The 115,343-nt window shown below is 44.4% G+C and carries 102 protein-coding genes and 1 other RNA gene (2 of these 103 only partly in view); 38 read left to right on the top strand and 65 right to left on the bottom strand.

Going from position 1 to position 115,343, the window contains the following annotated elements:
- The 3 genes from OCU46_RS03265 to xni form a co-directional block, all read left to right on the top strand.
- Positions 1-284, top strand: partial view of a tetratricopeptide repeat protein gene (locus OCU46_RS03265; protein ID WP_141269488.1) — the 3' portion only. It extends 2,029 nt beyond the left edge of the window; 284 of the gene's 2,313 nt are visible here — the last part of the coding sequence; its start codon lies off the left edge, out of view; the stop codon is at positions 282-284.
- Positions 285-482: 198 nt separating this feature from the next.
- Positions 483-1,844, top strand: coding sequence for a nucleotide 5'-monophosphate nucleosidase PpnN (gene ppnN, locus OCU46_RS03260; protein ID WP_141269490.1), 1,362 nt, complete (start codon positions 483-485; stop codon positions 1,842-1,844).
- A gap of 62 nt (positions 1,845-1,906) precedes the next feature.
- Positions 1,907-2,683, top strand: a complete 777-nt coding sequence (gene xni, locus OCU46_RS03255) for a flap endonuclease Xni (RefSeq protein ID WP_141269492.1) — start codon at positions 1,907-1,909, stop codon at positions 2,681-2,683.
- A 109-nt stretch (positions 2,684-2,792) separates the two neighbouring features.
- Here xni and rlmM read toward each other — a convergent pair whose 3' ends face one another.
- From rlmM to thiI, 3 genes are all read right to left on the bottom strand, one after another.
- Positions 2,793-3,881 carry a 23S rRNA (cytidine(2498)-2'-O)-methyltransferase RlmM gene (gene rlmM, locus OCU46_RS03250; protein ID WP_141269494.1) on the bottom strand — a complete coding sequence of 363 codons (1,089 nt, stop codon included), beginning with the start codon at positions 3,879-3,881 and terminating at the stop codon, positions 2,793-2,795.
- Positions 3,882-3,902: 21 nt separating this feature from the next.
- Positions 3,903-4,856, bottom strand: a complete 954-nt coding sequence (locus tag OCU46_RS03245) for a transcriptional regulator GcvA (protein ID WP_141269496.1) — start codon at positions 4,854-4,856, stop codon at positions 3,903-3,905.
- 335 nt (positions 4,857-5,191) lie between these two features.
- On the bottom strand, positions 5,192-6,640 hold the full coding sequence (thiI, locus tag OCU46_RS03240; protein ID WP_141269498.1) for a tRNA uracil 4-sulfurtransferase ThiI: 1,449 nt from the start codon (positions 6,638-6,640) through the stop codon (positions 5,192-5,194).
- A 261-nt stretch (positions 6,641-6,901) separates the two neighbouring features.
- Between thiI and xseB the strand changes: the two genes are divergently transcribed.
- Genes xseB through dxs form a run of 3 tightly spaced genes read left to right on the top strand, consistent with a single transcriptional unit; the run spans position 6,902 to position 9,928 of the window.
- On the top strand, positions 6,902-7,156 hold the full coding sequence (gene xseB, locus OCU46_RS03235; RefSeq protein ID WP_017028257.1) for an exodeoxyribonuclease VII small subunit: 255 nt from the start codon (positions 6,902-6,904) through the stop codon (positions 7,154-7,156).
- Positions 7,143-8,036, top strand: a complete 894-nt coding sequence (ispA, locus tag OCU46_RS03230) for a (2E,6E)-farnesyl diphosphate synthase (protein WP_141269500.1) — start codon at positions 7,143-7,145, stop codon at positions 8,034-8,036. Before xseB ends, ispA begins: the two co-directional genes overlap by 14 nt.
- Positions 8,037-8,062: 26 nt before the next feature.
- Positions 8,063-9,928, top strand: coding sequence for a 1-deoxy-D-xylulose-5-phosphate synthase (dxs, locus tag OCU46_RS03225; protein ID WP_141269502.1), 1,866 nt, complete (start codon positions 8,063-8,065; stop codon positions 9,926-9,928).
- A gap of 54 nt (positions 9,929-9,982) precedes the next feature.
- On the opposite strand, the gene pgpA is transcribed toward dxs, so the two are convergent.
- The 14 genes from pgpA to OCU46_RS03155 form a co-directional block, all read right to left on the bottom strand.
- A complete protein-coding gene (gene pgpA / locus OCU46_RS03220; RefSeq protein ID WP_141269503.1) occupies positions 9,983-10,486 on the bottom strand; it encodes a phosphatidylglycerophosphatase A in 504 nt (167 codons plus the stop codon).
- Positions 10,487-10,518: 32 nt separating this feature from the next.
- Positions 10,519-11,487 carry a thiamine-phosphate kinase gene (gene thiL, locus OCU46_RS03215; RefSeq protein ID WP_141269505.1) on the bottom strand — a complete coding sequence of 323 codons (969 nt, stop codon included), beginning with the start codon at positions 11,485-11,487 and terminating at the stop codon, positions 10,519-10,521.
- A gap of 93 nt (positions 11,488-11,580) precedes the next feature.
- On the bottom strand, positions 11,581-12,051 hold the full coding sequence (gene nusB / locus OCU46_RS03210) for a transcription antitermination factor NusB (protein ID WP_141269507.1): 471 nt from the start codon (positions 12,049-12,051) through the stop codon (positions 11,581-11,583).
- Entirely contained in the window at positions 12,051-12,521 is a 471-nt protein-coding gene (ribH, locus tag OCU46_RS03205) for a 6,7-dimethyl-8-ribityllumazine synthase (RefSeq protein WP_017028263.1), read from the bottom strand. The genes nusB and ribH overlap by 1 nt, the downstream gene beginning before the upstream one ends.
- Positions 12,522-12,659: 138 nt before the next feature.
- Positions 12,660-13,769 (bottom strand): bifunctional 3,4-dihydroxy-2-butanone-4-phosphate synthase/GTP cyclohydrolase II, encoded by a 1,110-nt coding sequence (gene ribBA / locus OCU46_RS03200; RefSeq protein ID WP_141269509.1) that lies wholly within the window; start codon positions 13,767-13,769, stop codon positions 12,660-12,662.
- A gap of 45 nt (positions 13,770-13,814) precedes the next feature.
- Positions 13,815-14,471, bottom strand: a complete 657-nt coding sequence (locus tag OCU46_RS03195; protein ID WP_141269511.1) for a riboflavin synthase — start codon at positions 14,469-14,471, stop codon at positions 13,815-13,817.
- Between the two features lie 13 nt (positions 14,472-14,484).
- The gene (ribD, locus tag OCU46_RS03190) at positions 14,485-15,582 is read right to left on the bottom strand and encodes a bifunctional diaminohydroxyphosphoribosylaminopyrimidine deaminase/5-amino-6-(5-phosphoribosylamino)uracil reductase RibD (protein WP_141269513.1); all 1,098 of its coding nucleotides are present in this window, start codon (positions 15,580-15,582) and stop codon (positions 14,485-14,487) included.
- Positions 15,583-15,780: 198 nt separating this feature from the next.
- Positions 15,781-16,230 carry a transcriptional regulator NrdR gene (nrdR, locus tag OCU46_RS03185; protein WP_017028267.1) on the bottom strand — a complete coding sequence of 150 codons (450 nt, stop codon included), beginning with the start codon at positions 16,228-16,230 and terminating at the stop codon, positions 15,781-15,783.
- Positions 16,231-16,505: 275 nt separating this feature from the next.
- Positions 16,506-17,756 carry a glutamate-5-semialdehyde dehydrogenase gene (locus OCU46_RS03180; protein WP_141269515.1) on the bottom strand — a complete coding sequence of 417 codons (1,251 nt, stop codon included), beginning with the start codon at positions 17,754-17,756 and terminating at the stop codon, positions 16,506-16,508.
- A 39-nt stretch (positions 17,757-17,795) separates the two neighbouring features.
- On the bottom strand, positions 17,796-18,905 hold the full coding sequence (gene proB / locus OCU46_RS03175) for a glutamate 5-kinase (RefSeq protein ID WP_141269517.1): 1,110 nt from the start codon (positions 18,903-18,905) through the stop codon (positions 17,796-17,798).
- A 114-nt stretch (positions 18,906-19,019) separates the two neighbouring features.
- Positions 19,020-19,409 carry a sigma factor-binding protein Crl gene (crl, locus tag OCU46_RS03170; protein WP_141269519.1) on the bottom strand — a complete coding sequence of 130 codons (390 nt, stop codon included), beginning with the start codon at positions 19,407-19,409 and terminating at the stop codon, positions 19,020-19,022.
- A 110-nt stretch (positions 19,410-19,519) separates the two neighbouring features.
- Positions 19,520-20,758: an esterase FrsA gene (frsA, locus tag OCU46_RS03165; RefSeq protein WP_141269521.1), complete on the bottom strand. Its 1,239-nt coding sequence runs from the start codon at positions 20,756-20,758 to the stop codon at positions 19,520-19,522.
- A gap of 115 nt (positions 20,759-20,873) precedes the next feature.
- The gene (gene gpt, locus OCU46_RS03160; RefSeq protein ID WP_141269523.1) at positions 20,874-21,338 is read right to left on the bottom strand and encodes a xanthine phosphoribosyltransferase; all 465 of its coding nucleotides are present in this window, start codon (positions 21,336-21,338) and stop codon (positions 20,874-20,876) included.
- Positions 21,339-21,365: 27 nt separating this feature from the next.
- Positions 21,366-22,658, bottom strand: a complete 1,293-nt coding sequence (locus tag OCU46_RS03155) for an NCS2 family permease (protein ID WP_141269525.1) — start codon at positions 22,656-22,658, stop codon at positions 21,366-21,368.
- 944 nt (positions 22,659-23,602) lie between these two features.
- Between OCU46_RS03155 and OCU46_RS03150 the strand changes: the two genes are divergently transcribed.
- Positions 23,603-25,075 carry an aminoacyl-histidine dipeptidase gene (locus OCU46_RS03150; protein ID WP_141269527.1) on the top strand — a complete coding sequence of 491 codons (1,473 nt, stop codon included), beginning with the start codon at positions 23,603-23,605 and terminating at the stop codon, positions 25,073-25,075.
- 67 nt (positions 25,076-25,142) lie between these two features.
- Here the strand turns inward: OCU46_RS03150 and OCU46_RS03145 are convergent, their stop codons facing one another.
- Positions 25,143-25,679: a DUF3332 family protein gene (locus OCU46_RS03145; protein ID WP_141269529.1), complete on the bottom strand. Its 537-nt coding sequence runs from the start codon at positions 25,677-25,679 to the stop codon at positions 25,143-25,145.
- A 326-nt stretch (positions 25,680-26,005) separates the two neighbouring features.
- Positions 26,006-29,899: a phosphoribosylformylglycinamidine synthase gene (gene purL, locus OCU46_RS03140; protein WP_141269531.1), complete on the bottom strand. Its 3,894-nt coding sequence runs from the start codon at positions 29,897-29,899 to the stop codon at positions 26,006-26,008.
- Between the two features lie 328 nt (positions 29,900-30,227).
- Between purL and mltF the strand changes: the two genes are divergently transcribed.
- Both mltF and OCU46_RS03130 read left to right on the top strand, forming a co-directional pair.
- Positions 30,228-31,721: a membrane-bound lytic murein transglycosylase MltF gene (mltF, locus tag OCU46_RS03135; protein WP_141269532.1), complete on the top strand. Its 1,494-nt coding sequence runs from the start codon at positions 30,228-30,230 to the stop codon at positions 31,719-31,721.
- Positions 31,722-31,895: 174 nt separating this feature from the next.
- Positions 31,896-32,030: a hypothetical protein gene (locus OCU46_RS03130; protein ID WP_257744107.1), complete on the top strand. Its 135-nt coding sequence runs from the start codon at positions 31,896-31,898 to the stop codon at positions 32,028-32,030.
- A 49-nt stretch (positions 32,031-32,079) separates the two neighbouring features.
- On the opposite strand, the gene tadA is transcribed toward OCU46_RS03130, so the two are convergent.
- Together tadA and OCU46_RS03120 are read right to left on the bottom strand one after the other, a co-directional pair.
- Positions 32,080-32,610: a tRNA adenosine(34) deaminase TadA gene (gene tadA / locus OCU46_RS03125; RefSeq protein ID WP_141269534.1), complete on the bottom strand. Its 531-nt coding sequence runs from the start codon at positions 32,608-32,610 to the stop codon at positions 32,080-32,082.
- A 15-nt stretch (positions 32,611-32,625) separates the two neighbouring features.
- Positions 32,626-33,516, bottom strand: coding sequence for a LysR substrate-binding domain-containing protein (locus OCU46_RS03120; RefSeq protein WP_141269536.1), 891 nt, complete (start codon positions 33,514-33,516; stop codon positions 32,626-32,628).
- Positions 33,517-33,634: 118 nt separating this feature from the next.
- On the opposite strand from OCU46_RS03120, the gene OCU46_RS03115 reads away from it, so the two are divergent.
- Both OCU46_RS03115 and fghA read left to right on the top strand, forming a co-directional pair.
- The gene (locus OCU46_RS03115; RefSeq protein WP_141269538.1) at positions 33,635-34,765 is read left to right on the top strand and encodes an S-(hydroxymethyl)glutathione dehydrogenase/class III alcohol dehydrogenase; all 1,131 of its coding nucleotides are present in this window, start codon (positions 33,635-33,637) and stop codon (positions 34,763-34,765) included.
- A gap of 62 nt (positions 34,766-34,827) precedes the next feature.
- Positions 34,828-35,664: an S-formylglutathione hydrolase gene (fghA, locus tag OCU46_RS03110; RefSeq protein ID WP_141269540.1), complete on the top strand. Its 837-nt coding sequence runs from the start codon at positions 34,828-34,830 to the stop codon at positions 35,662-35,664.
- Between the two features lie 59 nt (positions 35,665-35,723).
- Here the strand turns inward: fghA and OCU46_RS03105 are convergent, their stop codons facing one another.
- From OCU46_RS03105 to grpE, 8 genes are all read right to left on the bottom strand, one after another.
- Positions 35,724-37,280 (bottom strand): AbgT family transporter, encoded by a 1,557-nt coding sequence (locus tag OCU46_RS03105; RefSeq protein ID WP_141269542.1) that lies wholly within the window; start codon positions 37,278-37,280, stop codon positions 35,724-35,726.
- 295 nt (positions 37,281-37,575) lie between these two features.
- Positions 37,576-37,965 (bottom strand): type IV pilus modification PilV family protein, encoded by a 390-nt coding sequence (locus OCU46_RS03100; protein WP_244311343.1) that lies wholly within the window; start codon positions 37,963-37,965, stop codon positions 37,576-37,578.
- Entirely contained in the window at positions 37,955-38,854 is a 900-nt protein-coding gene (locus tag OCU46_RS03095; protein WP_244311344.1) for a hypothetical protein, read from the bottom strand. Before OCU46_RS03095 ends, OCU46_RS03100 begins: the two co-directional genes overlap by 11 nt.
- Positions 38,835-39,413 (bottom strand): hypothetical protein, encoded by a 579-nt coding sequence (locus OCU46_RS03090; RefSeq protein ID WP_141269544.1) that lies wholly within the window; start codon positions 39,411-39,413, stop codon positions 38,835-38,837. Before OCU46_RS03090 ends, OCU46_RS03095 begins: the two co-directional genes overlap by 20 nt.
- Complete coding sequence (locus OCU46_RS03085; RefSeq protein ID WP_141269546.1) at positions 39,407-39,913, bottom strand: pilus assembly FimT family protein; 507 nt, start codon at positions 39,911-39,913, stop codon at positions 39,407-39,409. Before OCU46_RS03085 ends, OCU46_RS03090 begins: the two co-directional genes overlap by 7 nt.
- 140 nt (positions 39,914-40,053) lie before the next feature.
- Positions 40,054-41,196: a molecular chaperone DnaJ gene (dnaJ, locus tag OCU46_RS03080; RefSeq protein ID WP_141269547.1), complete on the bottom strand. Its 1,143-nt coding sequence runs from the start codon at positions 41,194-41,196 to the stop codon at positions 40,054-40,056.
- A gap of 288 nt (positions 41,197-41,484) precedes the next feature.
- The gene (gene dnaK, locus OCU46_RS03075; protein WP_141269549.1) at positions 41,485-43,401 is read right to left on the bottom strand and encodes a molecular chaperone DnaK; all 1,917 of its coding nucleotides are present in this window, start codon (positions 43,399-43,401) and stop codon (positions 41,485-41,487) included.
- Positions 43,402-43,631: 230 nt separating this feature from the next.
- Entirely contained in the window at positions 43,632-44,258 is a 627-nt protein-coding gene (gene grpE, locus OCU46_RS03070; RefSeq protein ID WP_141269551.1) for a nucleotide exchange factor GrpE, read from the bottom strand.
- 150 nt (positions 44,259-44,408) lie between these two features.
- On the opposite strand from grpE, the gene nadK reads away from it, so the two are divergent.
- From nadK to OCU46_RS03055, 3 genes are all read left to right on the top strand, one after another.
- On the top strand, positions 44,409-45,293 hold the full coding sequence (gene nadK, locus OCU46_RS03065; protein ID WP_141269553.1) for an NAD(+) kinase: 885 nt from the start codon (positions 44,409-44,411) through the stop codon (positions 45,291-45,293).
- A gap of 114 nt (positions 45,294-45,407) precedes the next feature.
- The gene (gene recN / locus OCU46_RS03060; RefSeq protein WP_141269555.1) at positions 45,408-47,069 is read left to right on the top strand and encodes a DNA repair protein RecN; all 1,662 of its coding nucleotides are present in this window, start codon (positions 45,408-45,410) and stop codon (positions 47,067-47,069) included.
- 170 nt (positions 47,070-47,239) lie between these two features.
- Positions 47,240-47,599 carry an outer membrane protein assembly factor BamE gene (locus tag OCU46_RS03055; protein WP_141269557.1) on the top strand — a complete coding sequence of 120 codons (360 nt, stop codon included), beginning with the start codon at positions 47,240-47,242 and terminating at the stop codon, positions 47,597-47,599.
- 64 nt (positions 47,600-47,663) lie between these two features.
- On the opposite strand, the gene OCU46_RS03050 is transcribed toward OCU46_RS03055, so the two are convergent.
- Together OCU46_RS03050 and OCU46_RS03045 are read right to left on the bottom strand one after the other, a co-directional pair.
- Positions 47,664-47,972: an RnfH family protein gene (locus OCU46_RS03050; RefSeq protein WP_141269559.1), complete on the bottom strand. Its 309-nt coding sequence runs from the start codon at positions 47,970-47,972 to the stop codon at positions 47,664-47,666.
- Positions 47,962-48,405, bottom strand: a complete 444-nt coding sequence (locus OCU46_RS03045; protein WP_141269561.1) for an SRPBCC family protein — start codon at positions 48,403-48,405, stop codon at positions 47,962-47,964. The genes OCU46_RS03050 and OCU46_RS03045 overlap by 11 nt, the downstream gene beginning before the upstream one ends.
- A 102-nt stretch (positions 48,406-48,507) precedes the next feature.
- On the opposite strand from OCU46_RS03045, the gene smpB reads away from it, so the two are divergent.
- From smpB to OCU46_RS03020, 5 genes are all read left to right on the top strand, one after another.
- On the top strand, positions 48,508-48,993 hold the full coding sequence (gene smpB / locus OCU46_RS03040) for an SsrA-binding protein SmpB (protein WP_141269563.1): 486 nt from the start codon (positions 48,508-48,510) through the stop codon (positions 48,991-48,993).
- 66 nt (positions 48,994-49,059) lie between these two features.
- Positions 49,060-49,426: a transfer-messenger RNA gene (gene ssrA, locus OCU46_RS03035) on the top strand.
- 96 nt (positions 49,427-49,522) lie between these two features.
- On the top strand, positions 49,523-50,791 hold the full coding sequence (locus tag OCU46_RS03030) for a site-specific integrase (protein ID WP_141269565.1): 1,269 nt from the start codon (positions 49,523-49,525) through the stop codon (positions 50,789-50,791).
- A 411-nt stretch (positions 50,792-51,202) separates the two neighbouring features.
- Complete coding sequence (locus OCU46_RS03025; RefSeq protein WP_141269567.1) at positions 51,203-52,366, top strand: site-specific integrase; 1,164 nt, start codon at positions 51,203-51,205, stop codon at positions 52,364-52,366.
- 120 nt (positions 52,367-52,486) lie between these two features.
- The gene (locus OCU46_RS03020) at positions 52,487-53,554 is read left to right on the top strand and encodes a helicase RepA family protein (RefSeq protein ID WP_141269569.1); all 1,068 of its coding nucleotides are present in this window, start codon (positions 52,487-52,489) and stop codon (positions 53,552-53,554) included.
- Positions 53,555-53,739: 185 nt separating this feature from the next.
- On the opposite strand, the gene OCU46_RS03015 is transcribed toward OCU46_RS03020, so the two are convergent.
- The 3 genes from OCU46_RS03015 to OCU46_RS03005 form a co-directional block, all read right to left on the bottom strand.
- Complete coding sequence (locus OCU46_RS03015) at positions 53,740-54,465, bottom strand: PaeR7I family type II restriction endonuclease (RefSeq protein ID WP_141269571.1); 726 nt, start codon at positions 54,463-54,465, stop codon at positions 53,740-53,742.
- Positions 54,466-56,118: an Eco57I restriction-modification methylase domain-containing protein gene (locus OCU46_RS03010; protein ID WP_141269573.1), complete on the bottom strand. Its 1,653-nt coding sequence runs from the start codon at positions 56,116-56,118 to the stop codon at positions 54,466-54,468.
- 405 nt (positions 56,119-56,523) lie between these two features.
- Complete coding sequence (locus OCU46_RS03005) at positions 56,524-56,868, bottom strand: hypothetical protein (RefSeq protein WP_141269575.1); 345 nt, start codon at positions 56,866-56,868, stop codon at positions 56,524-56,526.
- Positions 56,869-57,082: 214 nt separating this feature from the next.
- On the opposite strand from OCU46_RS03005, the gene OCU46_RS03000 reads away from it, so the two are divergent.
- Entirely contained in the window at positions 57,083-57,919 is an 837-nt protein-coding gene (locus OCU46_RS03000) for a hypothetical protein (protein WP_141269836.1), read from the top strand.
- Between the two features lie 760 nt (positions 57,920-58,679).
- Positions 58,680-60,044, top strand: coding sequence for an endonuclease/exonuclease/phosphatase family protein (locus OCU46_RS02995; protein WP_141269577.1), 1,365 nt, complete (start codon positions 58,680-58,682; stop codon positions 60,042-60,044).
- A gap of 408 nt (positions 60,045-60,452) precedes the next feature.
- Here the strand turns inward: OCU46_RS02995 and OCU46_RS02990 are convergent, their stop codons facing one another.
- Complete coding sequence (locus OCU46_RS02990; protein ID WP_141269579.1) at positions 60,453-61,418, bottom strand: DUF4382 domain-containing protein; 966 nt, start codon at positions 61,416-61,418, stop codon at positions 60,453-60,455.
- Positions 61,419-61,556: 138 nt separating this feature from the next.
- On the opposite strand from OCU46_RS02990, the gene OCU46_RS02985 reads away from it, so the two are divergent.
- From OCU46_RS02985 to OCU46_RS02945, 9 genes are all read left to right on the top strand, one after another.
- Positions 61,557-62,369 carry a RecX family transcriptional regulator gene (locus OCU46_RS02985; protein ID WP_141269581.1) on the top strand — a complete coding sequence of 271 codons (813 nt, stop codon included), beginning with the start codon at positions 61,557-61,559 and terminating at the stop codon, positions 62,367-62,369.
- A gap of 169 nt (positions 62,370-62,538) precedes the next feature.
- The gene (locus tag OCU46_RS02980) at positions 62,539-62,964 is read left to right on the top strand and encodes a septal ring lytic transglycosylase RlpA family protein (protein ID WP_141269583.1); all 426 of its coding nucleotides are present in this window, start codon (positions 62,539-62,541) and stop codon (positions 62,962-62,964) included.
- A gap of 96 nt (positions 62,965-63,060) precedes the next feature.
- Positions 63,061-63,282, top strand: a complete 222-nt coding sequence (locus tag OCU46_RS02975; RefSeq protein WP_141269585.1) for a hypothetical protein — start codon at positions 63,061-63,063, stop codon at positions 63,280-63,282.
- 387 nt (positions 63,283-63,669) lie between these two features.
- Positions 63,670-64,713, top strand: a complete 1,044-nt coding sequence (locus tag OCU46_RS02970; protein ID WP_141269587.1) for a polysaccharide lyase family 7 protein — start codon at positions 63,670-63,672, stop codon at positions 64,711-64,713.
- 376 nt (positions 64,714-65,089) lie between these two features.
- Positions 65,090-65,851 carry a 2-dehydro-3-deoxy-D-gluconate 5-dehydrogenase KduD gene (gene kduD, locus OCU46_RS02965; protein ID WP_017028301.1) on the top strand — a complete coding sequence of 254 codons (762 nt, stop codon included), beginning with the start codon at positions 65,090-65,092 and terminating at the stop codon, positions 65,849-65,851.
- 11 nt (positions 65,852-65,862) lie between these two features.
- Entirely contained in the window at positions 65,863-66,183 is a 321-nt protein-coding gene (locus tag OCU46_RS02960) for a cupin domain-containing protein (protein WP_141269589.1), read from the top strand.
- 378 nt (positions 66,184-66,561) lie between these two features.
- Positions 66,562-68,331, top strand: a complete 1,770-nt coding sequence (locus OCU46_RS02955) for a sodium:solute symporter family protein (protein ID WP_141269591.1) — start codon at positions 66,562-66,564, stop codon at positions 68,329-68,331.
- Between the two features lie 64 nt (positions 68,332-68,395).
- Positions 68,396-69,811 (top strand): glucuronate isomerase, encoded by a 1,416-nt coding sequence (uxaC, locus tag OCU46_RS02950; protein WP_208733519.1) that lies wholly within the window; start codon positions 68,396-68,398, stop codon positions 69,809-69,811.
- Positions 69,812-69,829: 18 nt separating this feature from the next.
- Positions 69,830-71,830 carry a heparinase II/III domain-containing protein gene (locus OCU46_RS02945; protein ID WP_141269595.1) on the top strand — a complete coding sequence of 667 codons (2,001 nt, stop codon included), beginning with the start codon at positions 69,830-69,832 and terminating at the stop codon, positions 71,828-71,830.
- A 56-nt stretch (positions 71,831-71,886) separates the two neighbouring features.
- On the opposite strand, the gene OCU46_RS02940 is transcribed toward OCU46_RS02945, so the two are convergent.
- The 4 genes from OCU46_RS02940 to OCU46_RS02925 form a co-directional block, all read right to left on the bottom strand.
- Positions 71,887-72,744 carry an amino acid ABC transporter ATP-binding protein gene (locus tag OCU46_RS02940; protein ID WP_141269597.1) on the bottom strand — a complete coding sequence of 286 codons (858 nt, stop codon included), beginning with the start codon at positions 72,742-72,744 and terminating at the stop codon, positions 71,887-71,889.
- Positions 72,737-73,402, bottom strand: a complete 666-nt coding sequence (locus OCU46_RS02935) for an amino acid ABC transporter permease (protein ID WP_141269599.1) — start codon at positions 73,400-73,402, stop codon at positions 72,737-72,739. The genes OCU46_RS02940 and OCU46_RS02935 overlap by 8 nt, the downstream gene beginning before the upstream one ends.
- A 23-nt stretch (positions 73,403-73,425) precedes the next feature.
- Positions 73,426-74,067, bottom strand: coding sequence for an amino acid ABC transporter permease (locus tag OCU46_RS02930; protein ID WP_141269601.1), 642 nt, complete (start codon positions 74,065-74,067; stop codon positions 73,426-73,428).
- A gap of 120 nt (positions 74,068-74,187) precedes the next feature.
- A complete protein-coding gene (locus OCU46_RS02925) occupies positions 74,188-75,051 on the bottom strand; it encodes a transporter substrate-binding domain-containing protein (protein ID WP_141269603.1) in 864 nt (287 codons plus the stop codon).
- A gap of 192 nt (positions 75,052-75,243) precedes the next feature.
- On the opposite strand from OCU46_RS02925, the gene pdxR reads away from it, so the two are divergent.
- The gene (gene pdxR / locus OCU46_RS02920; protein ID WP_141269838.1) at positions 75,244-76,734 is read left to right on the top strand and encodes a MocR-like pyridoxine biosynthesis transcription factor PdxR; all 1,491 of its coding nucleotides are present in this window, start codon (positions 75,244-75,246) and stop codon (positions 76,732-76,734) included.
- A gap of 99 nt (positions 76,735-76,833) precedes the next feature.
- On the opposite strand, the gene OCU46_RS02915 is transcribed toward pdxR, so the two are convergent.
- Complete coding sequence (locus OCU46_RS02915) at positions 76,834-78,147, bottom strand: aspartate aminotransferase family protein (protein ID WP_141269605.1); 1,314 nt, start codon at positions 78,145-78,147, stop codon at positions 76,834-76,836.
- Between the two features lie 211 nt (positions 78,148-78,358).
- Between OCU46_RS02915 and OCU46_RS02910 the strand changes: the two genes are divergently transcribed.
- Complete coding sequence (locus OCU46_RS02910) at positions 78,359-79,063, top strand: sulfite exporter TauE/SafE family protein (protein ID WP_141269840.1); 705 nt, start codon at positions 78,359-78,361, stop codon at positions 79,061-79,063.
- Between the two features lie 13 nt (positions 79,064-79,076).
- Positions 79,077-79,829, top strand: a complete 753-nt coding sequence (locus OCU46_RS02905; protein ID WP_141269607.1) for an SDR family NAD(P)-dependent oxidoreductase — start codon at positions 79,077-79,079, stop codon at positions 79,827-79,829.
- 36 nt (positions 79,830-79,865) lie between these two features.
- Here the strand turns inward: OCU46_RS02905 and OCU46_RS02900 are convergent, their stop codons facing one another.
- Positions 79,866-80,780 carry a LysR family transcriptional regulator gene (locus OCU46_RS02900; RefSeq protein WP_141269609.1) on the bottom strand — a complete coding sequence of 305 codons (915 nt, stop codon included), beginning with the start codon at positions 80,778-80,780 and terminating at the stop codon, positions 79,866-79,868.
- 186 nt (positions 80,781-80,966) lie between these two features.
- On the opposite strand from OCU46_RS02900, the gene OCU46_RS02895 reads away from it, so the two are divergent.
- From OCU46_RS02895 to OCU46_RS02885, 3 genes are read left to right on the top strand one after another with little or no spacing between them, the layout of a single operon-like run.
- Entirely contained in the window at positions 80,967-82,745 is a 1,779-nt protein-coding gene (locus OCU46_RS02895; protein ID WP_141269611.1) for a sodium:solute symporter family transporter, read from the top strand.
- A gap of 58 nt (positions 82,746-82,803) precedes the next feature.
- On the top strand, positions 82,804-83,355 hold the full coding sequence (locus tag OCU46_RS02890; protein ID WP_141269613.1) for an acyltransferase: 552 nt from the start codon (positions 82,804-82,806) through the stop codon (positions 83,353-83,355).
- Position 83,356: 1 nt separating this feature from the next.
- Positions 83,357-85,576 carry a heparinase II/III domain-containing protein gene (locus tag OCU46_RS02885; RefSeq protein WP_141269615.1) on the top strand — a complete coding sequence of 740 codons (2,220 nt, stop codon included), beginning with the start codon at positions 83,357-83,359 and terminating at the stop codon, positions 85,574-85,576.
- A gap of 258 nt (positions 85,577-85,834) precedes the next feature.
- On the opposite strand, the gene OCU46_RS02880 is transcribed toward OCU46_RS02885, so the two are convergent.
- The 9 genes from OCU46_RS02880 to OCU46_RS02840 form a co-directional block, all read right to left on the bottom strand.
- The gene (locus OCU46_RS02880) at positions 85,835-86,902 is read right to left on the bottom strand and encodes a polysaccharide lyase family 7 protein (protein WP_244311346.1); all 1,068 of its coding nucleotides are present in this window, start codon (positions 86,900-86,902) and stop codon (positions 85,835-85,837) included.
- Between the two features lie 235 nt (positions 86,903-87,137).
- Complete coding sequence (locus OCU46_RS02875; protein ID WP_141269619.1) at positions 87,138-88,628, bottom strand: tripartite tricarboxylate transporter permease; 1,491 nt, start codon at positions 88,626-88,628, stop codon at positions 87,138-87,140.
- Positions 88,629-88,637: 9 nt separating this feature from the next.
- Positions 88,638-89,084, bottom strand: coding sequence for a tripartite tricarboxylate transporter TctB family protein (locus OCU46_RS02870; protein WP_141269621.1), 447 nt, complete (start codon positions 89,082-89,084; stop codon positions 88,638-88,640).
- Positions 89,085-89,151: 67 nt separating this feature from the next.
- Positions 89,152-90,078, bottom strand: a complete 927-nt coding sequence (locus OCU46_RS02865) for a tripartite tricarboxylate transporter substrate binding protein (RefSeq protein ID WP_141269623.1) — start codon at positions 90,076-90,078, stop codon at positions 89,152-89,154.
- Between the two features lie 26 nt (positions 90,079-90,104).
- Positions 90,105-90,578, bottom strand: a complete 474-nt coding sequence (locus OCU46_RS02860; RefSeq protein ID WP_141269625.1) for a hypothetical protein — start codon at positions 90,576-90,578, stop codon at positions 90,105-90,107.
- Between the two features lie 505 nt (positions 90,579-91,083).
- Positions 91,084-92,181: a hypothetical protein gene (locus OCU46_RS02855; protein ID WP_244311347.1), complete on the bottom strand. Its 1,098-nt coding sequence runs from the start codon at positions 92,179-92,181 to the stop codon at positions 91,084-91,086.
- Between the two features lie 11 nt (positions 92,182-92,192).
- The gene (locus OCU46_RS02850; protein ID WP_244311348.1) at positions 92,193-93,800 is read right to left on the bottom strand and encodes a YiiX/YebB-like N1pC/P60 family cysteine hydrolase; all 1,608 of its coding nucleotides are present in this window, start codon (positions 93,798-93,800) and stop codon (positions 92,193-92,195) included.
- Between the two features lie 233 nt (positions 93,801-94,033).
- Complete coding sequence (gene arsB / locus OCU46_RS02845) at positions 94,034-95,095, bottom strand: ACR3 family arsenite efflux transporter (RefSeq protein ID WP_141269627.1); 1,062 nt, start codon at positions 95,093-95,095, stop codon at positions 94,034-94,036.
- Positions 95,096-95,177: 82 nt separating this feature from the next.
- Positions 95,178-95,513 carry an ArsR/SmtB family transcription factor gene (locus tag OCU46_RS02840; protein WP_141269629.1) on the bottom strand — a complete coding sequence of 112 codons (336 nt, stop codon included), beginning with the start codon at positions 95,511-95,513 and terminating at the stop codon, positions 95,178-95,180.
- A 236-nt stretch (positions 95,514-95,749) separates the two neighbouring features.
- On the opposite strand from OCU46_RS02840, the gene OCU46_RS02835 reads away from it, so the two are divergent.
- The gene (locus OCU46_RS02835; RefSeq protein WP_141269631.1) at positions 95,750-96,667 is read left to right on the top strand and encodes a LysR family transcriptional regulator; all 918 of its coding nucleotides are present in this window, start codon (positions 95,750-95,752) and stop codon (positions 96,665-96,667) included.
- 75 nt (positions 96,668-96,742) lie between these two features.
- On the opposite strand, the gene focA is transcribed toward OCU46_RS02835, so the two are convergent.
- The 8 genes from focA to guaB form a co-directional block, all read right to left on the bottom strand.
- Complete coding sequence (gene focA / locus OCU46_RS02830; protein ID WP_141269633.1) at positions 96,743-98,218, bottom strand: formate transporter FocA; 1,476 nt, start codon at positions 98,216-98,218, stop codon at positions 96,743-96,745.
- A gap of 237 nt (positions 98,219-98,455) precedes the next feature.
- Entirely contained in the window at positions 98,456-99,061 is a 606-nt protein-coding gene (locus tag OCU46_RS02825; RefSeq protein ID WP_141269635.1) for a CDP-alcohol phosphatidyltransferase family protein, read from the bottom strand.
- The gene (locus OCU46_RS02820) at positions 99,054-99,701 is read right to left on the bottom strand and encodes an ATP-binding cassette domain-containing protein (RefSeq protein ID WP_141269637.1); all 648 of its coding nucleotides are present in this window, start codon (positions 99,699-99,701) and stop codon (positions 99,054-99,056) included. The genes OCU46_RS02825 and OCU46_RS02820 overlap by 8 nt, the downstream gene beginning before the upstream one ends.
- The gene (locus OCU46_RS02815; RefSeq protein WP_141269639.1) at positions 99,667-101,376 is read right to left on the bottom strand and encodes an ABC transporter permease; all 1,710 of its coding nucleotides are present in this window, start codon (positions 101,374-101,376) and stop codon (positions 99,667-99,669) included. The genes OCU46_RS02820 and OCU46_RS02815 overlap by 35 nt, the downstream gene beginning before the upstream one ends.
- Positions 101,377-101,382: 6 nt before the next feature.
- Positions 101,383-102,528 (bottom strand): ABC transporter substrate-binding protein, encoded by a 1,146-nt coding sequence (locus tag OCU46_RS02810; RefSeq protein WP_141269641.1) that lies wholly within the window; start codon positions 102,526-102,528, stop codon positions 101,383-101,385.
- A gap of 287 nt (positions 102,529-102,815) precedes the next feature.
- Positions 102,816-103,337 carry a DUF2058 domain-containing protein gene (locus OCU46_RS02805; protein WP_141269643.1) on the bottom strand — a complete coding sequence of 174 codons (522 nt, stop codon included), beginning with the start codon at positions 103,335-103,337 and terminating at the stop codon, positions 102,816-102,818.
- A 144-nt stretch (positions 103,338-103,481) separates the two neighbouring features.
- Positions 103,482-105,059 (bottom strand): glutamine-hydrolyzing GMP synthase, encoded by a 1,578-nt coding sequence (gene guaA, locus OCU46_RS02800; protein WP_141269645.1) that lies wholly within the window; start codon positions 105,057-105,059, stop codon positions 103,482-103,484.
- Between the two features lie 147 nt (positions 105,060-105,206).
- Positions 105,207-106,670 (bottom strand): IMP dehydrogenase, encoded by a 1,464-nt coding sequence (gene guaB / locus OCU46_RS02795; RefSeq protein ID WP_141269647.1) that lies wholly within the window; start codon positions 106,668-106,670, stop codon positions 105,207-105,209.
- Between the two features lie 21 nt (positions 106,671-106,691).
- On the opposite strand from guaB, the gene xseA reads away from it, so the two are divergent.
- Complete coding sequence (gene xseA / locus OCU46_RS02790; protein WP_420918551.1) at positions 106,692-108,230, top strand: exodeoxyribonuclease VII large subunit; 1,539 nt, start codon at positions 106,692-106,694, stop codon at positions 108,228-108,230.
- Between the two features lie 7 nt (positions 108,231-108,237).
- On the opposite strand, the gene OCU46_RS02785 is transcribed toward xseA, so the two are convergent.
- The 7 genes from OCU46_RS02785 to OCU46_RS02755 form a co-directional block, all read right to left on the bottom strand.
- Complete coding sequence (locus OCU46_RS02785; protein ID WP_141269648.1) at positions 108,238-108,465, bottom strand: zinc ribbon domain-containing protein; 228 nt, start codon at positions 108,463-108,465, stop codon at positions 108,238-108,240.
- A gap of 377 nt (positions 108,466-108,842) precedes the next feature.
- A complete protein-coding gene (gene der, locus OCU46_RS02780; protein ID WP_141269650.1) occupies positions 108,843-110,330 on the bottom strand; it encodes a ribosome biogenesis GTPase Der in 1,488 nt (495 codons plus the stop codon).
- A 162-nt stretch (positions 110,331-110,492) separates the two neighbouring features.
- On the bottom strand, positions 110,493-111,653 hold the full coding sequence (gene bamB, locus OCU46_RS02775) for an outer membrane protein assembly factor BamB (protein WP_141269652.1): 1,161 nt from the start codon (positions 111,651-111,653) through the stop codon (positions 110,493-110,495).
- 11 nt (positions 111,654-111,664) lie between these two features.
- Complete coding sequence (locus OCU46_RS02770) at positions 111,665-112,279, bottom strand: YfgM family protein (RefSeq protein WP_141269654.1); 615 nt, start codon at positions 112,277-112,279, stop codon at positions 111,665-111,667.
- Between the two features lie 11 nt (positions 112,280-112,290).
- The gene (hisS, locus tag OCU46_RS02765) at positions 112,291-113,559 is read right to left on the bottom strand and encodes a histidine--tRNA ligase (RefSeq protein WP_141269656.1); all 1,269 of its coding nucleotides are present in this window, start codon (positions 113,557-113,559) and stop codon (positions 112,291-112,293) included.
- A 41-nt stretch (positions 113,560-113,600) separates the two neighbouring features.
- Positions 113,601-114,722, bottom strand: a complete 1,122-nt coding sequence (gene ispG / locus OCU46_RS02760) for a flavodoxin-dependent (E)-4-hydroxy-3-methylbut-2-enyl-diphosphate synthase (RefSeq protein WP_141269658.1) — start codon at positions 114,720-114,722, stop codon at positions 113,601-113,603.
- A gap of 2 nt (positions 114,723-114,724) precedes the next feature.
- Positions 114,725-115,343, bottom strand: the 3' portion of a protein-coding gene (locus OCU46_RS02755; protein WP_141269660.1) for a RodZ domain-containing protein. Its footprint extends 314 nt past the window's final position; only the last 619 of its 933 coding nucleotides appear in the window; the start codon falls outside the window, past its right edge; the stop codon is at positions 114,725-114,727.

Below are 115,343 nucleotides of genomic sequence, written 5' to 3'. Positions count from 1 at the left end.
GAGCCTATACCGCCATTAATGACGAAGACCTCATAGATCTTCTGTTATTAGCTTCTGACATATGCGACACAGTGGTACAGCTTGAACAGGTAAGCCAGTGGGTGTCATTTACCGCTATCCCGTTGGCACCAGCCGCTTGCTTTGCTCAAGATGATATGCGTCGTTCTATCTTAAACGCTATCCGAAACGGCTTGATAAAAGTCCATTCGTCATGCCATGAAGAGACGTTAACTCAAGCTTTAGAGCAGTTGCCCAAACAAGAAGATGCTCAGGATTTAACCTGACGATTTTTTTAAGCTACTAATTTTAGTCGAATTTTTATTGCAATTGTTAGTCTGGCATCTAATGTTAAGGTTAGACCGAACATGCGGTTCATTACATTAATGTCCGTTTCACTGCGTATAAATTGTGGGCTTAATCTACAGCCCACCACTGAGCTCCTCTCATTTCTCAGAGCTTAGTGTCACTAATAAGGAGCAGTTATGATTACGACAATCAATCCTGCAGGTAGCATGGATCTCCTCTCTCAACTTGAAGTTGAACGTCTCAAGAAGACCGCCTCAAGTGATATCTACAACCTTTATCGGAACTGCACTCTAGCGGTGCTCAACTCTGGCAGTCACACTGACGACAGCAAGAAGCTTCTCGAACAATACAAGTCATTTGATGTGAATGTTCTAAGGCGAGAGCGTGGCATCAAACTTGAGCTGAGTAATGCCCCTGAGCATGCCTTTGTTGACGGCACTATCATTAAAGGTATTCAAGAACACCTCTTTGCTGTGCTTAGGGATATCGTGTTTGTTCATATGTATATGGCACAAAACGAAAAACTAAATTTAGACAATTCTGTGCACGTTACCAACCTAGTCTTTGGCATCCTACGTAACGCTAAGGTATTGATTCCAGGCATCGAACCAAATCTTGTGGTGTGCTGGGGTGGCCACTCTATTAACGAAACAGAGTATCAATACACTCGCCTTGTGGGACACGAACTAGGACTTCGCGAGCTGAACATTTGCACCGGTTGTGGGCCGGGCGCGATGGAAGGACCAATGAAAGGCGCTGCCATTGGCCACGCAAAGCAAAGGCATAAGCAGACGCGCTACATTGGCCTAACCGAACCCTCTATCATTGCAGCAGAGCCACCGAATCCTATTGTGAATGAGCTGATCATCATGCCTGATATCGAAAAACGCCTTGAGGCCTTTGTTCGTATCGCGCACGGTATTGTCATTTTCCCAGGCGGTCCTGGTACGGCAGAAGAGTTGCTGTATGTGCTGGGTATTATGATGCATCCTAAAAACCAAGATCAGCCGTTGCCTATTGTGTTAACTGGACCAAAAGAAAGTGAGGCTTACTTCCGCTCTATCGATAACTTCATTCGCGATACCCTTGGCGAAGAAGCGCAGAAGTACTATCAAATTGTCATCGACGACCCAGCAAAGGCTGCTCGTATTGTCAAAGAGGCAATGCCTGATGTCCGACAGCACCGCAAAGAGAATGAAGACGCCTACAGCTATAACTGGTCTTTGCATATTGAGCCTGAATTCCAGATGCCGTTTGATCCGAACCATGAAAATATGCACAACCTAGATCTACACATGGATCAGCCACCGGAAATTCTCGCCGCGAACCTACGCAGAGCCTTCTCTGGAGTAGTAGCTGGCAATGTGAAGGCTGAGGGGATTCAAGAGATCGAAGAAAAAGGCCCTTTCATCATTGATGGTGATAAGGAGCTGATGAAGAAAATGGACACCCTATTGGGGGATTTTGTTACGCAGCAGCGGATGAAACTCCCTGGCTCGGAATATACCCCTTGCTATAGGGTACAAACCTCAGATTAAGGTTAAACTCTTGATCTAATTTTAGTTACAATGGGGCTACGGCCCCTTTTTAGTTTGTTTTTATGTCTATACATCTGGTTATCATCGATGCTCTAAACCTTATTCGTCGCGTACATTCAGCGCAGCCTGACGAAACTGATATCCAGCGCACTATAGAAACCACGACCCGCACTCTAAAACGGATTCTAAACGAAACCGAGCCTAGCCACATAATTGCCGTATTTGATCACCACCAGCAGGTGCGCGGATGGCGAGAAGAGCGTTTTCCTGAATACAAACAAAACCGTAAGCCAATGCCTGAGCCTCTTGCCTTGGGATTAGATACCATTCAACAAGCGTGGTGGGAGCTAGGCATCGATTCATTGCTGTCTGATGGGGATGAAGCGGACGATCTAGTGGCCACACTTGCCGTTAAATTGGCCAGTCAGCAGCATCAAGTCACCATCATTTCTACTGATAAGGGCTACTGCCAACTGCTTTCTCCATCCTTACGCATCAGAGATTACTTTCAGCATCGCTGGCTGGACCAAGCCTTTGTAGAAAAAGAGTTTGCGGTAAAGGTCTGTCAGTTAAGTGATTACTGGGGACTGACTGGTATAAGTGGCACAGGCTTAAGCGGCATTCCGGGCATTGGCCCTAAAGCGGCTCGAGAGATACTCACTGGCAATGAAAACTTAGAGCAAGCCTTTGCCGATGAAACGCTACCTGAAAAGTACAAAAAGAAGATTGCAGGCAATGAGGAGCACGCCCTTCTATGCCGTGAACTGGCCTCATTAAAGACTGACTTGGAGCTTGGGTTTAACTTGCAGGATTTACGTTGGACACCAGCGTCATCCTGAACTTGATTCAGGACCTTAGGTAGTGCAAGTTTGACCTTGGGCACTCTCTAAGGTCCTGACTTTCGTCAGGATGACGGCAATGGGGTCAGAATGACGATAATGGAGTCAATTACCAGCCCAAGTTAGTATGCGACTGCACATGTACCGTGATCTCTTCCCGGTCATGGTAAAGGTGCTTCGCTTGTAAGGTAAACTTAATGCCGTTTTCTTTCAAAAAGGTCTTCAAGTTCTCGATATCTTGAAGTACTTCGTCGTAGCGACCCTTCATAGGAAGTTTAAGGTTAAACAGCGCCTCTTTACACCAGCCCTTGATGATCCACTCCCCCATTAATTGAGCTACACGTGACGGTTTCTCAATCATGTCACACACTAGCCAAGTAACATTCTTGCGAGGTGGTTCAAACTTAAAGCCATCAGCTTGGTGGTGCTTCACTTGACCTGTATCCATCAAGCTTTGTGCCATCATGCCGTTATCAATAGCATGAACGAACATAGAGCGCTTAACCAACTGATACGTCCAACCGCCCGGACAAGCTCCAAGGTCTACAGCCCACATACCCGATGCTAATCTCTCATCCCACTCACTTTTAGGAATAAAGACATGGAATGCTTCTTCCAACTTTAGAGTTGAACGACTTGGCGCATCTGAAGGGAACTTCAGGCGAGGAATGCCCATAAAGAACTGTGAGTTGTTGTTAGCATAAGAATAGCCAACATAGCATTTACCTGGCTCCACAAAGCACAGATGCATCACAGGCTTCTTCAGGTTGTCTTTCTTGTACAGCAAGCCTTTGCCACGCATTGCCTGTCTTAGTGGCACGGTGAACTTACGGCAAAACTTCAGTAGCTCTTTTGCTTCATTGGTATCAGGAGTCTCAACGCGCAGGTCACCACACGTCGGCACACCTTCTTGCTCAGCTAACGCATCTAAGATAGGTGAAATGCGATCTGATTCAGGTAGCTCTTCCAAACTCGCTGCAACAGCAAACATCTGACGAGCAAAAATAAGCGTTTGGAAGTCAATCTCACGCACTAAACGATCTGCATCCCCTTCTGTGTAGCATTCAAACAGAACATAGCCACTATTGCGCTTAACGCGGGGAAAACCAAACACCTCAAGGGTGTTTGCCTTGTCTTGAATCTCGCCAGCACAATCTTTCTCAAAGCCTGCACGGCAATATAAAATAACCTGTTTCAAGTTAAACCTCGTTTCAATGCGTTAAGAAGCTTCAACGCTCGACGCTATCGCGTCTAAAATAATCTCATCTTGGCCAATGGAAGGTACACCTTCACTTGCCGCTATACTCAGCATCCAGTCTCTAAATGTAGCAATTCGTCCAACGTCTGCTTGTTTCTCGTGACACACTACATAAAAGGCATTCTTACTCACCAGTACTTCATCAAAAGGACTGATTAATCTACCTGCCTCAATCTCAGGCTGAGCCAGTACGTTATTTCCTAACGCAATACCTTGTCCGTGAGCTGCTGCCTGCAAAACCATAGTTGAGTGACTAAAGATTGGACCATGGTTTACATTGATCCCTTCTAGGTGATGTTGGCGAGCAAACTGCTTCCAGTCCTTACGCGAAGTATCATGTAACAAAGTGTGTTTTGAAAGGTCGCTTAATGAGCCTAGAGGCTTAACACCGTCTAACAAACGTGGTGCACAAAGAGGGATTAAATACTCTTGATACAATTTGTCAGCGCGTAATCCAGGCCAGTTTCCACGACCATAATAAATAGCAACATCTACATCATCGGTTAATGAACCATCGTCCATATCTACCGCTTTAATACGAACATCAATATCGGGCTCTTGCTCGTTAAAATCAGCAAGCCTAGGCACCAGCCATTGAATAGCAAAGCTAGGCTGCAAACTGATGGTCAAAGAGCCTTTCTCACTGCGCTCTAGCACCTTATCTGTCGCCTCAGAGAGTGAGGTAAAGATATCTTTGATATCAAGGAAGTAGCTTTGCCCTTCTTCAGTCAACAACAGGGAGCGGTTGCGCCTTCTAAACAACTTTAAGCCTAAATATTCTTCAAGCGCTTTCACTTGATGGCTGACTGCTGCTTGAGTAACAAACAGCTCTTCAGCTGCCCTTGTAAAGCTCAAATGACGTGCAGCTGCTTCAAAAACCTTCAGTGATTTTAATGGGGGTAATCGTCTTGCCATTCTATCTTATCTAGCATTAGTTTTTTTTATCTGAAACATTATAAATTGTCCGTTGTTCAACAGCCAGAGAAAATCTATATTGCGTCCCACGCGACGGGGGTCTAAACGGCATGCCTTTGGCATGGATCCCTACTTGCGATGTTGTGTTTGTGAGCTCATTTTGAGCACGGTAGTTTCTACCACAGCTTGGGTTTAACCGAAGCATACTTCCAATTTAATGAACTTGTCTGTCATTTTCGCACCGCTCCTCTGAGCGGTGTTTTTTTATGCCTGAAATAAAAAATAAAGCCGAGATCAGAGAGACTGACCTCGGCTAAAATTAGCTTATGTGATGACTAAGGGCGGTAAACTTTAATATTGCTAAAGCCTTGTTCCTGCAAGTACAACGCCTGCAAGCGGCTCATTACGCCACGATCACAGTACAGAAGGTACGTTTTAGACTGGTCAAGATCACCGAACTTAGTCGCCAGCTTGTAGAATGGCAGATGCTCTACTTCCACACCATCGATCTCAAGAGGGTTATCGTCTTCTTCTTCTGGACTACGAATATCCAGGACAATGGCATGCTCTTGAACTGCCTTCACTTGCTCGACTTCAGGTGCTTGTTCTAGGCTTTCCTTTTCAATATCGCGAATATCCATAACTCGACTCTCGCTAACCACTTTTTCTAGAACAGAAAAATCAAAGTTCTCTTCTTGAGCTTCAAGCTTACCTTTAACCGCTTTAACCGTAGGCTTGCGAGAAATAACGCCACAATACTCTGGCATTACCTTGGCGAAGTCTTCTGTACCAATAATACGAGACAAATCAATGATGTCTTCTTTGTCCCAGTTAATCAGAGGACGAAGAATAAGTGTATCGGTCACGCCGTCAATATGACGTAAGTTGGTTAGAGTCTGGCTAGATACCTGACCTAGTGCTTCACCAGTAACCAAAGCTTCAATCTTAAAGCGATCGGCAATCATGCCACCAGCACGCATAAACATACGCTTGAGCACAACGCCCATCTGGCCATCTTCAACGTTCTCTAAGATCTCAGCAACCACAGGTTCAAAGTCTACAGAGATAAATTTCACCTTCGCAGAAGAGCCGTACTTATTCCAAAGGTAGTGTGCTACTTGCTTAACGCCAATCTCGTGCGCAGGGCCACCAAGATTAAAGAAGCAGTAATGGGTCTTTGAGCCACGCTTAATATGTAGGTAGCTAGATACACCAGAATCGAAACCACCAGAAATCAGACTCAGTACGTCCTCTTGTGTTCCAAGAGGGAAACCGCCAAGACCTTTGTGGCGAGCTAGGACTTGGTTTAGCTTTTCACCAGCCACTTCTACGTTCACGGTAACGTCAGGGCGTGTCAGCTTAACCTTGGCGCTTTCAACAGCTTGATTCAAGCCACCGCCAACATAACGCTCTAGTTCGATTGAGGTAAAGTCGTGTTTACCGCGACGCTTAGCACGTACTGAAAAGGTCTTGCCCTCAATACGGTCACGGCTCAACTCAAGCACTTGCTCGAAGATGTCATGCATATCAGTAAATTCTGTTTGCTTGACCTCTAACGAATGATGAATACCCGGAGTTTGAGTCAGGATCTCTAGCACTTCTTGGTAGTATTGATGACTATCAGAAGAAACCTCGATATGATCCCTACGATTGAATACTGCCACTGATTCTGTGCGACGCTGGATGATGATCCTGAGATTGCACTCCAGAATACGTATGAAGCGCTTCCTTACTGATTCGCTTTTTACAAAAATTTCTGGATGTGGTTTTACGATAAACTTCATAGGTAACTTCACTTCTGATTAGTCGATGACTTGAGTCTAGCCTAAATTATTCTGCTGATTGAAAATGCAGGGATAATCGAGGGCGACGAATTATATACCTATTTCAGCCAGAGTAAAAATAAAACAACCTACTTGTCTGTTCATTTAACTATCAGAAAATGAACTAAAGTTAGTGATATCGCAGGATTTTTAACTGCTAAAATTGACCATCACTCCTGCCTGAGTTACCTTTCCCAGATCCTAGCGTAGAAAAGAATGAACATGGCGACCAAAAAACCAGAGAATATGAGTTTTGAAGAGTCTCTCAAAGAGCTCGACAGCATAGTAAATCAGCTTGAACAAGGTGATCTCGAACTCGATTCTGCATTGAAGAATTTCGAACGCGGTATTGCACTAGCTCGTGCTGGTCAATCCAAGTTAGACCAAGCAGAACAACGTGTTTCAATCTTGATGGAAAATCAGGTTGAAGCGACTCCTCAAGACTTCAAATTTGAATCTGGCGATGACCCATTTTAAACAGCGACTTGAAAGCTACCAAAAGCGCAACAACCAGCAACTAGAAACCTGGTTAAACTCTTTACACTCTCAAGACAACAACCTGATTCAGGCTATGCGCTATGGGCTATTATTGGGTGGTAAGCGTGCTCGACCTTTTCTTGTTTACGCTACAGGCTCAGTATTTGGTTTGAATGATGAGTCCTTGGATACGCCGGCCTCAGCCATTGAATGTATCCATGCTTATTCATTGATTCATGATGATCTGCCAGCTATGGACGACGACGAATTACGTCGTGGCCAAGCGACGTGCCATATTGAGTTTGATGAAGCGACCGCCATTCTGGCCGGTGATGCTCTGCAAACTTTAGCCTTTAGTATCTTGGCTGAGGGCAAACTTGCCCCTCAAGCGGAAAGTTACCGTATAAAGATGGTACAAAGTCTAGCCAGCGCCTCTGGTGCTTCAGGGATGTGCCTAGGGCAGTCCCTAGATTTAGAGGCGGAAAACCGTCAAGTTTCTTTAGACGAACTAAAACTGATTCATCGCAATAAAACAGGCGCACTGATAAAATCTGCCATTCAGTTGGGAGCTTTAGCCGCCGGCGAGCAAGGCATCGAGCAATTACCTCGTCTTACCGCCTTTGCAGAAAAGATAGGACTGGCTTTTCAAGTCCAAGATGACATCTTAGACATTACTAGTGATACAGAAACGTTAGGCAAGCCTCAAGGCTCCGACTTAGCATTGAATAAATCGACCTATCCTTCACTTCTTGGACTTGAAGGTGCACAGGCAAAAGCGAAACTGTTGTTAGAAAAAGCCCTACTTGAGTTAGAAGGCATTCCTTACAACACTGACCTTCTAGAGCAGTTTGCTCGCTATGTGGTCGAAAGAAAGAATTAATTACTCACTTATCAGCGCGAATACATATGACACTTGATATCTCGAAATACCCAACATTGGCATTGGCCAACACGCCTGATGAGCTGCGTTCTCTTCCCAAAGAGACGCTTCCAACACTTTGTGATGAACTGCGTACTTACCTACTTAACAGTGTAAGCCAATCCAGTGGTCACCTAGCCTCAGGTTTGGGTACGGTCGAGCTTACCGTTGCCCTACACTACGTCTATCAAACTCCTTATGATCAGCTTCTGTGGGACGTAGGACATCAGGCTTACCCGCACAAAATTTTAACGGGTCGCCGTGAGCAAATGCCTACCATTCGTCAAAAAGATGGATTGCATCCGTTCCCGTGGCGCGGCGAAAGCGAATATGACGTGCTTTCAGTTGGACACTCTTCCACCTCCATCAGTGCCGCTCTTGGTATTGCGATTGGTGCGGAAAAAGAAGGCAGGAACCGCAAGGTTGTAAGCGTTATCGGTGATGGTGCTATAACTGCAGGCATGGCGTTTGAAGCCATGAACCACGCTGGTGACATTCACCCAGACATGCTTGTAGTGCTGAACGACAACGAAATGTCGATCTCTGAAAATGTTGGCGCTCTCAACAATCACCTGGCGCAAGTGTTGTCAGGCAGTCTGTATACCTCCATTCGTGAGGGCGGTAAAAAAGTCTTATCCGGCGTGCCACCGATTAAAGAATTGGTTCGTCGTACCGAAGAGCACCTTAAAGGCATGGTTGTTCCAGGTACTATGTTTGAAGAGCTAGGGTTCAACTACATAGGTCCTGTTGATGGCCATGATGTACTAGAGCTTGTTAAAACGCTGAAGAACATGCGCCATCTTAAAGGGCCTCAGTTCCTGCACATTATGACCAAGAAGGGCAAAGGCTATGAGCCTGCTGAGAAAGACCCTATTGGTTATCACGGAGTGCCTAAGTTTGATCCAGCGACAAGTTCATTACCAAAGAGCAAGGGTGGCAAACCAACCTTCTCTAAAGTCTTTGGCGATTTCCTTTGTGATATGGCAGCGCAAGATCCCAAGCTAATGGCGATCACGCCTGCTATGCGTGAAGGTTCTGGCATGGTGCGCTTCTCCAAAGAGTTTCCAAAACAATATTTTGATGTGGCCATTGCCGAGCAACATGCAGTGACTCTAGCTACCGGATTAGCTATCTCAGGCAACAAGCCTATTGTGGCAATCTACTCCACCTTCTTACAACGTGGCTACGATCAGCTGATTCATGATGTCGCTATTATGAATCTACCCGTGCTATTCGCTATTGACCGAGCAGGCCTAGTAGGCGCGGATGGTCAAACGCATCAGGGCGCCTTTGATCTGAGCTTTATGCGCTGCATCCCTAACATGATGATAATGGCGCCAAGTGATGAAGACGAATGCCGTCAAATGCTTTACACCGGCCATCAACATCAAGGGCCAGCAGCGGTTCGCTACCCAAGAGGCAGTGGCATTGGGGCTGAAATTCAGCAATCTTTCACAGCACTTGAGATTGGTAAAGGCCGAGTTGTTCGCCAAGGAAGTAAGGTGGCTATCTTGAGCTTTGGTACCTTCCTTGATAATGCCCAGCAAGCAGCGGAGAAACTTGGCGCAACCGTGGCCGATATGCGCTTTGTGAAGCCTCTAGACGAAGAATTGATACAGCAACTGGCTGCAGAGCACGATGTATTGGTGACTATTGAAGAGAACGTCGTTGCAGGCGGTGCAGGTAGCGGTGTTGTGGAGTACCTAATGTCGCAAAAGATCGCCAAGCCGGTATTAAACCTAGGTCTTCCAGACCGATTTATCGCTCAAGGTACACAAGAAGAGATGCATGCTGAACTAGGCCTAGATGCCGAAGGTATTCAGCGTCAAATTGAAGCGTATCTCGCGAAGTAAAATCTGGCCCTAGTTCTTCGGAACTAGGGCTTTGTACCAACTAGTAGCAAATAACTAAATCCAGCCTAGTCCCCAGCCTAGTAAAGCCAAGCACAACCCAGCCATAACACCAGCTAAAATGTCGTCTATCATAATTCCAAAGCCACCATGGACATGTTTGTCTAAGTAGCTAATTGGCCATGGCTTGACCATGTCAAAGAAGCGGAATAATACAAAACCTGCAATCAGCCAGCGCCACTCATTAGCCGGAATACTCAATAGTGGAACCACCAGCATGGTAATCCAAAATCCTGCAAATTCATCCCATACAATAGAGCCGTGATCATGAACCCCCATATCCTTGGCAGTAACGTCACAAATTTTGATGCCAATAACGCAGCTAAGTAACACAACCACCGTATATGCGCCCAAAGGCAACTGCACTAGCGCTAAGTAAAGCGGAATAGAAGCCAAGGTGCCCATTGTGCCAGGGATGATAGGTGAGAGTCCGCTACCAAAACCTGTTGCTAATAGATGCCATGGGTTTTCTAACGAAATCTTATCAAGGGGATTGCTCATTGAGTATCTCTAAGTCGTTTTAGTCAATAGATTCAAGAACGAAAGTGGTCAAAACCGGCCACATTCTCTTGTAAGGCTTTGTTATTACGAAACAGTTTCAAGGTTTGAGAATCAGTGATCTCTCCAACCTCTGTTATCTGTACGCTTTCAGTTTCCGCCACCTGACGCACAGACTCTATCAGATGTTGTGGCACGGTAAAACACAGCTCGTACTCTTCACCACTTTTTAATGCGTAGTTTTGAGCGGTTTGTTCACCCCGGCAAAACTCAACCAGTTCTTGAGACACAGGAAGCTTGTCGCAATGTAGCTCAGCACCTACGTTAGAGCGTGTCATGATATGCTTTATATCTGAAATCAAGCCATCTGAGATATCAATACAACTGCTCGCCTTACCCCTTAATAGCATCCCTAAGCTTGCTCTAGAGCTCGCACAATAGTGGCGCTTTTCAAGCTTTGAGGCGTTGGGTAAAAGACGCTTTTCGTTATCAAGTATAACCTCAAGCCCAGCATGACTATCACCAAGAGACCCGCTGACAAAGACCTTATCACCCACTTGAGCGCCAGAGCGCAGAAGCGCTTGTTTCTCAGGAACAAAGCCATGAATGGTTAACGTAATACTCAATGGGCCTCGAGTAGTATCTCCGCCAATCAATTGCAGATTATGGGCATCGGCAAGACTAAAGAACCCTTCACAAAATCCTTCAAGCCATTTCTCATCAGGCTCAGGCAGTGAGATTGCCATCGAGACCCAAGCAGGCTCTGCCCCCATAGCGGACAGATCACTGATATTTGAGGCAAGCGCCTTATGCCCTACCCACTTGGGATTGGCATTTGCAAGAAAGTGAGTGCCGGCAACGAGCGAGTCAGTGCTGACGGCAATCTGAGTGCCAGGAGGAGAAACCAACAGGGCGCAATCATCACCTTGAGATAATTCAACGTCACTTCGTTCTAGCTTCTGTTTAGCAAAATACTTGCTAATTAGCTCAAACTCACCTGCCACACTCACTCCCATTACGTAAATCAACACATACAAAAAAGGCCAGCAGATGCTGACCTTTATAACTATATGATTTTCAACAATCGGTTTCGACTATTATTTGTTTTTGCGAAGCGATGGCGCTGCTTTATCAAGCACACCATTAACAAACTTGTAGCTGTCTTCAGCAGCAAACACTTTTGCTAATTCAATCGCTTCGTTAATAACAACTTTATGAGGAACGTCTTCACGACGAGTCATCTCATAAATTGCTAGACGAAGTAGCGCTAACTCCATCATATCCAAGTCCTGCATAGGACGAGAAAGGAATGGACGTAGCTTGCTGTCGAGCTCTTGGTGAGACAGTGCAACACCAGTCAACAGGTCACGGAAGTATGCTACATCTGTCTCTTGTTCATTTAACGCTGGCTCGTCAGCATGGGTCTCTTCTTCACCATACTTTCCAGCGGACAAAAACTGTTCTTCTACAGTTGCGATATTCTCTTTAGTGATCTGCCAAGAATATATAGCTTGTAGAGCAAATTGACGTGCATTACGACGTGCGGCTGGTTTCACACTGGCCCCCATTAGGAATCGATTTCAGAAAGAACGTTGATCATCTCTAGCGCGCTCAGTGCAGCCTCTGCACCTTTGTTACCAGCCTTGGTTCCAGCACGCTCAATAGCTTGATCTATGGTATCAACAGTCAAAACACCAAATGCAACTGGTAAACTGTACTCCAGTGACACTTGTGCTAGACCTTTATTACACTCACTACAAACATAGTCGAAGTGTGGCGTTCCGCCACGAATTACCGTACCTAGAGAAACGATAGCATCGTATTTCTCAGTACGAGCAACACGTTGAGCAACAAGTGGTAATTCTACCGCACCTGGACAACGCACTACTGTAATATTCTCTTCTGCAACCTGTCCGTGTCGCTTCAAGGTATCGATAGCACCAGACAACAAGCTTTCATTAATGAAGCTGTTAAAACGCGAAATTACTATAGCAATTTTTGCATTGGGTGCTGGAAATCCACCTTCGATGACTTTCATAAGTTTTCCTTCAACTATCTCATGAGCGAGAATCGCCGGATTCTAGCACAATAATGTGACTAGGATCTAATATCATTTCAGCTAATTCTCGAGTTATTGGTTAAACGGGCCAAAACAATGACCCATCCATATTAATTGTTAATCACACACGTACTCGACTACGTCCAGACCAAAGCCCGACAGAGAGTGGTAACGTTTGTTGCTTGATGACATCAGCTTCATCTTGCTTACGCCCATGTCAGCTAAGATCTGGGAGCCTACACCTACTCGACGTGAGGTGCCTTGTTTCTTAGCCATAGTAGGGGCTTCTCCTTTATCTTGCTGCTCGAATGCCTTCAGCTTATAAATAAGCTGCTCACTCGTCTCTTCATGACCAAGCACTACAAGTACACCGCCCTCTTCGCCAATGCGCTTCATCGCTTTATCTAGAGACCAGCTGCGGTCTGAATCGCGGTTAGAGTGCAGCAAATCAGTAAAGGTATCTTGCAAGTGTACACGGACTAGGCATGGTTCTTCAGAGACCTCGCCTTTGCGCAGTGCATAGTGAATTTGGTTATCAATGGTGTCACGGTACGTCACCATATCAAAATCACCGAATTCCGTTGGCATTTTACACTCAGCGACACGCTCAATGGTTGTCTCGGTATTGTTGCGGTACTCAATCAAGTCCGCAATTGTGCCCAATTTAACATCATGCTTTTCAGCAAAAATCTCAAGATCTGGACGACGTGCCATCTCACCATCGTCTTTTAAAATCTCCACGATCACCGATGCAGGCTCACAACCCGCTAGGCGTGCTAAATCACAACCCGCTTCAGTATGTCCAGCGCGTGTTAGAACACCACCATCTTGCGCAGATAGAGGGAAAATGTGCCCTGGTTGAACTAAGTCAGCAGCCTTTGCATCGGGTGCGACAGCCGCTTGTACCGTCACAGCACGATCAGCAGCAGAAATACCAGTAGTCACACCTTCAGCAGCCTCAATTGAAACGGTAAACGCTGTTGAGTACTGAGCATTGTTATCTTGCACCATAGGAGGAAGACCAAGACGCGCGCAGCGCTCTTGAGTCATGGTCAGACAGATTAGACCGCGTCCGTAGGTTGCCATGAAGTTGATGGCTTCAGGAGTAATATGTTCCGCAGCCATGATAAGATCGCCTTCGTTTTCACGATCTTCATCATCCATTAGGATAACCATCTTACCTAAGCGAATATCTTCAATAATTTCTTGCGGTGAGCTGATAGGCATTTTTTCTTTCCTAGTTAAGTGTCTGTCGCACGCGTATAGAAACGACTATGCAAAGCCGTTTTGTTGTAAAAATTCCATCGTAATAGTAGAGGAACCTTGTTGCTGATTCGAGCCCATCCCAAGCAATCGCTCCATATAGCGAGCAAGGACATCGACCTCAAGATTGACTCTTCGGCCAACCTCAAATTCGTCAATAATGGTTTGTTCCGACGTGTGTGGCACGATAGTGAGTTTAAAACCATTCTTACGTAAGGCATTCACCGTTAGGCTGATACCATCAACGGTAATGGAGCCTTTCTGAGCCACGTAGCGCTCAAGATCCGATGGCATTTCAACCCAGTACTCGACAGCGCGGCCAACAGGAATTCTTTCCACTATGGTGCCAACGCCATCCACATGCCCGGAGACAATATGGCCACCGAAGCGAGTCGTCGGTAACATGGCCTTTTCTAGGTTTACTCTGTCACCCACCTGATATTGGCTGAAGCCCGTTTTATTTAAAGTCTCGACTGACAAATCAGCGGTAAACGAGCGATTATCAAATCGTACAACGGTCAAACAAATGCCATTAGTGGCAATACTGTCGCCAAGTTTGACATCAGACATGTCCAAGTTTCCGGTTTCCACCGTGATTGAGATGTCTTCGCCCTGATTTGTAATGCTAGAAAGCGTACCAACGGCTTCAACAATACCGGTAAACATAGTAAATCCTACTCTATTTTGATGTTTTGAACGTAGCAACCAATTTAATATCCGGCCCTACTTGGGTGAGTTGTTCAATGTTCAGATCAATGGTCTGGTCCATGCTAGTTAAGCCTAATAGGTTAACCAAGCCTCGACCATCGGTTCCCATGATCTTTGGTGCTAAGTAAACAACGAGCTCATCGACTAACTGTTGCTCGATGAAACTGGCAGCGAGTGTCGCTCCAGCTTCCACCCAGATGTGGTTTATATTGTGCTCCCGAGCAAGCTTTGCAAGTAGCTCTGGTAAATCTATGTGTTTTTCTTGGCTATTTTTCTGCTCAGAAATCAGCAGCACCTCGCCTTCAGTATTAAATAGGCGCAGCTTTGGGGACAATTCTGGGTTCAAGTTTTGCTGACGGTCTAGGATAACACGCAGTGGCTGTCTCACCTCTCCCTCTGGGTACAAGGATTGGGTTTCGTCTGGCAATTCAGTGAAACGCACGTTAAGAGAGGCATTATCATCAATCACAGTTTTTGAGCTAGAGAGAATAGCGCCCGATTGTGCTCGGTAGAGCTGAACATCTGCACGCGCTTGGCTACTGGTGATCCACTGGCTTTGACCATTACTCAGGGCTGTTTTGCCATCTAGGCTAGCAGCCATTTTCAGTTGAACCCATGGCAAACCGGTGCGCATTTTCTTCAAAAATGGACGGTTGATACGTTCAGCTTCAGATTCAAGTAATCCTACTTGCACCTCTATACCCGCCCCTTTGAGCATGGCAATACCATTACCTGAGACCTGCGGGTTAGGGTCTTGCATAGCGCAAATAACACGGGAAACTCCCGCCTTAATCAGTCCTTCCGCACAAGGTGGCGTACGACCATAATGAGAGCAAGGCTCAAGTGTTACGTACGCTGTGGCACCTACCGCCTTGTCACCAGCCATACGCAAGGCATGTACTTCCGCATGCGGGCCACCGGCTCGAATATGATAGCCGTGACCAACGATATCTTCACCTTGAGTAATGACACACCCAACATTGGGGTTCGGATGTGTGGTAAAGCGACCTTTTTCAGCCAGCTTTATCGCCTTCGCCATCATCTGATGGTCAAATACAGAAAAACTCATTTATGACTCTTTGAGGTTGAAAATCTATTCTACGCATTATACCAATCACAGTAAGTGAGTGTTCAGAAGTAGCGCAGGAAAAACGCTGGATAACAAGGCAGAATGTTTAATTAGTAGTGGGGCTACAATCAAAAATTCTAACGCCGTTGTCGAGTGTTTTAACCAGCTAGGCTGAACAGTTATTTACTACGATTGGTATTAGTCTTCCAGTCTGGCGATCTCTTCGCCAAACTCGCGGATATCTTCGAAGCTGCGGTAGACAGACGCAAAACGAATGTAGGCAACCTTATCTAATTCTTTCAATTGCTCCATTACAAGATTGCCAATCATATCACTGGAAACCTCTCTCTCACCGGTAGCTCGTAGCTTAGATTTAATGACACTCATAGAAAGCTCTACCGCATCAGCGCTCACAGGGCGTTTCTCCAGTGCGCGATGCAGACCGTTAGAGAGTTTATCTTCGTTGAACGGTTCTCGGTTTCCATTGGATTTAATCACCTTTGGCATCACCAGTTCGGCGGTCTCAAAGGTGGTAAAGCGCTCACTACATGCTAGGCATTGGCGACGACGGCGTACTTGATGCCCGTCAGCAACCAATCGGGAATCGATTACTTTCGTCTCATTCTCTGAACAAAATGGGCAGTGCATACAAGCTCCATATATACGATGAAAGGGCTGCTATGCGGTTCTTACTCACCTAACTAAAGCCAACGTCTATCTGGTGTTAGTAGTGAGTATTATTAGCAATGCAGTTTGATCTGATTAGTGTAACGGATTTCATGAATTGATTCGAGAGTGAAGCCCTATGCTTGGGCATCAAAAAAGGGCTCTGTGATAGAGCCCTCATTACTTTTTATGTCAAAATCTTAATGAGTGGAATCATCTTGATTTTCAGCTTGTTACCGGCAACGGTTAACCAAACACTAAGGTCTTGGTAAGTAGTTGCCCTTTCCTACCCATTTATAGCTGGTGAGTTCTTCTAATCCCATAGGGCCACGAGCGTGTAATTTTTGCGTAGAAACCGCAACCTCGGCGCCAAGGCCAAACTGAGCACCATCGGTAAAGCGCGTTGACGCATTCACATATACTGCCGCTGATCCTGCCGAGTTAATGAAGCGTTCTGCATTATTCAAGTCATTGGTCATAATGGCATCAGAGTGGCTCGCGTTGTGCTCACGCATATGCTCAATAGCCTCATCCACATCTTTAACCACCTTAACACCCAAAATGAATGCAAGCCACTCAGTGTCAAAATCACCCAGAGCAGCTTCACGAAGCTTGGCGGCATTAGCCAAATAAGGCAATGCAGACGCATCTGCCACAAACTCGACTTTGTCACTCAGTTGGTTAGCCAGTTTACTTAAAAACTCTTCTGCGATTGATTGATGCACCAGCAAGGTATCCAAAGAGTTACATGCAGAAGGACGCTGCACCTTAGAGTTTTCCACCACTGTTAGCGATCGCTCAATATCGGCACTCTCATCGACATACACATGAGAAATGCCAAAGCCGCCAATGATCACTGGGATAGTGCTGTTTTCTTTACACATTTTATGTAAACCCGCACCGCCACGAGGAATGATCATGTCAACATAGTCATCTAACTTCAGTAGTTGAGAAACTAGCTCACGATCTGGCTTTTCGATGTATTGGACAGAAGCAGCTGGCAGTCCAGCTTGCTCAAGTGCCGTTTGGATTACCTTTACCAAAGCCATGTTTGAATGGAAGGTCTCTCTGCCACCGCGCAAAATACTGGCATTACCCGTTTTTAAGCACAAAGAGGCAATATCAATAGTCACATTTGGACGAGCCTCGTAGATCACACCGACCACACCTAAAGGCACGCGTCTGCGAGATAATGACAAGCCATTTTCTAGGACGCGACTGTCCAGTTCACTGCCAATAGGGTCGCTTAGCTTGATAACATTGCGAACATCGTCCGCAATTGCCGATAATCGAGCCTCATTCAGTAACAAGCGGTCAAGAAGCGCCTCACTCATGCCTGCTTCACGACCCTTTTGAATATCGATAGCATTCGCTTCTAGAATAATCTGCGACTGCTTCTCCAGCTCATCAGCCATAATCGCTAGAGCTTGGTTCTTAGTTGTTGTGGTCGTTGTTGCTAGGGCAAAAGATGCTTGTTTCGCGCGCTGGCCAAGTTGAATTAGATCCACTGTGTCATCCTCTATAATTTCTTTTGAGCAATTAAGCTCTTAATCTTGCATCATGACTAAATCGTCACGGTGTACCACTTCGGAGCCATAGTCATAACCCAAAGTTTCACCTATTTGTTTGCTGTGCATGCCCTTTATTTGGCGCATATCATCGCAGGAGTAGCTAACTAGACCCTTTGCAATCAAGGCTCCAGTTTGACTGATAACTCGAGCCACTTCACCGCGAGCAAAGTTGCCATTAACGCCAACAACACCTTTAGCTAAAAGGCTACTGCCTTTTGTTTGTAAGGCTTTGACTGCGCCTTCATCGATAACAATTTCACCGGTTGCCGCTGGGCCAGCCAATATCCAGCGCTTTCGATTTTCCAGAGCTTCAGGAAGCGCAACGAAACGCGTACCACTTGGCGAAGAGGAAACACTCTCAATCACCACATCCTGCGCACTTCCAGCAGCAATGATCACTTCAATACCTGCGCGACGGGCAATATCGGCTGCTTGAAGTTTAGTCGCCATACCCCCCGTTCCTAGGGTTGTGCCACTACCACCTGCAATTTTACGCAGGGTTTCATCAATGGTGGTGACTTCACGAATCAGCTCTGCTTCTGGATTGTTTCTTGGATCGGCAGTAAATAGACCCGGCTGATCAGTCAACAGTAATAAAGTATCCGCTCCGCACAAAATCCCAACCAGTGCCGAAAGATTATCGTTATCTCCCACCTTGATTTCCGTGGTCGCTACAGCATCGTTCTCATTTACGATAGGAATAATGTCATGCTCAACCAAGGCATTAATCGTATCCCTAGCATTTAGGAAGCGCTCTCTATCTTCAAGATCAGCGCGAGTCAGCAACATTTGGCCAATCTTTAGGCCATAGATTGAAAACAGTGACTCCCACACCTGGATAAGGTGTGACTGACCCACCGCAGCTAACAGTTGCTTGCTTGCCATTGAGTTGGGGAGTTGGGGGTGTCCTAGATGCTCTCGGCCAGCGGCAATCGCGCCAGAAGATACTAGAACTAGGTTATAGCCACGCTGCTTCAATTCTGCGCATTGGCGCACTAAATCAACCATGTGGGCGCGGTTAAGGAACTGAGAGCCCCCTGTTAGCACACTTGTGCCAAGTTTCACCACAACTGTCTTAGCTTGCATTTGTTACTCAATGATACTGATAAAAAGAGTCCCTTTTTTAACAAGGTGTGACCCGTTGCACAAGCTAAAAAAACAAAAAGGCGCCCTTGGGCGCCTTGAATCAATGTTTTTTAATTAAGCGATAGCTTCTGAGTCTTCATGCAAAGCAAACTCTAAGGCGAATTGCTCCGTCAGTTGCTTTTGCACTTTAGCTTGAAAAACACTTTGAGTGCGCTGCACTTCTGCCTCTGCAGCTGATGGAAGCTTTTCATCTATCCATGCACCTGACGCGTTATATTTTCCATGATGAAAACGAGCGGTACATATATTTTCTTCGTCTTGCTTCTCTAACTCCATCCACCAGCCCCAAAATTCTCGGCACTCTGGTGATTTAGTGTCGTCGACACAAACAGACAAGCAATCGAATAAGAAAAGGTTGGGTTTACATTCTGCTTCACGTAGATAAGGACCAATCGCTTTGAGCTTTGCGATCATGCGATGATAAGTAGGTTGGTTCCCTGGCATAATAACTCCATTTATTATTTCTTCGCCATGCACAACTACGCACAGCGAATTTTATGTTGCTCATCAGTTACATAAGCAACACTTATAGTGCCACTAAATTAACATCTTTGTCACGATTTTAATTCTTCAAGAAGCCAATCTATCGCTAGGTTTAATGATTTTTGGTATCCAGAGCTCAAATTCTTTGATGGGATCTTTACTGCTTTCCCAACCTTACTCGACATTGCTATCAATTTATTGTCGCTATGCGGCGCAACTGGGTCACCTTCCAAAGAAATGGCTAGCATAGGTACATTGGTGCGACGTGCAGCAAGCAAACCTTGAGTACGAAGAGACCATGCTGACATCTGCCCAGACAAGCTTTGAATATCTATCGGCGACTTACCTAGACGAGAGCCCAGAACATCGAGATACATCTTCGACATGTTCGTCAGCTTTTCTGGGTTCGCTAAGATGTCATGTACAGGCGAGCCTATTGCAACACACGCCTTAATCCTGTCTTGCTCTAAAAAGCTCAAGCGCACCAGCGCATTGCCGCCAAAGCGGAAACCAAGTAGTCCTACCTTCCAGTGGTCTACAAATGGCACTTCAGGCAAATAATCCAGCAGTGCCTTGTGCAAACAGCTTGTATCCTCTGAAAGTGTCCATTGACTGCTCTTACCCACCGATGGCATGTCAATGGTCAACATCGCAAATTCATTAGGAGCTAAGTGGTCTAGGAAAAGCTTCCACATATCGGTCTGTACGCTATCTAGTCCCGCACATACAATCACTACAGGTAGCGGACGTTCAGTATGTGGCAAGTGTAAGTTCGCTTGCACTGTTTTGCCTTTGTAAGGCACATTCAGTTGCTTAAATACATACTTACTCGCGTGGGATGCATCCTCATAGGCTTTATTGGCCAATACTTGCGCTTGCAGGGAAAGATTATCGCCCTTTATATGTGGGTAGGCTGCAATGCTGAAATAGAGGCTCGCTTTATACAGTGCTTCTGCGGCTTCATCGCCCTTTAAATCTGCCGCCCGTTTTTGATGAACCATTCCGGCATGAGTCCATTCATAGGCCCAATTCCCCGAACGAAATCCCATGACCGTATCCAACCATTCATCGTTGCTTCGAGAGTGTTCGGATGAAGATATACGAGCAAGTACCTGATCTTGTTCAATTGGATCCGCCCCCTGCCAGATCCATTGCAAACGGCGCAAGTTACGGTACCAAGAATGCTTTGGCTTACTCTCTAAGATGCTCAAGCTGCTTGGCATGTATTGCGTTAAGCCAGAAGTTTCTTTAGCTTGTAAATGCTTAGAGAATAGTTGTTCGGAAAGGTTTTTATTGTGTTCTTCAGTCATATGAGGGCATCTTCGAGTTGAACTTATGCCTAAGCATAAACAAAAAATGCCTCTAAATAGAGGCATTTAATATAAAAATTATTTTGCGATACTTTGTGAGCATCGAAAGAGCAAATTACTTGCGCTTGCGATTGATTGGTTCAGCAAATTGTAGCTGCATATCCCAAGGTTGCTCAATCCAAGTCTCTTGAGCAATATCAACAACGTAGTCGTCCAGTAGCTCAGCGCCAGAAGGCTTTGCACATACCGCGATCAATTTCGCTTTAGGGTACATTTCACGTAGCTTACGTGCAGTGTCACCACTATCCACTAAATCTTCAACGATTAGGAAGCCTTCGCCATCACCTTCAGGTGCTTTAAGAACGCTCATATCACGTTGGTGATCATGGTCGTAACTTGAGATGCAAATAGTATCAACGTAACGGATACCCAATTCACGAGCAAGAATAGCAGCAGGTACTAGACCACCACGGCTCACACCCCAGATACCTTTCCACTGTTCAGCAGGCATTTGGCGAGCAGCAAGCTCACGACAGTTTGTCTGCATTTCATCCCAGGTGATGATGTATTTTTTTGGCATAACTTGAAAACCTATTTAATGACGCAATTACACGGTCAAAACATATTTTAGGATAAAGACAGCAGACATAACCCAAACACTCATGGAAACGTCGCGTCCCTTACCGCTCAGCAATTTAATTGCAGCATAAGAGATAAAGCCTAGAGAGATACCCTCTGCGATAGAGAACGTTAGAGGCATTAGCAAACAAGTTACTACTACAGGAGCAGCTTCTGTAATGTCACTCCAGTCAATGTTCACTAGACCAGAAAGCATCAGGATAGCTACATAAAATAGCGCTCCTGCTGTCGCATAGGGCGGAATCATACCCGCTAATGGAGAAAACAGCAAAGCCAATAAGAAAAGTACGCCTACGGTTACCGCAGTCAAACCAGTACGACCACCAGCAGCAACACCGGCCGTTGATTCTACGTAGGATGTGGTGTTAGAAGTACCAAGCAAAGCACCCACTGAGGTTGCTGTTGAGTCAGCCAGTAGCGCCTTATTAAGACGAGGCAGTTTGCCATCTTCTTTGATTAGGTTTGCTTTGGTTGCAACGCCAACTAACGTACCCGCTGTATCAAATAGGTCAACAAACAAGAATGCGAAGATAACTGAGATCATGCCTACTTCAAACACACCCGCAAAGTCCAGTTCCATGAAGGTTGGAGCTAGGCTTGGTGGAGCAGACATTAAGCCGTTGTATTGAACATCGCCAAAAATTAGACCGAAAACTGTAACGCAAAGGATAGCGATCATAACCGCGCCACGAACGCCACGGTGAACAAGAGCGATGGTAATAAAGAAGCCAACAGCAGCTAGAACCGCGTTCAAACTAGTGATATCACCAAGAGAAACGAATGTAGCTGGGTTATCTACTACGATGCCAGCGTTCTTAAGGCCGATAAACGCGAGGAATAAACCAATACCCGCAGAGATGCCAGTACGTAGAGACATAGGGATTGAATTGATAATCCACTCACGAATGCGGAACAGGCTTAGCAAGATAAACAAGATGCCCGACACAAATACTGCTGCCAGTGCAACCTGCCACTCATATCCCATGCCAAGAACAACACCATAAGTAAAGAAGGCGTTAAGCCCCATACCTGGTGCTTGGGCAATTGGATAGTTCGCGTATAGACCCATGATGAAACAACCGATAGCCGCAGCTAAACACGTTGCGACAAATACAGCACCGTGATCCATGCCAGTTGCAGACAACATCGACGGGTTAACAAAGATGATGTACGCCATTGTCAGGAAGGTAGTCATACCTGCAATGATTTCCGTGCGAACCGTAGTACCGTGTTCACGTAGTTTGAATAGCTTCTCGAGCATAATCAATTCCTAAAAGTTTCTAAAAGTAATCGTTTGCGTATCTAAATTGGCGTGAATTATAGTGAGTAACATCACGAAATACCATACTGTTTTGTCTATAAATTCATTTGGATCACTTTATGTGCAAGCTGTCAATGTAAGCGAACACATTAACTCTTTGATATTCATAAATATGAATGCGCTAATACCTTCAGAATAATGAGGTTAATTATTGGCTCATGTCTTAAAGTTACAGCTCAGAAACTACGGGTATACACTTATGTAGCACATAGAAATAAGCCTCTAACCCTATAATCCGTAGAAGAACCCCCAAACGGCATCATCCACTTCTCATTCTTAGGCATGGATAGTCATCGAGTAGGAAATTTAGACGAAAAAAAAGCCGCTCCAAACTGGGCGGCTTATGAAATCAGTAATAAATTTCCAATATATCAGGGGTGAACCGAAGTTCAATCACATGCTTAAAAACCCTATACATAGGGTTGAAACTCTATATGAAATACATCTTTAGCTGACAAGCCATTGATATACCCATCTAAAATCCCAAGGTTAATTAGTTGAAAATCAACAAATTAGCGCTTTAATTCAGCATAGATACAGACAAATTGATGAGCGGGGTGGCTCACAGAAGGGTAGTCTGTATCGACAGGATTAATATTAGCGATCTTGTAATTTAATTACAAGTATTTTCTTAACCTAGGGCATAAAAATCCAAAGAAGGCTATTTTACGACCTTTTTTGGTAATTTAATTTCACACGTAAAATAAATAACTTGCTCTCAATTGCTTCACTATCGCGTCACAAATGATAATAAAACTTACTCAATAGTTACGAGATTGCCTGTCCAACCCTAATTCACAGTGATATCCTGCCCACAATTCGTCGACCTGCATCAGGTCGAATTTAGTACTTAGGTGCTATCTGTATGCATGAAGGAGTATTACATGTCCCAATTTCTCAGTGAGATCACCCAACAAACTCAAAATCCAATCTGGCCATTCTTCGATAAGATCTGCTCTATCCCGCACCCATCTAAGCATGAGCAGGCCCTAGCTGAGCACATTGTCGCTTGGGCTATCGATCAAGGACTAGACGTTAAAGAAGATTCAGTAGGCAACCTTTTTATCAAAAAGCCTGCAACTCCTGGTATGGAAAATAAGAAAGGTGTCGTGCTACAAGCGCACATCGACATGGTTCCTCAAAAGAACGAAGACACCGTTCATGACTTTACTACCGACCCTATCCTTCCGTATATCGACGGTGAATGGGTAACCGCGACAGGCACTACATTAGGTGCAGACAATGGTATCGGTATGGCATCGTGCCTTGCTGTTCTTGAATCAAACGATATCGCTCACGGCCCAATCGAAGTACTGCTGACTATTGATGAAGAAGCTGGCATGACAGGTGCTTTCGGCTTACAGAAAGGCTGGCTTGAGGGGGATATCCTTCTTAATACAGACTCAGAGCAAGAAGGCGAAGTTTACATGGGTTGTGCCGGTGGCATCGATTCTAGCCTTGAATTTGCTATCGAACGTGAAGAAGCACCTCAAGGGTCAGTGACGAAAAAGCTTATCTTGAAGGGCTTAAAGGGCGGTCACTCTGGCTGTGATATCCACACAGGCCGTGGTAATGCAAACAAGCTGTTAGCACGTTTTCTGGCCGGTCATGCCGCAGAGTTAGAGTTAAGACTAATTGATTTTACCGGTGGTAGTCTGCGCAATGCGATTCCTCGTGAAGGCTCCGTTACTCTTGCTCTACCTGAAAAGCATTTGGCTAAGCTTGAAGAATTGTACGCAGCTTACACTGACATGCTTAAAGCCGAACTTGGCGCCGTTGAAACCAATCTGGTTACCTTTGTTGAAGATGCACAAGCTCAATATGATGTTTTCTCAGCTCAAAGCCAACAATCACTAGTTGCTGCGCTTAACGCATGTCCAAATGGTGTAATTCGCATGAGTGATGCCATTGAAGGCGTCGTGGAGACTTCTCTTAACCTTGGTGTAATTACTACAGAGCAAGATAAAGTGACAGCGCTTTGCTTGATTCGCTCTCTTATCGATTCTGGTCGTAGCCAAGTGGAAAGTATGCTGAAGTCACTGGCTACCCTGTCTGGTGCTAAAGTTGAGTTCTCTGGTGCATACCCAGGTTGGAAACCAGATGCAGATTCAGAGATCATGGCTATCTTCCGCGACATGTACCAAGAAGTGTATGGCCATAAACCAAACATTATGGTGATTCATGCTGGTCTAGAGTGTGGTTTGTTTAAGAAGCCGTATCCAAACATGGATATGGTGTCATTTGGCCCAACGATTAAATTCCCTCACTCCCCAGACGAGAAAGTGAAAATCGATACCGTGGATTTGTTCTGGGAACAGATGGTGAATCTACTTAAGCATATCCCTGAAAAAGCATAACTGCCTTTGTTGAAGACATTAAAAAGCCGAGCTTCTAGCTCGGCTTTCTTGTATCTAAAGCAAGAAATTATGCTTTAGTTGCAGCTAGTTCTTGAAGTTGAGAAAGCGTAGTTTCAGACATTAACTCGCCATTGTAGTAGTAGCTAACATTTTCGCCATCACGCACACCCATAATCAATGCTTTGTCGCCATTGTTGTAGGTTACGTTCATTTGAATAGTATTCGCATCGATAGCTTCAAATGTAGAAGATTCAACCTGACGCATAGAAATTGGGTCTAGAGGAGCTTCTGTCAGTGAAGGATCAAGATCATCATTCATGTTGTACATTGTCTTCGTTTTTGTATCGAAGATGTGTGGCTTGCCGTTGATTGGGTTTTTACCTGCCCAGAATTCAATGGAGTTAAAGATCAACGCATCCACTGCAACAGTCAGCGCGTAAACCGGAGCAAGAAGCATGTTCACACCACCACGAGCATAACGGTTATCAACAACTTCAAGGTTGAACTTCATTACGTAACCAGTCACGGCGTTACTACCAATACAACCACTTAACGAAGCAGCAACAACTGCCAAACCTACTGCCTTTAAGCCAAATTTTTTCATGCTATGAATCCTTCAAAGTTTTTATTATGAAAAGGTGATCTGCCTATATAAAATAGCCGATTTTCAATTGTTTACAATAAAATAATTGAACTTGCTTGTAACTTTAGTGTCAATTCTGTCTTCCTGACCTCAGAACCATGTGTGAAACCAATAAATACAACCAACATCAAAAGGTTAGATGAATAAATATAAAGATTCAACACTGAAATACACAATATTCATACATGCGCAACAAAACGGAAATATTCTTAACTTGCTAAATTTAGGCATAAAAAAAGCGACCTTTACAGGTCGCTTTTATACATATTTGAGACTATTGGTGCGGTTTAGCCAATATTCTTACGAACATTGCGGAACATGCGCATCCAAGCTGAATCTTCACCCCAAGACTCAGGAGCCCATGAGTTCGCTACAGTTCTAAATACACGCTCAGGGTGTGGCATCATGATAGTCACACGGCCATCTGCTGTCGTTAGACCTGTAATTGCGTTTGGCGAACCATTCGGGTTGTTCGGGTATTGCTGAGTCGCATTACCATTATTGTCTACATAACGTAGTGCAACCGTGCCTGAGTTCTCAATCGCGTTTAGGTGAGCTGAGTCTTTCACTTCTACTCGACCTTCACCGTGAGATACTGCGATAGGCATACGAGAACCCGCCATACCATCAAAGAATACAGAGTCAGACTTCTGAACTTCAACCAAGCTGAAGCGTGCTTCAAAGCGCTCAGATTCGTTACGTACGAATCGAGGCCAAAGGTCAGCACCTGGGATCAGCTCTTTAAGGTTAGACAGCATCTGACAACCATTACATACACCCAGAGAGAAAGTATCTTCGCGGTTGAAGAAACCTTCAAACTGGTCGCGTGCTGCTGAGTTAAACAGTACTGACTTAGCCCAACCTTCACCAGCGCCTAGAACATCACCGTAAGAGAAGCCGCCACAAGCCACAAGGCCTTGGTACTCTTCTAATACTGCTTGCCCTGTTAGGATGTCGCTCATGTGAATATCGACAGAATCAAAGCCCGCACGATCAAATGCTGCCGCCATTTCTACATGAGAGTTAACACCTTGCTCACGCAAGATAGCCATCTTAGGCTTAACACCGGTTGCAATGTATGGTGCCGCTACATCTTCACGTACATCAAAGGTAAGATCCACGTTTAGACCTGGGTCAGAGTTGTCTTTCTTCGCTTCGAACTCTTGGTCAGCACATGCAGGGTTATCACGTAGCGCTTGCATCTTATGCGTAGTTTCAGCCCAGATAGTACGTAGCTCAGTACGAGAGCGTTCTACAATTGCACTGCCGTTAGCAAAGATTTCAAAGTTGTCGCTAGCTTCTACCGTGCCGATAACATGTGAGCATGTCTCTAGACCGTTAGCCGCCAATACTGCGCGAACTTGCTCTAAATCTTCGTTCTTAACTTGAACAACCGCACCTAACTCTTCGTTAAATAGGGTTGCTAGTGTGTCTTCACCTAGTTCAGAGATGTCAGCCTTCACGCCACAGTGGCCAGCAAATGCCATCTCAGCAAGGGTAACAAATAGACCGCCATCGCCCTTATCGTGGTAAGCCACAAGCTTGTCATCACGTACTAGGGTCTGCATTGCATCGAAGAAGCCTTTTAGTTGCTCTGCGTTGTCAACATCAGCAGGCTTATCACCAAGTTGCTTGTAAACCTGAGCGAGTGCAGTTGCACCCATGCGGTTCTTGCCATTACCAAGGTCAACAAGTACTAGGCTAGATTCACCTTTATCCGTACGAAGCTGCGGAGTTACCGTCTTGCGAACATCTTCTACTCGACCAAATGCAGTGATAACCAGTGAAAGTGGTGAAGTCACTTCTTTGTCTTCGCCATTCTCGTTCCACTTAGTCTTCATAGACATTGAGTCTTTACCCACAGGGATAGTCAGACCTAGAGCTGGACACAGTTCTTCACCCACAGCCTTCACTGCTTCATAAAGACCAGCATCTTCACCAGGGTGGCCCGCTGGAGACATCCAGTTTGCAGAAAGCTTAATGCGTTTGATATCGCCAATGTCAGTACCAGCAATGTTAGTCAGAGACTCACCTACTGCTAAGCGAGCAGAAGCGCCAAAGTCTAGAAGAGCAACAGGAGTACGCTCACCCATAGACATAGACTCACCGTGGTAAGTATCGTAGCTCGCTGCAGTTACTGCACAGTTTGCAACCGGTACCTGCCAAGGACCCACCATTTGGTCACGAGCAACTAGACCCGTTACACTGCGGTCACCAATGGTGATCAGGAAGGTTTTCTCAGCTACGGTTGGTAGACGAAGAACGCGGTCTACCGCTTCGTTTAGCTCAATGCCATCGCGGTCGATTGCAGGGCTTGCCACTTTAAGCGTTTGCGCATCACGGTGCATCTTAGGCGTTTTGCCTAACAAGATGTCCATTGGCATATCGATCGGCGTATTGTCGAAGTGAGAGTCTTCTAGTGTTAGCTGACGCTCTTCGGTAGCGATACCTACAACAGCATATGGTGCACGTTCACGCTTACAGATAGCGTCGAATGCCGCCATGTTTTCATCTGCAACCGCCATTACGTAACGCTCTTGAGATTCGTTACACCAGATTTCTAGTGGGCTCATGCCCGGCTCATCGTTTGGTACGTCGCGCAGTTGGAATTTACCACCACGCTCGCCATCGTCGACCAGCTCAGGAAGTGCGTTAGAAATACCGCCTGCACCCACATCGTGGATAAATGCGATTGGGTTGTCATCGCCTAGCTGCCAGCAACGGTCGATCACTTCTTGACAGCGACGCTCCATTTCAGGGTTTTCACGCTGAACAGAAGCAAAGTCTAGGTCTTCTGCAGACTGACCAGATGCCATTGAAGAAGCCGCACCGCCACCTAGGCCGATGTTCATTGCAGGACCGCCAAGTACGATTAGCTTAGCGCCCACAGGGATTTCTTTCTTCTGAACGTGTTCGTCACGAATATTACCCATGCCACCAGCAATCATAATTGGCTTGTGGTAACCACGGATTTCTTCACCCGCATGAGAGGTCACTTTTTCTTCGTAAGTACGGAAGTAACCCAATAGGTTTGGACGACCAAATTCATTGTTAAATGCTGCGCCACCTAGCGGGCCTTCAGTCATGATATCTAATGCCGTAACGATACGACCTGGTTTACCAAAGTCCGTTTCCCATGGTTGCTCAAAGCCAGGAATGCGTAAGTTTGAGGTTGTGAAACCCACTAAACCCGCTTTTGGCTTGCCGCCAATACCAGTTGCGCCCTCATCACGAATCTCACCACCAGAACCGGTTGAAGCACCAGGCCAAGGAGAGATTGCGGTTGGGTGGTTATGGGTTTCAACCTTCATCAAGATATGAGCATCTTCATGATTGTAAGAGTATTGACGTGTCTCTGGATTCGGGAAGAAACGACCTACTTTAGAACCTTCCATAACGGCAGCATTGTCTTTGTACGCAGACAATACATGGTCAGGTGTGACTTCCATGGTGTTCTTGATCATCTTGAACAGCGACTTGTCTTGAGCTACGCCGTCAATTGTCCAATCTGCGTTGAAGATCTTGTGACGACAGTGCTCAGAGTTTGCTTGTGCAAACATCATTAGCTCAATGTCGTTAGGGTTACGGCCTAGCGTGTTAAAGCTATCTACTAGGTAATCAATTTCATCTTCAGCTAGCGCAAGACCCAAATTAACATTGGCATCTTCTAGAGCTTTGCGGCCACCTGCTAGTACATCGACAACAGTATGCGGCGCAGGCTCTGCAACCGTAAATAGTGCAGCAGCTTGTTCCATCTCACCAAAGACCACTTCCATCATGCGGTCATGCACCAATGCTTTTACAGCCTTGGTTTGTGCTTCATCCAAAGCAACAGATGTTTCAACATAGTATGCTGTACCACGCTCTAGACGCTTAACCTTGTCTAGGCCACAGTTATGAGCAATATCTGTCGACTTAGAAGACCAAGGAGAGATAGTGCCTGGGCGAGGAGTCACAAGCAATAAAGTGCCTTGTGGTTCATGCTCTTCGATCGTTGGACCATAAGTAAGCAGCTTTTCAAGCTTCTCTGCCTCTGACGCGTCAAGTTCTGCACTCACGTCTGCAAAATGCATAAACTCAGCATAAATACCTGTTACTGGCAGGTCTTGTTCACGGCAAAGTTCTAGTAGTTTTTGTACACGAAACTCAGAAAGAGCTGGGGAGCCACGCAAAATTCTCATGTGCTTAGGTCTCTTTGATGATGGATTAAAGATAATATTCAAATAAAAACAATAACTTAAATTAATTATTGGTCTTTATTTCAATATTACCTATGCTGTTTCGGGCGTATTATAAAGCAAATCTTTTTGTGAAGTAACACAAAAAGCAACCGTTTGCGCAAATTTTTGCGTCAAGGTATATCAGACGGATAAATCTTGGGGTGAATACCTAAGATGCGAACACTGTTTAAGCATGACTCTAGTTTCACTTCCCCGCTGATAAGGGGTTTGATATAAAGGACGACAAGTTAAAAAGAATCCCCTTATTTATTTGGAGTTGTCCCGCACGATGCGCACGTCAGTGTTAACTAAATTCTCCCTGCTAGTGGCTTCGCTAATAGCCTTACTTTTTGTCACTGGCTGTCAGTACGAAACCGACACTAAGAACGAACTTCAAAAGATCAAAGACCGAGGAGTGTTGCGCGTAGGGACCCTAAACAATCAACTCTCCTATTATATCGGCCCTGATGGTCCAACCGGCTTAGAATATGAATTGGCGTCAGAATTTGCCAAGCAGCTTGGCGTCCGTTTGGAGATCAAACCGGCCTATCGTCTCTCTGAGTTATTTCCAGCACTCAGAAATGGTGAGGTAGATATCGTTGCCGCAGGCCTTACCCAAGCCCCCAACCGTGTGAAAGCTTTTAGAGCGGGGCCGGCTTATTACTACGTCAGTCAGCAAGTGGTGTATAAAAAAGGCACGTGGCGTCCTCGTAATCTGGCTCAGCTCATTGAAAGCGGTGAATCAATCACGGTTGTTAAAGGATCGCACTTTGAACAAACCCTATTGGATCTTGCGGAGGAGCACCCAGACCTCAAATACGAAACCACCGATAGCTATGATCTCAACGATCTACTGAAACAAGTCTCACAAGGGGAACGCTTGTTTACTGTTGCTGATTCTATCGAGCTTTCTATCACGCAACGTATCTACCCTAATGTCGCGCTCGCATTTGAGTTAACAGAGGACCAACCCACCTCTTGGTTCTTGCGCAGAGGAACGGACGAAAGCCTATACGCGCTAGTGTTAGAGTTCTTTGGCGACATTCAACAAAATGGTCAGTTGCAATTAATCGAAGAAAAGTACTTTGGGCATATCGAAGACTTTGATTATGTGGATACTCGCGCGTTTGTGCGCGCTCTAGACAGCAAACTGCCCAAGTGGGAGCCCCTATTTCAAAAGTATGCGGGTGAGTTTGATTGGCGCTTAATCGCAGCGCTTGCTTATCAAGAGTCGCACTGGAACCCACATGCAAAATCCCCTACTGGTGTACGCGGCATGATGATGTTGACTCTGCCAACAGCAAAAAGTGTGGGTGTCACCGATCGCCTTGATCCTGAACAATCTATACGAGGTGGTGCTGATTACTTGAGAAAGATCGTTAATCGTATCCCCGATAGTATCAATCAGCATGAAAAAATCTGGTTTGCTTTAGCCTCTTATAATGTTGGCTATGGGCACGTGATGGATGCAAGACGAATTACCAAAGCGCAAGGTGCGGATCCTGATCTTTGGGGTGATGTAAAAACGCGCCTTCCACTACTTCGTAAAAAGGGTTACTACGAGTACACCCGCTATGGCTATGCCCGAGGTGATGAGGCTCTCAATTACGTAGAAAATATTCGTCGTTACTATCAAAGCATCATTGGACATATTGACCAACGCGACCACGCCAACGTAGAAACTGACACTGATGACTTGATGGTGATAGAAGCCCCAGAGCCTGCAAGGTCTGAGGCTGTAGAATCACTTAGCGATGAAAGTGAATCCACTACCGAAGAATAGGGAGAGATAGCTCACAAATTAAATTCAACTGAACAATCGTTTGCGTTTATTTGCGATCTAGATCCTATGTTTAGTTTCATATTATAGTAACAATCATGTTCTATATATGAGTGATGCAAACATCGATAACGTCAGTGATTGTTTGCTTACATGAAGTTCATAGGAGATTGTTCGTTGAAACTAAAAAGAAAGCTATCTAAGAAATTATCAAATAGCACTGTTTCAGCTAACCGTCGTAAGCGTATGCTAGCCAATAACAAGAAGAAACTTCTTTGGCGAAACCGTTCTTACGTAACGTTAGCGTTGTAGTAAAACTGAAAGCAAACATTTGACGCAATAGAAAAAGTTGAATGTTTGCCTAATCCCCCTTCTGCTCAGCCTCTCTTTTCAAACGCTTTAATTCTTTTTGCTCTTTTCTGCGCCTTTTAAAAAACGCCTGCAATTGCTCCCGGCATTCTACTTCCATCAGCCCTGATTCAACCGTTGCATAATGATAAGCCGCTTGGCTTTCAAACAGATCAAGAACCGTACCTGCGGCACCAGCTTTGAGATCCTGTGCTCCAAACACGATACGTTTTACCCGGCTATGCAATAGCGCACCTGCACACATGGGGCAAGGCTCAAGAGTGACATACAAGGTAGTATCAAGCAGTCGGTAGTTTTGCAAAGCCTCGCCAGCCTTTCGTAGTACCTGAATCTCAGCGTGAGCCGTCGCATCGTGGGCGCCAATACAGCGATTCCAACCTTCTGCGATGATCTCATTATCTCTAACTAGAACTGCGCCTACTGGCACCTCACCCTCCTCTTCTGCACTTTGTGCAAGTTCAATAGCGCGCTGCATATAGTGATGGTCTTGCTCAGAAAAAGATGGAGTGTTTGTTTCGCTCATATCAAGGCCTACCAATTAATTTGCGGGCAATGTACCCTGAGCCAGTTTCGCACTCAAGAACTCAATTGCCATTTTTACTTTAGGTGAAAGGTGTCGGTTCTGCGGGTACAGCGCCCAAATTGGCTCTCGTTCACAGCGATAATCGGGTAGCAATTCTATTAGGCGGCTGCTTGCTAAATGTGACGCCACATAAAAGTCAGGAAGCTGAACCACGCCTCGCCCTTGCATCGCTGCCTCAGTGAGCACATTTCCGCTATTGCATCTAAAGCTTCCTCGCATAGTAAGATTGAGCTTCTTATTGTTTTCCAGAAAACGCCATGTCGATGAAGAGCTCAATAGGCAATCACGTTCATTCAATTGAGAAGGGTGCACAACGTCCCCATGCTCAGCAATATAGCTAGGGCTTGCGCAAACATATTGCTGGCGCTCTGATAGCTTCTTGGCGATAAGAGTGGAATCTGGAAGGTTACCAATACGAATCGCAATATCGAATTTATCGGCGATGAGGTCTAGCCTGTCGTTACTCAATTGCAAGTCCAGCTCGAGTTGCGGATAAAGCGCAACAAACTTCATCAGCAAGGGGGCAATCACCGACTCACCATAAGTAGTGGGTGCCGTGATTCTCAAACGACCAATCGGCAAAGAGTGAGTTTCGGTTACTTCCCTCTCTGCTTCTGCCAGTCCATCCAGTAGCATACGGCAATGCTCGGCATACCCTACCCCAACATCCGTCACCGACACTCTTCGTGTGGTTCGATGTACCAGTTTTACACCCAAGCGAGCCTCTAAAGCGGATAATTTACGGCTGATCTGAGCAACTGAGGTATCAAGCACCTCTGCCGCCTTAGTGAAGCTTTCACTATCAGCCACAGCAACAAATTCTTCGATACCTTCCCACTGACTCATTATTACACCTGTGTAAAAGTGATTTTCAAATAGGCTAGTTTATCATCATAAAAGAAACAATATAATCGTTCCCATAGTCTAAAGTTTTAACTAACTCTTTCGCCAATAGGAAATCACTATGACCGACCAATTTATCAAATCGCGCGCAGCTGTTGCTTGGGGACCAAACCAACCACTGACTATGGAAGAAGTGGATGTCATGTTGCCTAGAAAAGGCGAGGTTCTGGTAAAGATCATCGCAACCGGCGTATGTCATACCGACGCATTTACCCTATCGGGTGAAGACCCTGAGGGTATCTTCCCATCGATTCTAGGCCATGAAGGCGGCGGCGTTGTAGAAATGGTCGGTGAAGGCGTCACCAGTGTTTCAGTAGGCGATCATGTTATCCCTCTTTACACCGCTGAGTGTGGCGAGTGTAAGTTCTGTAAATCAGGCAAAACCAACCTATGCCAAGCGGTACGCGAAACCCAAGGTAAGGGCTTGATGCCAGATGGTACGACTCGATTTTACAAAGATGGTCAGCCTATTTATCACTATATGGGCTGCTCAACCTTCTCTGAATACACAGTACTGCCAGAGATCTCTCTTGCGAAAGTGAACAAAGACGCCCCTCTTGAAGAGGTCTGCTTGTTAGGCTGCGGCGTTACCACTGGCATGGGCGCAGTATTGAATACAGCCAAGGTAGAAAAAGGCGATAACGTGGCTATTTTTGGTCTTGGCGGTATCGGACTTTCGGCCATCATTGGCGCAAAAATGGCTGGAGCAAATCGCATCATCGGTGTTGATATCAATGAAAGTAAATTTGGATTAGCAAAACAACTTGGTGCAACTGACTGCATTAACCCGAAAGACTACGATAAACCAATCCAAGAAGTGATCGTAGAAATGACGGATGGTGGTGTTGAATACTCATTCGAATGTATCGGTAATGTCGATGTAATGCGTTCGGCTCTTGAGTGTTGTCACAAAGGCTGGGGTGAATCCGTTATCATTGGTGTGGCCGGTGCTGGACAAGAAATCTCAACTCGACCATTCCAGTTAGTCACTGGTCGTGTATGGCGCGGCAGTGCATTTGGTGGCGTTAAAGGACGCTCTGAACTGCCGGAGATTGTAGAGCGCTACATGGCAGGAGAGTTTGGCCTTCAAGAGTTTATCACCCACACTATGGGTCTTGAGGACATCAACGAAGCCTTTGACCTAATGCACCGAGGTGAAAGTATCCGAACGGTTATCCATTTCGATAAATAACAGCAGTAACAGCGGCGCTATATCCAAGATGTAGCGCCGCTTTTTTATTTTGGGAATCCTTTATGAGCATCAACAAAATCAGTGAAACTAAAGTCTTTGGTGGGTTACATCAAAGATTTACTCATCAATCTAGCTCTACGCAATGCGAGATGACCTTTGCCATCTTCTTACCCCCTCAAGCCAGCCAACAACCTGTGCCTGTGCTCTACTGGTTATCAGGGCTAACCTGCACCGACGAAAACTTTATGCAAAAAGCGGGAGCCTTTCGCAAGGCCGCTGAATTGGGCATCGCTATCGTCGCTCCCGATACAAGCCCAAGAGGCGATTCAGTACCAGATGATAGCGAGAACGCCTATGACTTCGGACTAGGTGCAGGATTTTACTTAAACGCCACCGAAACGCCTTGGAAAGAGCACTATCAGATGTACTCCTATGTGGTCGATGAACTGCCAACTTTGATTGAGTCGCAATTTCCTGTCACTCACAAGAAGGCAATTTCGGGACACAGTATGGGCGGTCATGGCGCTTTAACCATTGGCTTAAAGAATCAAGACAAATACCAATCTATCTCAGCATTTAGTCCCATTACTAACCCAACAGAATGCCCCTGGGGCATCAAGGCTTTCTCAAATTATCTGGGGAATGACCAAGCGCTATGGCAAGACTATGACGCTTGTAAGCTTCTCGCAAAGCACGGCTGTCAATTGCCTATTCTTGTTGACCAAGGTGATGCTGATGGCTTCTTAGAGGAACAGCTAAAGCCTAACCATCTCATTGATGTGGCAGCACAGCAGCAACTGGGTTTTAACCTTCGTATGCAAGCAGGTTATGACCACAGCTACTTCTTTATTTCGAGCTTTATTGATGAGCATCTAGCGTTCCATGCTAAGCATCTATAAGCCCGCAGAAACAACAAAGCCCGTCTAAATAGACGGGCTTTTCTTTATTTATAAGTCACTTACATGGTGTAAGTGTAAGGTGCTTGGATACCTAGTGGGATACCAAGAGCCCAGTAAGCTAGCAAGAAGATAGTCCAACCAATCAGCATTGCGATTGAGAATGGCATCATTAGTGAAGCTAGAGTACCGATACCTGTGTTCTTAACGTAGCGCTGACAGTAAACAACCACTAGAGGGAAGAACACCATTAGTGGAGAGATGATGTTAGATACTGAGTCACCTACGCGGTATGCAGCCTGAGAAAGCTCAGGAGAGATACCAACAGCCATCAACATTGGCACTAGGATAGGACCAATCAATGCCCACTTAGCTGATGCAGAACCTACTAGAAGGTTCACAAATGCTGTCAGTAGAATCATACCTACTACCGTAGCTTCACCAGGAAGGTTCATCGCTTTTAGGCCTTCAGCACCGTATAGCGCTAGCATAGTACCGATGTTTGATTGACCAAATGCTACTAGGAACTGAGCACAGAAGAACGACATAACCATGTATGCGCCCATTGTGTTCATAGTTTCAGACATAGATTTGATTACGTCGTTGCTGCTTGAGAACTTACCTACCACACGGCCATATACGATGCCCGGAATGATGAATAGGATGAAGATCAAAGGAACAATTGACTGCATGATAGGTGCAGAGAATGCAGTGATTTCCCCTTCAGGAGAACGCAGTGCTGAGTTCTCAGGCATGATTGCAAATACAAGTAGTGCAATACCAGCGATCATTGACCAACCAGCGTATTTGAACGCTTTCGCTTCTAGCTCAGTCATAGAACCAAGATCAGGAGCCTCTTCAGCATCTTCATCTACTTTAGTGGTCGCGTTTAGACGAGGTTCGATGATGCGCTCAGTAACAAACCAACCGATAGCAACAATTAACACTGAAGATAGGCCAGTGAAGTAGATGTTTGCTAATGGGTTAACAATGTACTCAGGGTCTAGAACGTTTGCTGCCGTCTGAGTAAAGCCAGCTAGAAGCGGGTCGATACCAGAAGGAATAAAGTTCGCAGAGAAACCACCAGATACACCTGCGAATGCAGCTGCAATACCCGCTAGAGGGTGACGACCCGCAGCGTGGAAGATGATACCACCTAGTGGAATAACCAATACGTAACCGGCATCTGCTGCTGTGTGAGACACAATAGCAACAAGGATAAGCATAGGAGTAAGAAGCTTAGCAGGCGTAAAGCTCAGCATCTTCTTTAGACCAGTAGTGATGAAGCCAGAAGAATCTGCTACACCAACACCCAACATTGCAACTAGAACGATACCTAAAGGAGCAAAGCCTGTGAAGGTCGTTACCATATTAGCGAGGAAACTCGCCATTGCTTCACCGGTTAATAGGTTTGTAATCTCAAGAGGATCACCGGTGCGTGGGTTGATTAGGTCAAACGAAACATTAGAAAGTAGGGCTGAAAATACCCAAACTATGATTAATGCCCAAAAGAATAAGATAGCTGGATCTGGGATCTTATTACCTGCTTTTTCTATCAGGTTTAAGAAGCGATCCATGCCACCTTGTTTAGGTGCTGTGTGTGCTGCTTGGTTGCTCATTAGATTACCGCTCTGTGACTTTTACAAAAATGTAAAATGCTAAAAAATTGGTATTATTTTTATTAGGGCGCACATTTTACCTAAACTAATGCGAAAAAACAGAATCTAAGTTTGCAAAATGAGGTGTCTAGCGCTTATTTTGCACTCGGTTAACAAGCGCAAAATAATCCCATTACACACACCTCTACAATTAACCCACAAACGCAACCAAGCGATCACCTAACGGATACTTTATGTATTCATATTGTTGATTATTAGACTCTGCAACATTTGACTGTAGCTGGTTAATGCGGGGTTAATGAAATGCTACCCAAGTGGATAAAACAGCAGATTCCGGCTGGCCCCATGGGTTTATCCAACTGGCGGTAACCTCTAGCTTAGTACCCAGCACTCCGAGAGATGACATCTGCTGATTACTAGAAAGAGTCATATCAAAGCCAAGTTCTTCTAGTCCTTGCCACTGCGGATCGATGCTAGAGCCTGTGATGGTCATAATGCGAACGTACTCTAAGTAGTTTTCCATATGATGGAGTACGAGCAAGGATTGCTCCGCACGCTTGGATTCTCTTTGCATGTACACACCGCCCTGAATCAAACTCAGCGACAGCATTGACACCAAAGCGACTGATATCAGTACCTCTAGTATCGAGGCACCAAGCTGTTTGCGAGAAAAATCAGAAATCACGCCAACTGCCTTTGAGCCAGTCTCGCTTGGCAAACCTGAATCTAGATGCCATTAGATGAGCTTCATTTCCCACAACCTCTATGCCTGCTTGCTGTAGCAAAACTGGCGCTGAAAGCTCGATGAGCAATCCCCCTTCAACCTTTGGGCTTCCCGTAATACTAACCTGGTAGTACTCCTCTTCAGGGTGCCAGATTGCGATGACGCCCCTTAGCGTTTGACTGCCTGAGAAGGACAAGTCACCACCAATGAACAGTAGGAAAAAAGGTTCGGCTGTTGATAAAACGGCTAATTGATCCCAGTGATAAGAGCTAATAAAACAGTGACCATTTATGGTTAAACTGCGAACGCCACTTACACTTTGTTGTATAAGCTGATCACCGCAAGTCTGTTTTGAAGTAATTACAATTTCTTTTCCCCAGCGCTGCTTTAATGAGTCAATATCATCGTACCCAAAAAAGCGTGAAATCACCGATGGTTCAATTAATACCGGCGATCCCCATACGCCCTCTGGTGGTGCTCGGTTAGAAGCAATTGCAACATCATGTTCCATCTCCCCTAACTGCATCACAGCACTGCTGGCTATGCTTCCTTGGTCAGCTTTTAGCTTAAAATGGTTCTTCGACTCTAAGGCCTCTACCGCTATGTTAGTGTCGCCATCTTTTGCACATTGCGCAGTGGGAAGTGTGTGCGAAGAGACGGTATATATTGCCAAGCAATTGATAGTGGACTCAAGTCTCCAATCAAGGTTAAGCCGCTTATGGTGCAGGTGCGCCTGCCATTTAATTGAATCCGTCAAATAGCGTGAATTATCTAAGGCAATAAACCCTAGAACAAATAGAACACCGAGCACCATAAATAGTGCATAGCCTCTATTGCGATGCATCGCCATCTAAGCCAGCTTGCACAGAAGATGTGTTGTTACGCGATGCCACATAGATAACACTACTTACAGGTGACTCTCCTTTTAGCGCAATGCTATAGCCAATACGTAACAGCATTCCTTCACCTGAAGCTTCTTTAACCTCAAAGCCCCTCATAGATAACAGCTTATCGTTTAACATCGAATAATTGATGGTGCTTAGGCAAGTCTCGAGCAGTGGCAGTTCAGAGAAGCCTGAGTCAGCGCAATATTTTAGTTTATATTGCGAGGCGTCTCGCCAGATTGAAACTCGGCGATATTCCTCTGATTCGTCCCTATAACCCCAGGAAATTTTTTCGTCTTGCACCTTAATAGCAGATGACTGTGCATGCCCTGATCGTCGAATCTCCCCTCTTAGATACGTTGCTAAGTGATGGCTGGCTATGAGCAATTGAGTGCGCTTAATCTGCTGGGACAGCAACTGTTGCTGATGCAAAAATAAGGTAGTACAAGAGATCAACAATAAGCTGGACAGGCCAAGCCCGAGGACTAGTTCAAGAAGTGATAGACCCCTTTGTACTTTTAGCATCTTGAATAGCCATAGGTAAAATGGCCCGCAGCACAGATCCTTACCCGCCCAGTAATGTCATGGTAAATCACTTTAATCTTGCTCTCTTCATCTAACCAAACACTGATATTGCCATTGCCCGATGGCCTGCCTGTCATGCCAGAAAATCGTAGCGCGGTAGCGGTTGAACTTAGATAAACATCAGAAAGTACCTGAGGGTTGATCGCTTTATTGAATACAGACGTTTGTGTGCGCACATTTGCGTCCGCATGCAGCGCGAAAAAGCTTTTACTAGGTGTTGAGTGAATATGAAGCCATAGGTCCTTTTTCATGCCATAGGCAGTATCTCGCCCGGCAATAAAAGCAGAATGAACCTGGGCTACCGCACGCTTCATCTTGAGGTTATCGAGTTGCAGTTTAAGGGGGCTTATTACCCATTGGCCAACTACTCCTAGTAACAAGCAACACACTAACACCTCGATAAGAGAATGCCCTGAAATGTTCTTAATTGTTGTGTTCATGCCCGAACACTAGTTGCCTCTACCACTGGCGTAAATCTAGCGAAAGAATCTTGGGGAGTAAGACGCAACATTTAATACTTTTCAGGTACAAAAAAGGCCAACACTAGGTTGGCCTTCATCAATCAAGCGCTAATCAGCATTTAGCTGGTTAGGTCATCAAAGAATTTTTTAACGCCGTCGAAGAAACCTTCAGACTTTGGCTTGTGCTTGTTAGCTGCTTCGCCACCGCATAATTCTTCAAACTCTTTAAGAAGTTCTTTCTGACGAGAGTTCAACTTAACAGGAGTCTCAACAACTAGCTTCACGATCAAGTCACCTTGTGGACCACCGCGAACACCTTTCACGCCCTTACTGCGCATGCGGAACATACGGCCTGTTTGCGTTTCAGCTGGAACCTTCAGGCTTACACGTCCGTCTAAGGTTGGAACTTCTACTTCGCCGCCTAGAGCCGCCATAGTAAAGCTAACTGGCACTTCACAGTACAGGTTGCTGCCGTCACGCTCAAAGATGTGGTGCTCTTTAACGTGCACTTGAACATACAGATCACCCGCAGGAGCGCCGTGCTCACCCGCTTCACCTTCGCCTGATAGACGGATGCGATCGCCCGTATCTACGCCAGCTGGGATCTTAACGTTAAGTGATTTGGTTTTATGCTTACGACCTTCACCATGACACGAGTCACAAGGGTCTTTAATGATCTTGCCCTTACCGTTACAGGTTGGACAGGTTTGCTGTACCGCAAAGAAGCCTTGGCGCATTTGAACCTGGCCATGACCATGACAAGTGCCACAAGTCTGAGCAGAAGAACCTTTCTTCGCACCCGAACCATCACACACATCACAACCCACTAATGTAGGGACTTCGATCTCCTTTGAACAACCGCGAACCGCTTCTTCAAGAGTCAGCTCCATGTTGTATCGCAGGTCGGCACCACGTTGTGCGCGCTGTTGACCACCGCGACGACCGCCGCCAAAGATATCACCAAACACATCACCGAATATGTCGCCAAAATCAGCACCACCGCCGCCACCAAAGCCGCCGCCACCCATACCACCTTGCTCAAAGGCTGCATGACCATATTGGTCATAGGCTGCGCGTTTTTGAGCATCCGTTAGGATCTCATACGCTTCTTTAACCTCTTTAAACTTCTCAGACGCGCCATCGTCACCTTGGTTGCGATCCGGGTGGAACTTCATTGCAAGGCGTTTGTATGCTTTCTTGATATCACGCTCAGAAGCGTCTCGGCTTACGCCCAGTACTTCGTAAAGATCACGTTTAGACATGTGTTTCGTCACCAAATTGTTTACTGCAAGCGGCTAAGCCGCCTAGTGTTTATATCGATATAGAGCAAGCCTAAAGCAATAAGCTTCTAGCTGTAAGACTGCTCTATAGCGACAGCTATTTTTACAAACAGACGGGCGTTTTGGTTTCCCGAAACGCCCGCATCAAAAGAAATATGCAGAAAAAGATTCTGCTAAGCTATAGTGGATAAATTCAAGGAGAAGGCGCACAGCTTACTCTCGTAAGTGAGCACCTTCGACGCAGAAGTTATCCGCTATAGCGACGAAGAATTACTTCTTGTCTTCTTTTACTTCTTCGAACTCAGCATCAACAACATCGTCGTCTTGCTTAGCTTGTTCGCCAGCGTCAGCACCTTGTGCTTGCTGTGCTTGAGCCTGCTGTTGAGCAATTTCCATTAGCTTTTGAGCTGCAGTCATTAGAGCCTGAACTTTAGCGTCGATAGCTTCTTTGTCGTCACCAGACTTAACCTCTTCTAGCTCAGTGATAGCTGCTTCGATCTTAGTTTTCTCGTCAGCTGGAAGAGCGTCACCCGCTTCTTCGATTTGCTTACGAGTACCGTGGATCATTTGGTCAGCTTGGTTACGAGTAGTCACTAACTCTTCGAACTTTTTGTCCGCTTCTTTGTTAGCTTCTGCTTCTTGTACCATTTTCTCGATATCGTCGTCGCTTAGACCACCAGATGCTTGGATAGTGATCTTCTGCTCTTTACCAGTCTGCTTGTCTTTAGCAGAAACGTGCAGGATACCATCCGCATCAAGGTCGAAAGTTACTTCGATTTGAGGCATACCACGTGGTGCAGCTTGGATACCTTCTAGGTTAAATTGACCTAGAGACTTGTTGTAAGACGCTTGCTTACGCTCACCTTGAAGAACATGGATAGTTACCGCGTTCTGGTTGTCTTCTGCTGTAGAGAAAACTTGGTTCGCTTTAGTTGGGATAGTCGTGTTCTTCTCAACTAGCTTAGTCATTACGCCACCCATAGTCTCGATACCTAGAGACAGTGGAGTTACGTCAAGTAGAAGTACGTCAGTAACGTCGCCTGCAAGTACACCACCTTGAACTGCAGCACCCATTGCTACTGCTTCGTCAGGGTTAACGTCTTTACGTGGCTCTTTACCGAAGAACTCAGTTACCTTAGCTTGAACCATAGGCATACGAGTCTGACCACCTACTAGGATTACGTCAGTGATTTCGCCTACAGATAGGTCAGCGTCTGCTAGAGCTACTTTTAGAGGCTCAAGAGAACGTTGAACTAGGTCTTCAACTAGAGATTCTAGCTTCGCACGAGTCACTTTAACGTTCATGTGCTTAGGACCAGTTGCATCAGCAGTAACGTAAGGTAGGTTTACGTCAGTTTGAGTAGTAGAAGAAAGCTCAATTTTCGCTTTTTCTGCTGCTTCTTTAACACGCTGCATTGCTAGTGGATCGTTCTTAAGATCGATACCTTGCTCTTTTTTGAACTCTTCAACCAAGTAGTTGATCATGCGAGTATCGAAGTCTTCACCACCAAGGTGAGTGTCACCGTTAGTTGCTAGTACTTCAAACGTCTTCTCGCCTTCTACTTCGTCAATCTCGATGATAGAGATATCAAAAGTACCACCACCAAGGTCGTAAACCGCGATAGTGCGATCGCCGCCTGACTTGTCTAGGCCGTATGCTAGAGCCGCAGCTGTTGGTTCGTTGATGATACGTTTAACATCAAGACCCGCAATACGACCCGCATCTTTAGTTGCTTGACGCTGTGCATCGTTGAAGTAAGCAGGAACTGTAACAACAGCGCCAGTTACTTCTTCACCAAGGAAGTCTTCTGCAGTTTTCTTCATTTTCTTAAGAACTTCAGCAGATACTTGAGGAGCAGCCATTTTTTGGCCTTTCGCTTCTACCCATGCATCACCGTTGTCAGCCTTAACAATTTTGTAAGGCATGATTTCGATATCACGCTGAACTTCTTCGTCTTCAAAACGACGACCGATTAGACGCTTGATTGCAAATAGCGTGTTTTCTGGGTTGGTTACTGCTTGACGTTTAGCAGGCTGACCAACCAAAGTCTCGCCGTCTGTGTATGCGATTACAGATGCGGTTGTGCGCTCACCTTCCGCGTTTTCGATTACGCGTGGCTTTTCACCGTCTAGAACTGAAACGCATGAGTTAGTTGTACCTAAGTCAATACCAATGATTTTACCCATCAGGCTATCTCCAAAAATTTGATTATTTTGTTTCTTTCTACCCCATAAGTGGGGATGCTTAGCTTGGTTTCAACCCCAAGCTACAAATTAGTTAGTAGCAGTTAGCTTATGTTTAATTGCTCTGCAACATAGATAGGGTCTGGATTCTTTGTTTCAAGACTTGAGCAGAAAAAAAATGAAAAAAAAGAGGCTGAAAACAGCCTCTTTGTAAAACTTAATGCTTTGGACGCTTATTTAGCAACCATAACCATCGCTGGGCGAACCACGCGACCGTTAAGCTCATAACCCTTCTGCAATACGATAGTGACTGTATTGCTTTCGTGGTCTGGGCTTTCAACCATAGATACTGCGTTGTGCAGCTCAGGGTTGAATGCTTCGCCTACAGGGTTAATTTCCACTAGGCCGTTCTTAGACACAACGTCAATGAATGACTTATGTGTCATTTCAATACCTTCAAGGAATGGCTTAACCACCTCGTTGTCAGAATCTGCTGCTTCCATCGCACGCTCTAGGTTATCGATAACTGGTAGCAACTCTTCAGCAAACTTGTTGATCGCAAACTTACGTGCTTTAGACATTTCTTGCTCTGTACGGCGACGCATGTTCTCAACTTCTGCCTTCGCACGAATAACGCTGTCGGCCTGATCTTTAAGGCGCATCTCAGTTTGAAGCAACGCTGCTTCTAGTTGAGCAACCTTAGACTCTTCCACTTCTGCGTCAGTTTCTTCGTTCCACTCGATGTCACCTTCACCACCGATCACTTCAGCTTCTTCAGTCACTTCTTCTGCAACTTGTTCAGCTTCGTTAGTCGCTTGCGCTAGTTCTTCTTCGTTAATCTTGTTTTCTTTATCGCTCATGATCTCTCCGACGCGGATACGCATATTCCTGAAAGTGCTATTATTTTGACAGAAATGCATCCACAAAAAATTAGCATCTGAATTCAACTTGCCTTTATTATGGGGATCATCGTTTCTGAATCAAGCCTAACCAATTATTTTGGGACTAAAATGAGCAAGCATTTCTCTACAATCGCTATTTTGGGTAAACCTCGCGACATCAGTGCCGTCCAGACTCATCATGAGATCTATCATTGGCTTGCTGAAAAAGACTATCGCATTCTTATTGATGACCGACTTCAAGAGTTACTGCCAGAGTTAGATGACAAGGTTTTCAGCAACCTAATGCAAATTGGCAAAGAAGCCGACTTAGCCATTGTAGTCGGTGGTGATGGCAACATGCTAGGCGCTGCTCGTGTCCTATCTAGATTTGATATATCTGTCATTGGTGTCAACAAGGGTAATCTCGGATTTTTGACTGATTTGGACCCTGATAATTTCAAAGCTCCCTTAGAAGAAGTGCTTGAAGGCAATTACCTCACAGAACAGCGTTTTCTTCTTGAAACCGAGATACATCGTCACGGGCTAGTAAAAAGCCAGAATGCGGCACTTAACGAAGCAGTACTCCACCCGGGTAAAGTGGCTAACATGATTGAGTTTGAGGTCTATATCGACAACTCTTTTGCCTTCTCACAACGCTCTGACGGTTTGATTATCTCAACACCAACCGGTTCTACCGCCTACTCTCTCTCTGGTGGTGGTCCAATCCTATCGCCAAGTTTAAACACCATTTCCTTAGTGCCTATGTTTCCTCATACGTTATCAAGCCGACCACTTGTGGTGGATGGCAATCGTCGTATAAAGCTAGTACTGGCCCCAGATAACCGCGGCACTCAAGAGGTGAGCTGTGATGGGCAGATATCACTGCCTGTAGAGCCTGGTGATGAGATACATATTTATCGTAGTAACAATGTACTGCAGTTAATCCACCCGAAAGACTACAGCTACTACCATGTACTACGCGAAAAGCTAGGATGGTCGAGTAAGCTTTTTTAAGCCATTACACAGAAAACAACAAAAAATATCAAAAATCTAATCGAGTGACTTTACTGTATGTAAAACCAGTATATACTGTTTCCATATACAGTGTTTCATTCTATGGATTTTTGTATGTTAGCTCATCTTAGTGTTAATAATTTCGCCATTGTAAAATCGCTACAAATTGAACTTCAACCAGGCATGACCACCATTACGGGTGAGACGGGTGCTGGTAAGTCTATCGCTATCGATGCCTTAGGTCTGTGCTTGGGAAGCCGCTCTGATTCGGGCATGGTTCGCCAAGGCGAAGACAAGGTAGACCTTTGCGCTAGCTTTATGATTGAGAGCAATCTCAGTGCGCAGCGCTGGCTAGAAGACAACGAACTTACCGATGGTGAGGAATGCATTTTACGTCGAGTTATTGGCAAAGATGGGCGATCTCGCGCCTTTATAAATGGCAATCCTGTCCCTGTTTCTCAGCTTAAAAGCTTAGGTCAGACGCTGGTCAGCATTCACGGACAACATGCCCACCACCAACTGTTAAAGAAAGAGTATCAACTCACCTTGCTCGATCAGTATGCTGGGCATCAAAGCTTACTCAATAATGTTCAAAAACATTATCAAGCATGGCGCCAAGCAGACAACACGCTTAAGCAAACCATTCAAAATGGTCAGCAAAATCTTGCCCAAAAGCAGTTACTGGAATACCAAATTAAAGAGCTAGATGAATTAGCCCTTCTAGAAAATGAGTTCACAGAGCTGGAAGAAGAACACAAAAAGCTATCCAATAGCGGTGAACTTCTGTCATTAACTCAACAAAGCCTTGATGTGATTAACGACAATGACGATGTCAATGCTATTGCCCTACTGCACACTGTGATACACCAAACACAGCAATTGGGCGAATTAGACAGCAGTCTTTCAAGTATTAGCGAGATGCTCAACGAAGCCTTGATCCAGATGGAAGAAGCAAGCAGTGAACTGCGTAACTACCTTGATTCCATCGATATGGACCCAATGCGTATGCAGATGGTAGAAGAGCGCTATTCTCGTGTCATGTCATTGGCTAAAAAGCACTTAGTTTTACCTGAAGACTTGTATCAGCACCATCAAGATCTCGCAAAGCAAATCGAAGCGCTTGATTGCTCAGATGAGCGTATTGAACAGCTGCAAGCTGAGGTGGACCAAGCCCTAGATAAATACTTAAAAAGCTCAGAAAAACTCAGTAAGTCGCGCAAGCGTTATGCAAAGGAGCTTAATAAACTGATCTCTGAAAGCATGCATCAGCTTAGTATGGAGAAGGCGCGCTTTGATATCAGTATCAATAATGACCCTAAATATGCCTCTCCACTAGGCACTGATGATGTCGAATACCTAGTCTCCGCAAACCCAGGCCAACCTCTACAACCATTAGGTAAAGTCGCTTCGGGTGGTGAGTTGTCACGAATATCTTTGGCCATTCAAGTTATCACTGCGCAAAAAGTAGAAACGCCTAGCCTAATCTTCGATGAAGTGGATGTAGGGATCAGTGGCCCAACAGCGGCTGTAGTTGGACAAATGCTGCGTAAATTGGGTGAGAGCACACAAATCCTTTGTGTCACTCACTTACCTCAAGTAGCCGGCAGTGGTCATCAACAGATGTTTGTCGCTAAGAAAACGAAAGCAGGTACCACTGAAACAAGAATGTTTACCCTAAGTACAGAGCAACGAGTAGAGGAATTGGCCAGACTATTGGGAGGAAGTGAAATCACCTCATCAACGCTAGCCAATGCCAAAGAGTTAATGGCAGCCTAAAGGAACTCAAGCTAAATCCAACTGTCTACAGCCATGAAAACACGGGAAATGTCATATTTTGCACAGTCAATAATAGGCAATGCCCACTCTCATGGCTGTTTCTCTATACAAGCTGGCTCAGCTTGTTTATTATCTGCCGAGTTTTATTTAGAAGTTAAAGACCTGATCATATGCAGCTTACAAAATGGTTAATCGCAGTTCCATTAGCACTAACAATGCTAACTGGCTGTGCTTTCTTAGAAAAATTGGTTTATCGAATTGATATTAGCCAAGGCAATTTTGTCGAACAATCTGCAGTAGATCAGCTTCGTGTTGGTATGTCTAAAGAGCAGGTACGCTATGTTCTTGGTTCACCTATGCTTGTAGAAAATGGCAAACCAAACAAATGGTATTACATCTACCACTTCACAAAAGGTCATAACGACCCAGAGCAAAAGAACCTGTTTGTGTTCTTTGGCAGTGACGAGCGCCTAGAACGCATCGAAGGTGACTTCAGCGCAGGCCCAGCTTTCAATCAAGCTATTCAATAACGTAGTCACAACACCAAATAAAAAGGGGAGCACATGTGCTCCCCTTCTCGTATCTGTCTAATTATTACTGAGCTGCTTTCTTGGCTGCTTGTTCAGCGCGTTTGCGTCGAATCTCTTTGGGGTCTGCCAGCAATGGTCGGTATATCTCAATGCGGTCATGATCCCGAACTGTGCCATCAAGTTTAACATTACGACTAAACACACCGACCTTATTCTGTTTAAGGTCTATCTCGGGAAACAAAGCTAATAACCCTGACTGTTCAATGATTTGTTCAACCGTCAGTTCTTTGTTTACAACCAGCGCTACCACTCTTTGATCATGAGGCAGTGCATACACCACTTCAACATGAATCATATCGGAATCAATACTCATAACACGGATACACCTGTTTCGCTCGCTGGGTAAAGGCATTGACCATGTTCGAAGTCAGCTCGTTAAATACTTTACCAAAGGCCATTTCTATCATTCGGCTAGAGAATTCAAACTCAAGCTTCAATTCGACTTTACAAGCACCCTCGTCAAGAGGTGTAAAGAACCAGCCCCCTTTAAGGTGCTTAAATGGACCATCGACCAAATTCATTTCGATAGCACGACCAATATGCAATACATTCTTAGTGGTAAAGGTTTTACTGATACCAGCCTTTGAAACATCCACAGAGGCAGTCATCTTTGTGTCATCAAAATCATGCACCTGAGAGCCAGAGCATCCAGGTAAAAATTCAGGATATCGCGCGACATCGTTGACCAAATGGAACATTTGTTCAGCGCTAAACGATACCAATGCTGAACGGGTCACCTGCGGCATAACTACTCCTCAACTACTAAATTGCTAATTTTATTGAGCTTTACCCTAAACCGAGTAAAAAGAATTTCCCTATAATAAGGCAATCCGTATAATGGCGCCATTATGGCAAAGAAAAAATCAAAAACCAAAGCGTCTAGTAATACTATCGCGCTGAATAAAAAAGCCCGTCACGAGTACTTTATCGAGGACGAGCTTGAAGCAGGCTTAGAGCTCCAAGGTTGGGAGGTAAAATCTCTACGTCAAGGTAAAGCGAATATCGCTGAAAGCTACGTCTATCTTAAAGATGGCGAGGCCTTCATTAGTGGTATGAGCATTATACCGCTTAACCAAGCGTCTACTCATATTGTAGCTAACCCTACTCGTATCCGTAAGCTTCTGCTTTCGCGTAAAGAGTTAGATAACCTTTTCGGTAGCATTAACCGTGACGGCATGACCCTTACAGCATTATCTCTGTACTGGTCGCGTTCATGGGTTAAAATTAAGATAGGTGTCGCTAAGGGTAAGAAATTACACGATAAACGTACCGATCTTAAAGATAAAGACTGGGCGCGCGATAAAGCACGGATTATGAAGAGTAAACTGCGCTAATATTAAGCATCCAGTATGCATGGTGCTAGACAGGCTAGTCTTTTCTGGTACTATGCAAGAACACTAGGGGCTGATCTAGGATTCGACGGGAATTCTGAAGTCTGAGGTGCATGTCGTGGGGCGGTTGGCCACGTAAAAAGCCGCAAAAAAATAGTCGCAAACGACGAAAACTACGCACTAGCAGCTTAATAACCTGCTGAGAGCTCTCTTACCCTAGCTTCCGCTTTTAAGACGGGGACCAATAAGAGATCAAACCCAAAAGAGCTAGCCCGGATTCTCCCGCCTGAGAGATGAACGGCGAATTATAATTCAGGATAGTCATTTACTAGCGTGTCGGTTCGCAGGTACTTGGTGAATTTAAAGATCGACTAAGCATGTAGTACCAATGATGAACGGTTTTCGGACGCGGGTTCAACTCCCGCCAGCTCCACCAAACGTTTGGAAAAGGCGGTAAGTCACTGATTTACCGCCCTTTTTGTATCTAAAACTTCGATATTAGGCTGTTTGTACTACATTTTGGTACTACAACATGCGCTATTTATCTATCTCAAAATCTGGCATTTGGCAGTTTCGATATCAGATCCCCTCTGAGTATCGACACTTATTTGATGGACTTCGTGAGATCAAACGCTCTCTGAAAACATCAAACAAAGATAATGCGATTCTCTTAGCATTAGAACTAGAGATAGAAGTTCGTCGCACCATCATATATCCAACTACCACCACCATTTCAAAGCCCGTAAAACCCATTCACCAAGAAAAACAACACCTATCAGCACAACCAAAACAAACAAAGGCACTTTGCCCAGAAAAGATGTTAGAGCGTTTTTGCCTCTATAAGGCTCAACATATATCGCCAAAGGCCATTGAAATGCTGAGAGCCAAGTGTCAAACCGTTCTTGATTTGCTTGGGAAATCCGATCTTCCTGAAATTCGCAGACGTGATGCTGAAGATGCAGTGCAGCTATTACGACAGTACCCTGTCAATATGAAGAAAAAACCTCAGTTCAAAGGGATGACAGCCAAGCAGGCAGTTAAACTCAATGACAAACTCAAAATGCCCACTCTTAGTGAAGAGTCAGTAAAAGACTATTGTCAGAAGACCTCGGGATTCTTTGAGTGGTGCCACTTGAACGAATTCACTGACATCAACCCATTTAAAGCGATTCGCTTTCGTAAACAACGTAAAGATAGCGAAGCCAAAAACGCATATACCCAAACAGACTTACAAAAAATCTTTAGTACAGAGATTCATACTAATCGACACTTCAGACACGCCTACTACTACTGGCTGCCACTCCTTGCCAATTTAACTGGTGCCCGATTGAATGAACTTTGCCAGCTACACAAAGCGGACATTTACCAACAGGATGGAATTTGGGTCATTCAAATTGATGACCGATACGAAGGGCAAAAACTCAAAAACTTAACGAGCCGTCGCCTAATCCCAATTCACCGACAATTAATCGAACTTGGATTCATTGAGTACCTACACTCAGTCAAACATGAACGTGTGTTTCCTGAACTAAAAAATTCACGAGATGGCTTTGGTAGTGCCGCTTCTAAGTGGTTTGGACGATTAAAAACCAAACTAGGCTTCGGTAGAGGCCATGACTTTCATTCCTTCCGCCATACGGTGGCGACACAATTTAAACAACAGCAAGTTTCCCATATTGCTGCTGGTGCGATACTTGGCCATACCTTGAACAATATTACCTACGACCGCTACGGAAAAGAGCTGCCAATCACCCAATTACAAGAGGTAATCAATCTTATTGCTCCCCTAGAAGGTTTGTAGGAATGCCTTCAGGGATATCTGTCACAAAGGGTTTTAGTTCAATTGACTAACTTGAATTAGATTTCGCCCTTCGTCTTTCAGGTTCTGTAGCAGTCAAACTCTACATCAAAAAGCCATCAAGCCCCTACACAAGGCATACCATAACGATCAATGTCACATTTTGGATAGAACCCTCTTCAAGTGTTTATTCTTTATACAGACCGCTACTGGAGAGGGAATTTAGGCCATTCTGAGCGATCTTGACACCACCCTCTGAAGCCCGTCATATACGTGCTTGCCAACTAAACGGGATTTAAACGGCATACTGTAAAAATCGCTAATTTTGTGAGTGAGGAGAAATAATTTAATCTCGTTTCCAAGTTGAAGAACAGGCAACTGTTAAACCCAAATATAAATAACGGAGATTTTATTTTGCAACATTCAACAATAGCCCAAAATGTAAAGAGCGACTTTAATCCTCTACTAGCAAGTAGCAATTTTTCAGAACTAGACAATGTTCTTATTATCCCTAAAAGTCAGAAGCAGAAGTTTAAAAAACCTCAGACAGGTTATGAAATCAAAGAGACATACATTCAATCAAAGTTTGATTTTGGAAAAGCTCTAGACAAAAGCATTAGTCAGGAAGATAAAATTATAACTCTAGTTCTAGATATTTTTGCTATTGATGACTTAAATGAATTGGATCGTGAAAATGCAGAGATCATCAGGAACTTCCTCAAGTATTACCCAAAAAATGCTAATAAATTTAAGGAATTTGATGGTCTTACTCCATTAGAAATTGCAAAGTTAAACCAAACTCTTAAAAAGCCAACATTGAGCGCACGAACAATTCGTGGTGTTATTCAAAAAATGTCAACTTTTTGCTCTTGGTGTGTTAATCATGGATATATTAACACTAATCATTTCCATAAATTAGAAACATTACCACCAAAGTCTGATGATATTCGACTAGAGTTTAATGATGAGCAGTTGAGTTCTATTTTCCGTATGTCTGATTATACTTCTTGTAATTTCAAACATAATTATTATTACTGGATTCCACTTCTGCTACGTTTAACTGGTGCTAGGCTCAATGAATTATGCCAATTGTGGTGTCAGGATATTCAACTAATAGATAATGTATGGTGCATAGTAATTCATGAAAAATACTATGGTCAACGTGTAAAAAATGTTCAGTCAGCACGCATTATCCCAATTCATTCAGCCTTATTAGAACGGGGATTCATAGAATTCGTGCAATCTCTTAACACTGAAAGGGTATTTGATGAACTAAAACTATTCAACGGCTACTACTCACATAACGCTTCAAAATGGTTTTCTCGCCGTCGTACAAAACTCGGTTTAGGTAAAGGCCTTGATGCACACTCTTTTCGTCATAGCTGCGCGGCTGAACTAAAACGCAACGGTGTGTCGACCGTTTTAATTGAAGAGCTGTTAGGCCATAGGCACAACTCTATTTCTCTTGACCTATATGGTAAAAAATTTCAACCAAATGAGTTGTTGAAAGTGGTTAATCTGATTGACGATTCACACTTGTCACACATTAAAGCCTTTCACTGCCAAAACGTAAAATAGAATAACAATCAAACCGATATATTTATTTTAATCCCTACTCTAGTAGGGAGGTAAACGTACACTTAAAAATTTAGTGGGTGACTTCGCTCACCCAAAATTTACCATATGGATATTTAATACATGATAAAACCGATAAAAAAAGCATTTGAAAAGGCTAAAGAAGTCTTTGGAAGTTTAATTTTCTCTCGCGGCTCTAATGGCTTCGATAATATTCAAGAATGGCTTATTAAAGGTTTTGTTTCTAAACACTCATTTGGCGTAGTATTTGGAAAATCAGGCTCTCGTAAATCATTTATTACTATTGATATGAGTTGTGCTATTGCAAGTGGCACACCTTGGCAAAATCAACGAACGCAAAGTGGTGCCGTAGTATATATCGCTGCTGAGGGACAGGTTGGCATGTCAAGACGAGTAAAGGCTTGGGAAACAGCAAATGGTCGCACGGTAGATAATCTGTATATTCTAGGCCATAGCATTATGATGTCCATCCCATCGGCTAGAAACAACTTGATCAATTCAATTAAAGAAATCGAAGATAAAAATAAAGTGAAAGTCGAATTAGTTGTCTTAGACACTTTGGCTCGCAACTTTGATGGTGACGAGAACAGCTCCGATGCGATGGGTAAGTTCATTCACGGTTGCGATCTCGTTAAAGAAGAAATTAAAGCCTCAATCCTATGTGTACATCACAGTGGTAAAGATGCATCGAAGGGAGGACGTGGTAGCTCAGCTCTTAATGCCGCTTGTGATTATGAATTCCAAGTTACTCATGATTCAAAGACAGGATTGACAACGCTTAACAACACCAAGCAAAAAGACGCTGAAGAAGCAGTAAGTTTAGTATTTGAATTTCAACCTGTTGATTTAGGTATTAAGTGCGAAGATGGCGAGCCTATCACCTCCCTAGCATTACTTACGCTTGCGACCACCAAAAACAACAATAATGGTGACAACAACCCACTTCTCAAAGCACTTCGTGAAGTTTTTGGTGGAAGCTGTACTAGAGAAGACTTGCGTATGTGTTGCTTCCCTCCAAAAGAAGGGGTAGCTGCAAATACGACAAATCAAAACTTCAAACGTACACTTGCCGTACTTGTAGATAATGGTCTTGTTTCTATTGAACAAAAAGGAAAAATCGCCAATAGCAACGATATCATTACCTTAGTGGAACAATTAGAGCTTTTCTAACCCGCGCCTTATTAGGTAGTAAGATAAGATGACAGGTGACGCACATATATATGTGCGTCACCTGTCATCTTATCCCGTTAAATCAACTGCGTTTCGTTAAAAGTACCTGCTATAAAGCATAAGACTGGCTGAAATTTATTAAGGAGTGTATCTACGACTCTCCAGCCTTGCCACTTGTCAAACAATCACCAACCGTGAAGGTTGTTGATTTGTCTCTCACAGTGAGACATGAGCTTTTCTAAAAATGCTCTAATGTCTGTCTTGTTACTTACACTACGCCAGTGACCTTGACCACCTGATACTATTATTGAAGCAGCATTATACATGTGTTTAAACATCATTCGTTTGCACAGTTGATCATAGCGATAGATATAGCTTATTCCTTTGCTCTCTGGGTAAACTCCGTTGACGTCAGGTGAATAATACAAGCGTTCAGATTCATTTAATAAGAAACCGTCCATTACAGGGAATAAAGGCATATCTATCTTTGGTGTCTTATTTGCTTCTTGGCAGTCCCCCACCAAAATAATATAACCTTTAAATACATCTATTTCCTGTTCGAAAGCCCCTTCTTGTGTCGCTTCAAAAAGATCAATTCCACTTCCGAGAACTTCTTCAGTTCGGTTGTTATAATTTTTGCCTACAGAACCTACCTGAGACTTTAGCTCTATAGCAGCAAGTAATTGGTTTTGAACTGTTACAACTACATCCCAAGACTTATGTGGTCTATAAAAGCCCGGCAGTTGTGTGTATTTTTTGCTGGTAAATACCTCGATATCTTGTAGGCCTGAGGCAATAATTACCTCCTCTAACAAAGCAGTAAAACCATCTAGAGTTTGCCCAGAACGAACCCCATCAGTCTCTCTTTTATGCCAGAAATAATTTACCGCTTCTTGTATTCTTGACTCCATTTATTGTAACCCCAACAGTTGTAAATCCTTATCGGTCAGCTCATACAATTCTGCCATCAATTGAGTTATATTTTGACCGTTATTCAACGATGACTCAATCAGTTGCTCTTGTAACTCAGAGGTTAAGCTATTCCAACTTGGCAGTCGAATGCGCCTTAGGTGCTGAGCTTGAAAGCGTAAATTGCCACCAGAAACCTTGGTTGAGTAATTCTCTATAAATAGCTGACCAACACCACTCTCAAGTACCAGCTTAAGTGCTCTCATATCCCAATACTTAGAGATAATGTAATAAATAGAGTTGTTAGGTTGCAGGCCTAAAGTATCGTGAATGACCGTCAATCTTGACTTGATATCAGGAATAAGCAACTTTTCACTTTGAGCTTTGTCAGCATGTAAGCGATCTATAGTTCTGAACCAGTTCTCGGGCTTTTTCTTAGCTACATGACGAGTTGATAGCACTTCAAAGTGCTCATTTAGATACTCTTCTAATCTAGGGTATTCTGCTAAATCGATAACACCATTTTCATCAAAAGTATTGATCATAAACTTACCTGAAGCAGATAACTCTCCTGAGCGAATATCTGCGGCTGTAATCATCGGGACTCTGCGTGAATCCTCTACAAGACAGCCGTCATCAATAACGAAGACCTTATTATTGCCAGTAGCAACCCCTATACTCACGTTGCAGCCCACATCTTCAATGCATGGGAATCGAGCTTCTAACCTTTGAATCAGATTGATTTCGTCTGAGCCTCCCAAGAGCCAAGGAAAGTCTTTCTTTACAACGTCATTACGATGTAAAGAAAGACTTTCCTTGGAGCGATCCTTCATTAGTTTAAGAGTGCTAGTCGCTGATAGGTCATCAACACCAACACCATGAATTAACAACGTCTCACTTTGCCTAGATTTTTCGATCAAAGTTATAGCAGGATAAGTGAGCACTTCCGACTGAAAGGCTCTTTGTCCATAAAGATCAAGTATCATTCGAAGGTTGTATGATTTATGGATTAAGTTTCTGAGGTTTCGACCATAGCGATTCTTCATCCAGCGGTCTGTGCAGATATAAATAAGCTGTCCACCATCTACCAGTAACTCTAATGACTTCTCATAGAACGCAACATACAGATCCGCTCGATCAGTCATTGTAACAAAGTTCGCTCGATACTCTTCCAGCAATAATGAAGGGATGTTTTCAATTCTCACATAAGGGGGGTTACCTACAACGTGAGTGAACTTAACAGCCGACTCCCAAAGCAAAAAATCTTCACAATAAAACCAAGAATCAGCGATAGTATGAGCTTCCTCGGTCGAAAATATTTTAACAAGCTCATTCCTAACCTTCTGTTTAGCAACAGCTATATTCACTGAAGATATATCAAATGCGAAGATTTTACCTACAAAGTAATCATATGCAGGTACTTGTTGTAGAGTAGAAACTTTATTGACCAGTTTCTTAGTCAAGGCAATTACAAATTCCCCTTGACCGCAAGACGGCTCTAATATTTTGCTACTAGGATTAAAAAGCGCATCACAAACTTCAACTACATCCAGCATATAATCAACGATTGTTGGCTTCGTAAACACTTCTCCCTTCTCATCGTTTGAGCTTCCCCACTCAAGAGAAACGGAGTGTAAGCATTGTTGTACTGTCATTTAATCCTGAACCCTAGACATATAATTCGGCACATACTAGCACAATCGACGATTCCCCACTAAAGCTTTAACGGCAGATTGCCAGCAGAGAGAAACCTAGTTTGCGCATCACTTTCTAACACCAAAACCTCTAACAACGTCCCCCTTCCGTTCAGAGCCTTTTGGCACCTCTCGACAACTCAAGCAGCATCAACTCTATTGAAATATTGTATTGGCTCTCCGCTACAATTGAAACTGCTCAACCAAGTGATATCCCTAAGTAGCAGGAGCTTGCTGTTTTAGGACGTTTTTTCATCCTTAACTCCTATTTTCCATTCGAAGCCTTGTGGGGAGCCAGCGATACATAGCAAAAAAGCGCCTTTCAGGGCGCTTAAATCAAACCGAACACAATTCTACTGAGTGCTGTCACCTTTTATATGACGGGGTTGCATCTAATACCTTTGTAGCAAGCAACTCCAGTATTTCACTGACCTTAGTATCTCTCACTTTCATTAGCGTCTTTACGTTATCGATTGTTACTGCCAAGTGTTCACCTGTAGCCACACCCTCTAACTTATAAGCATCATTCGCATGTTCAGTCACTTTTTCAATCCATGCACGTCTATGCAAATTGATCACTGAGTCAACCTTAGTAATAAAACCTGCTTTCATTGCTCCCTCAAGAACCAAGCTCTCAAGGCTGGTAGTTTCAAGATCGTCTAAATCATGTAGCAGTTGGATTAGTTCCGAAGCGGAAATTTCTTCTTTCATAGCGTTTATTTAAAGAGTAATAATTATTTTTTCTCTCTTCAAATGGCTGTGTATTTTAAAAGGGGTAGTCAAGAAGGGTCTCCATTCTTGCCAGTGGAAAACATAAGAACGTAGTGAGTTGTCCTATCTGGAACCACATATGAATACTCATGATAACAGTCCAGTAGTTTGCATCACTGAAAGTCAATTTGTAAGCTTAAAGCAAACGACTAACATGCTTAAAAATTGGACTGTAATAACTCAACCCGTTCGCTATGCAAGTGATGGCGTCATGATGCGCGAACGATACCTGCTAAATCTAAAACATGCCAACCACAAACATACCGAACATATCGTTTCTATTTTCGGAAATGCAGAAACCTCGAACCGAATAGCGATAGCAGGTGAGAGCTTTCGACTGCATCAAAAAATATATAATCGGCGTGGTGGTCGCCCTTTATCCAGCTACGCTATTGAGTATTGCCTCACTCTTCCAAAGGGCTATCGTCCTACTAAACAACAATGGCAATCCATCATCAAAGATTGCAGTCTAGCTCTAGCGAAATTGTGCAAGCTCAGGAGATCAGAGTTCGAACAATATCGTCAACAAATCCGCGCCGTGTTGCACCAACAAGAACAAAGCGGAACAAGAGGTAGTGGTGATCATGTTCACCTAATCATTGGAAAAGTTGTTGGCACCCGAACCCTAAATGAACTTCAACAGAAAAAGGCGACCAAGCTTATTAAACAGGCTTTCAACCACTCAGTGCTAAAGCATGTAGGCATTGATCATAGAAGCTATGAAGCGATTGAAATTGAGAAAGGCAGAAGGCTCTCAACTTGGCAACATCAGTATAAAAAAGCTACTGAAGCCCATGAAATAGAGAAACTTATTAAGTTGATGCAAATACAGTTTGATAAATGGCTCAAAACTCAAGAGGAGCACTGCGTCAGGCAGCAACGTCGCCAAAAAAACCGACTAGTAAAAACTATCGAAAAGTTGCGCAAACTCCCACTCAATGAAAGTCAGCTAAATGGTATCAACATCATTAAGACTAGATTAAACAATTAGCGTATTGTTAGACGCTGGTTCAACTCCCTTTTGAGGAGCTGAACTGACACCTTTCGTGGAGCTTAAACTCTCAACATGGATTGAGACTATGCGAAAAAGGTACTAAGATACGGTACTAAGTGATTTTTATTTTAAACCACAAACAGCTTAACGCATTGAAGTTAAAAGGTTTTGATGTTTTTGATGGCTACTCCCGCCAGCTCCACCAATCGATTGGAAAGGGCGATAACTCTCGGGTTATCGCCCTTTTTGTATGTGCCTCTGTTAACTTGTCATTCACCCTGTGATTTGGCCCCGCAAGTAATTCACTTATAAAAACCTACCTCTTGTTCTCGCAAATCCACTACTAAGCTTCTTAATCACTACTCTTTAAAATAATAAAGTCTCTTTTATGTCTACTAAAGAACTAGCTCAAACAGAAGCTTGTTCAAAGGAGTAACCTCAGATGTTGGCTATGTAAAGTTTGGGACATAGTTCTGTTCTGATAACAACTTCTATTTTCACGATAGTAATACTCTTTCTTAGTATCCACACAAAAAATATTACTGTTCTATTTCCCCCCTTGGACAAAAAGCGAACAAGACTAAAAACTACCTTGCTACTATGGAATATGCTCACAAAGCGAACGCAATGAAATTTCAACTCACAATAAAACAGCAAACAATGTAACACTGCAAACGATTGCGTGCGCTAGATCACACATAAGTATTGTGAATACCTTTAAAATCCGCGCAAACTAGCAAGAAGGTATTGTACTTAAATGAAATCCATAAAAACCCCTATCGCTCTTTTGATTGGCGCAGCACTGCTAACCGGTTGTAATAGCGAAACTAAATATGTAGATATTCAACCTAATGAAGTAAAGATCGCCACTTATAATCTCTCTTTTGATCGCAATACTTTTGAAGATCTAGTGGCAGAAATGCAAGTCACCCCAGATAAACAAACTGAACTCGTTACTGCTTATCTAGACAGTTCTATCGCAGACGAGGATAAAGAAATGGCCGAGAAGGTCATCCAGATTCGTAATGTTGCAGCTATCATCCAAAAGAATCGCCCTGATATTTTGATGATGGCAGAGTACAACAACGATGGTACAGGCGAAGACAAAGCCGCATTGGTAGGATTCCAAGAAAACTATCTGTCTATTGCTCAAAGTCTAAACGGTGCAGGTGGTGAAGCTAACCTTGAACCAATTGAATACCCTTACACTGAATCTTACTCAACGAATACTGGATTAAACAGTGGCCTTGATCTAGATAACAATGGTACAGCGGGTCAACTTCCAGGTGATGGATGGGGCTTTGGTTTCTATCATGGGCAATATGCATTTGCATTAATGTCTAAGTACGAAATCGACACCCAAAACACTCGTACTTTCCAAGAATTCAGATGGAAAGATATGGAAGGTGCAGAGATCCCAACAATTACTATCTGTGATGGCTCTGAAACCATTCCTGATGGAATGGCATGTGGTGATGCATGGTACACAGCAGAAGAGTGGGAGCAAGTCCGTCTTTCTTCTAAAAATCATGTAGATACCCCTATCATCATCCCAACAGAACAAGGCGATGAAGTTATCCACTTGTTGATGTCTCACCCTACTCCGCCAGTCTTTGATCCAGGCAAGAATAAGGCTCAGAACGGCGCAGAAGTAGAGTTTTGGCACCACTACGTGCTAGGTAAAGACTACTTCTACGATGATGCTGGCAACACAGGCGGCCTATCTGAAAACTCTAAGTTTGTAGTAATGGGCGATCAAAACTTGGATCCAGTGGATGGCGATGGTTATAGTGAAATAATGCAAACGTTCCATAACGACCCGCTTATAAACCAAGATGTAATGAACGGTGAGTTATATCCAACAAGTTTTGGTGCAGCGGAACATGCTGTAGATAAAAGCTCTGAGCATCCTGTGCCTAACCGAATTACATCTACATTTGGTCTTGCGGTGGACTATGCGATGCCATCAGCCAACCTAAACGTCATAGATTCTGGTGTTTACTGGGCAGCTTCTTACGAAGAAGGGCGTAAGTTGTTTAATGACGAACGCATTGGTGACTATGGCGACGGTAAAGATGTATCTTCCGACCACCGTATGATTTGGATTAAAGCTCAGCTCTAAGAATCTTTCATATACTCAAGGCCTCGATATCTATCGAGGCTTTTTTGCCTAATTATCCTGTCCTGAAATGTGTTGAAATATCTGAGGCTAATTATGACAACTCTCAACACGCTCTACGTCAAGCACACTCAAAGTAACTCCCATAAAAATACCTACCTATTAATCCACCACTAAATTTCTGAATAAAACGTAACTTTTGGATAATAAGATGAAAGTCTAAAAGGCTCTTTTTGCATGACTAAAGCATTAATTTGTAAACTGAGTCTGAACATGAAAAATAAAAAAGCCCCTCCGGGGAAGGGCTAACACTTCTAGTTTTATAGGTAATGGATTACCAAGCGTATGAGACATCTACACCTGCAGGTACACCTACATCAGAACCAGTCGCTTCAGAAACGTTCGCGATCGTTACTGAAAATTATGTTCGTATTCTTGCGTTGGCGGAAGTGCAATTTCAGCCATTTGCTCACTTGGGTTAACAATTAGGATTTGGTCATATTGAATCGGATCGTCAATGTAGGCACTGCAAGTGAAGGCTACTGTGTAATCTCCTGCTGGAATGAACCCAAAGTAGTAATCGCCATTTTGTTCTACGCCAACTGACGCATACGGCTCGACATGGCCTTCTGGTAATTCAAAGTCGTTATTGTAATCCTGATCATCAATATCGACATTATCAACTAAGCTGCCTTCTACGTGACTATGCCCTTGATATAGATAGACAAAATTACCGCCATCGGTGCTACATGCATCGCCTTGACTGAACAAGGCAGGATCAACATTACCCCAAAGTGATGATGCTGAACCGTTATCAACGATCTTCACTCCATGAGGCTTAAGGATATAACCATTGTTGTTACTGTTGTTGCCTCGAAGTACCAGAGATTTGCGTAGATCAAACTCAATAGTGAAAGACTGTACGGTTTCAGCAGTAACTTCAAAGCCGCCCAACTTTAATTTGTTGCTCGGCACCTTAAGATCATGATGGCCATTCGCAGTAACCCATTGTAGAGATTGGTTAGACTTTGTATGAACAATCAACTCTTTATAGTTTCCGATGGCAATGCGCTCATCAGAAAGAATCAACTTCGAATCTGAACCTTGATAGTCAAGCAAGTCAATTTGCTGGTAATCATCAGAGCTTTCAGTTCCTACAACATTCAAGAAGTAACGTTGACCATTTTTGTGAATCAGTTCTAGCGCATCGAATGCCACTACCACTTCTTCCGCATCCTCGACAGGGGCATCAGATACACTAAACGAGACTAGAGCGGTGCTATTGGTAGGTGGCGTACCAGAATTCGAAGAGTCATCACTATTACAACCTGCTAGAGCCAATACTGCGCAGCTCAACATCAGCAGTTTAATTTTCATATTTTCTTATTCCATTGTTTCCATGAATGATTGAGCGCAGTGTATATATGCAATGTCATTAATAAGTCAGCTCAACGTAGGCAATTCGTTGATATGAGGTATGATGACATTGCACTGTTTGAACCTAGGCCATTACCAATGAAATCCGAGTCTAACCCGATAAGAAAAGCAACGCGCATTGAAAGCGTGATGAACTCTGCTATGTGGCATCTTACTCAGAGGGATATGACTGAGAGTGAGCTACTAGCAAAGCTCAAAGCGAAAACGGACAATCAAGATTGGATAAATCAGACTTTAGAGAGCCTTCGAAATTACGGTTACCTTAAATCTGATTCAGTGTTTGCCGAGCAGTTTGCTGAGCGCTGTTTTAGTAATGAATATGGCTCTACTTACATTATCGAGAAATTGAAGCATAAAGGGATTGCCGAGCAGATCATTATTACTGCTATCGACACGGTTAAACAGCGACTAGAAATAGACGAATTGACCATTTTAGTTGACCGACTCAATAACCAATATCAGGAATTTACGATAAGTCGAGAGAAGCTTGTTAACTCCCTATTAAAGCGTGGATTTACCTTTGGGCAGGTGCAAACCGCTATCTCTCAACATACCGGAGCACATACCTTACGTTCTAATTTAGAGATAAAGGCTGAAAAAGCCGATCTTGAAAAAGAAGTACTCAAGTATGTGAGAAAAGGCAAAGGTCTTACAGTTATTCGCCAAGAACTAAAACAACGCAAGATAGATACGACTGACCTCGAGGCCTTTATCGAGCAAGCCATTAACCGTGGAGAGATAGACTTTTTTTCTTCTTGCCTCGAGCAGCTGCATAAGAAATCTTACGATCTAAATGATTTCAAAGAACGTAGCAAAGCTTACGCCATGCTTTCTCGAAAGGGTTTCTCTTCTGAGGAGATAAAGTATGCGTTAAGTGATGGAGAAGAATAAGATACTCTCTTTAGAAACCAAGGTCGCTTAAAGTGTAAGCTAAGCATTGCTCATTAGAACAGCACCCTGTTTATAGTTATCATCCTTTACACTGCTATGACGTGTGGAATTCATTCGCCGATAAGATCTATTCGAAACACACCCATCTGATACTAAATAGATACTATAAATGAAAAAACTACTGATAATTCTTCCTATTCTTTTGACTCTGACTCTTTCTGGATGCTCATCAGCGTCTAGTAACGCTTCGGCAAAAACTAGACAGTACGCATCAAATCATGACCTCAACGGCCAAGCCTCTTGGTATGGTAATGCTTATCATGGAAAGCTTACTGCTAGCGGTGAAACCTACAATATGCGAGCTTACACCGCAGCACACAAAACCTTACCTTTTGGCACTATCGTTCGTGTAACAAACACCGCAAATAATAAGAGTGTTGATGTAAAGATCAACGACAGAGGGCCGTACGTAAAGGGACGCGTTATTGATTTATCATTAGTTGCCTTCAACAAAATTGGAGACAGTAGTAAAGGGTTGGCGCCAATTAAGATCGACATATTAGATGACAGCAATACATTTAGATATAAACACTGATTCACCCACGCTCAGTGGTTGCTTGTATTCCCACCACGTTAAACTAAGCTTTGCTACGTAAAGAGTTCTAGTAATAGCCAAATCGACGAGGGAAATATGAAAAGTGTAGCGATACTTGCTCTACTGTTCTCCGGTTCAGTACTAGCAAACCCAGACATTTGTATGGAAATTGGTAAGGCTCAAGCCGTTAATGATCATGAAAGAGTGATTGAACTGGCCGCGGGATTGAACCCAGCCGACGTTGAACAGTGCAAAGCAGTTGCAGACGAAGCACGCTCTGACACGAACCATGATATTTATTCTTTGACGGACGACTAAACTCAACATCAGCAAAGTTTCCAACTTGAACAGCACGCAATATGCGTGCTGTTTTTATTTGCCCAGTCACTTACAAAAACCAAGCAAACTCAATAATTACAACAAGTTAAAGCAACACCATTATCTTAATATCCCTTGCTACACATTCGCAATCAATCTGCTATACACCATCAATTTAAGTATTTGAACCAAGTACCCTCTCCAATTGAAATGACGCTCCCCCTTAGAATTTGGCAACTCATCGTAATCATCAGCTCAATTATTTGAACTAGATCTAATGATTGTGTTTCAAAATGTGATCGGACATGCACATCGTGGCTTATGTTCTTTTCTTCGTAATTACCACCTCTATTATGTACGACAATAATACATACAAGGAATTACACAATGAAACAAACTCTTGTTCTTGCTGGTTCACTCTTACTTGCTCTACCGGCTGCTGCTGACGTAGCCAACAACGGAGTTTCTTACCCTGTTCCTGCAGACAAATTCGATATGCGTAACTGGAAGATCACTATCCCTTCAGACATCAATGAAGATGGTAAAGTGGATGAGATCGAAGGCGTTGCAATGCTTAGTTACTCTCACGAAGATTTCTTCCACTTAGATAAAGATGGCAATCTTGTTTTTGAAGTACAAAACAAAGCGATCACTACTAAGAACTCAAAGAATGCACGCTCTGAGCTGCGTCAAATGCCTCGCGGTGCAAACTTCGATAACATTCTTACAGACTCCAAAGGAAACCAGTGGGCACTATCAAGCCACCCAGAAGCGGATCAGTACAGCGCGGTTGGCGGCACATTAGAAGCGACACTTAAGGTTAACCACGTTTCTCTACACGCTAAATTCCCTGAGAAATACCCTGCGCACTCTGTAGTTGTTGGTCAGATTCACGCGAAGAAACACAATGCTCTGATTGAAGCGAAAACTGGCTACGGTCACGGCAACGAGCCACTGAAAATTTTCTACAAGAAATTCCCAGGTCACGAATACGGTTCAGTTTTCTGGAACTACGAGCGTAACCTAGAGAAAAAAGATCCAAACCGTGAAGATATCGCATACCCAGTATGGGGTAACACTTGGGAAAACCAAGCAGAACCAGGTAAAGCAGGTATCGCACTGGGTGAAGAGTTTAGCTACCGCGTAGAAGTTAAGGGCACTATGATGCATCTGACCTTCGAAACAGCAAGACACGATAAGGTGACTTATGACATCGACCTAAGCAAGGGCATTGATGCGAAAGACCACCCAACTGGCTATGCAGAAGATGACTTCTACTTCAAAGCAGGCGCTTACGGTCAATGTAGTGTTCAAGAGTCTCATCCTGTATGGGGCCCAGGCTGTCAAGGTACTGGCGACTTCGCTATCGATAAAAAGAATGGCGACTACAACAGCGTGACTTTCTCTGCGCTAAAACTAAACGGTAAGTAATTCACCTTTTAACTCCTAGTTTATTTGTCTCCACGCTTGGCCTTTCACGAACTCTTTGTGAAAGGCCTTTTTTCATTCAACCATCACCAGAATCAATCGCTCTTCCCCATCTCGCCTTCTCTGCTGCTACAGCCAAATTAGTCGGTTCTTTTCTCGATATACTCCAAGCGCCCTTCTCTCGCTAACCACAAACTTGCGGTTAAAACCGCACACAGTAGTCCAACTAACCCTATTCAGATCTCAAAAATAATAATTTTAAAATTTATTTTTAAAACGCAATTTCATTTTACTTGATAGATCGATTTATTTTGTTTAATGTAATCCCATAAACAACACAAGGTTGTACCCAACACGTGATTACACATAGGACTTAATAATGATTCTCAACTCATTCGATCTAAAAAATAAAGTAGCAATAGTGACTGGCTGTGATACTGGTCTTGGACAAGGTATGGCACTGGGTCTTGCAAGCGCTGGTTGTGACATCGTTGGTGTGAACATCGTTGAACCAACAGAAACCATCGAGAAAATGAAAGAAACAGGGCGCAAGTTCATCGATATTCGAGCAAATCTAATGAAGCTTGATGATATCCCTTCAATTGTGGATCAGGCTGTCACTGAGCTAGGTCGTATCGATATTCTGGTAAACAATGCCGGTATTATTCGTCGTAACGACGCCATTGATTTCACAGAGCAAGATTGGGACGACGTAATGGACATTAACGTTAAGTCTGTATTCTTCATGTCTCAAGCGGTTGCTAAGCAGTTCATCTCTCAAGGTGAAGGTGGCAAGATTATCAACATCGCTTCCATGCTTTCTTTCCAAGGCGGTATCCGCGTACCTTCTTACACGGCTTCAAAGAGCGGTGTAATGGGTGTCACTCGCCTAATGGCAAACGAGTGGGCAAGCCACAATATCAATGTCAATGCTATTGCCCCGGGCTACATGGCAACGAACAACACTGCTGCTCTTCGCGCTGACGAATCACGTAATGCTGAAATTGTTGGCCGTATTCCTGCTGCTCGTTGGGGTACACCTGAAGATCTCGCTGGTCCATGTGTATTCCTAGCTTCAAGTGCTTCTGATTACATCAATGGTTACACCATCGCTGTTGATGGCGGCTGGCTGTCTCGCTAATAGGATCGATAATGTTTATTTATAATCAAAACATTGAGTTAGAAGATCTGGGTGAAGGTGTAAAGCGCAAGATATTAGCTCATTCAGAAAATATGATGACTGTTGAAGTACATTTCGATGAGGGGGCTATTGGTGCTATGCATAGCCATCCACACGAGCAGATCACTTACGTCCTATCTGGTGAGTTTGAATTCACCATTGGTGGCGAAAGCAAGATTGTGAAAGCCGGTGACACCATGTACAAAAAGCCTGACGTTGTTCATGGCTGTACATGCCTAAAAGCGGGTGTATTGCTAGATAACTTCACTCCTATGAGAAAAGACTTTTTGTAAAACAGTAGTGTGTTGATTAAGGCTTTAAAGGCTATATAAACGGATTAACTACCAACAACACACTTGTACCAAAAGCCACCAAGGATGGGATGCTCATTCTGGTGGCTTTTTTGCATCCGAATACCGCTGAACACTTCAATAACAGCATGGTGGAAAGCGATATACCTTCACTCGAAGGCACAACCCGAATTTTGGCAACATTAAGAAACAGATCACCGTTTCAACGAAAAACATCAAACCTAAACAAAAATAAAACATCGTTTCATTGATCACATTTCTGGCATGAATTACTCGAAGATTCATCATACAATAACCATAATGAACCAATGTTTTAAAAAATAACAATTTGCGTTTTATTACTATATTAGGGTGGAAACAATGAACATAGACATACTCGTCGTCGGGGTCTACTTCATCTTTATGATTGCCGTTGGCATCATCTTCAAACGCTTTGCTGGCAATAACACTAGTGATTACTTTAGGGGTGGCGGCAAGATGCTGTGGTGGATGGTAGGCTCAACAGCCTTCATGACACAGTTTAGCGCTTGGACATTTACAGGAGCGGCAGGTAAAGCTTTTACCGATGGTTTTCCTATCATGGTTATCTTCATGGCCAATGCATTTGGCTTCTTACTGTCATGGATGTTCTTCTCATACCGATTCCGCCAGATGCGCGTAGTAACTCCGATTGAGGGTGTGCGTCGTCGTTTTGGTGCATCCAACGAGCAAGTGTTCACTTGGGCAACAATGCCAACCAGTATCGTTTATACCGGTATCTGGCTAAATGGTCTGGCGTTATTTGTGAGTGCGGTATTTAAGATTGATATCGAAACTACCATTATCGCAACTGGCTTGATTGTTCTGTTCATTTCAGTACTCGGCGGTGCATGGGGCGTTGTGGCTTCAGACTTCGTACAGATGGTTGTGATCATGGCCGTAACGGTAGTTTGTGCCGTGGCTGCTCTTATCAAGATTGGCGGACCAACTAATCTCATTGAGCAGTTCCCGAGTGACTCTATCATGGGTCCCGATATGAACTACCCACTGTTGTTTGTTGCGTGGTTTATCTTCATGTTTGTGAAGCAACTGCAAAACATCAATAACATGCAGGATTCTTACCGCTTCCTTACTGCAAAAGATTCAACTAACGCTCGAAAAGCAGCGCTACTTGCCTTCGCTCTGATGCTGATAGGCCCAGCAATTTGGTTTATGCCACCTTGGGTAACTGCGGTTATCTACCCTGATGCCGCTATGGTCCACGCTGATGCACTAGGCAACAAAGCAGCAGATGCCGTCTACCTAGTATTCGTAGAACGTGTAATGCCAGTAGGTATGGTAGGTCTTTTGATGTCAGCGGTATTTGCAGCGACCATGTCTTCAATGGACTCTGGTCTTAACCGTAATGCAGGCGTATTCGTTCGAAACTTCTATAGTCCAATCATCAATAAAGAGGCATCAGAGAAGAAGCTGATGCGTGTTAGCCAACTGGTTACTGTGCTATTTGGCGCTCTTATCATCATGGTGGCGTTATTCATCAACTCATTGCGCGAGCTAAGCCTATTCGACGCAATGATGTACGTAAGTACACTATTACAAATGCCTATTCTGGTTCCTCTGTTCTTTGGGATGATCATTAAGAAAACGCCAGATTGGGCTGCATGGGCAACGCTTGTTGTGGGTATGTGTGTTTCTTACCTAGTGAGCTTTGTTATTACACCAGATGTCATTGCCAACATACTGGGTCTAGAAAATGGATTCACTTCTCGTGAAGCCTCAGATCTTATCGTTATGAACGGCATTATTGGACACCTGCTTATTACTGGTGGCTTCTTCTGCCTAACTACTAAGTTCTACAAAGAACCTGTAGGCCAGCGCGAAAAAGAGCTAAATCACTTTTGGAAAGATGTTGCAACGCCAGTTATTGAATCTGCAGGTCAAGACGAAATGGACCGTCAGCAACGCAATATGCTAGGCAAACTGATCTTGGTGTTTGGCGCTCTTGTTACAGCAATGATCCTAATACCAAACCCGTTCTGGGGAAGAATGGCATTCCTATTCTGTGGTGGTGTGGTTGTTACCGTTGGTGTTGCCTTATTGCGCAGTGCCAAGGTGACGAAAGCGGAACCTAAACTACAAACTCAAAGCTAACTGTTAACTCAAACTGAGGAGATCGCCATGTGGCGCTCTCCTCTTTGTGCGTATAAGGCCAAACATGTTCCAACAATACATTCATGACAATGTGCTACTGACCTCACCACTTGCTCAGCATCTATATCATACCTATGCTGCGCCTATGCCGATTATTGATTATCACAATCATCTTGATGCAAAAGATATCTGGTTAGACACCAAGCATAAAAACCTAGCTGAGGCGTGGCTACACAGTGATCATTACGTATGGCGCGCAATGAGAAGCAACGGTATAGCTGAGCACTACATTACAGGCGATGCCACTGATAGTGAAAAATTTGAGAGGTGGTGTGAGGCTATGCCCTATCTTCTCGGAAACCCTTTATATCAGTGGTCACATCTAGAATTAAAGCGCTTTTTCGACTGCGATTTACTTCTTAACCCAAGCAATTCTCACGCCATTTGGGAGCATTGTAACGAGACTCTAAAAACGACGGACATGAGCAGCCGCTCTGTATTGGAGAGGCTCAATGTCGATACGCTTTGCACTACCGACTCCCCACTTTCGGATCTTGAATATCATCAAAAGCTAAGACATTCGGACTTCTCAGTGAAGGTTCTACCCACCTTCAGAGCCGATGAGTTGGTTGGATTTAACAACACTCATAGCTTTTTAAACACGCTGAATCAGCTAAGCCAAATCACCAGTATCAAGATTGGCTCACTAGGGAGTTACATTGAGGCCATTGCAAGCCGAATTGAATTCTTTCATGAGATGGGATGCAGGCTTTCTGATATCGGCCTACCAAAAGTGTGTTATGCCAAGGGCAGCACGGGGCAATGCGAAGGCATTTTCCTCAAGTTAGTTACTGAACAACCGCTATCAGAAAATGAGATAGCCCAGTTAACCACTTACGTATTAAACAAACTTGGCAAGCTCTATCACAAATACCAATGGAGCCAGCAATTGCACATTGGTGTGCTTGCCAACGTGAATGAAAGACGCAAGCAACAGCTTGGACCTGGCACCGGCTTTACCGTTATCAATCATGACTTAGATATAGACGCGCTAGCCAAGCACCTTAGCGATCTGGATCGAGAGCATAAACTGCCGAAAACCATACTTTACAACCTCAACGCCAATCACAACCAACTGCTTAGCTGTCTAGCGGGTGCATTTCAGGGTGATGATGCCGCAGGCAAGATTCAGTTTGGCGCAGCATGGTGGTTTAACGACCATAAAGACGGCATGGAAGCACAGCTAACTAGCCTAAAAAACTTAGGAGCCCTAGGTCGATTTGTTGGCATGTTAACGGACTCTCGCAATCTATTTTCATTCAGCCGACACGAATACTTTAGACGTGTGCTGTGCAACTTACTTGCAAACTGGGTTGAGAATGGAGAGATCCCTTACGACCTAGAACTACTCAAGCAGACCATAGAAGGCATCTGCTATCACAATGCAAACAACTATTTTAAATTCAACGATATAGCATAGCTATTAAGGTATTTTGTCATGCTACAGTTTTCTGAATCAGAGATACAGGCAATCAAAGAGCGCGCTAGTGTCTCTATGATTGAAACGCTCAAAAACAACAATGATGTGGTGCTCAATCACGACACCTTAGTCCCTGAAACAGGCATCGCGACTTGGAATTTATACTATTTTTGTCCTGAGCACGGTGTGCGTCTTACTTGGGATCGTTACAAGCCCAAATCTCATTGTTGTCCTGTTGATGGTAAAGAATTCACTGGCGAACCATATGATGGTGCTTGGTGGCGCTGGCTTAATGGCCTAAACGCAAAAGCCTGTTATGACCTTGGTTTGTTATGGCAGTTGACTGGAGACAACCTGTACCTTGATAAAGTAACAGGGATACTTTTAGAGTACGCCAAATACTACCCTGATTATGAAGAGCATGGCGGTATTCCTTACAACGGCCCAGGCAAAGCTAACGCTCAAACCCTGTGCGAGGCGAACTGTCATCTAGACTTTGCGCGCGGATATGATTTCGTCAAAGATCAACTATCTACAGAGCAGCAGCAATATGTCGAAGATAGATTACTGCGTGAAGGTGCTGAGTTCTTAATGAAGCATCGCACTGCTCAGCTGCATAACCATGAGATGAAGATCAACGCGACGGTAGGCGTCATTGGCCTTATCTTAGATGAGCAAAGCTACATCGACTTTGCTCTAAATACCGAGTATGGCATTCACTACCAATTGGATCATGGTTGTACCAGTGAAGGCATGTGGTTTGAAGGATCGATTCACTACCACTACTACGCACTACAAGCGCTACTCAATTTCGAGAAAATGGCCTGCAATACGCCTTACTCTGTCAGCAGTAACGCTAACTTCTTGAAGATGCTTAAGTTCCCTTTAAGTCTAGTGCTTAATAATGGAGAATTCCCTCGCCTAAATGACAGTATTGATGGCCAGCAAAAGCTGACTCACGCTCACTTGTTTGAGTTTGCGCAAAGACAATATCCTTGTGAGTTATTTGCCAGAACGCTAGCAAGCATCTATCAAAACATCAGTCGCGATAATATTGAAGCATTACTCTATGGTGTGGATGAGCTGCCTACCGCAAAGCCATTGGCATGTCACACAGTTCATGCCAAAGAAGCTGGGATTACCTTAGAGTTTGATGCAAAGAATAATAATGCCGTACTTTTCAAGCACGCGCCTTATGGTGGTGAGCATGATCATTATGATCGCCTTGGTATCATTCTGACTCGCCAAGGTAAAGAGATCCTGCCTGATCTTGGCACCACAGGCTATGGCGCCGAGCTTCACTACGGCTATTACAAGAATACCGCAACCCACAACACGCTTGTTGTAAACCAGCACAACCAGTCACCGATTGATCCACAGCTGAACCATTATCTACAAGATGAAAAAGTGACCGTGATTGATGCACAAGTGGATTGGACACAAGAAGAGGCGAGCGTCGATAGTCACACTATCGTGCAGTGGAATTCTAAGAGCTATCAAGATGTTAAGTATCGCAGAGTGTTAATTTGGCTAGATAATCTATTGGTCGAACTGCATAAGGTTGAAAACCCACATCAACAACAGCTGGATCTTACCTATCATGTTCGCGGTGCGCATAAACACCCTCAGCAAATGGTAGCGGTAGACAATCCCTTGCAGGGGCCTTTAGCACGCATGACGCAGACTCATTTATCTGCGCAAGCTCAATCTCATAAACTGACTTATGAAATAGAGGAACAAGCCGATTATAGTCAGCACCTTTGGAGCAATCAGCCATGCCAAATTTTGAACGGCTATGCACCAGACAACCCAGCCATCAGTGATTTGGCTTACTCACTTGTTCGAAGCACCGCACCACAATTTAACGCTGTGGTTTTGCACGATTTGTCCGATGAGCAAAGTGTAGCTATTGAGCGTATAAAATGGGAAAAGGATCGTGTGAGCTGCTCTTTTGTAAAAGATGGGCAGGAGCAAACACTGAACTATGACTTAGCTTCATGTGCTTTTGACCACCTATAGTAAAAGTACTCCAGTAGGCCAAAAGGCTAGCAGATTGAACTGCTAGCCTTTATAAACTAATCCAATTTCAAGAACTGCCTAACCCTTGATGAATCAGGGTTGGTAAAGAACTTCTCCGGTGGATTCTTTTCTATCAAGATACCCTTTTCAAGAAACACCACCTGACTTGATACATTTCGCGCAAACTCCATTTCATGAGTGACCACTACCATGGTATAGCCCTCTTTTGACAGTTTTTGCATCACCAACAGAACTTCATCCACCAGCTCAGGATCTAGCGCCGACGTCGGTTCATCAAACAATAAAACCTCTGGCTCCATCGCAAGAGCACGAGCAATAGCAACACGCTGTTTCTGGCCACCAGAGAGCATACTTGGGTAGCTATCTAGCTTGTGTGACATCCCTACTTTCTCTAGCTGCACTTTAGCAATGGCTTCAGCCTCAGCTTTAGGCATTTTCTTCACATGCAATAAGGCTTCCATCACATTCTTAAGCACTGTGAGGTGTGGCCAAAGGTTAAACCCTTGAAAAACCATACCAATTCGCTCACGCATCTTTGCCAGGTCACGATACTTAAGAGGCTTATCGGTGTGTGGATTAATGCCTATACGTTCATCGCCAAGGTGAATAGTGCCTCGCTCAGGTTGCTCAAGCCAGTTCATACAACGCAGAAGCGTTGACTTTCCCGAACCTGAAGAACCAAGGATACTCACCACCTCACCTTTCTTAATGGTTAGATTAATATCTCTTAGCACCTCAATGCCATCAAATTGCTTGGATAGGTTCACAACCTTCACGATATCTTCTGCATAACTGACAACGACTGGCTCAGCGTGTTTAACGGGCAGTTCAACAACGGCCGCAACCTCTTCATAAGATTCAACGGTTTTGGTTTCTAATGTTTGATTAAGCATGGCTTAGCCCTCTTTCCTGAACTTTGTTGAGCGTAATTTTAGAGATCTGTTCAATGACAATACTGATCAGCCAGTACAGTGCGATAGCGACAATAAACGCATTGAGCGGGATGAAATAAGTCGATTGGATGCTATTGGCAGCAGCAGTGATCTCTCCTACCGTGATGATGCACAAGAACGCTGTGTCCTTGAGGCAGATAATCAGTTGATTGGCAATTAAAGGCACGGATTTAAACAGCACATTAGGTACGACTACGCGTGTGAAGATCTTAAACTTAGAAAAGCCGCAGGCTTGGGCTGCCTCGATATAACCAGAATCCAGTCCCTTTCTAATACCTCGAAAGATCTCACAAAAATAGGTGCCGTGATAAAGGCTTAATGAAACCAGTCCTGCGGTAAAGGCATCCATGCGGATACCCACTTGTGGCAAGCCGTAATACAACAAATAGGCCAAGATCAAAAAAGGTAAGGTGCGCATAATATTAATGCTCAATACGACACTACCCTTAAGCCACTTAGTGCCATTTTCCAATACATATAGCAGTGTAATGCCGAGTAGAAAACTCACTAAAGCGGCCACGATAAATAGTAGAACGGTATTGCCAAATCCCGAGACAAAAACGTCTTTTTGCTGCCAGATGATTTCCCATTCAGCCATAATTACTCCTTAATGTGATGGTATTAGCTCGCTAGATAGTCGGCTTTGCGTTCGGCTATTTCTTGCAACTTAATCAGCACACCTATGATGAACATGTACAAGACACCTGCACATAAGATTGGAACTAAAGGTTCGTAGGTCACAGCTGCGATGCGATTGGTTACGCGAGTCAAATCAACAACACCAATTACCGCAATAGCAGGGCTTCCCTTAATCAAAAATGACATCTCATTCACTAGAGCAGGAAGACTCATGATCACCATCTGCGGGAACATGATGCGTCTAAAGTAAGTCAGTCGCTGCATGCCAAGTGCTTCCGCAGCCTCTTTTTGCCCATTAGAGAAGTTAATAAAGGCGTTTCTCCATATCTCGGCGTTAAATGCTGAAGTGTTTAGGGTTAAGCACAAGATGGCAGAAAAGTGTTTGTCGAGATTGATACCGAAAGAGGGAAAAGAGAGAAAGATAAACAGAGCCAAAGTCACCAACGGAGTGGCTCTCGCCCAACTCACATATATCCCCAACACTTGGTTAATGATGGGTAACTCAGCCATTCTAACAAGGGCAATTACAAGCCCAATGACAACCCCTAAGGCAATCGACACCATCGATATCCATGCGGTTGTCCAAGCCCCTTGAAGCAATTGCATCCACGCGTAGTAATCCATATACACCTACTTGTCTGCTTGAATAATTGAAACGATTTTCGAAAGTAGGACCAAGGCTACGGCAGTGTGTGCTCTATTTTGGCCTTGGTCGCTACTGATTTGCTTTTACTGCTTTGCTATTTACTGTACGGCTGTCAATTTGTGGTATTGCTCAACAGAAACAATCGCTTCCGTTGGTAGGTCTTCAAATGACTCTCCAAACCACTTTTCTTGAAGCTCCGCTAAACGGCCTGTCTCTTTAAGGTGCGCGAAGAACTTGGTTAAGTACGCAAGTAGCTCAGGGTTATCTTTTGGAACAGGCCAGCTAACAAAGCCAGGCCCTGACACAGCTTCGCCTTTCTTAAATACTTTAGATTTGGCTTTGACGACTTCATTGACCGATACAACGCTGTTGATAACGTAGTCCACTCGGCCATTAGCAAGATCAGCGTAAGCCTCTGGGTAAGATTGATATTCAACGACCTTACCTAGGTCTTTACCCTGTGACTCAAGCATATCTTTTAGCTCAGGAAGTCTTTCTAAAAGTGCACTCCCTGCCTGTAAACCCACAGTTTTACCGTCAAGATCGCTAATCGTGTTGGTGCTGTCGTCCTTTGCTCTCGCGACGAAATAGTGTTGTGCCGAAGCGATAGGTGGCGTGAAATCAAAGGCTTTGAGGCGGGCATCAGTCACAATCGCCCCAGTTAACGCCAAGTCATACTGCCCTGCAGAAACAGAAGCCAACAGACCTGTCCAAGGCAGGATGTCTTGCTTAACCTCAAACTCAGAATAAGCGCGAAGCTCATCCAACAAATCCTTGTTGATACCAGTCGCCTTGCCTTGAGCAATGAAGTTAAATGGAGAGTAGTTATCTTCTGTTGCAACCTTCAAGCCATTGCTAGCAAACGATGGAATCCCATCTGCGAGTGCCAAACTAGACATACCTAGAGTCATCGTTGCTGCTGCGACTGCTACCCATTTTTTCAGTTTCATTCCCTGTCTCATAATTCATTCCTTGCTGTATTTGTGGACACCTTCACTTTAGAGACAGGACAAGGATGTGAGTTAGAGCCAATTTTGTAGGCCGATTGGGACAGCCTTGCAAAACAGCAAGATAATACTAAAGAGGTAGATTGGCTTACTTCTTGCACAGCTTAATGAAATGCAGTGAATAATAACCATAAAGAGGTTGGCTCAATGGCAATCAATTACAGCTGTTTCATAGAATTTGATTCGAAGAGAAGCTTACAAGAGCAGGTACGGGAGTACTTAGTAAAGGGGATACTTGAAGGGGTGTTCTCTGCTGATGAGGCTTTGCCCTCTTGCCGTAAGCTTTCTAGCCAGCTAAAGGTGTCACGTAATACGGTATCTCTCGTCTACGAAAGCTTGTCTGATGATGGATACCTGATCAGCAAGCCTAGAAGTGGTTACTATCTATCTGAAAAATATCGATTTAGATTGCAAGAGGTCGAAGATGAGCTGGATCATTTTGAGGCAGACAATCCAGCCAGCGCACCAAACTGGGCTAACCGATTAAAAGTATCTACCGAACGCTTTCCTCGTATCGTTAAACCATCACATTGGAGTTGCTATCAATACCCCTTCATTTATGGACAGCCTAGTATTAACGACTTCCCATTAGCTCAATGGCGTGAATCGGCACGCAAGGTCATTGCCGATCCACACGATCACGGCTGGCTTTGCGACAAAGTAGATAAAGATGTTGAGCTGCTTGTAGAACAGATACGCACACGAGTACTACCGCAACGAGGCATACACGCCAAGAGCGATGAAATACTGATCACTATTGGCTCTCAAAATGCCCTGTATCTGGTGTCACAACTTTTAATGGATAAAAAGACTCGTGTAGGTGTTGAGAACCCGGGATATAAAGAAGCGAACAATATCTTTGGTTTGGCTGGCGCGCAGCTACACCCGCATGCTGTCGATGAAGATGGCCTGAAACTGAACGAGCTCTCTTCCATGTGTGATTACTTCTATGTTACCCCTAGCCATCAAGCGCCAACTGGGGTAACCATGAGTAAAGCACGGCGTGATGAGCTACTCCAACAGGCGAGAGCCAATGATGCCATCATTATTGAAGATGATTATGACTCGGATAGTAACTCTGAATGGGCTCCTCTACCTGCACTCAAAGCGTTAGATAAAGACAATCGCGTTATCTATGTTAGTAGCTTCTCTAAAATACTCGCACCAGGGCTGCGCCTAGGCTACATAGTGGCACCCGAGGAGTTGATCTACGAGCTTCGTACATTACGCCGTCTAATGTATCGTCATCCCCCAAGCCGGGTACAGATGGAAATGGCACACTTTATCTCACAAGGTTACTACGACAGCTTTCTTCGTCGCTTTAAAGACAATACTCGTCAGCGCTGGCAAACCATTAATAATGCGGTAGAGCACTACCTTCCTGATTGTGCACGACTAGCAAAGAACAACTACAGCAACGCTTTGTGGCTTGAAACCCCAGATAAAATCAGCAGTCAACGACTTGCCTCTCGAGCCTCATCACACGGAGTTCTTATTGAGACGGGTTACTCTCACTTTATGGACAAGCAGCAATCTCACCCAGAAACCAATACCTACTTTAGGCTTGGGTTTCATGCCATAGATAAGGCGCTAATCACCCCGGGAATTGAACAACTCGCAAGAGTGATACAAGGTTAACCTCACCTAGTATTAAGCTTGATTCAATGCGCCAACGCCAAGACAATTGTCTTGGCGTTTTTTTGACTATTTTTTTGGGGCTAGGTTTTCCCAAAAAGATTAATCAAACTCAGCCAGTACTTGGCTAATAATTGCCACACCCTGAGCAATCTCATTTGGTTTGATGATCAATGGTGGCGCTACATGAATACGATTATTCACAATAAACGTCAGTAAGCCTTTTTCTGCGAACTTAGACTTCATTGAAGCAATCTTGCTGTTGCTCAGTGGTTCACGGGTTGCCCTGTTTTCAACTAACTCTAGCGCCCAAAACATGCCTTTGCCGCGAATATCACCTATGGTTTCGTGCTTCTCCATCAGTTCAATGAGCGCCGGACCCAGAACATTATTTCCGACCTCATCGGCATAGCGAACAATGCCTTCTTCTTCCATTGCATCTAGGGTAGCGACAATCGCTGACATCGCTAATGGATGGCCAGAATAAGTTAGGCCTCCCATGAAGAAATTACTCTTGAAGTACTCTGAAATCGGCTCGCTGACCACAACGCCACCAGCTGGTACATATCCTGAGTTAACCCCTTTGGCAAAGGTAATAAGATCGGGCACAACATTGAAGTGCTCGAACGCAAACCAGCGACCAGTACGACCAAATCCCACCATAACCTCATCAAAGATAAGCTGTATGCCATGCTCTGTAGCAAGATCGCGAACCCCTTGTAGGTAGCCCTCAGGAGGTAATAAGAAACCCGCTGTTCCAGGAATGGTCTCTAAGATAATCGCAGCTATCGCATTTGGTCCTTCGCACTCAATGACGCGTTTAAGGTGCTGCAATGCACGTTCACACTCTTGCTGCTCTGTTTGGGCATTAAACTCGGTACGATACAGATAGGGATTAAAAAAGTGCACATGCCCGCGGCTGTATTCATTAGGTACACGACGAAAATCACCGGTAGCCGCAATCGCTGATCCCGTATTGCCATGATAAGAACGGTAAGCTGAGAGCACTTTGTCTCGCCCCGTAAACTGCCTAGCCATACGAATAGCATTCTCATTGGCGTCAGCCCCAGCGTTAGTAAAAAACACCTTTTTAAAATTATCAGGGGCTCTATCTAGAATGCGCTTCGCCGCTTCGCCACGAGTCACATTTGCAGTAGCAGGAGCAATAGTAACTAAGGTTTCTGCTTGAGCCTTAATCGCATCGATCACTTTAGGATGTTGATGACCAATATTGGTATTGACTAGCTGGCTACTAAAATCAAGATACTGCTTTCCTTCAAAATCCCACAAACTGCACCCTTGCGCGCTCGCTATCGCTATAGGTGGCGCTGACTCTTGTACAGACCAAGAGTGAAATACATGTTTGTCGAGATCCACGACGTATTGATTTGATATCTCGGGTGCAAATCCATTCATTTAATTTCTCCTATGCGAACTCTGAGTTGTGCTGTTGATGTAGAAGTATCTTGTCGATAAACCAAGGGATAGGCGTAGGGTCAGTTTAAAAAAAACTATGGGTCAGGCGATGTTGTAGGCTCTGCCACAAATAATCTTAAAAACTGGCTCTATAGCGAAATCGAATGCCTGATTACATTGATGTCATCAACGAATGAGAATGGATTTTAAAATGGGATTAGCGGCAGTATTTGTATTCTTTGCCGGAATGATAAGAGGCTACAGTGGTTTTGGTTTTGCCATTATCGCGGCCTTGTGTCTCAGCTTTGTTTATTCTCCTTTTGAGTCTATTGCTATTGCCCTTACCCTAGACCTCCTGAGTAGCCTTTGCTTACTTTCAGGGATCAAACGAGAGATCAATAAACGACTGTTGGCTCTACTCACCGTAGGTATGTTAGGGGCAATTCCTATTTCTCTGCTGTTTATCTCTCAGATTTCTGCCCATCAACTAAAGATGATGATTGCGGGCTTCTCTTTTATTGCCGGCACTTTGATTATGCTGAACCTAAAGGTGTCTTGGCTGAATCAGCGTTATGCATTGCTCGCTGGTGCCGTATCAGGGTTTAGTATGACAACAGCCTCAGCGGGAGGGCCACCACTAGTGTTATACCTTTTAAATCTATCCCTAAATGCTCGCGAATTAAGAGCGACTGCCATTATATTTTTCATCTTTAGCTCATTGGCATCGCTAACTGGACTACTGTATGTGGATGCCATTTCAGCAGAGTCTATCCAATTTAGCTTATTGCTTTTCCCCGCCGCAGTCATTGGCAACATGGTCGGCAAGAAGCTATTTAGCAAATATCCAGATCCATCACCAAGAAAAACAATAGCGCCCATTCTTGTAATGTTGGCACTACTCATAATCGTATTTTAAGAAGGAACTCAGAATGAAAAAAATCGCATTTATCACGGGCGCAACCTCAGGTTTTGGCAAGGCTGCCGCACACAGATTTGCACAAGAGGGATGGTCATTGGTGTTATCTGGTCGTCGTATTAAGCGACTACTAGATCTGAAAGAAACGCTATCTGTGCCTGTACACGTCATGCAATTGGACGTTCGCGATGCTGACGCAGTGAAGCAGGCAGTAGACTCTCTGCCAGATGAGTTTTCAGCAGTAACAGCACTCGTTAACAATGCAGGCCTAGCCCTTGCACCACAAGGGGCTCCAGAGGTTGAACTATCCGATTGGCATACCATGATCGATACCAATGTGACTGGTTTGGTCAATGTCACCCATGCACTATTACCGACCCTAATCAAAACGGGAGCAGGCGCAACCATCATCAATGTAGGCTCCATTGCAGGTCAATGGCCTTACCCTGGAAGCCACGTATACGGCGCGAGCAAGGCCTTCGTTAAGCAGTTCAGTTACAACCTAAGATGTGATTTACAAGGTACTGGGGTACGCGTTACTGATCTCTCGCCGGGCATTGCAGAAACCGAGTTCACGCTAGTACGCACTAAGGGCGATCAAAGCGCTTCAGATAATTTATACCAAGGCACTACACCACTTAGTGCCGAAGATATTGCAGAGCAGATGTTCTACATTGCGTCACTACCGGATCACATCAACATCAACCGTGTTGAGGTCATGCCAACGCGTCAGGCCTGGTCTCCATTTGCGATTGATCGCGACTAATATAGATCGCAGTTAAACTTGTGGGCCCTAGGGCACTTAGTTATCAACCAGCATCGTCTGAATATCTTGAGCATGTGATAAGCAGTTGCTGACTAGGTGCCCTAAAGGCTCACTCATTTTATCTCTTTTGTAATAGATATACAGAGGCAGAACCAAGCTCACCTCTTCAATGGGCTTACACACGCAGTTTTTGTCAGCGATGAATTTTATGCACTGAGGCGCGATAGAAACCCCGAGCCCAGATGAGACTGAGGTGATAAGGTGTCTCATATTATCAGGGTGGAAAGTTACATCGAGAGAAAAGCCTCGTTCCTGACAGAGTAAGGTAATGTGTTCATACATTTCACTCCACTCTGTACGTCGAAACAATATGAACTTTTCATCCGCTAAGTCTTTAAGGCTCACTTTCTCACTGCTTGCCAACGCATGATTAGCAGGAAGAATCGCCACTAATTTGTCTGTATAAATTTTTTCCACATTGAATATACGACCATCAAGTTGAGGCTGACGCCTAGAGAATGCAATATCAATTTTATTCTCTATTAAGGCCTCTTTTTGCTCTTGTGCGGTCATTTCAAATAAGTGCGTCGTCACCTTAGAGTTATTCGACGAAAAATCCCCAAGGAGCTTAGGCAGGAAAAAGGAACAGGCCGTGGCCAAGTAGCCAATATTGAGCACCGACTCTTTAGACTCAAGCGCCTTACCAACAAGTTCCTTCACTCGCAGATCATTGGCTAAGATAGCTCGCGCTTCCGGTAATAAAACCTCTCCAGCAGCAGTCAACTCTACCTGATGCGTTGTTCGCAAAAACAGCTTAGTTCCCAACTCATTTTCCAAATCAGAAATATGGCGAGAAACGGTAGGTTGAACCGTATTTAACTCTCTTGCAGCAGCGGAAAAGTTCTTCAATTTTGCTACTGAAAGAAAGGTTTTGAGAGTTTTTATGTCCATAAAGCCTGTCATTCGATATTAGTATTATTGTTATACGATAATAATATTTCCACTCGATGATAAGCCTCCTTATGATGAAACGTGTGTCAGGTCTCAGACCTCAACTAATGTTTGCTTAATCCATATATAAAGAAAAAAAGGATGTAGCTATGCCTCTCTACCCTATGACTACAGGAACCATCACGCATGGATATTGATATTATTGTTGTACTCGTTTACTTCATTTTTCTCATTGGACTTGGCTGGGTATTTCGCTCTGCCGCCTCAAATACAAGTGAGTATTTTAGGGGTGGTGGCCGAATGCTTTGGTGGATGGTTGGTTCCAGTGCCTTCATGATGGCCTTGAGTGCAATGACCTTTACTGGACTTATGGGTAAGGCCCTTACCAGTGGTATGTCCGTTGCTATCGTATTTTTTGCCAACGCTTTAGGTTACTTCTGTAACTATCTATTCTTTGCTGCCAAAGCGCGCCAAATGCGAGTTATCAGTCCTTTGCAAGGCATCAGGTTAAGACTGGGCGCAGTGAACGAGCAAGTGTTTACTTGGGCAAACGTTCCTCTTAGTGTCCTGCAAGCGGCGATTTGGCTTAACGGTCTGGCAGTATTCACTAGTGCAGTTATCGGCGTCCCTCTAGAGCAAACCATTATCGGTGCTGGCTTAGTAGTACTATTCATGTCACTTGTTGGTGGTAGCTGGGCTGTTATTGCATCTGACTTCATGCAGATGATCATCATTACAGTAATGACCTTCATTGCCGCTATGGTTGCGATTTGGAAATCAGGTGGCGTTGGTAACTTGCTTGAGGTTGGCCTGCCAACAGAACAGTTAATTGGTGACGGTTACAGCTATACCTACCTATTCGTGGGTTGGTTCATTTGTATCTTTGTTAAACAGTTCTTTAGCACCAACAACATGGTGGATTCATACCGATTCATCGCTTCAAAAGATACAAAGAATGCGCGAAAAGCAGCACTGCTGGCTTGTTCACTAATGATCCTTGGTCCTCTTGTTTGGTTCCTACCTGCTTGGTATGTAGCTGGAAACTACGCTGATGTTACAACTTGGGGTCTAGAAGGCCTTGGCGATAAAGTAGCGGACGCTACCTACTACATGTTTGTTAAACGTGAAATGCCAGTAGGCATGGTAGGCCTAATGCTAGCGGCTATGTTTGCAGCAACCATGTCTTCAATGGATTCTGCACTAAACCGCAATGCTGGCATCATCCTGAAGAGTGTGTACGAACCCTACTTCTGTAAGGACTTCTCAGAGAAGAACCTAATGAGAGCAAGTAAGGTGCTAACGGCTATCTTTGGTATTGTTATCATTCTAACTGGCCTGTTTTTAACCTCTCTGAAAGAGTTTGGTCTGTTTGATCTAATGATGCTGGTTGGTACGTTAGTCGGCTTCCCTGTTCTAATTCCTTCAATCATGTGTTTCTTCGTACGTAAAACGCCAGATTGGGCTGGGTGGGGCACCATAGTTGTGGGTATGTGTGTATCGGCTGTGATCGCGTTTGTTATCACTCCAAATACGGTTGAAACAATTCTAGGTCTTGATACGCAACTTACCGCTCGCGAATTCTCAGAGATGAAGTCTGTAACACTGGGTGTAATTGGTCATATGTCCATCACTCTACCGTTCTTTGTTCTATCTCGCTTCTTCTACAAAGAGCCATCACCTGAGCGTGCGGCTGAGATCAATAAGTTCTTCAACAATGTTGATACAGAAGTAATTGTTGAAGAAACAGAACAAAGCATCCTGATGGACAACAAGCAACACATCATGCTGGGCAAGATGCTACTTACCGCATCTGTATTCCTTGCAATGTTGACTCTAGTTCCTAATCCACTGTGGGGTAAAGCGCTGTTCGCCATCGTTGCAGGCATCATTGCCTTAATTGGCTACATCCTGCTCCGCACCGTAAAAAAGCCAGCTGAACTACAAGTTAAGCAAAGCTGTGCTTAAGTAAAATACAAATAAAACAACTAGATAGGAGGGAGACCTCCTATCTATTGAGGTAAACATGTCAGTACAGAAAAGATTTGGTGGAGAACTCACCGACGAAGAATTTCGAAAGTTCACCCTTTACACTACACAGAGCAATAATTTTGAAGACGATAATGCTCGCGCAGCAATTATGGGCTTTAACAACGAAGGTGTAAGAGTTGCCCCTGGAGCGATAGTCCGCATTGGCGATAAGCAAATCGGTGACAACTCTTATGTTGGGCTCTACAGCTATGTAAATGGTGATGTCACCATCGGCAAGAATGTCTTGATAGGACCGCATGTTTCGATCGTTGCCTCTAACCACCTTTACGACCCGACCACCGACCACTTTAGTGCTCGCAGTAGCCTAGAAGAGGGAAAGGTAGAAATCCAAGATGGCGTTTGGTTAACCACAGGAGTCGTTATCACCCCTGGAGTCACCATCGGTCGATGTGCACTGGTTTGTGCAAACTCTGTGGTAACTCAAAACGTGCAAGACTACCAAATAGTGGCGGGATCCCCTGCTAAGGCCATTGGCGAAATCAACCCTGAAACGGGCGAGTACCTCTGGTTTAAAAAGGAGCAATAGAATGTTGTCATTGCAAAGAACTCATGATTTTCAAGTATTTATGTCTCCAGCGCATAAGCAAGAGCTGCAGACAAACCCACCAAGCTTTAACTGGCCTCAGCCCGGTTACCAAGATACTTTTACTATCGAGCTTGAACACACAAGCAAGCCATTGCAATGGTGTTGGGACAAGGTTTCATCTCCATTTCAACTGCCTTTTTCATTGCCTTTGGGCAACTATCGTTGGCGTGTACTTAATGATGACCATCAAGCGAGTGAATGGTTTTCTTTTACGGTTACAGAAGAGTCAGAAGACTACTTAGCACCTACCGCAAAAGAGCTCTTTGAACTGTGCGAGAATCACGACCAGTTTCTGATGTACTTTAATGAAGACACTAACCTTGTACGAATATCCTCTTGGATGGCGTACGAGAAGTTAAAGAACACTGCATCTTTGGCGGATATCGACGCAATTACCTACCCAACTCACTACAGAAGAGGTGAAGAAGAAGGCAAGCGTACCGCCATTGCGAATGTGCGAAAGTGGATAGACAGAGACCTAATGTCGCAGGCGTTGCTCTACAAGATTTGGGGTGACGAGCAAAGTGGAGAACTAGCAGCATCACTGTTGCTTAAACTCGCTGAATGGAGTCCTGAAGGGCCTGCGTCGCTACTTCGCCCATGTACATGGGGTGACGAAGTGGGACTTTCATTAGCTCGAAATCTTTACTTGGCGTACCACTGGCTAGCACCACTTCTGACGGACAGTGAAAAGTCCTTTGTCAGACCTATGCTGATTCGTATTGCCTACCAAATGGAAGAAAGACTCGAGCAAGATCAGTTTAAGCAGTTCCCTGGCCACTCTCATACATCCCGATTACCAGCTTATCTGGGTATAGCCGCTCTTGCGCTACATAAAGAATACAATCGAGAAGTCTGCGAGCGCTGGCTAAATTACTCTCTAATGATCTACCGCGGCGTCCTACCCTTTTATGGTGGTGAAGACGGGAGTTGGGCTGAGGGTCCATTTTATTCATCGTCATACAGTAAGTGGTTTCACCCGTTCTTCCTTTCTGTAGAGCGCATAAGTGGGTTTTCTTTTTACAACCACCCCTTTTACAAAAACTACAGCAAATTTGCGATGGACTATGTGGCCAATGAAGCCGACATTCACCCATTTGGTGATGGCTTCTGGTGTAAACGTGATGGTTTAGAATGGCCAGGTTTCTTTGCGCAGAACCCTCTTCGTATTTATGCTGAGCGTTTTGGTGACAAACCTACAAGAGAAAGAAGTTTAGAGCTAGAGCAACAGATCTCAAGCTATGACCTGCACTTGTTGGATGTTGTTCCTACCATTGCACAAATCGAACTTTCTGAGCGCCCTCAATTGAAGGCGGAACAAGCCATTCAAGACAAGCCGCTTTATAGTAAGTATTACGATTTTGCGGGCTTAGGCATCATGCAAGGGCAGAAGAACTCTGTATTCTTCCGAGCCAGCCAATTTGGCAATAGCTCTCACAGGCATGGCGACCAAGGTAACTTTGCATTAATAGATTCTGGTACCAGTATTCTTACTCCAAGTGGCAGCTATGGATACCGTTTTGGTAGCTCTCATCATAGTGAGTGGACACGAACAACCAAAGCCCACAACCTCCCGCTAATTGGCGGTAAGGGACAAATCCTGGATGACGAATCTGCCACCGCTTCTGTTGTTAGTCATAAGACGGGCGATAATTGGTCAGTGGTACAGATAGATTTGAGTAATACCTATGCTGATGCAAAGCGATTTATCCGCACTCTAGTCACCGTTGCAGATAAAGGGCTAATCATCGTTGATAAGGTAACCCTTTGCACACCGCAACCTTTACAGTGGAGATTACATTCACCACTACAGGTTCAGCCTAAAGGCCTCTCAGTGATGTTGTGCAATGGTAATGAGCCCTATCAAGTTAAGGTAGCCGGAAATAACCTATTGGAGCCAAGCATTGATGTGGGTTACCAAGAGGAAACCACTTTCAATGAATCGGTCGTATCCGATGCAGACCAAGACATTAAACATATCGAGTGGCTACTGCCTACTATGCTTGAGCACACGGTTGTAGCCTGCTGTGAGAAGAGTGACATTTACTACGACATGGATAGTAACGGTCTTCTGACTATCGATATTGGTCTAGATACCTTGGTCGTCAATACAGAAGGCGATTACGTTCAAGAGCAGATTAAGCACGCTGAACTAGCCTAGCTATAGCTTCTCTAATATAAAAAACCGAGCTTAAACGCTCGGCTTTTTGCTTTCTTGGAGCGCAACAATAAGGATAAAAAAAGAGCCTGCACGAAGCAGGCTCTAAAAAAACGTGAGGAAACATTGAAGTGAATCATTGGTAAATCGCCATTGAAAACAGTCCAATCCCCGATTCCCTCACCGCTTATCGAGACTCTAGCCCCCACAAGAAAATCTCGACATGCTCTTAGACATTCAGTGAATGTCTGTTATATCGTATTACTGATCTAGGCTGAACTGGAAGAAGCTCACTTTAGCGTAATCGCCTGCTTCGATACCGTTGTTTGAACAACCGCTTGAGCCAGTGTTACATTGGTTGTAAGTACCTGCTTTGAAGTACATCCAGTCGTTTGCGTAGCCTTGGTCGTATTTGTCGCCTTGGTATTCACCCTTCGCTAGGTCAATATCAAACGTCTTAACTTCTTGGTTTGGTTTACCAGGGTTCTTAGTGAACGTAAGGTGCATGATGTCACCGTCTACATTCACATCGTACGAGAAGATCTCACCCAGTTTGATACCTGTTACCGGATCTTCTGAACCTTGGCGCAGACCGCTTTGACCAAACACTTCATGGCGAATATCACGACGTTTGCTGTAGTCATCACCTAGAGCGTTGGTTTCGTAATTCCAGTAAACAGAACCGTATTCGTGCTCTGGCAGTTTGCGGTACATGATTTTTAGAGGTTCGTTCTTTGAACCGTGGATTTGGCCGATTACGGTAGCAAATGCGCCATTTTTCTTGTAGTCACCACTAGTACTTACCCAGTCAACAGACAGAGTCGCACTCATGTGACCGCCAACCGCACCGTATGCTTCTGCATTGTCTGTTGAAGCGATAGTGAAGTTGTTCTTTGGAGATGAGTAGTCATCAGAAAGCATTGCACGCAGTTCACTACGAGCGTTCTTAGAGTTTGGTGTTGTCATTGCTTTGTTTGGAGAAGCAAACACCATAGCGCCAGTCACAGAGTCAGTGTAGAACCAATCAGCGTCAGAGAATGGGTTAGCCTTGTCATTCAACATAGGCTTGTAAATCTCCATTACCTTACCTGAACGCTCTGGCTTGTTATCGTCTCTTGGCGTATTGAGCTTAAACTTAGATAAATCGAAGTTTTCAGCAGGAACCTTGTTTACGTCTAGATTGTACTGCGCAGCCAGTTGCGGATCGTTATTCGCTGACGGAGCTTGTGTCGCAGATGCAGTATCGGGGGAAGAAGCTGTTGAGCAGCCTGCTAGGCCAGCAACGAGAGCTGAAACAACAACAGCAGCAATCTTGTTCTTAGTATGCATATTAACCTCTAGGTATTTGTTTTTTAGTGCTAGGAGAACGCGGGGGAAAATCCTTAGTCTCTCAACGAATACAGGCATGATGCACTAATATAATAATACAAGATATGAAGACGATCACGAACAGTAACATTTTAGGTCAAGATATTGTCAATCTTAATTTTCAATTATTAAGAACAAAAAAGAGCCAGTGAATAGTCCACTGGCCCTTAGATACATACCCTATTTTCTAGAATATTTAGGTGTTTAGTTGCATTTGCTTCTTCTTTTTCATCTTCATTGTTGAGTAAACAGAGAAGACAGCTAGCAAGATAAACGCTAACGCAATCGGTCTTTCATACAAGAATGACCACGAGTTATCGTACATAAGCAGAGCTTTACGCAGATTGGTTTCAGCCATTGGTCCTAGAATGATAGCGAGCAGTATCGGTGAAGAAGGAATATCCATCTTACCCAATACAAAGCCTAAAATACCAAACGCAATCGCTATGCCCACATCAAACATTGAGTTGTTGATAGCGTATGCGCCGACAACAGACAAGAAGATGATGATTGGGATCATCAGCATCTTCGGCACCTCAATGATGCGACAGAAGAAGCGAATACCAATCAAACCAACAATCAGCATTACAATGTTAGCGACCAACATTGAACTGAATACGCCGTAGACCACTTCTGGGTTCTGAGCGAACAACAGAGGACCAGGAGTTAGACCTTGAACAATCAAGGCGCCCAATAATACTGCTGCTACCGCATCGCCCGGAACACCTAGCGTAAGCAAAGGTACTAGTGAGCCACCGGTTACACCGTTGTTACCCGCTTCCGCAGCGGCAAGTCCTCGTACAGACCCCTTACCAAATTCATCAGGGTTCTTCGAAGAACGTTTCGCTTCGTTGTAACAAACGAACGCAGAGATGTCCGCTCCAGCGCCAGGAACAGAGCCAATAGTGGTTCCCATAAGGCCACTTTTGACAGCCGTTGGCATCATCTCTTTTAAGTCTTGCTTGCTCAGCAATTTGTGATCAAATTTAGCGACTTTTGCCTGCTTCTCTTTCAAGATCTTTTCAATCTGATTAATCGCTTCAGACAGTGCAAATAGACCAATCAAAACAGGGATAACATTGATCCCGCTATAAAGATCCATCACGCCAAAGGTAAAGCGAGGCACACTACTAATTGGGTCTAAACCCACTGTAGAAATCAATAGACCGATAGTACCGGCCAATAGGCCTTTTAGAATGTTTTGTGCAGAAACACTGGCAATGATCGTTAGGCCAAATAGAGCTAATGCAAAGTATTCCGGCGCGTTAAATCGCAATGCGAAATTTGCTAGCAGCGGCGCAATGGCAATTAAAACGATAGTACTGATCAATCCGCCCACAAACGAAGCGATTGCAGAGATGCTAAGTGCTCTGGCCGCTTGGCCTTTAGCCGCTAAAGTATGCCCATCAAGCACCGTTGCGGCAGACGCTGGTGTGCCTGGTGTTTTCAGCAAGATCGCAGCGATGGAACCACCGTAGATACCACCGATGTATACACCGATTAGCATAACAAGTGCCGCTGTTGGCTCCATGCCAAACGTAAATGGTAGAAGAATTGCCACACCCATGGTTGCAGTAAGACCTGGCAAAGCACCAAGTACGATCCCGCCTACCACACCAAAGATTAAAATAGGTAAAACAGCTGGACTGAACGCGGTCAGTAAGCCATTCAATAGATGCTCAATCATACCGCCTCCTTAATAAAATAAACCTTCAGGAAGTGCTATGTAGAACACCTCACCGAATAGGTAATAAACGCCAAATACAAAGGTCCATGCCACAACGTAATACAGTGGCTTCTTGACCTTGAACAGCACGAGGTAAATCGTGAATGCAACCAGACTTGCCAACAAGTAGCCAATCAAGTTGATTAATAATGCGTATCCAATTAGGAATATGACACCAAATACGGCCATTTTAGAGAAAATAGCAGGTTGAGCCTCGGTATTGATGGATTTAAGTTTGTGCTGCACTAACAAGGCAATACAAATGATGATTTGAGCAACCGCAATGGCTGTTGGGAAAAATTTCGCATCTACGCTCGCATCTTGAAAACGCGGCTCCGCAAACTGTCCGATGAGAACCAAAATAACTGCGCTTAGGGCAATGATTAGGGATGGGAAGACAATATTTCTATTAATCATAATGCTACCCTTTAAAGCTAAACTTCAAAGAAAGAAGGGAGCCCTAGCTAGAGCTCCCAGGTGGAAATTAGTTGATCAGAGAACCAAGGTTTTTAGTGTCTTGCTCAACAAAAGTAGTGAACTCTTCTGCATTCATGTTGTGGATAGTCATCGCACCTTTCTCCATGAATTCTTTGAATTCAGCAGATGCCATAGCTTCGTCGAATGCTTTACCTAGAGTTTCGATAACTTCGTCTGGAGTGTTTTTCGGAGCACCGATACCACGCCATGTACCCGTTACAACGTCAACGCCTTGCTCTTTTAGAGTTGGTACATCTGGAATGAACGCAATACGCTCTTCAGACATAACACCTAGAGCTTTAAGTTGACCAGAACGTAGCTGAGCAATTGCTTCACCTGGAGTAACCATAGTTACATCAGTGTGCTTACCTAGTACCGCAGGGATTGCTTCTGATGCACCGTTGTATGGGATAGCGTTTAGCTTGATACCTTGGTCTTTTTCAAGCGACATCAGGTAAAAGTTTGGAGCCGCTGTAGAAGCAAATTTCACTACACCGTCGCCTTTCTTCGCTTCTGCGATAAGGTCGTTGATTGTGTTGTATGGGCTGTCTGCAGATACCAGTACTACTGCTGGATCAAGGTTGACCATGCGGATTAGTTTAAAGTCACTTGCGTCATGCTGCATTAGACCCATTTGAGGTAGAGAGGCAATCTCGCGAGTGACTACAGTTAGTGTGTAACCGTCTGGACGTTGCTGAGCACCAAAGCTCATACCAACAGCACCAGCACCACCAGTACGGTTCATTACCGCAATGTTTTGACCAAGAATGTCTTTTGCAGAGTTAGCCAGAGTACGACCAACAGCATCCGTACCACCACCAGCACCAAAAGGTACAACTAAACGAATATTTTTGCTTGGGTAGTCCGCTGCAACTGCCGTTGCAGACACCATGATGCCAGCGGCAACAAGAAGGGATTTAAGAAGTTTGCTCATGTGAATTCCTTTTGTTTCAGTTTTAATTAGTTTCTAGTTGTTTGTGTAGGGTTACTTACTTTGTTGTTTTGGTACTCCGCCATGCACAACTGTTCAATTGCTACTGCAATCCAGCCACTGATTAGCATGTCGTACCATTGCTCAACACCACTACAGCCAACCACTACGTCTCCATAAACAAATGAACCATAGAAAAGCAGATCATCTTCGTTCAGTGACGCTGTATGTAGTGTTTGATTGGTGATATTTGCACGTGTATTGCGCCATGCTTGCTTGGCTTTTTTGCGTGCAAACTCATCAAAAGGGATTGTCCATTGTTCTGGGTTACCAAGCGAGCTTTCAACCAAAATCGCTTCTTCGAAAGTGGTTTCCCAAGGCTTAACGCGAGGGTCCATTACAACGATATGAAGCTCTTTGCGATTGGTTCTTTCAAACAATCTTTCGATTGCAGGTGTTACTAGTTCGATAGCATCCTTTGCTATTTCTGCATGACTTTTCATTGCCTAACCTCTGTTATAGACATTCACCTCGTGGATGAATTAACTATATTGTATGACATGAGGGGCTTGCAGGAGTGACTCGGTCAAATGATAACTGGATCACTTGCGTCTCTCTAAAAGGGTCTAAGAGATCGAAGTTTTAAAGGGTTTCGCGGTTTTTTATATGACATCAGTCACACAGAGAATTTTAGGGAAAATGTGATGGACAAGACGTTTACTGGGCTTAAGTGAGCAGAGGCAAATTTATTTACGCCGGTATCAGACCGAAAATGGAGCGTTGAATGACTAAAATTGCAAGTAAAGCTCTATTTAACCCAGTTAAGCACTGGCTTAAACGCTGATGAAATACTCAGTTTTCACTGCAAAATTATCTCTCAGCTACACTCATCTACCCAAAAGCAGCAGCAACATCAGAAATTATTTAAAAACCCCACAGGGGTTAAAGGTCAAATCGCTCATTACGAACCTAAGCTTTGACGACATAACAACGCACCTTAGGAGCTAGTTATGGGCAAAGTTCATCCAAAGTAAAATCGGATTGTAGAGGCGTTTTTACTTTGCGCGCCCATGCATCAAGTTGAGATTGCGTAATGTTTAACTGCTTAAATTGCTGATGTAAGTACTCTGCACTCAATGTCTCTGGTTTGTGTTTATATTGCTGAGTAAGAAACAGCAGTTGTGCGGAGAAACTCGTGTTTAAGTACTCATCATTCTTTTGTCTAGGTGAATGGTTAAACTGCCTATATTGCGCTGTTTGCGACTTAACCCAGTTTGACTGTTTCAGTTCACAAAATGGCAGTTGTAATAGGTTATCTTCTACGCTTTGCTTGCGAGAACGACTGTAAGCCGAGACGTTAAAGGACTCATCCCAATTAGGGTTTACATAGTTTTTTAGGTCAATAGGCGCAGTCAGTTGCCATTGTTTATCATTCTGAGTGATATAAGGGGTGTCACATAAGTTCTTGGCAAACAAAAACCCTTGATAGTTGGCTTCGAGATCAGCGTATGAATAAACCCCTACCACCTTCATTCCTAATAACCCACCCTCCATTGAGTCAGCCCAAGCAATAGCTTGCATCTGTGCCAACTCTGGTGATGTTGATTGAAGCGCTTTGCGGTAACGCTTGTAATACTCGTAGCCAGAACCCAAGAAGTGGCTGATCTTATCCGTGCCAATATACACACCATTCACATTGATAATATGGTCAAGATCTGTTTTAACACCCGCAGTACGCATGGCAGGAGCATAGATACTCTGCTTTGCATACTCGTCTAAAGATTCATCTGAAGGCAGTTTATCTAGAGCCTGATTATCTTGCGCCCAAACTTCCATATCTGAATTGAGTGCGCCTCTATACACCAGAGGATACCTCTGTGCGCCAAGGTTTTGCATTATCCATTGAGCAACGTCAGCGCACTGCGCTCCGGCATGCGCGGTCTTTTGCTTGAGTAGCGTTTGTGCTACTGCGTCATTAAGGTATTGGTTGAAAGCGGCGGTTTCATCTTGAAGGTCTTTACCCCAGCCGTAATAATTATCCACTTCACCTGCGATTGTTGAACCACAAATCAGTGTCAATAAACTGACAATCCATCTCTTTTGCACAATTGATTCCCTTACTCTTCAGCCAACAATACTTGAGACATCTGCGGCAAAAGGTCATTCTCGACTTTATTGCTATTCAGATAGAGCAGCTCAAGCTCAACGCTCTCATTGTTTAATGCCTGCTTCGCAATAGCATCGGGGCTGATTGTGTACCTGCCAGCTATCCTATCTGTAGACCAGTTGATGTCACTATATGCAATATAAACAAGCTGAGAGCAGACTATTTTATCTGTAGTTTCTACATCAAAATTAAAATCATACTCTTTACCGATCTGACGCAAAGTGTCGATAATCACTTGCTGCTTTTGCGCCTTAGTTTGATTGCTCACCCTTATCAAAGCCAAATCATCAACATTCATAAAATGCTCAATCGTGCTGAGCTGCACGCCAGAGCGCAGTGCTTCTGCAACTAGATGCCCTTGCTGAATTTGTTGGTGATGCTTCACAACCACAGGGTGCTGCCAAATACCAAGTTCTCGTAACTCTTGTTCATTGCCCACCCACACAGCAGCATGCCCCCAATAGCCGGGAATGACTTTATCCGTTAATCTAAAAGGCGTCTTTTCTAGAAGGATGTCACCTGCTTTAAGGTTAGAAGTGACATCTTGTAGGACCATTGGCGAGTTATAGAGATATCCTGTTCTAGATTCAAACAACCCTGTTACATTGCCAAAAAATCCACTTATGCCATTCACAGCAGAGCGATTAAGCTCTTCTAAGTCGTAAGTCACTATGCTCACATTGTTACTAAAACGCTTTGACATCACCTGACGAAATTCGATGTCTGGTATTTTCTGAAAGGTCGGACTTTGCTCAATAGATAGCTTTAGATACCAAAGTTTGGGGGATGTCTCGAGCTTAGGATAATTTCCGATATTATTTTGATAAAAAGCAACTTGTTCGGATAATCGCTTAACGTTGGCTAGATCTTGGATATTTTGAGTGTATTTAGATAGCGCATTTTCTGGTTTTTCATAGCCCTTATCACTTTGGTTTAAAAACCGGCTAATACGCTCGTTCTCTTCGATGACACTAGCAATCTGCATGTAAGTATCATACAAAGCCAATGCGCTTGAGAGCTCAAGCATAAAACCAATAAATGAAGAGTAATCGAGGTTTTCTGTTTGTAAATTACCGTACCAACAGTAGTTATTTTGCAAAACCTCTTCGTATTGATAGGCCAATTCAACACTGACTACCAATTCCTGATTAAGCTTATTAAGCGCCCATGAAGGTACAGGGTTATCAGCCGAATAATCCGTTTTCATGTTTTCAATTTCAACAAACATCTCTTCGCGATGCGACAGCATGTGCTCATTCAAAGTGATGTAATCATTGACCGCTGTTCTCATTGCAGTAGAGGAAGCTAATTGCTTGGGCGTTAGATTGGGCTTCCATTCGTAGTTAGGATCAGCACAGGTTCCAAGAGTTTTAGGCTCACTTAGTGTTGAGTACTTGAGAGAGGTACATCCCGCTAGTAAAAAAAACATTAGCAGTAGAAGCCCTTTCAACAGCGCTCTAGCGTTAAATAGTAATCGAGATAAAAAAAGAAAAGTATCCATTGAGCCGTTCAGCGTCTTCCTTAACTTGTTGTACATTTCAGCGTTTATTCTAGGCATTGACTCCCAGGTAAATGCCTACCTATTCCTTTCGACAGCATATGCCACAAACTAAAACCGAGCAATTTACTTATCTTTAAATGAACTTGAACTACAGGCAGAAAAAAACATTTTTATCAGATAGTTGAAGACCCTCAAGCATTTTCATTCTTAGACCTAAAAACAAGAAAAAAGCCACAATAAAAATTGTGGCTTATCGGGGTGCACTATAGATTAAAAAGGGAATACGGAAATTACGCAGCTTTCACTTTATATTTCTCTTTCATTCGCAATGCGACGTTCACTAGAGCAATCAACACCGGCACTTCAATCAATGGGCCTATCACACCAGCAAATGCCTGATCTGAGTTAATACCAAATACTGCAATTGAAACGGCAATCGCCAATTCAAAATTATTACCTGTCGCAGTATAAGCAATAGACGCATTCTTATCATAAGGAATACCCAATCGCTTACCGACAAAGAAGCTCACAAAGAACATCAATACGAAGTAGATAGCCAAAGGTATAGCCACACGCACTACGTCCATTGGAAGCTCAAGAATCATTTCACCTTTAAGGCTGAACATAAGCACTATCGTCGCCAGCAAGGCAATAAGCGTCATTGGTGAGATACGAGGGATATAAACCTCGTTATACCACTGCTCTCCCTTTGCAGAAACCAACAGCTTACGACCTAAAAAGCCTGCTAAGAACGGAATACCCAAGTAGATAAATACACTCTGTGCAATATCCGCCATTGAGATGTCTACCACCATTCCTGTATAGCCAAATAGTGGTGGCAACACAGTAATAAATAGCCAAGCCATAAAGCTGTAAGTGACGATTTGGAAAGCACTGTTGAGGGCAACTAACGCTGCTCCATACTCTTTGTTACCACCGCCAATATCATTCCATACCAAAACCATGGCAATACAACGCGCTAAACCGATAAGAATAATACCAACCATGTATCCAGGGTGGTCACCCAAAAATGTCAACGCTAGCACAAACATTAAGATCGGGCCGACAATCCAGTTCATGATCAAAGAAAGTTTGATCGCTTGCTTATCTTGGGCCACTTTCCCTAACAGGCTGTAATCTACCTTAGCTAAAGGTGGATACATCATTAAGATCAGACCGATGGCCAACGGGATGTTGGTGCTACCTACTGACATTGCTTCATTAAGATCAGCCACCTCTGGATATAAGGCGCCAATTGCAACCCCAACTGCCATAGCCAAGAATATCCATAGAGTTAGATATCTATCGAGAAAGCTCATCTTTGGTGAGGCGCTCACTGCTTGTGTTGTCATTTGTGCATCTCTTTCGTTTATCGTCGAATAACGATTGTTTAATTAAAATTATTTCTACTTAACCACTAGCCGCTTTGTTTAACTAAAACAAGCTTTCAAAGAGTTCCTTAACTCGATGCATGGCTTGGGTCTCTATTCGGTAACATACCTTAGGTGGCTTAGGTTCACTTCGAACCAAGCCAGCTTGGCGCAAAATCCGCAAATGCTCCGATACCGTAGATTGAGCTAAACCCAACTGCCCAACCAAATCGCCATTAAGACAACCACCTTTGGTCTCAAGCTCGAATAATACTTTTAAAATTCGGACTCGAGCAGGGTGAGCAATGGCCTTTGCCAAGGTGGCGAGTTCCTGTTCTAGTTGTGCATCTTCATCCGAGATAACGGGTGCGACGCACTCTTGAGTCTGGCAACTTGTCATGAGTATATTTCGATAATCGTGGAATGACGATTAATATACAACTCACAATGACATTCCGCAACTGAATATTTTCGATACATATAGAAAGAGAAAGCACCACTTTTAGAACAAAACTCAAGCAACAGCTTACATTTATTAATGTTTTCACAACGAATACTTATTGAACTAAGTCATTTTAAGGAGCAAAATCAAAGTATCAAAAAAACTGATACTTATTTTCCATTTATGAGGGTTGCATGTTCAAGTTTTCTCTAAAGCAAATCGCTGTATTCGATGCCGTTGCAAGCCATGAAAGTGTCAGTGCTGCCGCCAAAAAACTCTCTATGACCCAATCTGCGGTTAGTATGTCCCTGTCTCAACTAGAGTCGGTATTAGACCGCCCACTGTTCAACCGTCAGGGTAATCGATTAGTGCTAAGTCATTGGGGACATTGGTTAAGACCAAGAGCAAAACGCCTACTGCAAGATGCTAGACAGATTGAGTTTGGCCTTCATGAGCAGCACCTTATTAGCGGCGATTTGACTCTTTGTACTAGCCAAACCGCGGCAAAACACCTAGTTCCCGCGCTTATCAGCAAAATTGATAACGATTTCCCTGAAATGCGTATTGATTTGATGATCGAAAATACAGAAAACGTTATAGAAGCCCTGCTCAACTATGACTGTGATTTAGGTATTATCGAAGGGAGAAACACCGATAGTCGTCTGCAACAAGAGCATTGGCTAGATGATGATTTAGTGGTTATTGCCTCGCCGAATCATCCGTTTGCTCAATATAAGCAAGTGACTCTTGCTCAGTTAGAACAAGCAAAGTGGGTATTACGAGAGCCTGGTGCCGGTACTCGCCGTATCTTCGACGGTGCCATTCATGGCCTTATCGATAACATTAAGGTGTGGAAGGAATACGAGAGTATACGAGTAATCAAATCACTGGTTGCCAATGGCAGTTACTTGGGTTGTGTGCCCTACCTTGATATTTTACCTGAGCTAGAAAGCAATCAGTTGGTCGTACTGCCAACACCACAACTTAACATGCAACGCGAGATATCTTTTATTTGGCGTAATGACAGTGGTGAATCACCACTTAGAGAGTGTTTGCTGTCTGAGGCGAGAAGATTGACCAGAGGAAGATCTTTCAAGCCACGCAAGGACTAATCCCAGCGTGACCCAAAAACTTAGTTGTGCTTTTTTAGATAGGGCTACACTTGCCCTATTTTCTATCGCTTAGAATTAAGCGACAGACAGGTCCTTCTCTTCTTCCTGTTGTGGCTGATTAAAGTTAGCCACCCACTGTGCAATCGCATCGCGATGCAAAAGACCCACATACTGACCATTGAATACTACAGGGTAAGCACTTGGCATTTTGCTTGCGGCTTTCGCTAGACGCTCGCTGAATGACAATGCCTCACCACCCATGAAGAAACCGCCTTGATTCACTGGGTATAGAGTGTCTTGGTCAACAATCATTGGCTCAAGAGCTGCCAGAATGCTTTGCTCTGGAGTAAGAGTGCATACTGGAGTCTGCATGAAATCTTTCACTGCCATTACCGCATTCACGTCAAAGTCCTGACCCCACATAGCGCGAAGAAGATCCTGCTGAGAAATAAAGCCTTGAACTTGATGATCTTCGCTTAGTACTGCAGCGCCCGCTTGATTGTTATCAATCAATAACTTAAGTGCTGAGTGACAGTTCAAATCTTCTGAGAAAGTGATTTGATCGTCTGACGCTAGGTCTGCAACTCGTAAACGTTTCATTTGTTCTAACATGGCATGCTCCAATGAATTTAATGTTGAAAATTGAATATCTGAATTTTTGATTGGGTAGATTGATGGTGAAGCGCTCTGTTTTGGTTCAATGCTCCAGTAAGCAAGCCCCACCAATACCGCGCCGCCAAAAATGTTTCCAAGGGTCACTGGAATAAGGTTCGCAGTGATAAATTGTTTAATATTGAGTAGTTCTAGATGAATACCAGCTTCTGCTGCTGCACTTAGCATATGAGCATCGGCACTCGCCTTAATGGCGATACCCAGAGGCACCATAAACATATTTGCAATGCTGTGTTCGAAGCCTGAGCTAACAAACATCGCCACTGGCAGCAGTACTAGAAAAGCCTTGCTTGCACTTTCCTTACTGCTAAAACTCATCCAAATACCAAGACAAACCAATAGGTTACACATAACACCTAGAGAGAATGCCTGCCACCATGAGTGCTCAAGCTTATGTGCTGAGATACTCAAGGCGTTAAGCCCCCAATTGCCATGGTCGAGAATGTGCATCTTTGCCATCATAATGAAAGCAAGGGTCAGCATGGCTCCAGCAAAGTTACCTGCATACACACGAGCCCAGCATCCAAGTAACTGCTTAGTAGTGACTCGTTTTTGAGCCCAAGCCACCGAGCTAAGCACGGTACTTGTAAACAGTTCCCCTCCACATACAACCACCAGCATTAAGCCAAGGCTAAAAGCGAGACCGCCAATAAAGCGGGTCACACCCCAACCATTGTCGTATGAGCCTGTAGTCACAGTGATATAGAAGACAAAGGCAAGAGCTATAAAAGCACCAGCAAACATTGCCAATACAAATGACTGCTTAAAAGGCTTCAATACTTTCTTGTGCCCATAGTCTGCCGCTTGCATGGTTAGACTTGGCTTCGCCTTTGACGAGCTGCTATCTACCAATTCAGGACGTGGGCGTTTTAACGGCATGATTTCCTCCTTATCTGAGAATGACCTCAGTAGTCATCCGTTGTTATTAAATGCTTTCCGTTGAAAGCCCATTCAGATTAAGAGAAGTACGGAAGAAAAAATATCTAGTAGTTTTGAAGCTGATCGTGAGGGAAATTGATGGATGCACACAGTTGCAGATCAATCTCTTGCTCACAGTCACTATGAGCAAAAGATTGAATATAGGTATAAGAAAAGGTGGGAGCTAGATGCCAAACACTATTTTAGGGTATGAAAACCAGAGTAGATGCGGGTTGCTGTAGTAAACCAACACATGGCACCAAATAGGTATGCTAGCTCTGCAAAGTAGTTGGGTAACAGGCACATTAGAATAAAACAACCAATGGTCTCAGTACCCTCGGTTAAGCCACTCATGTAATAAAGAGACTTGTGCTTGTAGACTGGGTTATCTATTCCTCGTTTACCTGCCATTACGGCAAATGCTAGAAAGCTACTTCCCGTGCCAATAAATGAGAAAATCAAGAACGCACCTGCGATTGCATTCGCTTCGGGATTGGCGAGTACAAAGGCAAATGGCACCATAGAGTAAAACAAAAAGTCGAGGCTAATATCTAAAAAGCCACCGGCATCAGTGATTCCCTGCCTTCTGGCTAGCGCACCATCTAAGCCATCACAAATCCTGTTTAACACTATCAACAACAGTGCGGCTGTATATTGCTCAAAAGCCAACAGCGGCAAAGCAAAGCAACCAATAACAAAACCGAATAAAGTGGTTTGGTTAGCAGTAATACCCAAGCTGTCTAAAACACGAGCCCCTTGAGCTAAAGGCCAGCGGATAACCTTGATACTAAAACTATCAAGCATGACTCGTCTCCCAAGGCCAATTCAACACTCGACTATTATCAGGGATGTCTTGCTCATCATGAGTGACCATAAGCGCAGGGACATTGGCAGCCTTTAACTGTTCAAACACCCAATCACGAAACCGTGAACGCAGTTGCTTATCAAGTTTACTGAAGGGTTCATCCAATAATGCTACCTCTGGCTGTGCCAATAGCATTCTGGTTAAACTCACCCTTGCCCTCTGCCCTCCAGATATTTGCTCTGGATAGGAGTGTGCTAATTGACTCAATGATATCTGCTCAAGGGCTTCAATAGCCTGTTGCTTTCTTTGTTCGCCCTTCACTGTGTTAGGCAGTGCAAATGCCAGATTTTCCCAGATGTTAAGGTGGGGAAATAACAAATCATCCTGAAACAGTATTCCTACTTTGCGCTGATGCGCTGCTACCGAGTCCAACGGACGTTGGTTGAGCACCACCTCTCCCTGATAAGTGAACTCTTCTGATAAGTGGCCTGCGATAACATCTAATAAGGTCGACTTTCCACATCCACTAGGTCCCATCAAAGACACCACTTCACCAGAATCGATAGTCATATTCAAACGATCAAACAGCACACTGCCATCTAATTTACGAACTGTGAGATTTTTTAGACACAGACTCATTCGACTGCAACCCCTTAAATTTGCTACAACGGTATCGAGCATGCATCCGGCTGCCCAATATCGCGATAAAGAAAAAGATTAATGGTAACAACGCTTGCCACAAGGCATAGATGGCCGTCACACGACGGTCAAAGCCACTGGATAATGCAACGGCTTCAGTGGTCAGTGTTGAGATTCGACCCGCCCCTAAGATTAGAGTTGGCAAGTATTGAGATAGACTGACACTTATGCCAATAGCCCATGCAAACAAGATGGCAGGAAATACCTGAGGTAATTTCACTTTTAGAAATACCGATAATGGCGTTTTTCCTAAACTCAGTGCGACACGAGTCATCGCTTCGTTGTAACTGCGCCATGGTCCATCAAGAGAAAGGTAAACAAAAGGGAAGGCAAAAAACATATGAGCCCAACACACCCATAGCCAGTGCGCATTCCCTCCAATAAATAAGGTAGTTACCTGTAATCCGAACAAGATAGAGAGCTGTGGAATTAGCATAGGAATAGCAATAACATATCCTGGAACCTGCCAGCGATGTCGAATGCGATACTCGTGCGCTATGAGTGCCAAAACCACGGCAATGGTTCCCGAGACCAATGCCAAACTTAGGCTTTGCTCAATAGTGCTGACTATACCTGACCATTCATACTCCCAAAATCGAACAGAATAACGGCTAGGTACAATATCAGGAAAGCGCCAGCGCTGAGCAAAGCTCCACACCACCATAAGAGGAAGCATGGCTCCGGTAAGTAGAATCATGCCACTAAACAATCCTCTTCCAGGAAGCATGACTCCGCGTCGCCCAGAGATTTGCCAATGACGAAAACCCTTGGTAATCAACCACTCTACAGTTCGAGCAAAAGCAATGATCAAGCTTGCTATGATAAATAGCACGATAGCGCCTGCAGACGCTCGAGGCAGCAACGTGAGATCAGGGTCGTTGAACCACTGCCACACAAGCACCGCAAAGGTAGGGGGATTGGTCGGTCCGACAATCAATGCCACATCTACAACCGATAAGCTATAGGCCAATACTGCGAGCATAGGAAAGCGCAGTTTTACTAACCATTGTACAAACAAAGACTTCCACCAAGCGTGTGCTCGGCTGTAACCCATAGAGGCTGTAATTTTCTCTGTCTTATCAATGTTTAGTTGCTTAAGGATCGGAATGCTCATCAATAGCAAAAATGGCACTTCTTTGATCGCTAGCATGATGATTAACCCTAACGCGTAGGGATCATGAATAAGCAAGGCAAGCTCATGCCCTGTCGATTGATTAAGGTCGTGACCAAACAGAGCATGAACAAGGCGAACACCTAAGCCTGTCGGATCGAACAAAAAGGCAAAACCAATGGCAAACGCCACATGTGGGATTGAAAGCAAAGGTGATAGAGAGAGCTCTATCTTCTGCCACCAACGAGTATTCCAGCAACGCTGTAAAATGGCAAAGGCCAGCAAGCACGCTAGGTAGCTACTGGCAATGGCAGAAAACAGAGTTAAACCTATGGACTGCCACACACCATTCCACGCAAATACCTGCTTGAAACCGGTAAAGGAAAGTGAGCTCATGCCCAATGGGGGAATATAGCTAAGCGAAGAAGAAACAACGCCTAGCACTCCCGGTACGGTTGGCAATACGCACAAGACAACAACAAGTGCGTAGAGAAGTCGAAGCATATTCCGTTATTGTCCGTAGCGCTTAAGCCATTCTTTCTCAATCAGTACTTGCCAGCTTGGATGAGGCTCATCAATTGCATCAAACTGCTCAGAGGCTTGCGCGCTTCCCTTCAAGTATTTATGTTCAAGAACAGAAGGGTCTCCCCACACCGCTAAGTCACCTTTATTAGATTGTGCTTCTGGGCTAAGTAAAAAGTTGATAGCGACTAGCGCACCCTCTTTCGCCGTCGCATTCCAAGGGATAGCTAGGAAGTGAATGTTTGACAGAGCGCCTGCATTCATTGCATATGGCTTGGTAGAGTACTCTAGGTTTCCAGCCGCTTGTGCGGAATAAACCGCATTAGGGTTAAATGTCACCGCAAGATCTAACTGGCCATCATCGAGCAGTCGAATCATCTCAGCGGTGCCCGCAGGGAACTGTTTACCACTTCTCCAAGCTACACTATGAAACTCATCTAGATAAGCCCAAAGGAGCGGGCTAAGTCGAGCAAAATCCTCATCCGTAGCAGGCTTAGACAATGCAGGATCATTATTTGAAAGCTCTATAAGTAGCGCTTTTAAAAAGCTGGTGCCATGAAACTCGGGTGGCTTAGGATAACTCAAGCTACTTGGATTCTGTTTAGCATAGCGGAGCATTTCTGCAAATGAAGCGGGAGGTGTAGCAAGTAACTCTTCATCGTAGATAAAGACCAACTGCCCTACTCCCCAAGGTGCTTCCAACCCTTCTGTGGGTTCAGAAAAGTCGACTGCTACAGGCAAAGATTTATCAACATATTGCCAATTAGGCAGAGATTCAGTGAAAGGACCAAACAGCAACTTGTTGTCTTTCATTGATTTGAAATTTTCACCATTAATCCAAACCAGATCAATGCTTCCACCTTCGCTTTTTCCGACGGCTTTTTCTGCGATCAGACGAGGGGTACTTTCTGCAATGTCGGTCACCTTAACGTGTTGCAATGTGACATCATATTGCTGTTGCAGCTGCTTATTCGCCCATTGGATGTAGCGGTTAATCTCTTGACTACCACCCCAAGCATGAAAATAGACGGTTTGTCCTTCTGCCTTCTTTTCTACTTCTTTCCAATCTAGCTCTTTCGCACCCACCCCAAACGCGGTGCTTAGCGCTAGGACTGCTGTGAGTATTTTCTTCATAATGTATTCCGTTATTTTCCGTGGCTAATGCCTTAAACGATTAGTTCTATGTAACACCTAGTTTCATGCCTCATAGTAATACGCCAGCGCCGCTGAACGTAAATATTTGTTGCATCCTATAACAAAGGCTGTGAATCCAAACGTTAAAGTAACATTTATCCTCCACTAAGACCTGCAATCGGCACAGTTTCTTTCATCGTTTTACTACAGACAACCCTGAATGCACATATTTTAAACAGACACAAAAAAGGGCAGCCAATGCTGCCCTATCAAACTGAGGTTACGGATTACCACATAAGGTCATCGGGTACGACAAAGTCCTTATAAGGATCATCTTCATCAGGGGTATCTTCCTCTGATTGCTTGGTCTCAACAATTGCCTCGGGTACTCGAGTCGCAATTTTCTCTGCCACGATAGTCGGAATTACTGCATAACTCTCACTATCACGAGCAATACTCAAAATACCTTTGATAAGTTGAGTGCGAGACAGTTCTTCAACATACACAGACTTCACTAATGTTCCATCCGTAAAGTTGTATTTTATTTCGCCCTTAGAGGTATCTATACGATTCATATCAATAAGCTGTTTTACTTGCGCCTTAAGCTCTTTAGCCAATCGCTGCTGTTCACGCTCTTGGTTAATCTTCTTATCACGCTCTTGCTGCGCGATTCGGTTCTCTTCTGCTGCGGCTTTGGCTTCACGTGCTTGCACGCGAGATTTCTTAGCGCCTTTCTTTGCTTTCTTTAGCTTCTTTTCGTTTACTAAGCCTGCTTTCAGCATTTGCTCTTGAAGGGTCAGTTTTGCCATCTGTAATTCTTCTATCTATCAATTGTTCTGATTAAGACTATTTTCGCACGCCTCGGGCAATTTTTCCTAATTTTTGAGTCACATAAAAAAGCCCGCAAGCTAGGCTTACGGGCTCAAATAACACTAAATCATGCTAGCGAGGAATTATTCCCACTCGATAGTCGCAGGTGGCTTACCTGAGATATCGTAAACTACGCGAGAAATACCATCGATTTCGTTGATAATGCGGTTTGAAACCTTACCTAGGAAGTCGTATGGCAAGTGTGCCCAATGCGCAGTCATAAAGTCGATAGTTTCAACTGCACGCAGAGAAACAACCCAATCGTATTTACGACCATCGCCCATTACGCCAACAGAGCGAACTGGCAAGAATACCGTGAACGCTTGAGAGACTTTATGGTAAAGATCAGCATTGTGCAGTTCTTCAATAAAGATAGCATCAGCACGGCGTAGCAAGTCACAGTACTCTTTCTTGACTTCACCAAGAACACGAACACCTAGACCTGGTCCTGGGAACGGGTGACGATAAAGCATGTTGTAAGGAAGACCAAGCTCTAGGCCAATCTTGCGTACTTCATCTTTAAATAGTTCACGTAGTGGTTCAACCAAACCCATTTCCATGTCATCAGGTAGACCGCCCACATTGTGGTGCGATTTGATGACGTGTGCTTTACCTGTCTTAGAAGCAGCAGACTCAATAACGTCAGGGTAGATAGTACCTTGCGCTAGCCATTTTGCATTCTCAAGCTTCTTAGACTCTTCATCGAATACATCAACAAACACGTGACCGATGGTCTTACGCTTATCTTCTGGATCAGACTTGCCTTCAAGAGCATTTAGGAAGCGTTCTTCCGCTTCTACCTTGATAATGTTTAGCCCGAAGTGGTCACCAAACATTTCCATCACTTGCTCGCCTTCATTAAGACGTAGCAAACCGTTGTCTACGAATACACAAGTCAGCTTGTCACCAATTGCACGGTGAACCAACATAGCCACAACCGATGAATCAACACCACCAGATAGGCCAAGGATCACTTCGTCGTCGCCAACTTGCTCTTTAATACGAGCAATAGCGTCGTCGATGATAGATTGAGATGTCCAAAGCTTTTCACAACCACAGATGTTGATAACGAAGTTTTCTAGCATACGTGCGCCTTGGCGAGTGTGCGTTACTTCTGGGTGGAACTGAACACCGTAGTATTTCTTCTCTTCGTTCGCCATAGCAGCATACGGGCACGTATCTGTTTCAGCGATCTTGGTGAAGTCAGATGGGATTTCGACAACTTTATCGCCGTGGCTCATCCACACATCAAGAAGTGCATTGCCATCTTCAGCGATTGCATCTTCGATGTTGTTGAATAGAGATGACTTTTCTACCACTTCTACTTGAGCGTAACCAAACTCACGCTCATTAGAACCAGCAACTTTACCGCCTAACTGCTCAGCCATAGTCTGCATGCCGTAACATACACCTAGAACTGGAACACCTGAGTCAAAAACGTATTGTGGAGCACGCGGAGAATTTTCTTCTGTCACACTTTCTGGACCACCAGAAAGGATGATGCCGTCTGGGTTGAATTCACGGATATCCGATTCTTCTACATCCCAGCTCCAAAGCTCACAGTAAACACCAATTTCACGAACGCGACGTGCAACAAGTTGAGTGTACTGAGAACCGAAATCAAGGATCAAAATACGCTGGTCATGGATATTCTTAGTCATTTAGAAATCTCAATAGTATTAGATGGATGGAGGCAAATAGCCTCCAAAACTTTAAATAAATGTCTCTTTCATCAAAAGAGCTTCTAGGGTGGTATTTGTAAGCTGATTACTTCGACGACAAGTTCGAAGCAATCAGCAACGAAAATATTAGCCTAGACGATAATTAGGCGCTTCCTTAGTAATCTGAACATCATGAACGTGAGATTCATTTAGACCAGCACCAGAGATACGAACAAACTCAGCTTTCGTACGCATGTCTTCAATCGTTGCAGAACCTGTTAGGCCCATGCTTGAACGTAGACCACCCATTTGCTGATGAACGATCTCTTTTAGGCGACCTTTATAAGCGATACGACCTTCAATGCCTTCAGGAACAAGCTTGTCTGCAGCATTATCTGTTTGGAAGTAACGGTCAGAAGAACCTTGAGACATAGCGCCAAGAGAACCCATGCCGCGGTATGACTTGTAAGAACGACCTTGGTAAAGAATAACTTCACCCGGTGCTTCTTCAGTACCCGCAAACATAGAGCCAACCATCACACATGATGCGCCCGCTACGATAGCTTTACAGATATCACCAGAGAAACGGATACCACCATCAGCAATAACAGGGATATCAAATTCAGCGGCAACTTCTGCTGCATCGGCAATAGCCGTAATTTGAGGAACACCAACACCTGTAACGATACGAGTAGTACAGATAGAGCCTGGGCCGATGCCTACTTTAACCGCGCTTACGCCTGCTTCAATAAGAGCACGAGCACCCGCACCTGTTGCAACGTTACCACCAATGATCTCAAGATCAGGGTGTGCTGCGCGAGTTTCACGGATACGGCTTAGTACGCCTTCAGAGTGACCGTGTGAAGAGTCAATAAGTAAAACATCAACGCCAGCTTCAACAAGAGCAGCAACGCGCTCTTCGTTACCAGCGCCAGCACCAACCGCAGCACCAACACGTAGACGACCACGCTCGTCTTTACATGCATTAGGCTTACGCTCAGCTTTATGGAAATCTTTTGCTGTGATCATGCCACGCAGTTTGAAATCGTCATTCACTACAAGAACTTTTTCAACGCGAGCTTCGTGCATTTTCTCTTGAACTTCTTCAGGAGATGCACCTTCTTTAACAGCGGCTAGATCTTGTTTTGGCGTCATTACTGCTGAAACCGTTTTGCTCATATCCGTAACGAAACGAATATCACGGCCAGTAATGATACCGACTAGCTCTTGATTATCAGCAACAACAGGGAAACCAGCAAAGCCATGCTTTTCAGTTAGCTTTAGCACTTCTTCGATAGTTTGCTCAGGGCGAACCGTTACTGGATCAGAAACGATACCAGCTTCGAAGATCTTAACCTGACGAACCATCTCAGCTTGCTGCTCGATAGACATGTTCTTGTGAATAAAACCAATACCGCCTTCTTGAGCTAATGCGATAGCCAAGCGAGCTTCTGTAACTGTATCCATAGATGCAGAAATCATTGGGATATTAAGGTTGATATTCTTCGTCAAGCGGGTGCGAAGATCCGCTGTATTTGGGAGAACGGTGGAGTGTGCTGGAACCAGTAGGACGTCGTCGAAGGTCAGCGCTTCTTTGGCAATACGTAACATTTGCAATATCTCACAACATAGATGTTTAAAGTAAGGACCCAACGATTTACAAGGTTTTGTAAACTGAGTTGGATTGATATTGCGGACGGATTATACGCAGAGCGCAATCGTTTGGCCACACATTTTTTGGAATTAAATTTGCGCTTTGACCCTTGCTGTGTATTATATTGGCGCTATCCTCCATACTCACGTCTGACGAGCGTCATTTTGCCTTCCCCGCAATCTAGCAACATCTTTACTGTTTCACGCCTTAATGCCGAAGTCCGCTTGCTCCTTGAGAACGAAATGGGTGTGGTTTGGTTAATTGGCGAAATCTCAAATTTCTCTGCTCCCGTATCCGGTCATTGGTACCTCACACTCAAAGATTCACGCGCGCAAGTAAAGTGTGCGGTGTTCAGAGGTAATAACCGCCGAGTTACCTTCCGTCCAGAAAACGGTAAACAAGTGCTGGTCAAAGCGAGGCTTTCTCTATACGAACCTCGTGGTGACTACCAGTTGATCATTGAATCAATGCAACCAGAAGGCGACGGGCGACTACAGCAACAGTTTGAACAGTTAAAAATGCAGCTGGCAGTGGAAGGCTTGTTTGCGCAATCCAGTAAGCTAGCAATACCAGAGCACCCAAAACACATTGGTGTGATCACCTCCGCAACGGGGGCCGCGCTGCATGACATTCTACAGGTGCTTAAACGACGTGACCCTAGCCTACCTGTCATCATCTACCCTACTATGGTGCAAGGTGATGCGGCCGCTATTAGCATTGCTCAGGCAATTGGGCTTGCCAACGAGCGCAACGAATGTGATGTGTTGATTGTTGGACGAGGTGGCGGTTCACTAGAAGATCTTTGGTGTTTCAATAATGAAATTGTGGCAAGGACTATTGCATCTAGCCAGATTCCTATTATTAGTGCGGTAGGGCATGAAGTCGATGTCACTATTGCCGATTTCGTGGCAGACCTGCGTGCTGCGACGCCATCAGCTGCAGCAGAATTAGTAAGCCGGGATCAAAGCTTTAAACTGCAAGGTATTCTAGCGAAGCAAAAGCAGCTAATGAATGCCATGAATCGTTACATTAGCCAACAACAGCAACAAGTCTTGATTCAGCAACACAGACTTGAAAAGCTTCATCCAAAGCATCAACTGCAAAAGCAAAGCCAGCAATTAGATGAAAAAGAGGCTCAGTTAAAACGAGCCATGCTTGCTCTGTTAAATACGGCAAAGCAACGTCTCTCTCGTTTGCACATGCAGCTAGAGATGCATGCTCCAGCCAATAAGATAGCCAAAAAGCAACAAACCCTAAGCCATTTAGAACAAAGGCTAAATAAAGCCATTGAAGCCCAAGTGCGACAAGAAAGGCATCAATTTGAATTGCTTACCGAAAAGCTTGATGCCGTAAGTCCGCTAGCAACGATGCGCAGGGGTTATTCGATTTCGACTAAACAAGGTAAAGTTGTCACTCAATCTCAGCAATTGAAGTCAGGTGATACCTTGGTAACTCGATTTGCTGATGGCGAAGTTACCTCTAGTGTACAATCCATCACACCTTCTCAAGATCAATAGCTCAAGATTAATCGACTTTCTTAAACTCAAATCGAGCTCGAGACTTAGACTTGAGCTCATTACAACTTGCGTTACAAAAATAGCTTTCAGCACCGCAAGCTTGTAGCTTTTCTAGCTGTGCATCGCAATCAGGGCAAAAGGCGTGTTTCTTATAGTGTGACTGGCAATCAGCGCAATAATATTGACCATCCCAATCCAATTCTTTACTACACTCTGGGCAGATATTCTGTGACATAGAGAACCTCTCAACTCTCAAATATTAACTGATGCTAATCTATCATGAGATAGGCAGGCGTTTCTATTATCAGTCCCTTTTATCAAAAGCATCTCATGACAGCGTTTATGTGATCTTTGTTTGATCTTCTACTTTATTGGTCATGATCAGCGATCTACCTAAAAAAGAACATTTATATAACCACACACCGAAAGCATAAGTTACATATGCTGTTTATGGATTTACTGCAGGATATATGACCATAAAAGTAAGTTTCATGTCAGATATTAGAGAATAATAAAAAGATCATCTAACTAGAGAAATTCAAAAACACACAGATTACAGGCATAAAAAAACCGCTTCAGTGTCTGAAGCGGTTCTATTAAATACGTGGCTGATTATTTCTTGCTACGGCCTCTAAGCATCTCAGAAAGACGTTTTTTCTTACGTTCTTGTGAGATAGTCATCTTACTCGTCTTACCCTCAAATGGGTTTTCGCTGCTCTGGAACTGGATACGAATTGGGGTACCCATGATCTCCAACGAACGACGGTAGTAGTTCATTAGGTAACGCTTGTAGGAAGCAGGAAGCTCATTAACCTGGTTACCATGTATAACCACGATTGGTGGGTTATAACCACCAGCGTGCGCGTACTTAAGCTTAACGCGGCGACCACGCACCATTGGTGGTTGGTGATCATCTGTTGCCATCTTCATGATACGAGTCAGAACAGACGTACCCACACGAGTCGTAGCCGACTTGTAAGCTTCTTGTACTGATTCAAAAAGGTTACCCACACCAGTGCCGTGTAAAGCAGAGATAAAGTGAATACGTGCAAAGTCAACGAAACCTAAACGACGATCCAGCTCTTTCTTTACGTGCTCTTTAACGTCTGTATCCAGTCCGTCCCACTTATTTACGGCGATCACAATAGAACGCCCCGCATTCAATGCAAAGCCTAATAGGCTCAGATCTTGATCTGAGATATTCTCACGAGCATCGATCACTAGCAGTACAACGTTAGCATCTTCAACTGCTTTCAGGGTTTTCACCACAGAGAACTTTTCTACGGTTTCATTAATACGTCTACGACGACGTACACCAGCAGTATCGATCAATACGTACTCACGTTCGTCTCTCTGCATTGGAATGTAGATAGAGTCGCGCGTTGTGCCAGGCATGTCATACACTACCACACGTTCTTCACCCAAAATGCGGTTAGTCAGTGTCGATTTACCTACGTTAGGTCGACCAATGATCGCCAGTTTAATAGGTTGGTCTTGCAGACGTTTGAATTCTTGTTCCGCTTCTTCTTCGGTGTACTCAAGCTTCTCTTCTTCTTCGTCTTCGAAGCCAGTGAGATCTTCAATTTCACCATGCTCTTTCAGTAGAGCTTCAGCGAAAGGATTCAAAGCACGGTCGATCAAGGCACTCACACCACGGCCGTGAGCGGCTGCAATTTGATACATGTCATCGACGCCTAACTGCCAAAATTCAGCACTTGCCGCATCAGCATCAATACCATCAACTTTGTTGACCACCAGCATAGCTGGCTTCTCAATACGACGTAAATGTTGAGCAATCGCCTCATCAGATGCAGTTAAGCCAGCACGGCCATCAACCATGAACAGTACAACATCAGCTTCATCAATCGCTGCTAGCGACTGCTCGGCCATTTTGGTTTCCACGCCTTCTTCAGTACCATCAATACCGCCGGTATCGATAACGATAAACTCATGCTCACCAAGCTTAGCTCGGCCGTATTTTCTATCGCGCGTCAGACCAGGAAAGTCTGCCACCAGTGCATCTCTAGTACGAGTTAAGCGGTTGAATAGTGTGGATTTTCCTACGTTAGGACGCCCAACAAGCGCAACAACTGGAACCATAATGACCTCAAAATAAAAAGCGTTATGTAGTTATAGGTAAGACGGCTATCTTTTCCCTGCTTACCTATAACTACACTAAAATTAATAACAAAAACGGCTCTTAACTGTTTCCAGTCAAGAGCCAATTGTGAATTATATCACGTTATTTGAACGTCGGGAGATCTAATTGATCTTCAGCTTCTTGACGCTACCATTACGTGTCGTGATAACAAAGCCATCGTCAACCTCAATAGGAGCGACAGCAAAACCACTATCATGCTCTAACTGCTGAGAGATAAACTCACCTGTATTGCGATCCAACCAATGCAGGTAGCCTTCGCTATCACCCAGTACAATCTTACGATCTATAATTGCTGGTGCTGTTAGTAAGCGATATTCAAGCTCGCGGTTTTGCCAAAGCTCTGTACCACTTCGCGCATCAACCGCAACCACATAGTCTTTATCTGTGACCAAATAAATATTACGGCCGTCTGTCGCCATATCTTGCGCAGAAGAGTAATTACGCTTCCAAGCAGGAGAGCCAGAACGAAGATCGATTGCAACAAGCTGACCATTGATACCAATGGTGTACAACATTCCAGCGACAATCAGTGGCTTAGCATCAGAGTCAACTAGGCGATCAATCTCTGTCGCGCCCTTTGGCGTTCCTACCGGTTGCTGCCAAATCATTTGACCACGCTCTACGATAGCAGCAGCTAAACGACCGTTGGCAGTACCCCAAAAAACACCACCAGAAACGGCAACAGGAGAACTTGTTCCACGCAATGTTAAGTTTGGCACTTCAGTGCTGACTGTCCACATTTCGTTACCTGTTTCTTCCTCTAGGGCGACAAGAGCGCCACGAGTTGTATGAACAAGCACTAAATTGGCATCAGTTTCAGGTACAGATAGCACCTCACCGTCCACTTCCACACGCCACTTTTCTTCACCAGTTTCAGCGTCTAGCGAGATCATCTCACCATTCTCAGTACCGATGAACAGTTGTCCGTATGAAGCGTTGATTCCGCCAGATAGACGAGCAGGTACGTCTTTTTCAAGATCTGCAGTCCAAATCTTATCGCCAGACTCAGGATCCAGTGCCATTACCTTGCCATCACGGCTGGCAACAAACACTTTGTTGTAGGCATAAGTAGGGGTCAGCTTTGAGAAATACTGCCCTACACCATTACCTACAGAAGTTGACCATTCAACATCCGGTGTAAATTGACTTTCTACTACTGGCAAAGGAGCCATGATAATAGTGTCTTCTTCACTAGCACAGCCGACAATTGCAGTCGCAACAACTGCAATAAGGGTTCGACGAAGCCACTTGTTAGTTAGCATGCAATGCCGTCCTATTTCGCTAGGTCATCAAGTTTGAACTGGATCGACTGGCTCGCATCTGCCGCTTGTTGTGCTTCAGAGTAAGCTGTTAAAGCGCCTTCGCTATCGCCATTGCGCAGTAGTAGATCGCCCTTTAGCTCAGCAACACGACCTTCCCAACCAGCAACTTGCATTGCAGAAAGGTCTGCAATTGCGCCGTCGATGTCACCCGTTTCCGCTTTAACACGTGCCACGCGTAGTGTAATAACAGGGGCAATCGCATCATCTTTAGTATTGGCTTTCGCCCACTCTAGTTGTGCCAACGCTTCTTTGTATTGCGCTTCAGCAACCTGAGCTTGTGACAACTGCAGAGCAGCAAGCACTGCGTACTCGCGATCAGCGTTATCATTGATAAAGGTTTGCACTTGCTCTGTAGCATCTAGTCCTTGAGCTTGTAGTGCTTGAATGGTTTTGCCATAAGCATCTGATGCTGCTTCTTGGCCAGAAACCACTGAGTCTTGGTAGTAACGCCAGCCAAATAGGCCACCAAGACCAATCACAGCACCCAAGATGACTGCTTTACCGTTCTCTTTCCACCAATCCTTGATGGCTTCAACTTGTTGTTCTTCGCTATCGTACAATTCCACGACCGATCCTCTTAAATTAATTCTTTTAGTTTGTTCACAAGATCTGCTTGCGCGATAGTGATTTGCTCGCCGCCGATAAGATCCTTAACCACAACGTTGTTTTCTGATACTTCATTCTCACCCAGAACTAGGGCTACCGCTGCGCCGACTTTGTCAGCACGCTTGAATTGTTTCTTGAAATTACCACCACCAAAGTGGTTCATTACACGAAGCTCAGGCATTTGCTCACGTAGACTTTCCGCCAGCTTCATTCCCGCCATCAAAGTCCCTTCGCCTGCTGTGACTACATACGCGTCTACAGAGCGACGAACCTCATTGAGTTCTAGTGTTTCTAGCATTAGAACCAAACGCTCTAGACCCATAGCAAAGCCTACTGCTTTGGTTGGCTTGCCACCTAGTTGTTCAACAAGACCATCGTAACGGCCACCACCACAAACAGTACCTTGTGAGCCTAAGCTTTCAGTAATCCACTCAAAGACAGTGCGATTGTAGTAGTCCAAGCCACGAACTAGACGTTCATTAACTTGATATTCGATTCCAGCAGCATCAAGAAGTTCACACAAACCCGCAAAGTGTTGTTTAGACTCCGCATCTAGATAGTCAGAAAGGCGTGGTGCATCACCCAAAATAGCCTGAACATCAGGGTTTTTAGTGTCGAGTACACGCAGTGGGTTAGTGTGCATACGACGCTTACAGTCATCATCCAAAATGTCGATATGCTGCTCAAGGTACGCCACAAGTGCAGTACGATAGTTTGCACGAGCTTCCAACGAACCAATAGAGTTCAGTTCTAGGCGAACATGCTTATCAATACCTAGCTCACGCCACAAGCGTGCGGTCATCATGATTAGCTCGGCATCTACATCTGGGCCTTCAATACCAAATACCTCAACACCACACTGATGGAATTGACGGTAGCGACCTTTCTGAGGACGCTCATGACGGAACATTGGCCCCATGTACCATAAACGTTGCTCTTGGTTGTACAGCAGACCATTTTCGATTCCTGCGCGTACACAACCTGCAGTACCTTCCGGACGAAGTGTTAGACTGTCGCCATTACGATCTTCAAAGGTATACATTTCTTTTTCAACGACATCAGTCACTTCACCGATAGCGCGACTAAATAGGTTGGTCATCTCTACGATTGGCATACGCACTTCGTTGTAGCCGTAAGCACTGACTACACGCTGAACGGTTGACTCAAGTTTCTGCCACAAAGGAGATTGAGTTGGAAGGCAGTCATTCATGCCTCGGATTGCTTGGATTGTTTTTGCCACAATTAAATACCGTGTATTGTCAGGGCCTGCGCCCTGAGCATTTATTCTTGAATATCGTTAACGTCGATGCGATTAGCTGGATCAAGCTGACTCGCTTTTGAACGAATCTTAGCCTCTAGCTGATCGATGATCTTGTCATTATCGAAGCGCTCTTTTTGACGCTTGCCATCTAGGTAGTAAGCACTCTTTCTGTTACCACCAGCAAGACCCAAATGTGAGACTTCAGCTTCACCAGGACCATTTACGACACAACCAATGATGGATACATCCATTGGTGTGATAATGTCTTCTAGACGCTGCTCTAGCTCATTAACCGTATTGATTACATCAAACTCTTGACGTGAACAGGTTGGGCAAGCGATAAAGTTTATGCCTCGAGAACGAATGCGAAGTGATTTGAGGATGTCGAATCCGACCTTCACCTCTTCAACTGGATCGGCAGCCAGAGAAACGCGTAGCGTGTCACCAATGCCCTCAGACAATAACATTCCGAGACCTACAGCCGACTTTACAGAACCCGCTCTAGCGCCACCTGCTTCGGTGATGCCTAAGTGCAATGGTTGATCGATCTTTGTTGCTAGCAGTCGATAAGAGTCCACCGCTAAAAATACATCTGACGCTTTAACACTTACCTTGAATTGATCAAAGTTGAGGCGGTCTAGAATATCCACATGACGCATAGCCGATTCTACCAAGGCTGCAGCCGTTGGTTCGCCATACTTTTCTTGGATCTCTTTCTCAAGTGAACCGCCATTAACGCCAATACGAATTGGAATATTCATATCACGAGCACAATCAACCACAGAGCGAATACGGCTTTCATTACCAATATTGCCAGGGTTAATGCGCAAGCAATCAACACCGTACTCTGCGACTTTTAACGCAATTCGGTAGTCGAAATGAATATCAGCAATCAAAGGAACGTTAACTTGCTGTTTAATCGCTTTGAACGCTTCAGCCGCATCCATCGTTGGTACAGAAACGCGTACCAAGTCTGCTCCGACTTTTTCAAGGGAGCGAATTTGTGCGACCGTGGCTTCTACATCAGTAGTGCGGGTGTTCGTCATTGACTGAACGGCAATAGGCGCGCCGTCGCCAATGGCTACGTCACCTACATAGATGCGCGTCGAAGAACGACGCTTAATTGGAGATTCGTGATGCATAGTTACTCTGCAGTGAAACGTGCTACTTTGCCCGCAGTATACCTAGAAAGGTCGACAGGTTCACCCGAAATTGAGAGTGAAACCGCCTCAGGTGCACCAAGAACAAATTTGAATGGCCCTTGTCCTTCTAACTCAAGTTGTTGACCTGCAGTTTTCACGCCAGTCCACAAGGTTTTACCATTCACATCTTGAACCTGAATCCAGCAGTCTGCCTTGAAACTCATCGCAATGCTTGGCGCTGGAGCTTCCTCTATTTCTGGCAGTTGCACAGGCTGTGGAGCATCCGCTTCTACTGTCCCTTCAACGTCAGTAACAGCTGAAGATTCTAAGCCTAGCTCTGCATCATCTAATGCGGCTTCATTATCCGCTACAGCCAACTCGTCTCTATTTGGAGACTGTGGCTCAGCAAGTAACTGTGCATCCAATGCAGGGTCATAGTTTTCTTCTACTAAGGATTCATTCACTTCCATCGGTTCGCTGACTACAGTGTCTGAGTTTTGCTCACTCTGCCACCACCAAACTGCAGAAATACCCACTATGATAGCGAAGATGCCCCAAGTGAGTTTCATGATGTTGTTATCGTGTTTGGTTTTCTTAGTTTGTTGCGAGAAACTTTGCATT

This window comes from Vibrio comitans (assembly GCA_024346835.1).
Lineage (GTDB): Bacteria > Pseudomonadota > Gammaproteobacteria > Enterobacterales > Vibrionaceae > Vibrio > Vibrio comitans.
Note: the sequence above shows the minus strand (reverse complement) of the source record. Positions and strands in the feature narration are given on the sequence as shown.

What these genes read in the sequence shown, in the direction of transcription:
- ppnN (WP_141269490.1), top strand. Translation starts at nt 483, where the DNA reads ATGATTACGACAATCAATCCTGCAGGTAGCATGGATCTCCTCTCTCAA.
- xni (WP_141269492.1), top strand. Translation starts at nt 1,907, where the DNA reads ATGTCTATACATCTGGTTATCATCGATGCTCTAAACCTTATTCGTCGC.
- OCU46_RS03245 (WP_141269496.1), bottom strand. Translation starts at nt 4,856, where the DNA reads ATGGCAAGACGATTACCCCCATTAAAATCACTGAAGGTTTTTGAAGCA.
- thiI (WP_141269498.1), bottom strand. Translation starts at nt 6,640, where the DNA reads ATGAAGTTTATCGTAAAACCACATCCAGAAATTTTTGTAAAAAGCGAA.
- xseB (WP_017028257.1), top strand. Translation starts at nt 6,902, where the DNA reads ATGGCGACCAAAAAACCAGAGAATATGAGTTTTGAAGAGTCTCTCAAA.
- ispA (WP_141269500.1), top strand. Translation starts at nt 7,143, where the DNA reads ATGACCCATTTTAAACAGCGACTTGAAAGCTACCAAAAGCGCAACAAC.
- dxs (WP_141269502.1), top strand. Translation starts at nt 8,063, where the DNA reads ATGACACTTGATATCTCGAAATACCCAACATTGGCATTGGCCAACACG.
- pgpA (WP_141269503.1), bottom strand. Translation starts at nt 10,486, where the DNA reads ATGAGCAATCCCCTTGATAAGATTTCGTTAGAAAACCCATGGCATCTA.
- nusB (WP_141269507.1), bottom strand. Translation starts at nt 12,051, where the DNA reads ATGGGGGCCAGTGTGAAACCAGCCGCACGTCGTAATGCACGTCAATTT.
- ribH (WP_017028263.1), bottom strand. Translation starts at nt 12,521, where the DNA reads ATGAAAGTCATCGAAGGTGGATTTCCAGCACCCAATGCAAAAATTGCT.
- ribBA (WP_141269509.1), bottom strand. Translation starts at nt 13,769, where the DNA reads ATGCCTATCAGCTCACCGCAAGAAATTATTGAAGATATTCGCTTAGGT.
- OCU46_RS03195 (WP_141269511.1), bottom strand. Translation starts at nt 14,471, where the DNA reads ATGTTTACCGGTATTGTTGAAGCCGTTGGTACGCTTTCTAGCATTACA.
- ribD (WP_141269513.1), bottom strand. Translation starts at nt 15,582, where the DNA reads ATGAGTTTTTCTGTATTTGACCATCAGATGATGGCGAAGGCGATAAAG.
- nrdR (WP_017028267.1), bottom strand. Translation starts at nt 16,230, where the DNA reads ATGCACTGCCCATTTTGTTCAGAGAATGAGACGAAAGTAATCGATTCC.
- proB (WP_141269517.1), bottom strand. Translation starts at nt 18,905, where the DNA reads ATGCAAGCTAAGACAGTTGTGGTGAAACTTGGCACAAGTGTGCTAACA.
- crl (WP_141269519.1), bottom strand. Translation starts at nt 19,409, where the DNA reads ATGCCAGGGAACCAACCTACTTATCATCGCATGATCGCAAAGCTCAAA.
- frsA (WP_141269521.1), bottom strand. Translation starts at nt 20,758, where the DNA reads ATGACTGAAGAACACAATAAAAACCTTTCCGAACAACTATTCTCTAAG.
- gpt (WP_141269523.1), bottom strand. Translation starts at nt 21,338, where the DNA reads ATGCCAAAAAAATACATCATCACCTGGGATGAAATGCAGACAAACTGT.
- OCU46_RS03155 (WP_141269525.1), bottom strand. Translation starts at nt 22,658, where the DNA reads ATGCTCGAGAAGCTATTCAAACTACGTGAACACGGTACTACGGTTCGC.
- OCU46_RS03150 (WP_141269527.1), top strand. Translation starts at nt 23,603, where the DNA reads ATGTCCCAATTTCTCAGTGAGATCACCCAACAAACTCAAAATCCAATC.
- OCU46_RS03145 (WP_141269529.1), bottom strand. Translation starts at nt 25,679, where the DNA reads ATGAAAAAATTTGGCTTAAAGGCAGTAGGTTTGGCAGTTGTTGCTGCT.
- purL (WP_141269531.1), bottom strand. Translation starts at nt 29,899, where the DNA reads ATGAGAATTTTGCGTGGCTCCCCAGCTCTTTCTGAGTTTCGTGTACAA.
- mltF (WP_141269532.1), top strand. Translation starts at nt 30,228, where the DNA reads ATGCGCACGTCAGTGTTAACTAAATTCTCCCTGCTAGTGGCTTCGCTA.
- tadA (WP_141269534.1), bottom strand. Translation starts at nt 32,610, where the DNA reads ATGAGCGAAACAAACACTCCATCTTTTTCTGAGCAAGACCATCACTAT.
- OCU46_RS03120 (WP_141269536.1), bottom strand. Translation starts at nt 33,516, where the DNA reads ATGAGTCAGTGGGAAGGTATCGAAGAATTTGTTGCTGTGGCTGATAGT.
- OCU46_RS03115 (WP_141269538.1), top strand. Translation starts at nt 33,635, where the DNA reads ATGACCGACCAATTTATCAAATCGCGCGCAGCTGTTGCTTGGGGACCA.
- fghA (WP_141269540.1), top strand. Translation starts at nt 34,828, where the DNA reads ATGAGCATCAACAAAATCAGTGAAACTAAAGTCTTTGGTGGGTTACAT.
- OCU46_RS03105 (WP_141269542.1), bottom strand. Translation starts at nt 37,280, where the DNA reads ATGAGCAACCAAGCAGCACACACAGCACCTAAACAAGGTGGCATGGAT.
- OCU46_RS03095 (WP_244311344.1), bottom strand. Translation starts at nt 38,854, where the DNA reads ATGGCGATGCATCGCAATAGAGGCTATGCACTATTTATGGTGCTCGGT.
- OCU46_RS03090 (WP_141269544.1), bottom strand. Translation starts at nt 39,413, where the DNA reads ATGCTAAAAGTACAAAGGGGTCTATCACTTCTTGAACTAGTCCTCGGG.
- OCU46_RS03085 (WP_141269546.1), bottom strand. Translation starts at nt 39,913, where the DNA reads ATGAACACAACAATTAAGAACATTTCAGGGCATTCTCTTATCGAGGTG.
- dnaJ (WP_141269547.1), bottom strand. Translation starts at nt 41,196, where the DNA reads ATGTCTAAACGTGATCTTTACGAAGTACTGGGCGTAAGCCGAGACGCT.
- dnaK (WP_141269549.1), bottom strand. Translation starts at nt 43,401, where the DNA reads ATGGGTAAAATCATTGGTATTGACTTAGGTACAACTAACTCATGCGTT.
- grpE (WP_141269551.1), bottom strand. Translation starts at nt 44,258, where the DNA reads ATGAGCGATAAAGAAAACAAGATTAACGAAGAAGAACTAGCGCAAGCG.
- nadK (WP_141269553.1), top strand. Translation starts at nt 44,409, where the DNA reads ATGAGCAAGCATTTCTCTACAATCGCTATTTTGGGTAAACCTCGCGAC.
- recN (WP_141269555.1), top strand. Translation starts at nt 45,408, where the DNA reads ATGTTAGCTCATCTTAGTGTTAATAATTTCGCCATTGTAAAATCGCTA.
- OCU46_RS03055 (WP_141269557.1), top strand. Translation starts at nt 47,240, where the DNA reads ATGCAGCTTACAAAATGGTTAATCGCAGTTCCATTAGCACTAACAATG.
- OCU46_RS03050 (WP_141269559.1), bottom strand. Translation starts at nt 47,972, where the DNA reads ATGAGTATTGATTCCGATATGATTCATGTTGAAGTGGTGTATGCACTG.
- OCU46_RS03045 (WP_141269561.1), bottom strand. Translation starts at nt 48,405, where the DNA reads ATGCCGCAGGTGACCCGTTCAGCATTGGTATCGTTTAGCGCTGAACAA.
- smpB (WP_141269563.1), top strand. Translation starts at nt 48,508, where the DNA reads ATGGCAAAGAAAAAATCAAAAACCAAAGCGTCTAGTAATACTATCGCG.
- OCU46_RS03030 (WP_141269565.1), top strand. Translation starts at nt 49,523, where the DNA reads ATGCGCTATTTATCTATCTCAAAATCTGGCATTTGGCAGTTTCGATAT.
- OCU46_RS03020 (WP_141269569.1), top strand. Translation starts at nt 52,487, where the DNA reads ATGATAAAACCGATAAAAAAAGCATTTGAAAAGGCTAAAGAAGTCTTT.
- OCU46_RS03015 (WP_141269571.1), bottom strand. Translation starts at nt 54,465, where the DNA reads ATGGAGTCAAGAATACAAGAAGCGGTAAATTATTTCTGGCATAAAAGA.
- OCU46_RS03010 (WP_141269573.1), bottom strand. Translation starts at nt 56,118, where the DNA reads ATGACAGTACAACAATGCTTACACTCCGTTTCTCTTGAGTGGGGAAGC.
- OCU46_RS03005 (WP_141269575.1), bottom strand. Translation starts at nt 56,868, where the DNA reads ATGAAAGAAGAAATTTCCGCTTCGGAACTAATCCAACTGCTACATGAT.
- OCU46_RS03000 (WP_141269836.1), top strand. Translation starts at nt 57,083, where the DNA reads ATGCTTAAAAATTGGACTGTAATAACTCAACCCGTTCGCTATGCAAGT.
- OCU46_RS02995 (WP_141269577.1), top strand. Translation starts at nt 58,680, where the DNA reads ATGAAATCCATAAAAACCCCTATCGCTCTTTTGATTGGCGCAGCACTG.
- OCU46_RS02990 (WP_141269579.1), bottom strand. Translation starts at nt 61,418, where the DNA reads ATGAAAATTAAACTGCTGATGTTGAGCTGCGCAGTATTGGCTCTAGCA.
- OCU46_RS02985 (WP_141269581.1), top strand. Translation starts at nt 61,557, where the DNA reads ATGAAATCCGAGTCTAACCCGATAAGAAAAGCAACGCGCATTGAAAGC.
- OCU46_RS02980 (WP_141269583.1), top strand. Translation starts at nt 62,539, where the DNA reads ATGAAAAAACTACTGATAATTCTTCCTATTCTTTTGACTCTGACTCTT.
- OCU46_RS02975 (WP_141269585.1), top strand. Translation starts at nt 63,061, where the DNA reads ATGAAAAGTGTAGCGATACTTGCTCTACTGTTCTCCGGTTCAGTACTA.
- OCU46_RS02970 (WP_141269587.1), top strand. Translation starts at nt 63,670, where the DNA reads ATGAAACAAACTCTTGTTCTTGCTGGTTCACTCTTACTTGCTCTACCG.
- kduD (WP_017028301.1), top strand. Translation starts at nt 65,090, where the DNA reads ATGATTCTCAACTCATTCGATCTAAAAAATAAAGTAGCAATAGTGACT.
- OCU46_RS02960 (WP_141269589.1), top strand. Translation starts at nt 65,863, where the DNA reads ATGTTTATTTATAATCAAAACATTGAGTTAGAAGATCTGGGTGAAGGT.
- OCU46_RS02955 (WP_141269591.1), top strand. Translation starts at nt 66,562, where the DNA reads ATGAACATAGACATACTCGTCGTCGGGGTCTACTTCATCTTTATGATT.
- uxaC (WP_208733519.1), top strand. Translation starts at nt 68,396, where the DNA reads ATGTTCCAACAATACATTCATGACAATGTGCTACTGACCTCACCACTT.
- OCU46_RS02945 (WP_141269595.1), top strand. Translation starts at nt 69,830, where the DNA reads ATGCTACAGTTTTCTGAATCAGAGATACAGGCAATCAAAGAGCGCGCT.
- OCU46_RS02940 (WP_141269597.1), bottom strand. Translation starts at nt 72,744, where the DNA reads ATGCTTAATCAAACATTAGAAACCAAAACCGTTGAATCTTATGAAGAG.
- OCU46_RS02935 (WP_141269599.1), bottom strand. Translation starts at nt 73,402, where the DNA reads ATGGCTGAATGGGAAATCATCTGGCAGCAAAAAGACGTTTTTGTCTCG.
- OCU46_RS02930 (WP_141269601.1), bottom strand. Translation starts at nt 74,067, where the DNA reads ATGGATTACTACGCGTGGATGCAATTGCTTCAAGGGGCTTGGACAACC.
- OCU46_RS02925 (WP_141269603.1), bottom strand. Translation starts at nt 75,051, where the DNA reads ATGAGACAGGGAATGAAACTGAAAAAATGGGTAGCAGTCGCAGCAGCA.
- pdxR (WP_141269838.1), top strand. Translation starts at nt 75,244, where the DNA reads ATGGCAATCAATTACAGCTGTTTCATAGAATTTGATTCGAAGAGAAGC.
- OCU46_RS02915 (WP_141269605.1), bottom strand. Translation starts at nt 78,147, where the DNA reads ATGAATGGATTTGCACCCGAGATATCAAATCAATACGTCGTGGATCTC.
- OCU46_RS02910 (WP_141269840.1), top strand. Translation starts at nt 78,359, where the DNA reads ATGGGATTAGCGGCAGTATTTGTATTCTTTGCCGGAATGATAAGAGGC.
- OCU46_RS02905 (WP_141269607.1), top strand. Translation starts at nt 79,077, where the DNA reads ATGAAAAAAATCGCATTTATCACGGGCGCAACCTCAGGTTTTGGCAAG.
- OCU46_RS02900 (WP_141269609.1), bottom strand. Translation starts at nt 80,780, where the DNA reads ATGGACATAAAAACTCTCAAAACCTTTCTTTCAGTAGCAAAATTGAAG.
- OCU46_RS02895 (WP_141269611.1), top strand. Translation starts at nt 80,967, where the DNA reads ATGGATATTGATATTATTGTTGTACTCGTTTACTTCATTTTTCTCATT.
- OCU46_RS02890 (WP_141269613.1), top strand. Translation starts at nt 82,804, where the DNA reads ATGTCAGTACAGAAAAGATTTGGTGGAGAACTCACCGACGAAGAATTT.
- OCU46_RS02885 (WP_141269615.1), top strand. Translation starts at nt 83,357, where the DNA reads ATGTTGTCATTGCAAAGAACTCATGATTTTCAAGTATTTATGTCTCCA.
- OCU46_RS02880 (WP_244311346.1), bottom strand. Translation starts at nt 86,902, where the DNA reads ATGCATACTAAGAACAAGATTGCTGCTGTTGTTGTTTCAGCTCTCGTT.
- OCU46_RS02875 (WP_141269619.1), bottom strand. Translation starts at nt 88,628, where the DNA reads ATGATTGAGCATCTATTGAATGGCTTACTGACCGCGTTCAGTCCAGCT.
- OCU46_RS02870 (WP_141269621.1), bottom strand. Translation starts at nt 89,084, where the DNA reads ATGATTAATAGAAATATTGTCTTCCCATCCCTAATCATTGCCCTAAGC.
- OCU46_RS02865 (WP_141269623.1), bottom strand. Translation starts at nt 90,078, where the DNA reads ATGAGCAAACTTCTTAAATCCCTTCTTGTTGCCGCTGGCATCATGGTG.
- OCU46_RS02860 (WP_141269625.1), bottom strand. Translation starts at nt 90,578, where the DNA reads ATGAAAAGTCATGCAGAAATAGCAAAGGATGCTATCGAACTAGTAACA.
- OCU46_RS02850 (WP_244311348.1), bottom strand. Translation starts at nt 93,800, where the DNA reads ATGCCTAGAATAAACGCTGAAATGTACAACAAGTTAAGGAAGACGCTG.
- arsB (WP_141269627.1), bottom strand. Translation starts at nt 95,095, where the DNA reads ATGACAACACAAGCAGTGAGCGCCTCACCAAAGATGAGCTTTCTCGAT.
- OCU46_RS02840 (WP_141269629.1), bottom strand. Translation starts at nt 95,513, where the DNA reads ATGACAAGTTGCCAGACTCAAGAGTGCGTCGCACCCGTTATCTCGGAT.
- OCU46_RS02835 (WP_141269631.1), top strand. Translation starts at nt 95,750, where the DNA reads ATGTTCAAGTTTTCTCTAAAGCAAATCGCTGTATTCGATGCCGTTGCA.
- focA (WP_141269633.1), bottom strand. Translation starts at nt 98,218, where the DNA reads ATGCCGTTAAAACGCCCACGTCCTGAATTGGTAGATAGCAGCTCGTCA.
- OCU46_RS02825 (WP_141269635.1), bottom strand. Translation starts at nt 99,061, where the DNA reads ATGCTTGATAGTTTTAGTATCAAGGTTATCCGCTGGCCTTTAGCTCAA.
- OCU46_RS02820 (WP_141269637.1), bottom strand. Translation starts at nt 99,701, where the DNA reads ATGAGTCTGTGTCTAAAAAATCTCACAGTTCGTAAATTAGATGGCAGT.
- OCU46_RS02815 (WP_141269639.1), bottom strand. Translation starts at nt 101,376, where the DNA reads ATGCTTCGACTTCTCTACGCACTTGTTGTTGTCTTGTGCGTATTGCCA.
- OCU46_RS02810 (WP_141269641.1), bottom strand. Translation starts at nt 102,528, where the DNA reads ATGAAGAAAATACTCACAGCAGTCCTAGCGCTAAGCACCGCGTTTGGG.
- OCU46_RS02805 (WP_141269643.1), bottom strand. Translation starts at nt 103,337, where the DNA reads ATGGCAAAACTGACCCTTCAAGAGCAAATGCTGAAAGCAGGCTTAGTA.
- guaA (WP_141269645.1), bottom strand. Translation starts at nt 105,059, where the DNA reads ATGACTAAGAATATCCATGACCAGCGTATTTTGATCCTTGATTTCGGT.
- guaB (WP_141269647.1), bottom strand. Translation starts at nt 106,670, where the DNA reads ATGTTACGTATTGCCAAAGAAGCGCTGACCTTCGACGACGTCCTACTG.
- xseA (WP_420918551.1), top strand. Translation starts at nt 106,692, where the DNA reads ATGTTTAAAGTAAGGACCCAACGATTTACAAGGTTTTGTAAACTGAGT.
- OCU46_RS02785 (WP_141269648.1), bottom strand. Translation starts at nt 108,465, where the DNA reads ATGTCACAGAATATCTGCCCAGAGTGTAGTAAAGAATTGGATTGGGAT.
- der (WP_141269650.1), bottom strand. Translation starts at nt 110,330, where the DNA reads ATGGTTCCAGTTGTTGCGCTTGTTGGGCGTCCTAACGTAGGAAAATCC.
- bamB (WP_141269652.1), bottom strand. Translation starts at nt 111,653, where the DNA reads ATGCTAACTAACAAGTGGCTTCGTCGAACCCTTATTGCAGTTGTTGCG.
- ispG (WP_141269658.1), bottom strand. Translation starts at nt 114,722, where the DNA reads ATGCATCACGAATCTCCAATTAAGCGTCGTTCTTCGACGCGCATCTAT.